The organism is Devosia aquimaris (assembly GCF_020169335.1).
Taxonomy (GTDB): domain Bacteria; phylum Pseudomonadota; class Alphaproteobacteria; order Rhizobiales; family Devosiaceae; genus Devosia; species Devosia aquimaris.
Map to the genome: position 1 here is coordinate 783245 of NZ_JAIEZN010000002.1, position 115343 is coordinate 898587.

The following is a 115343-nucleotide window of genomic DNA, read 5'->3' on the forward strand; positions in this document are numbered from 1 at the left end:
ACTATGCCGTGGTGCAGAACGGCCTCCTCATCGTGGCTGTCATCGTCATGCTGGTGAACCTGATCGTCGATCTGCTGTACGCCTTCATCAATCCCAGAATCCGGGTGCAGAAGTCATGACCACGATCCCCTCCGCTTCGCCGCAAGCGCAGCGGCCGGTCTCGGCCCTGCGCGAATTCTGGCATTATTTCTCGCAGAACCGCGGCGCCGTGATCGGCCTGGTCGTGCTCGGCTTCATGGTGGCCATTGCCATCCTGGCGCCGGTGCTGGCGCCCCATTCGCCCGAACTGCAATATCGCGACGCCCTGCTCAAGCCGCCCGCCTGGGAGGCCGGTGGCTCCTGGACCTATGTTCTGGGCACAGACGCGGTGGGCCGCGACATGCTCTCGCGCCTGATGTATGGCGCCCGCTTCTCGCTGGTCATCGGCGTGGTGGTCGTCACCCTGGCGCTCGTTGGCGGAATCACCCTGGGCCTGATCGCGGGCTACTTCCGCGGCTGGGTCGATATCGTCATCATGCGCATCATGGACATCATCCTGGCCTTCCCCTCGCTGCTGCTGGCCCTGGTGCTGGTGGCCGTGTTGGGGCCGGGCCTGGTCAATGCCATGCTCGCCATTGCCCTGGTGCTGCAGCCGCATTTCGCCCGCCTCGTCCGCGCCGCGGTGATGTCGGAAGCCAATCGCGACTATGTCACCTCCTCGCGCCTGGCCGGCGCTGGCCATCTGCGGCTGATGCTGGTGACCATCCTGCCCAACTGCCTGGCCCCCCTGATCGTCCAGGCCACGCTGAGCTTTTCGGCTGCCATTCTCGAGGCTGCCGCTCTGGGCTTTCTCGGCTTGGGTGCCCAGCCGCCGACGCCCGAATGGGGCACCATGCTGGCTACGGCGCGTGAATTCATTACCCGTGCGCCCTGGGTGGTGACCTTCCCCGGTCTGGCTATCCTGGTCACCGTGCTGGCCATCAACCTGATCGGCGACGGCTTGCGTGATGCCCTCGATCCCAAGCTCAAGAGGAGCTGAGCCATGCCCCTGCTTGATATCCGCAATCTGACGGTCGCCTTTGATACGTCGGTGGGCTTGTTCAAGGCCGTGGACGGCATCGACGTCTCGGTCGAAGCGCGCGAAGTGCTGGCCATTGTCGGGGAATCCGGCTCCGGCAAGTCGGTGGCCATGCTGGCTGTGATGGGCCTCTTGCCATCCTCGGCCACCGTCACCGCCGACCGCATGGAGTTCGAGGGCCGCGACCTGCTGTCCATGAGCACGGCCGATCGTCGCCGCATCATCGGCAAGGATATTGCCATGATCTTCCAGGAGCCGGTGGCGAGCCTTAATCCCTGCTTTACCATCGGCTTTCAGATCGAAGAGGTGCTCTCCGAGCATCTGGGCCTGCGGGGCCGGGCGGCGCGTGACCGTGCCATCGAACTCCTGCGGCTGGTTGGCATCACCGACGGTGCCGAGCGTCTCGGCGCCTTTCCGCACCAGATGAGTGGTGGCCAGTGCCAGCGCGTGATGATCGCCATGGCCATTGCCTGCAATCCCAAGCTGCTGATTGCCGACGAGCCGACCACGGCGCTGGACGTGACGATCCAGAAGCAGATCCTGGACCTGTTGGTGCGTCTTCAGGCCGAACACGGCATGGGTCTGATCATGATCACCCATGACATGGGCGTGGTCGCCGAGACCGCCGACCGAGTCATCGTGCAATATGAGGGACACAAGATGGAGGAGGCCGACGTGCTCTCCCTGTTCGAGAATCCCCAGTCGAACTACACCCGCGCCCTGCTGTCGGCCCTGCCCGACAATGCGGTGGGGGACCGCCTGCCGACCGTGTCGGATTTTGTGTTTGAACCGGCACCGGGGGCCCAGTCATGAGCGCGCCCGTTCTCGAAGTCCGCAATCTCAAGCGCGACTATACCAGCTCGGGCGGCCTTTTCCGGGCCCCCAAGGTGGTCCACGCCGTCAAGGGCGTGAATTTCAGCCTCGCCCAGGGCAAGACCCTGGCGGTGGTGGGCGAAAGCGGCTGCGGCAAGTCCACCCTGGCCCGCATGATCACGTTGATCGATGCCCCGACCGCCGGCGAAATCCTCATCGACGGCCAGGCTGTCGACAGCCATCACGTTACCCACGAAATGCGCCAGAAGGTGCAGATCGTGTTCCAGAATCCCTATGGTTCGCTCAATCCGCGCCAGAAGATCGGCGACGTGCTCTCCGAACCGCTGCTGCTCAACACGCGCCTGTCGGCCGCTGAGCGGCGGGAACAGGCCATGGCCATGCTGGTCAAGGTGGGGCTGGGGCCCGAGCACTTCAATCGCTATCCGCATATGTTCTCTGGCGGCCAGCGCCAGCGCATTGCCATTGCTCGGGCGCTGATGCTCAATCCGCGCTTCCTGGTGCTCGACGAGCCGGTCTCGGCGCTTGATCTCAGCGTTCAGGCCCAGGTGCTCAACCTGCTCAAGGACCTGCAGGAGGAGTTCGGGCTCACCTATGTCTTCATCAGCCATGACCTCAGCGTCGTGCGCTACATCGCCGACGAAGTGATGGTGATGTATTTTGGCGATGTGGTGGAGCATGGCAGCCGCGATGCGGTGTTTGCCGATCCGCAACACGACTATACCCGCACGCTGTTTGCCGCCACGCCCAGGGCCGACGTGGCCAGCATTCGCGAGCGTCTCGCTAAAAAAGCGGCGCTCGCCCAATAAGCTCCGGCGCTGGCGGACAGAACCCGCCGGCGCTGGATCATCTCATGCTTGCACAGTTACGCGAACGCCAGCCTTGGCCGACCGCATCAGCGCGTCGATCAGCCGGTGTACCAGCAGTGCCGTATGACCGGTTGAGACCGGCTGACGTCCGTTCTGCACGGCGTCGGCAAATTCGGCGATCTGGGCTGCATGCCAGTCAAACGGGAACGCCATGGGATCGGCGCCACCGCCGCCCTGGCTGGCTTCACCCTCGGTGATGGTTTGCCCATCCATGGTCCGCACCGTCAGATTGCCCGCGGTGAGCGTCGCCGAGGCCCTGGCAAAGTTCAGCGTCAGGCTCTCCGGTCCACCAGGGAAACTGGCCGTGGTCGCCATCATCGCCCCGACCGCGCCATTGGCGAATTCGAGCCCGGCGCTGACGAAATCCTCGGTCTCCATCTGGTGCAGCCGTGTGGTGGCCGCCATGGCAGTCACTGCCGCGACCGGACCGCACAGGCTAAGCATCAGGTCGAGCGAATGGATGGCCTGGGTGATCAGCACGCCGCCACCGTCCTGGGCCAACGTGCCGCGGCCGGGCTGGCTGTAGTAGCCCTCCTGCGGGCGCCACCACGGCACGACCAGATGCACGGCCTCAAGCCGCCCATAGCGGTCTTCGGCGATGGCCTGGGCCAGAAAGCGTGAAGCCCGGCGGAAGCGATGCTGGAAGATCACGCCCAGGGTCACCCCGGCGGCGTCGCAGGTGGCGACAATGCGTTCGGCCGCCGCGACCGTCCGTTCGACCGGCTTTTCGAGCAGCACGTGTTTGCCCGCCGCGGCGGCGGCAGCGACGATCTCTTCGCGTGCATTGGGCGGGGTCAGCACCAGCACGCCATCGAGCCGCGGGTCGGCCAGCATGGCCTCATAGCTGTCGGCGGCGGGCAGGCCATAGGTGCTGCAAAAGGCGTCCAGCTCCGCCCGGTTGCGACGATAGACGCCCAGCACGGCAATGCTGTCGCGCAAGGATTGCAGCGCCAGTCCATGTGGCTTGGCCCCCATGCCCGCGCCCACTACGCCCAGGACAAAACGCCCGTTCTCGTCACTCATGCCGGCGATCCCCCGCAATTGGTTGTGGCGGGATCAATGGACCACGGGGATGGATTTGAGAAGAGGGGGCGGGGGCGGTCAGGACGCCACGGCGCTGCGTCTGGCCATGACAAAGGCTTCCAGATCGGCCGCGCTGAGCGGGCGCGACAGCGCATAGCCCTGCAGGATGTCGCAGCCAAGATCGCGCAGGATCGCGGCGTGTTCGAGTGTCTCCACGCCCTCGGCGATCACCTCGATACCCATGGATTTGCCGATCTCGATGATCGAGGTCAGCAGTTGGCGCTGTTGCAGATCGTTGAGGATGGGCATGACCAGTTGGCGGTCGATCTTGAGCCGTGTCGGGCGCAGTTTCTGCAGTGAGACGATCGAGGCATAGCCGGTGCCGAAATCGTCGATCTCGACATCCACGCCCAGTTCCTTGAGCTGGTCGATGTTCCAGCCGACGATTTCGTCACTGTCGTCCAGATAGATCGATTCCACCAGTTCGAAGGACACCCGGCCCGGTGCGATGTCGAGCTTGCGCATGCTGTTGATCAGCTCGGCATCATGCAGGCGCCGCAGCGAGACATTGACCGACACGCGCGGCACATTCAGGCCAAGTCCGTCCCAGCGCTCCAGACAGGCCAGGGACTGTTCGAGCATCATGCGGTCGATCGTTGCCATGACATTGAGGTCCTCGGCGATCGACAGGAAACTGTCGGGTGCCTTGAGGCCTTCGGTGGGGTGCTGCCAGCGGGCGAGTGTTTCCACGCCCACCACCTCAAGGGTATGGGCGTCGAACTGCGGCTGGAACCATGCGACAAACTCCTGCCGCTCCAGCCCGGTGAGAATCTCGTCGGCAACGCGCTTGGTCTTGACCACTTCGGCCTGCAGCACTTCGGAGAAGTATTCGTAGCAATTACGGCCGCGGGCCTTGGCGCGATAGAGCGCAATATCGGCATTGATCAGCAGGCGCTTGGCGTCGAGCGCCGTATCGCACTCCGAGGCGACGCCGATACTGACGCCGCAGCGACACTGATGTCCCTGGTAGTCCAGCGGCTGACGCATGCGCTCGATGATGCGCTCGGCAAGATTGCGCACATACTCGCCGTCGTCCCGGGTGGTGGTCAGCACCACGAACTCATCGCCACCCACGCGCGCCACAAAGTCGACCTCGGCGCAGGTCTCGCGCAGCACCGCACTCATATGTTCCAGCATGGCGTCGCCGGCGGCGTGGCCCAGCGTGTCGTTGATCTGCTTGAAACGGTCGAGGTCGATATGCAGCAGGTTGAGCTTGCTGCCGGTGTGCTCGCCCAGGTCGGCATGCTGGCGCAGCTTGTCGTCCAGATAGCGCCGGTTGGGCAGGCCGGTCAGGCTGTCGTGCAGGGCATTGTGCTCGATACGCACACGAGCCGCTTCCAGTTCCCGATTGCGGGCATCGGTCAACATGTTGGCGTGGCGCAGATCTTCGTTCAGCGTCACGTCTGCAGTCACGTCCCAATTGACGCCAACCACACGCTCGGGCTCGTTGGGTTCACGGTACAGCGCCGCGATCGAGCGCACGTAGCGCAGGCGGCCGCCTGGCAGCAGCACGCGATAGTCAGATTCATAGCGGCCCGTGCGGATCATGCGGCGGAAATCGGCCTCGGCCCGCGCCTGATCGTCGGGATGCACGGCCGCCTTCCAATTGTCATGGCTGCGCGGGCCCCGGTCCGCCGGCAGGCCATAGAGCTCATTGGTCCTGTCGTCCCAGCTCTCCTGGCCAGTGGCCAGATCGAGTTCCCACACGCCGACCTTGGAGACGTCCAGCGCCAGCGCCAGCCGTCGGGACAGGCGCGCCAGTTCAACTTCTCGCTCGGCCTGCAGGCGGGAGTGCTGCTGGCGTTCGCCCAGGAGCCGACCAATGGCAATGATGGGCAGCAGCACCAGGCCCGCCGCGCCCGCCAGGCCAAGACGGAACAGCCAGAGGTCCTGGTTTGCAGCGCCCCAGCCCCCTTTGGGTGCAGCCGAGATTGTCCAGCGGCCTGAGGGCAGGACGATATCGGCCGTCACCGGATCGGCGCCCGACAGGTCCGGTCCAAAAAAGGGCTGTCCACCGGCATCGCCGCTGATCGCAATATCGAGTTCGCTGGTCTGGTCCAGCAGGCCGCTGTCGGCATAAAGCCTTTGCTCGTCGATCACCGCGGAGACCAGGCCCCAGAACCGTTCGCCGATCGGCGTGTCGATATAGACAGGGAAACGTCCGATGAAACCGCGTCCGCCCTGCACAAGATCCACGGGTCCTGCCAGCACCAGTTGGCCGGTGTCCCGCGCCCGCAACGCGGCGTCGCGCTGCGCCGCATTGGTGCGATAGTCCAGTCCCAGCGCTGCGACATTTCCCTTGAGCGGATAGATCAGCCGCACCACCATATCGGGCGCCGCCGCCATTGAGCGCAGCTGGCTCTCCTGCTCGATCAGCTTGGCGGCCAAGGTGGAGAACCGCGTTTGGGACATTCGGGGTTCTGTCGAGATTGTCGACACCAGCCCGCGCACCAGTTGCAGATTGCCGTTCACATTGCCTTCGAGCTTGGCTCGCACCAGCGAGACTTCGGCGGCGACCTTGGCCCGGATCTGGGCATTGGCGAGAACCGAACGCTGCCGATCCAGCAGCATGCCCCCGGCCAGAACCACGACCATGGCGATAATGGCCGGAATGAAGATCGGCCTGAGCCAGCTCAGTCGGCTATCCTGCAATGGCGTCGGCTTGGCAGTCACAGCGTTGCATTACCTTTTGGCCATCCTGGCCCGATGCAACAATGGACCCACACACTTATCCTAGAATTACCAGTATCAAGAAGCTGCAGCGATGGTTAGCAGACCACTAAGCGCTTGAAAGTCTGTCGGTTTCGATCAGCGTCACGCCGGCATTGGCACAGAGGGCGCGAACGCCCTCGATGGGGCAGAAATCGGTGACGAAGGTGCCCACCTGGTCGATGCGGGCGATCCGCACCGGGGCCGAGCGGCTAAATTTGCCCTGGTCGGCAACGAGGATTACGTGGCGCGCATTGGCCATGATCGCCTGCGCCACGCGCACCTCGCGATAGTCGAAGTCGAGCAGCGCGCCATCGGCATCGAGTGCCGAGGCGCCAATGACGGCATAATCGACCTTGAACTGCGAGAAGAACCCCGCTGCCGCCTCGCCGACCACGGCGCCGTCGGAGGGGCGCACGACGCCGCCAGCGATCACCACCTCAAAGCGGGGATACACCCGCATGCGGTTGGCAACATTGATATTGTTGGTGACCACCAATAGCCCCGAATGATCGATCAGCGCCTGGCTGACCGCTTCGGTGGTGGTGCCGATGTTGATGAACAAAGAGGCATCGTTGGGAATGATCGCGGCGGCCGCCCGCCCGATCGCTGCCTTGGCCTCGGCGGCAATTCGCCGGCGCGCCTCGTATTCGAGATTTTCTACCCCAGAGGGCAGGGTCGCCCCGCCATGCACCCGCGTCAGCTGGCGCTGGTCGCACAGGAAGTTCAGATCCTTGCGAATGGTCTGGACCGAAACGCCGAAGCGGCTGGCCAGGGCATCGACGGTGACCCGGGACTGCTGGCGCGCCAGCTCGATAATGGCGCGGTGGCGCTCGCTGCTGTCCGCTGCCATTTCAGGCCGGCTCGAAATCGTTGGGACGAGCCGTCACATCCACCAGCCCGGCGGCAAAGCGGCGCGCGTTGCGGACATAATTGTCGGCGGAGCGGCGCAACCCGGCAATAGCATCGGCATCTAGGGGGCGGATCACCTTGCCCGGCGCGCCCACCACCAGCGATCCGTCGGGGATCACCTTGCCTTCAGTGACCAGGGCGCCAGCGCCGATCAGGCAATCCCGCCCGATGCGGGCGCCATTGAGAATGGTGGCACCCATGCCGATCAGCGTGTTGTCGCCTATGGTGCAGCCATGCAGCATCGCCTTGTGGCCAATGGTACAGCCCGCCCCGATGGTGAGGGGAAAGCCCATGTCGGTATGCAGCACGCAGTTCTCCTGCACATTGCTGCGCGCACCGATGACTATGGGCTCATTGTCGCCGCGGGCCACCACGCCAAACCAGATGCCCGCCTGCGCCTGCACGATTACCTGACCGATCAGCACGGCGGTTGGGGCAATCCAGGCCACCTCGGGGTCGATCTCGGGTGCAATGCCATCGAGGGCAAAAAGGGTCATCTCGGTCTCCTCACCCCAATCCATGGGCCCGGCGCATCTCGGCAATCCCATCGAGCGCCGCCACGAAACCGGACCAGTCGTCATCCGCTGCAATCGGCGCCCAGATGGCTTCGACCTCGTCGATCAGCATGCTGCGCGGGCGCTGCTGCGCAAAATAGGCATGTGCGAGATTGTTGTCATCTGCCGTCTGATAGGCCCCCAGCGCATCGGCTACGGGTCGGAAGGCCTCGGTGGCATAGTGCGGTGCCGCGGGACTGCGTGCAGCGCGTTCCGCGCTCATAGCGCCGCCGCGCCAGTCGAACAGCATCTGTTCAAACGGCGCCTTGCTGGCAGCAAGGAAGCCGAACAGCGTCGTGACGAAATCGGCGTCACGCGCATCGCCATGCGGCACAAGGGCAAGCCGGCGCAGCATCTGGCGCGGCAATTCCTCCCGGAAAACTGGCCAGATCTGGTTCAGAGCCGGTTCGAGCGCGGCAATGCTGGACAATGGTACCAGGCACTCCGCCAGCCGCGTCAGGTTCCAGGCCAGCGCGTCAGGCTGTCGGCCGAAGCTGTAGAGCCCGGTCTCGTCGAAATAGGCAGCGGTGAACGCCGGGTCATAGTGCTCGATGAAGCGCCACGGACCGTAGTCAAAGCTCTCGCCGGTGATGTTGATATTGTCGGTATTGAGCACGCCATGCACAAATCCGGCAGCGATCCACTGCGCCCCTAGCCGGGCCACCCGAATGGTCACCGCTTCGAGGAAGGCTGCGGCCGGGTCGGCGGCGCCATCCAGCTCGGGATAGTACTGGGCAATGGCATAATCGAGCAGTTGGCGCAGGCCGGCCGTGTCTTCGAGATAGGCCAGGCGCTGGAACGTGCCGATGCGGATATGGCTGTGGCTGAGCCGCACCAGCACCGAGGAGCGTGTAGGAGACGGTTCGTCGCCGCGATAGAGCTGTTCGCCGGTCTCGACCAGGGACAGGCTCTTGGAGGTATAGACCCCGAGCGCCTCGAGCATTTCGCTGGCCAGCACCTCGCGCACGCCGCCCTTGAGCGTCAGCCGGCCGTCGCCGCCACGCGACCATGGCGTCTTGCCGCTGCCTTTGGTGCCCATGTCGAGCAGGCGCCCGTCTTTGAGATCGCGCGCTTGAGCGAAGAGGAACCCCCGCCCATCGCCCAGATCGGGATTGTAGCTGCGGAACTGGTGGCCGTGATAGCGCAGGGCCAGCGGCTGCGGCAGCGAGCCGGGCAGGGGCTCGAAGCGCCCGAAGTGGGCCAGCCATTGCGCCTCATCGAGATCGTCGAGCCCGATGCGCGCGGCCCATCGCTGGTCGCGGTGGCGCAGGATGGTCTTGGGAAAATCAGCCGCGGCAACGCGATCAAAGAAAGCGTCGCCCAGCGTCTCATGGTTGCGGGCCGGCTGGAAATCACTCATGGCATCACAAGGCTAGCATGCCCACTTGCTCCGGGGACAGCGCAACCCAGCCTTTCGGCACACGGACTGGCGCAAAGCCGAAAATCGCCCTATATCGAGCCATGATGACCAGCCAGTTTGACACTCTCGATCTTGCGCCCTTTGAGGCCGTGATCTTCGACATGGACGGAACCCTGCTCGACACCGAGGCCGTATTCCGCACCATCGTCTTCGAGGTCTGCGACGAACTGGGCTATGTGATGACCGACGATGTGCATCTGTCGATGGTCGGTGGTAGCCATGAGCGCACCAATCAGCTGCTGATCGAGGCCTATGGCGTTGCCTTTCCCTATACGCTGTTCGACCAGCGCTGCCGCATCATCATGCATGAGCGCAGCCAGTCTGGCGTGCCGCTCAAGGCCGGTGCCCGCGAACTGGTCAGCGACCTCAAGGCCCGTGGCATTCCCACGGCCGTGGCAACCTCCTCGCGCAATCCCCATGCTCAGCACCATCTGGGTGCGGCCGGCCTGCTTGATCTGTTCGAGACCGTGGTGACACGCGATGATGTGCTCAATCCCAAGCCGCATCCCGAGCCCTATCTGACGGCAGCGCATCGTCTGGGCGTGGCGCCGACGCTGTGCCTGGCCCTTGAGGACAGCCACACCGGCGTACGCGCCGCCCATGCCGCCGGCATGCAGACCGTGATGGTGCCTGATCTTGTCCATCCCAGCGAAGAGATTCGCGCCCTCGGCATTGCCGTGATGGAAAGCCTCAGCCACGTGCATCAGGCCGCCTTCCGCCGCTCCTGACTGGCTGCAAGCGCCCTGCCTTTTGACCCGGCCTCGCCATGACGGGGCCGCGACACTTTTGCCCATAAACACTGGCTGTGGAATTTATCTGTATCCGTAAACTTTTATGATTCGGGCAAAGTCTCCCTTCACCACACCGCAAGTGATTGCTTTTCATGGGTTTTCAATCGCGCCCCGGTCGATTAACCGTAACTTAAGAAGCTAACGGGCATGGTTAACCAGCCGTAAATTCTGGCTTCCCTCCGCGCCAAGCCTTGGCTAGTGTGCAGCCGGAATGGATCACGAGCCCGCAAGACGGCCCGGGTCGAAGGTTCGTCGGAAAAGACCGGCGGGCTCACGAGTAAGGATGGGGCATTGACGCAAACCTGGCAGCTCAAAGCAGTACGTGCCCTGGCCCATCTGCTTGCACTGTGTGCGGTTTCGCTCGTGCTTTTCATTACGCTCGCCCCTGCGCACGCCCAGACCATCCGCATGGCTTCGGTCACGCCGCTGCCGGTGCCCCAGGATCTGGCCGCGCTGCGCGAGCAGCCCGCAATCGGTCCCACCGTCGTGCCACTTGGCCCAGGCGAGCAGGCGCTGACCCCGGCCCTGTTGTCCAACTATGTTGCTCGCCAGCAGCAGCTGCATGCGGTTGATGTGAACACCCTGGGCCCACAGGCGCCGCTCAACACCGACGTGCTGCTCGGCTACATTTCCCGCGGCTCCTTCGGCAGCAACAGCGCCGTGTCGGCCATTGCCGATATTGCGGGCGCCAAGGTGACCCCCGAGCCGGCGCTGAACCCGACGGCGCTGGAGGCCTATATACAGAATGGCTACCAGCCGGTGGAAAAGCGCCTTGCCCATGCCAATGCCGAACGCGATTGCCTGGCCCAGGCCATCTATCACGAGGCGCGCGGCGAAAGCGCAGCCGGCCAGCTGGCGGTGGCCAATGTCATCGTCAACCGCGCCCGCTCGGCCAAGTTCCCGTCCACCCTCTGCGGCGTGATCTATCAGAACGCCGACAAGGGCTATCATCGCTGCCAGTTCACCTTTGCCTGCGACGGTCGCAACGACGCCCCCTCGGAACGCCGTGCCTGGCAGCGCTCGGCCGAACTGGCCCAAGCGGTCTATGCCGAATTCGCCACGGGCGAAGCGGTCGGCGCCGTGCCGCGCTCGGCTCTGTACTACCACACCACCAATGTGCGTCCGAACTGGGCCAATACCTACAATGCCGTCGCCCAGATCGGCTCGCACATCTTCTACGCGCCCAACTGAGCCGCGTACCCCTCGTCTTGAGCTGATCCCGACCAGCACGGCCCTTTGGAGCCTGCGGTGATGCGTCGGGGCTGACCCCGAGACGGCTGTCTCCGCTTGGCGAGTCCAGATGTGAGGCGTAGTCCTCGGGATGTCCGTTCTGCGCCGGCCCACTAGACGCGGTCCTGCCGGACGACTGGCAACCTGCCCGCACCCTGGATGAGCGGCAGAACGCACACCCGTCCGAACCACACACTCTTCGTCTGCAGGCCGACCGCGTGGTGATCGCAGGAGTGTAGCTGTGCCGGAAGTGTTGGAGCCAAGCAAATAGGCGGCGATGGCAGGACTTCCCGTCAGCCCGCACTGGGCCGACCTGCGGCCTTCGAACTCCTTCCCAAAAACAATCCACCCCGCTGCACCGGGACGGGCGCGGCGGGGTGGAGCCGGGGAGGGAGGCCCCCTGGTGTGCTCTGTCTGCGGCTTTTCTCAGGCGGCGGCCTGGGCGAGGCGGGGGCCGGGCGAGGCATTGGCGCCGGTGCCGAATTTTTCGAAGTTGGCGCGGAACAGGCCCGCCAGATGCAGCGCCTGTCGGTCATAGGCCTCCGGATCAGCCCAGGTCTGTCGCGGGGTGAGAAGGCGCGTCTCGACGCCCGGCACTACCACCGGCACGGCAAAGCCGAAGAGGTCGTCGATACGCATCTCGGCGTCATCGAGGCTGCCATCGAGCGCCGCCGTCAGCAGCCGGCGGGTGGAGGCGATGTCGATGCGCTTGCCCACGCCATAGCCGCCGCCGGTCCAGCCGGTGTTGATGAGCCATGTCGCAGCCCCGCTGCTGGCCAGCTTTTCGGCCAGCATCTCGCCATAGACGGTGGGATGCAGGGGCATGAAGGGCGCGCCGAAACAGGCCGAAAAGGTCGCCTGCGGTTCGGTGATGCCGCGCTCGGTTCCGGCCACTTTGGCAGTGTAGCCGGAAAGGAAGTGATAGACTGCCTGTTCGGGCGTCAGCCGCGCCACCGGTGGCAGCACGCCGAAGGCATCGGCGGTGAGGAACACCACGCTGCGTGGCGTGCCGCCCATGCTGCCAGGGGCGACCGAGGGCAGCACTGTCAGCGGATAGGCCGCGCGGGTGTTTTCGGTCAGGCTCACGTCGTCGAAATCGGGCACATGAGCGCCGTCGAGCACGACGTTCTCCAGCACGGTGCCGAAGCGCTTGGTGGCAGCAAAAATCTCGGGCTCGGCGCTGGGGCTGAGCTTGATGGTCTTGGCATAGCAGCCGCCTTCGAGGTTGAAGACCCCCGTTGCGCTCCAGCCATGCTCATCGTCGCCGATCAGCGGGCGGGCCGGATCATTGCTGAGCGTGGTCTTGCCGGTGCCCGATAGCCCAAAGAACAGGGCGGCCTTGCCATCTGGACCCAGGTTGGCCGAGCAGTGCATGGGCAGGACGCCCTGGCGCGGGGCATGGAAGTTGAACAGCGAGAACACGCTCTTCTTGATCTCGCCCGCATAGGAGGTGCCGGCGATGACGACGATATTGCGGCTCATGTCGAGCGCGATCACTGTATCGGTGCGGCTGCCATGGCGGGCTGGATCAGCGCGGAACTGCGGGGCGTGCACAATGGTGACCGGGCTGGCGCTCGGGCTGGCCGGCACGGCCTCGCCGGGGCGGATCAACAGGTTACGGATGAACAGGGCATGCCAGGCGCTGGGGGTCAGCACGGTGACGCCGAACTGGTGACGCGGATCCGCGCCGGCCAGCAGGTCCTGCCGGTAGATGCCGAGACCGGCCAGCGAGGCGGTGGCGTCGGCCAGCAGGCGATCAAAATGCCCCGGGCTCATGGCGCCGCTATTGTCCCACCAGACGCTGGTCTCGGTGAGCCCGTCGCGCACGATGAACTTGTCCTTGGGCGAGCGCCCGGTGAAGGCGCCGGTGCGCACCGAAACGGCGCCATCGGCGGTCAGTTCACACTCCTCGCCCTGGACGGCGCGGGCCACCAGCTCTGGCGCAATGGCATTGGCCAGCACGGAGCCGGCCATGGCCGCAATCCTGGTCCTCAGGCTCTCATGGTCGAACGGGGTCATGTAGTGTCTCCATCGGGGCGCGGCGAATGCGACCGGCAATGGCCCACACGCTAGAGGCTCAATGGATGGGGCAACATCCCGAAATCGGTCGTAAGACGGAAGTCGCATCGGGCGGTGCGCAAGCAATAAAGCGCTGCCAGACCTGACGCCGCCCTTGGCCGCGCCTTATTTAATGCGTAATTGTGCCTTGCAAGCAGAGACAATGGCTTGTGAAGCCACCGATTTGCATGTGTCCGAACAAGAAAGGCAGCTCATGCCCAAGATCGCACTCGTCGATGATGACCGCAATATTCTCACGTCTGTCTCGCTGACCCTGGAAGCCGAGGGCTACCAGGTGGCAACCTATACCGATGGCGCCTCTGGCCTGGAGGGTCTGACCACCGACAAGCCCGACCTGGCCATTCTCGACATCAAGATGCCGCGCATGGATGGCATGGAGCTGCTGCGCCGCCTGCGGCAGAAGTCTGACGTGCCGGTCATCTTTCTCACCAGCAAGGACGAGGAAATCGACGAGTTGTTCGGCCTCAAGATGGGCGCCGACGATTTTATCACCAAGCCGTTTTCGCAGCGCCTGCTGGTCGAGCGGGTCAAGGCCATCCTGCGCCGCTCCGCCCCGCGCGACCCTGCTGCCCCAGCCGGTGCGCCGGGTGAGGCCAACACTGGCAAGGCGCTGATCGAGCGCGGTTCGCTGGTGATGGACGAAGAGCGCCACACCTGCACCTGGAAGGGCCAGCGCGTGACCCTGACGGTCACCGAGTTCCTGATCCTGCAGGCACTGGCCCTGCGCCCCGGTGTGGTCAAATCGCGCAACGCACTGATGGACGCGGCCTATGACGACCAGGTCTATGTCGATGATCGGACCATCGACAGCCACATCAAGCGGCTGCGCAAGAAGTTCAAGGCCACCGACGACGACTTCGAGATGATCGAAACGCTCTATGGCGTGGGCTATCGCTTCAAGGAACAATAGGGGCACCGGTGGCCATCCTCGATCCCGATCAGGACCGCAAGCCCGAGCCCGCCGTCGAATGGCGTTCGAGCGAGGCCGATGAGCCGGCGCCGGATGCCGCCGAGGGCGGTACCGATGCCGGGCGCACCGGCTGGCGCCGCTCGCTGGCGCCACTGTATCGGGTCACGGGGGCGGTGCGCCGCTTTCTCGACATCACCATCTTTTCCAGCCTCACGCGCCGCATCATTGTGCTCAATATGGCGGGGCTGCTGGTGTTGGTGGTGGGCATCCTGTACCTCAACCAGTGGCGCGCCGGGCTGATTGATGCCCGCGTGCAGTCGCTGCGTGTGCAGGGCGAAATCATCGCTGCGGCTGTGGCCGCGTCGGCCACCGTGGACAGCGACGTCATCTCGGTCAATCCAGACCGGCTGCTGGAGCTACAGGGCGACGGCTCGGTGTCGAGCCTGTCCTATTTCGATCCCACACTGGAATTTCCCATCAATCCCGAACGCGTGGCCCCGCTGCTGCGCAATCTCATCACCCCGACCCACACCCGCGCCCGCATCTATGACCAGGGCGGGCTGATGATCCTTGATAGCGACAATATCTACACCCGTGGCGAGGTGATGCCGGCCGCGGCCGCCGCCAAGCCGGCGCCCGTGTTTTTCCTCGTCGACTGGTGGAACAAGATCATCAACTGGGTGCCGGGCGACAATTTCCCCAGCTATCAGGAATATGGCGTGGACGAAGGCACGCGCTATCCCGAGGTGGCCTCGGCCCTGCAGGGCGCCGCTGCCGATTTTGTGCGCGTCGACGCACAGAACCAGCTGGTGGTTTCGGTGGCCGTGCCGGTGCAGCGCGTGCGTGCCGTGGTGGGCGCGATCCTGCTCTCGACCGCCCCGGGCGATATCGACACCATCGTTTCCCAGGAGCGCAATGGCATCCTGCGCATCGCCATGATCGCGGCGGTGGTGCAGGTGGTGCTCTCGCTTGCCCTGGCCGGCACGATCGCTGGACCAATGCGGCGCCTGTCGGCGGCCGCCGAGCGCATCCAGACTGCGGGCAATGCCCGCGCCGAAATCCCTGACTACAGTGACCGCCCCGACGAAATCGGACATCTCAGCGACGCCTTCCGCCGCATGACCGACGGGCTCTATAACCGCATCGAGGCCATCGAGCGCTTCGCCGCCGACGTGGCCCATGAGCTCAAGAACCCTCTCACCTCGCTGCGCAGCGCGGTGGAAACCTTGCCGCTGGCCAAGCGGCCCGAAGATCGCGAACGGCTCAATGCCATCATCCAGCACGACGTCAAACGCCTCGACCGGCTGATCACCGACATCTCAAGCGCCAGCCGCCTCGACGCCGAACTGGCGCGCGAGGGTGCCGAGCGTGTCGATGTCGAAAAGCTCGCCGAAGCCATTGTGTCGATCCAGAAGGACATGGCGCTCGGGCGCGGCGTCACGGTCGAAATGGTCAAGCGCACCGGCAAGGGTGCCGCCATCATCAATGGCCACGAAAGTCGGCTGGCCCAGGTCTTCGCCAATCTGATCGACAATGCCGTGTCCTTCTCGCCCCAGGGCGGGGTGGTGCAGGTGGCGCTGGCGACGGACGCGGAAAACACCACCATCACCGTGACCGACCAGGGGCGCGGCATCACCGGCGATTTCACCAAGATCTTCCAGCGCTTCTATACAGACCGGCCCGACACAGAGAGCTTTGGCGACCATTCGGGCCTGGGCCTCTCCATCTCCAAGCAGATCGTGGAAGCCCACAAGGGGACCATCCGGGCCAGCAACCGGCGCGACCGTTCGGGGGCCGTGTTCACGGTTGTGTTGCCGCGCGCCCGCAAATAGACTGGCGTCATGAAACCGACCACCAATGTGCACGGCACCGGCCTGCTTCTGGGCTCCGCCGGCGTGCTGCTCCGGGGCCCCTCGGGCGCCGGCAAATCCGTGCTCGCTCTGTCACTGCTTGATCGCTGGGAGGCCCGGGGCTGGCCGGCGCTGCTGATTGCCGATGACCGTGTGGACATACTCGAGACCGCTGGCGGGCTCGCCATGCAGGCGCCCGATCAGCTCACCGGGCTGATCGAACTGCGCGGCCGCGGCATCATCAGCCGCCCCCACGTCGCCACCGCCCCTTTGCACCTGATCGTCGACATGGTGCCAGACATGATCCGCATGCTGGAAGAAGACGAGCTGCGCACAGAGCTCGCCGGGGTGACCCTGGCTAGGGCGCCCGTGCCCTTCGGCAGCGTCATCAGCGTGCATCACCAGCTGCTGCTGGTGGCTCAGGCCATCGCCGAGCTGGGGACAAATTGACAAAATATCACTTGAATCATGTCCCCTGCCGGACAACAGTGACGCTCGCCCAGCCGTCTGGCCGGGCGGCCACACGGCTTGCCGCGCGACTGCGCGCCCGTGTTGGTGGGGGTAAAATGAGACTGGAAGGCTGTCGGCGCCGCGTCGCAGGCGCAGGTCGGCAGGCTGGGGACTTCGCATGATTGGTCTGGTACTGGTAACCCATGGCGCGCTCGCCAATGAGTTCAAGTCGGCGCTTGAGCATGTGGTCGGTCCGCAGGACTTTTGCGAGACCATTGCCATCGGGCCCGAGGACAATATGGAAGCCCGCCGCAATGACATCCTGGCGGCCGTGGATCGCTCCGACAATGGCCAGGGCGTCATCATCCTGACCGACATGTTCGGCGGCACCCCCTCTAACCTGGCCATCTCGGTGATGCAGAATCGCGCCGTGGAGGTCATCGCCGGCGTCAACCTGCCCATGTTGGTCAAGCTGGGCCGCGTGCGCGGCGACATGACCATCAAGGATGCCGTGGCACTGGCGCAGGAAGCCGGCCGCAAATACATTACGGTGGCCAATTCCATTCTGGGCGCCGACTGACACTCTGCGGGCCGCCGGCGGCGCCCGCACCCTGTGGAGAGCCGACATGGATGCCAGCCGCGCCGTCGCGCAGCAACTGACGATCGTGAATCGCAAGGGCCTGCACGCGCGCGCCTCCGCCCGCTTCGTGCGCACTGCCGAGTGTTTTGATGCCTCCATCTCGGTCATCAAGGACGGCAATGCGGTGGCCGGCAATTCCATCATGGGTCTGATGATGCTGGGCGCCGGGCCCGGCAGCACGATTCTTGTTCAAGCCAGCGGCAAACAGGCCCGCGAAGCGCTCGAGGCCATCGTCGAACTGGTCAACAATGGCTTCGACGAAGATGTCGAGGGCACCGCGGGCTAGGGGCGTGGTTTCGGCCGGCCCTGCTTGGGCTCTTGAAGTTCGCAATCCGCCGGCGTTTTCACCTGGATGCTCCACTGGATTTCGGAGCCGACGCGGCCACTAACGGGCCCCGAGGTAGTCGGTAACGTCCAGCGTATCGACATCGATGTGGCCGAGCCGGAGCGGCGCGTCGCGGCTGGGGCCCGCCACAAAGCCCATGCGCCGCGCGTCGATCGTCCACAGCGTCTGGATCCAGCGGATCGATGGCACGTGAACGCTGCGCGCACCCGCATCGAGGAGCGACCCAGCCCGGGCCAGACGCAGCCACAGCGTCGCGCCGCCGATGGCGCACCAGCTCTCGTCATCGGCAAGACACGCCGCAATCGGGTCCCCGTAAATCCCGGCAATATGCGCCTCAGCAATGCCATCCGAGACAAATCCGTCTTCGTAGACCTTAAAGACCACGAGATTGTCCGAGATCGCCAGCAGCACCGCGTTGTCTCGGTAGGAGAGGTCTGGAAACAGCACGGCTGGACTCCGTCAAAGAGCATTTGAGGTCCACGCATGTTCGTGCAGTGTGCCAAGCGCTTGATGTGTCCGGAGGAACAGCGCTGGGCGCAATGGCAATGGTTCGTGCAACTGCGGTGTCGGCGCCTCCGAGCGACAGTCTGCACCGGCTTCGGCGCCATAGCCCAACCGCATTCAGCGCCTTGCATTGTCAGCGGGCAAGGATCCTCGCGTCCTGGTGTCGGTTGGCTAGGCGATCAGCATGTCGTCGCCGAGGCCGATGCCGAGATCGGAGAGGACCGTCTGGCCGCTGAAGTCGCCCAAGACGACCACCGCGGATGACGATGCTGCGCTCATGAAGCTGGCCTGGTGCGTGGCGTCGTTGATGAACAGGATGTCGGCCTTTCCATCACCATCAAAATCATCGATGCCAGCCAGCGTCTTGCCGGTCGCAAATCCAATATTGACGTTGATGCCTGTGTCACCCTGCATGTAGGACAGCCAACCGCCGGTTGTCCTTTTGAACAGCAGATCCATCGCACCGTCGCCGTCAAAATCGCCGGCACCCAGCAACTCCTGGCCCGTGCGATAGCCATAGTTGACGTTCGCACCATTTCCGTCCCTGGCATAGGACATCCACCCAGAGGTGGTGCTGCGGAACAAGGCGTCGTCTCGGCCGTCGCCGTTGAAGTCGCCGATCGCCATCAGGTCCTGCCCTGGTCGGAAGCCGACATTGATATTGGCCAGATCGCCGCCGCGGGCATAGGAGAGCCAGCCGGAGGTGTCGCTCTCGAACAGCATGTCCTCTTTGCCGTCGCCGTTGAAGTCGCCGGTGGCAATCAGGGTCTGTCCGTTGCGGTAGCCCATGCCGGAATAGGTCGAGCCGCTGTTGAGGAAGGCAAACCAGCCACTCGCGTCCTTTCTGAGCAGGATGTCGTCGGTGCCGTCGCCATTGAAGTCACCGATGGCAACGACCGACTGGCCGGCGAGATTGCCCACACTGGTCGTCGTACCATCGGCACTGCGATAATAGGTCGAGCCGCTGGCAGTGCGGTACAAGACGCTGTCGCTGCCATCGCCATTGAAGTCGCCGACCCCCAGCACGGTATTGGCGCCAAGGGTTCCGGCGGACTGCGGCGCCGTGTTGCCCCAGCCATCGCGGAAGGTGAGCGCGCCGGTATTGCTGACGGCAACCACGTCGGCAATCAGATTGCCGTTCATGTCGGTGGTGACATCGGGACGATAGGAGGTGAGGTCAACCAGGCGATCGGTAAACTGCAGCCGCTCGAGCGATGTGTCGAACGTATCCGCTCCGTCCGGACTACTGCCGCGCAGATCGGTGATGGTCCGAGAACGATAGTCGATCAGGTAGTCAGAGAACGCACCCGAGAAGACGGCCGTATCCAAGCCATCGCCCCCGTCGAGCAGATCATTGCCTGCGCCACCAATCAGCGTGTCGTTGTCGGCGCCACCATAGAGCTTGTCCGCACCGGCCCCGCCGCGGAGCGTATCATTGCCGCCATTGCCGCGCAGGATATCGTCGAGCGCCAGGCCGGTGAACGTATTCGCCTGGCCATTGCCGGAGATCTCGAAGCGTTCGACGCCGCTATAGCTCACAGAGGTGTAGGAACCCTCCGCACTGACGAAGGTCTCGAACCCGCCATCTGTCACACCGCCGCCACCATAGATGTCGTGCTGCGCACCGCTCCAATCGAGCACCAGGGTGTCGACCCCGGCGCCGCCAATGAACTGATGGGCGCCAGTTGAACCGATATCGATCGCAAAGCGGTCGTTGCCGTCGCCGGCATCGAAGCGATGGCCGCCGACGCCGTGGATGCGCAGATTGGCCGCGATGCCACGGGCATCCAGCGTGTCGTCGCCGGCCCCCGTCGTGATCTGCAGGACCTCGACACTCTTCCAGCTGACCTCCCGGTCCGTTCCGGCATTGGTCAGCTGGGCAGCGACCTGCGCATCGGACAGGTCGAGGATGAAATTCTGCCCAACGGCAGAAAGATCGGTGGCGAGCACCAGGTCGGTGCCCGCGCCGCCGTCGTAAATGCCGCCTCCGGCGCCACCATCAAGGCGGTCGGTGCCATTGCCGCCGCGCAACTCGTCATAGAGTGCACCGCCGAACAACCGGTCATCACCATTGCCGCCTGTCAGGACAAACTTCTCGACACTGCTGAACGAGACAGACGTGTAGGTGCCCTCGCTGGAAATGAAGGTGTTGTAGCTGCCGCTGCCCGGCACACCACCGCTGTAACCGATTGCGAAATTGGCCGTGCTCCAGTCCATGATCAGCGTGTCGGTGCCGCCATCGCCCTGGAAGACATGATCGCCCGTCGCGCCCAGATCGACCGCAAAGCTGTCATTGCCGTCTCCGGCGCGAATGGTGTGGCCGCCTACGCCATGGATGCGCATATTGCCGCCGACGCCGCGCGTATCCACGGTGTCGTTGCCGGCGCCCAGGGTGATATCGAGCACTTCGACGGCCCGCCAGGTGACCTGCCGGCCGGTGCCGGCATTGGTGATCCGGGCGATCGACTGGGCTTCGGCCAGGCTGAGGACGAAATCCTCGCCGGCGGCCGACAGGTCGCTGGCGCGCACCAGATCAAGCCCGGAGCTGCCATCGGCGAGGCCGCGGCCCGCGCCCAGTTCCAGCAAATCGACACCGCCGCCGCCGCGCAATTCGTCGTAGCTGGCGCCGCCGACCAGGCGGTCATTGCCCGCGCCACCGGTGAGCCGGTATTGCTCGATGCCGGAGAAGGCCATGGTCGTATAGGTGCCTTCGGCTGCCACATAGACCGAATAATATGTGCCGTAGTAGCTGATGGATTCTGTCGCGGCGCTCCAGTTCATCACCAGCGTATCGATGCCGTCACCACCGGCAAACATGTGGGAGCCAGTGGACCCCAGGTCGATCTTGAAGGTGTCGTTGCCGGCGCCGCCATCGATAGTGTGGCCGGAAACACCGCGAATGCGCATATTGCCGACAATGCCCTGCGCATCGATTTCGTCGTCACCGGCGCCCAGAGTGACCTGGAGGACTTCGACGCCCTTCCAGCTGACTTCACGGGACTTGCCGGCATTGGTGATCTGCGCGGTGGTCTGGGCTGCTGCGAGATTGAGCCTGAAATTCTGCCCCACCGCCGAGAGGTCGGTGGCAAACACGACGTCGAGCCCGTCGCCGCCGTCATAGACCCCCTTGCCCGTGCCGCCCTCAATCCGGTCGGAGCCGGCACCGCCGATCAGCGTGTCGTCCAGCGCCCCGCCGACCAGGAGGTCATTGCCACTGCCACCGGTGAGCTGGAACCGCTCGGTATCGGTGAAACTGACATAGCCATAACTGCCATAGGTTGGATAGAAGACGCTGTAATAGCTGCCCGCGGCATTGAAGGTGACGTCGGCGTTCGCCTTGCTCCAGTCCATGACCAGGGTATCGACACCATCGCCACCCTTGAAGAGGTGGCTGCCGAAAGCGTCGTAGTCGACGGCGAACGTGTCATCGCCTGCGCCGGCATCGAACAGGTGCGATCCGAAGGACCGCGTATCCGTATAGACCGCACCCAAGCCACGCACGTCGAGCGTGTCATTGCCGGCACCAAGCACGAGGCGCGCGACTTCGATGCCCTGCCAGTGCGTCTCGATGGCCGTTCCCGCATTGACGGTGACGGTGCCGGCCTGCGTATCGGCCAGCCGTAGCGTGAAGTTCAGGCCCGCGGCCGAGGCGATCGTCGCCGATGCCAGGTCAACGCCGGCGCCGCCCAGATAGCTGCCCTTGCCCGTGCCGCCAACCAGGCGGTCATTGCCGGCATTGCCGATGAGGATGTCATCGAGGTCGCTGCCGTAGAGGTCGTCATCGGCCGAACCGCCAGTCAACTCGAAGCGTTCGACGCTGGAATAGGAGACGGACTGGTAATATCCGCCCGGCGCCCAGAAGACCGAGTAATAGGGCGTCGCGGCGCCGACGAACGTGATGTTCTGGCTGGTGCCGCTCCAATCCATGATCAGCGTGTCGATGCCATCGCCGCCCTGGAACAGATGGCTGCCGAGCGAGTTGATGTCGACGGCAAACGTGTCGTTGCCCGCACCGGCATCGAACAGATCAAAACCATAGCCGCGCATGCCCGTATCGGTGTTGAGGGGCAGACCACGTGCGTCCAGCGTATCGTTACCGGCGCCGGTGGTGAGGCGCGCAACTTCGATGCCCTCCCAGCGCGTCTCGATGGCCGTGCCGGCATTGACCACCACCTCGCCGGCCTGGGTGTCGGCCAGCCGCAGAACGAAGTCGAGCCCCTGTGCCGATGCGATGACAGCCGTCACCATGTCGACGCCCGCGCCGCCGTGATAGGTGCCCTTGCCGGCACCACCCATCAGCCGGTCATTGCCTGCATTGCCCTTGAGCACGTCCTCGTAGTCGCCACCCCACAAATCGTCGTCGCCCGATCCGCCAGTGAGCTTGAACCTCTCGGTGTCGGAAAAGACCATATAGGTGTAACTACCGACGCTGGGCACAAACGTCTCGTAATAGCCACTCGCGCCCGAACCGACATAGCGGATCCCATGGACGGTATTGGTCCAGTCCATGTCCAGCGTGTCGATGCCATCGCCGCCATTGAAGGTGTCCTGGACATCGTAGGTGCCTGGCGTGTAACCCAGATGGAAATGGCCGGTATCGTCGTCACCGCCGCCATTCAGCGTGTCGGCGCCTGCAGCGCCCGCCCAAAGGTCATCATTCCCGGCCAGCCCATAGATGACGTTGGACCGCGTGTTGCCGACGATGACATTGTCCAGCGCATTGCCGGTGATGTTGATGCGCCAGGCGTTGTCGGTGACGATGAAATTCTCGACCTGCGCACCCCAGGTGTTGAGCGTGTAGTCGATCAGCGGATCAGGGATCTGCTGGGTCGCAAACGCCATCGTCTGGGTGGTGGCATAGATGGTGTCGATGCCCTCGTCCGCGAGTTCCTCGACGGTGTCGCTCTGGTTGTCGACATAATAGGTGTCGTCACCCTGGCCGCCGGCCATATGGTCGGCGCCCTCGCGGCCGTCGATGACATTGTCGAGGCCGTTGCCGACAATGGTGTTGCTTCCAGAATTGCCGGTGGCGTGGGTCGCCGAGCCGGTGATGGTCAGGTTCTCAATGCTGGAATTGCCAGCGATGGAGTAGCTCAGCGATGCGTAGATGATATCGGTGCCATCGCCATCATCGCTGCTGTCGTCGACAACATCGAGCAGGGAGTCCACGTAATAGGTGTCGTCGCCCTGGCCGCCGACCATGGTGTCATTGCCTTCTCCGCCATAGAGAAAGTCATTGCCGCTGCCGCCGACCAGCGTGTCGTCGCCGGCGTAGCCGTAAAGGTAATCCTGTCCGCCGATGCCGCGAAGGTGGTTGGCGGTCGCGGTGCCATGGAGGGTATCGGAGTGGCTTGAGCCCTCGACGATCTCGATCGAGTCATAGGTATCCCCCTCCGCTTCGCCGCCAAACTGGCTAGCGAGGTTGAGGTTGATGGTCACTCCGGCACCAGAATTGCGATAGGTTACGGTGTCGATGCCGCCGCCGCCGATCAGGGCATCGGCGCCAGCGCGGCCGTCCAGGATATTGTTGCCGTCATTGCCGCGAATGATCTGGGATTTCTCGTTGCCTTCGAGTTCGATGGCCTGTGTGCCGCTACTATTGGCGGTCTCCAGCAGTTCGACCGATACGCCGACTCCCAGCGCGTAGTTGTTGCGGGCGCGGACGGTGTCCAGGCCTTCATCGTCCCATTCGTGGATGATGTCGGGAAAGGCGTCGACATAGTAGATGTCGTCGCCGATGCCGCCCGTCATGGTGTCATTGTCAGCGCCGCCATCGAGCGTGTCGTTGCCGCCGCCACCGATGAGCTCATCCATGCCGGCATCGCCGTACAACGTGTCATCATCGTCGCCGCCGTCCAGCAAGTCCGCATCGTCGTCGCCATAGAGCGTGTCATTGCCGGCGTGGCCATAGAGCCTGTCCTCGCCCGCAAGCCCATGCAGCGTATTTCCGCTGGCGTTGCCGTTGATGGTGTTTGCGAGGGCGTTGCCCGTGCCTGCCAGGGCAGAGCCGACCAGCGTCAGATCCTCGATCACCTGCTGGTCGGGCGTATCGAGGGACCAGTCGAGCGAAGCAATGACATGGTCATGCCCGCCATCTTCGCCGGAGCCGATTTCGTTGAGCCGGTTCTCCTGCACTTCGTCGCCGGCGTCGTCGACATGATAAGTGTCGTCGCCCTTGCCGCCGATCAGCACATCCTGACCGAGCCCGCCATCGAGAATGTCGTTGCCGTCGTTGCCGGCGAGCACGTCATTGTTGTCGCCACCATAAAGCTCGTCATCGCCGCCCAGGCCAACCAGGCTATCGCTCGCGGTGCCGCCGGTGAGATGGTCATTGTGGCTGCTGCCCTCGACCACTTCGATGTCGGTCAGGGTGTCGCCCTGGGCGTCGCCACCCGTGTTGACGCCTGTCGCCAGATTGATCGTCACCCCCGACGCCGACGCGTAGTACGATGCAATGTCGCGGCCGTCGCCGCCGTCCAGCACGTCCGCGCCCGCGCCCCCCACGAGGATGTCGTCCTCGGTGCCGCCATAGAGGTGGTCCACCCCGCCGGCGCCCTCAAGGAAGTCGCGGCCGGCGTCGCCGTAGAGCGTGTCCGTCGCCGCGCCGCCCAGCAGCGTGTCGTCGCCGGCACCGCCACGCAGTTCGCTGGCAATGGCCAGGTCCTCGGCAATGACGATATCGTCGTTTCCGGCCCCACCATCGGCCTGGATCAGGGTAACGCCGGCAAAGCTCTGGGTGCGGCCAAAGGCATTGACCGTGACGCCGCTGCCGCCGGTGACCTCAAAGCTCTCGCCGTCGTCCACCTTGTCGGTGATGTCGCGCTCGCCGGCCCGCGTGCCGATGTTGAGCAGCAGGGTCGATCCGGACATGTCGCCGAGACCCGGCGGGGGCGGGGGCGTCTCGCCGTCGCCACCTGTACTCGGATTGTCCGAGAACGAGAACGAGCCAAGCGTGGCGCGTGGAGAATTGATGCGCCAGACTTCGATGCCAAATGCCTTGGCATAGGCCGTCAGGCCCGCGGTGATACGGCCGGAGGTCTCAAAGATGCCGAAGGGATTGTCGGCAAGTGCCTGCGCCATGGTGTCAAGATAGATGCGGCCCGGAGCGGCGCCCTGGGTCCAGAGCTGATCAGCCAGGTCGAAGAAAATCTCGCCCGTGATGCCGCCACCGCCGCCCACTTCGGCGATCCAGGCATCGAGCGCCACGATCAGGTCGAGCGACACCTCGAAGGTGATCTCCGGGCGTTCGTTCCCGTCCAGACCGAAGTCGTTGAGGTAGAAACCATTGACGATGGTGCCGTAATTGCTGAAGCCAGTTGCGGCGAACTGCGCGAGACCGCGTGTGTCAAAGCCCATGGCAAGGTCGAACGCGATCCCGAGCGAGCCGAAGAGCTTGACGTCCAGCGCCGGCAGGATCGGCACTGATGCCAGTTCGACATCCGAAATACCCAGCTCCACATGCGGCAATTGCAGCGTGAAGAGGTCGACATTCTTGCCCAGGAGCAGGCCGAAGGCGCTGAGCGGGTTTTCCAGAATGGGCAGCGCGAAATGCGTGCTTCCCACCATGGCCGTCAGGATGGAACTGCCGGATACATCGGTCTGGCCGTCATCGAGGTCGGCGATGGCATCCAGCAGGTTGCCGGCAGCCGCTGTCACATGCGGCGTGGCATTGGCCAGGACAGTGGCGGCGTTGCGAATGTCCTCGGTGATTTCGAACCCGCCAATGCCGTAGTTGACCGAGGTCAGCGGGGTCAGGGTCAAAAAGTCCACCCAGTCCACGACCTCGTCGATGATCTCCATGGCAGTGATGACCGCCGCCAGATCCATGTCCTGATCGCCCATCTTCAGGAAATCGAGCAGCGTGATCTTGCCGTCGGGCACGTCCTGGCCGTTCACCACGGCGCCGGTCTTGTCGAAAATGGCGCTCCAGCCCGGGATGAGCTTGAGCATCTTGATGTCGGATGTCAGCACGGACAGGGCCATGTCGAGCGGGCGCAGGATCGGCTCAAGCTGATCCAGGACAGGCAGGACGAAATCATTGAGGAAGCTGCCGAGGTCGTACTCGACATTGTTGAAGGCGATGGTCGGTCGGCTGCCGAAGCTGGAATTGTCATCGCCGGGATTGACCACGGTGCCGGCGCCGAAGGCCCAGTCGACATTGAGGTCGGCGCTCATGGACGGGTAGGCGGCACTCCCCATGTCGCCGGTCAAATGGATGTTGATATCCGCAGCGCCCTGAACCGAAGCGTCCAGCAGGTCGTTGCCGAGTTCGGCAATGCGGAGGCGATTGTCGCCGTCCTTGAGATTGATGTCGAGATTGGCCGTCAGGGTGGAGCCCTGGTCGGTCGCGTTGAAGCTCAGGAAGCCCACGTCGGCTCCAGCGCTCAGATTGGCCCCACTGACCGACAGATCGATCGACAGTTCGTCGGCCGCAGACGTGTCCACATAGAAGCCATTGGCATCAACGCCTACACCAAGATCGAAGGCATAGTGGATGCTTGCTGTCGCCGAGCCGTCAGTATGAACGTTGAGCGCGCCAAGGCCGAGGTCGGATTCGAGAGCCTGGGTGTAGGTATAGGTCTTGTCGGAACTGAAGTTCAGCTGAACATTGCCGCCCGACACCACGGCATCAACGATCGTGCCGAGGTTGCCCAGACCATACTGCGCCAGCGCATTATTGATCGCCTGCTCGACCAGCGTCTCGGCATAGTCGGCGGCATTGTTGAACGTGGACAGTGTCGTGAACAGCGTCTGCTTGATCGCCTGGATATGATGCAGGGCAGTCTCTGCGCTGTCGAAAGCCGATGATAGTTCGTCGCCGATGAGGGGCAATTTCTCGGCAAAGACCTGCACACGCAGCGCTTGCTCGATCGCGTTGAACGCACTGTCGATACCCAGGCGCAGACTGTCGATCTGGCTCTGATTGATCACGGCCATTTGTCGATGTTCCCCCTCGCCGGCCCTCGATCCGACTGCGGGGCAGTAAACTATGCGTTCACAAAGCGTTCAAGATGGTTCATGAAATGTTACCGGCGTGGTTACTTCGGACAGGAAGTATTCCTGAAGTTATCACCTAAACGGTTGCCACCAATAGATTTCAATGTGCCACTTCCCAAGTCTTCCTGGCAGCGGCGCCTGTCGGCAGGGCAGGGGCGGAAGGGTGCCGCAGTCTCTTTTGTTTGCACCCAAGTGGTTAGCCGGCTGCGGTGCGGTCGAGCATTGCTTGAGCGCAGTGTAGGGGGTTCCTGTTTCCCAGGCCGGTCTTGCGGGCGTTCGTTGGTTGGGCCGGGTCTTGCCATAACGCCAAAGGCGGAAGCTGAATGGAAAGCCTCAATGCGTGATGCCAGCATTGCTGCTGGAATGTATTCTGTGGCTGAAATATTCGGGCAAGGCCTGGGCCTTTAGGGAGGCATTTTTCTTTGAGCTTTGCCTTGAAGCGATGAACTGTCCTTGGGACGTCCCGCGTTAGGGCAAGAAAAAGAGCTGGCCTCTAGAGCGGGCCAACCGTCGCAACCCAGGCTTGGTGCTTCCACCTATATTCAGCCTGGCCTGCTGGTATTGCCCCCAAGGCGTCTGCACACTCCAGATGCAAGTGCCACTTTGAACACACTATCTGAGCGTCCGTTTCATCCGGTGTCTCCCGGCCCCGTTCCCCTCCATGCCATAGCGCAACCGCATTCCGCGTCCTACATTGTCGTCGGGCAAGGAGGAGGCCGTCATGCGTCGTTTTGTTGCGGGAGCCGGGGGCATCGGGCTGGCGCTGGTGCTCAGCCAGTTCCCCGAATACGCCCAGCAATATACCCAGCGCCTGGGTGGCGCGGTGGATGAGCTGCGCATCATCACCACCGACTTTGACAATGCGGCGCTGGCCGAGGGGCTCGATCGCACTCAGGCGCTGGAGCGCTACGCAGCCTCGACGGACAGTTTCCTTGCCGGGCGCGGGCAGTCCATGGCCGCCACCTATGATCGCTATGAACAGCTCAGCCAGACGCTTGAGCGCATCAGCAACGCCGACCCCATCGAACGGCTGAAATCGCTGCCGGCCTATCTTGATACCGATATCGGCCGTCGCACGCTGGAATCCTATCAGCCGGCAGTGCCCGCCACCATGGAAGGCATTCTCTATGCCGGCGGCGGTTTGATCCTGGGCTATCTGGTGATGTCGGCGATCTGGCGCATTCTGCTGCTGCCGTTTCGCCGTCGCCGTCCGGCATATCGCCCCACCGAGTGAAAGGGGATATAAACCTATCTTTATATCTTTCTTGATCCCGACACATGCCTTGCGTATAGCTTCGGCAACGCCCCAATTCCCGGAGTCCGCCCATGTCCACCAAATCGACCGATTACGCGGTCAAGGATATTTCCCTCGCTGCCTTTGGCCGCAAGGAACTCGATATCGCTGAAATCGAAATGCCCGGCCTGATGGCCATCCGTGCCGAATATGCTGCCAAGCAGCCACTCAAGGGCGCGCGTATCGCCGGCTCGCTGCACATGACCATCCAGACCGCCGTGCTGATCGAGACGCTGGTAGCCCTGGGCGCTGAAGTGCGCTGGGTGAGCTGCAATATTTTCTCGACCCAGGACCATGCTGCCGCAGCCATTGCCGCTGCCGGCATCCCGGTGTTCGCCCACAAGGGGGAGACGCTCGAAGAATACTGGGACTTCACCGACCGCATGATGGACTGGCCGGGCACCACGCCCAACATGATCCTGGACGATGGCGGTGACGCAACTATGTATGTGCTAACCGGCGCCAAGGCCGAAAAGGACATCTCGGTTCTCGACAAGCCCGGTAGCGAAGAAGAAGAAATCTTCTTTGCCACCATCAAGCGCCGCCTGGCCAAGAGCCCAGGCTTCTTCTCCAAGATCCGCGACGCCATCCGCGGTGTGTCCGAAGAGACCACCACGGGCGTGATGCGCCTCTATCAGCTGCACGCCAAGGGCGAACTGCCCTTCCCGGCCATCAACGTCAATGACTCGGTGACCAAGTCCAAGTTCGACAACAAGTACGGCACCCGTGAATCGCTGGTCGATGCCATCCGCCGCGGCACCGACGTGATGCTGGCCGGCAAGGTCGCCATCGTCTGCGGTTATGGCGACGTGGGCAAGGGCTCGGCTGAATCGCTGCGCGGCGCCGGCGCCCGTGTGCTGGTGACCGAAGTCGACCCCATCTGCGCCCTGCAGGCCGCCATGGAAGGCTTTGAGGTCGTGACCCTGGCCGAGGCTGCCCATCGCGCCGACATCGTGGTGACCGCCACCGGCAATCGCGACGTGCTGATGGTCGATGACATGCGCAATCTCAAGGACATGGCCATCGTCTGCAACATTGGCCACTTCGACAACGAGATCGACGTGCTGGGCCTGCGCAACTTCAAGTGGACCAATGTGAAGCCGCAGGTCGACATGATCGAAAAGCCCGATGGCAAGCGCCTGATCCTGCTGTCCGAAGGGCGCCTGGTGAACCTGGGCAATGCCACCGGCCACCCCAGCTTTGTGATGTCGGCATCCTTCGCCAACCAGACCCTGGCGCAGATCGAGCTGTGGACCAAGGGCGAGACCCTGGAAAAGAAGGTGCATGTGCTGCCCAAGCACCTGGACGAAAAGGTCGCCGAACTGCACCTGGCCAAGCTGGGTGCCAAGCTCACCAAGCTGACCAAGACCCAGGCCGACTATATCGGCGTCAGCCAGACCGGCCCATTCAAGTCGGGCGAATACCGCTACTAAGCGGTTCGGTCGTCTAGAATTCCGGCGCCCGCGGCTTTGGCCGCGGGCGCTTTTGTCTGGCAGTGTGGGGAAGCGGTCTGTGGCTAATCGGCTGCGTGCCACTCGGGCGCAGCCCTCGTGGCCTTCTTGGCTTGAAAGGCGCCACTGGCGCCTTTCATCTGCTGCGCAGAGCACCGGCGAAGCGTTTCTGCTTCGTTCCCGGTCAAGCCCATATATGACACCTTTGCCCGGCTGCGTCGGGTATTAAGACTCTTTTAGCCGATTCCACGGGCCGGTATGGTCAGGGTGATTCGGCGGCATGGGGGACATGCCAGCAGATCGGGGCGGCGGGACAGCATCTGTCCGGCGTATGTCGTCTCCCACTCGAGTGCACGTGTGTCGGCTTTTTGCGGGGCCGGCTTGGCAGCGACAGAATTGACCTAGAGGGTAGCGCATGGCGCCGGATCACTTCCGGAAGCATTGGGGATTCGCAACAATCGGTGCAGCCCCTCTTACTGTGTTGACGGCGGTCCCCGCCCTGGCACAAGGCACTTCAACGGCAAGCTTCGCCGGCGCCGCCCCCCTCGCCATTGCTGCCGGCGCGGGCCTGTTCGCCCTGCTGGCGATGGTCTCGGTGCGCAAGGTGCTGCACGATGCCAAGGCCGACCGCTCCAAATCGGCCGAACAGGTCGCCAGCCTGCGCGCACTGGTCGATGAATATGAGGCGCTGCTGTCCGGCACGCGCGAAGTCACCGTGTTGTGGACCGATACAGGCGCGCCCAAGCTGCTGGGCCAGGCGGCCGCCATCCTCCCCATCGGGCGCCAGCCCGAGGCCATTCTCAATTTCCAAAGCTGGCTGACCGATGCCGATGCTGAACGGCTGGCGCGGCTGCTCGAGGATCTGCGCGTGCATGGCCATGCCTTTGCGGCCAGCCTGGACACGCTCGATGGCCGGCTGATCCGCGCCAATGGCTGGGTTCATGGCAGCGGCACCGCCATGCGCCTGCGCCCGGCCTTCCTGCAACCCGGCGCCGAGCCCGAACTGGTGGCCGCCGCCGCCAATGGCGATGGCGGCAGCGTCCGCGCCATCCTGACCACGCTGAGCAAACCGGCCTATCTGCGCGATTTCGACGATCGGCTGATCTATGCCAATGATGCCTATCTGGCGCTGGCCAAGAGCCTGGGCAAGCCGGGCACCCAATCGGCGCCGCCCGAGCTGCTCGAGGCCAGCCGCCTGGCGCAGCACTTGAACAATTGCCGCGGCGTCAGCGAGCCGACCGTCCTGCCGCTCAGTTTCAAGGGCAAGGGCGAGTTCGAACTGGTCGAATTTCCCATCGAGGGTGGTCGCGCCGGCCTGTTCCGCCCGCGGGAAAACCATGCCGCCCAGGAAATGGATCACTCGGCCGACCATATCAGCGGCATCATCGACACCCTGGGCACGCCGATTGCCATCTTCAACGCCAAGCGCGAACTGGTGCAGTTCAACCAGGCCTATGCGAGCCTGTGGAACTTCGGTCGCGGCTTCCTGACCCTGGGGCTGGACGAGCGCGCCATTCTCGACAAACTGCGCACCGAGGGCATGCTGCCCGCCCAGGTGAACTATCACAGCTGGCGCGACGACCACCTCAAATCCTACAGCCGCACCAAGCCGCATGAAGACGAGCCCTGGCACCTGCCCGATGGCCGCACCATCAAGGTGATCTCGGCCCCCGCCGGCGCCACCGGCGGCGTGATCTATGTGTTCGATGACATCACCGAGCGGCTCAAGCTGGAATCGACCAACAAGGCCTTTTCCAATGTGCAGCGCGAAACCATCAATGCGCTGAGCGAAGCGGTGGCCGTGTTCGGCACCAACGGGCGCTTGACGCTTTCCAATCCACGCCTCTCTGCGCTGTGGAAGCTGCCCACCAATGAACTGGGCAAGAACCCCCATATCGACGAGATCGCCGAGGCCAGCGGCCGCGCCATTCCCGAGGACGGCGCCGCCATCTGGCGCGATCTCAAGCGCGGCATCATCGACCTCAATCCCACCCGCTCGGACACCACCGGCCGCATCAACCGCTCCGACGGGCGGCTGCTTGATTATGCGATCACGCGTTTGCCCGACGGGCAGACGATGATGACCTTCCTCGACGTCACCGAAAGCGCCAGCTATTCCAAGGTGCTCAAGGAGCGCAACGACGCCCTCGTCGCCGCCGACGTGCTCAAGGACGCCTTTGTCGAGAACGTCTCCTATGAATTGCGCTCGCCGCTGACCAACATCATCGGTTTTGCCGACCTCTTGGCCACCGAGGCCGGCACGCTCAACGAGCGCCAGACCGCCTATGTCGACTATATCCGCGCCTCATCGGTGACGCTGGGCGTGCTGATCGACAATATTCTGGACCTCGCCTCGGTCGATGCCGGCATTGCCGAGCTGCGCCCCGAGCCGCTCGATGTGGCGCAACTGGTCGACAAGGCCCGTGCCGGTCTTTCGGCCAGCTTCCCGGAAATCTCGGGTGAAAAGCCAATCAACCTGGTGGTCGACATCGACCCCGAGCTGCCCGAATTCATCGCCGATGGCACGCGCATCGTGCAGGTGCTCTATAACCTTCTGTCCAACGCAGCCCGCTTCTCGCCCCCTGGCGGGGAAATTCGCCTCAGCATTTCCCACCGCGGCGAACGCGTGCTGTTCGTCATCGAGGATGAAGGTCCGGGCCTGACCGACGAAATGAAGTCGGCCATCCTCACCCGGCTCGACAACCCCGGCGTCACCGGCCGCCAGCGCGGCGCGGGCCTGGGCCTGGCCATCGTCAAGACCTTCGTCAACCTGCATGGCGGCACGATCTCGGCCGAAAAGCGCGAGCCGCGCGGCTCCAAGATTATCGTCAGCCTGCCGCGCGACAGCTCCATGTCGGCCGTTGCCGAATAGATGAGCCCGCGCCTGCTGCCCGACGACGCCGCCACCGCCGCCTTCGGCGCCGAACTGGCGGCCAGCCTGGCGCCTGGCGATGTGGTGTTGCTCGAGGGTGATCTGGGCGCCGGCAAGACGGCGCTGGCCCGGGCCATCATCCGCTCTCTTGCCGCAGACTCCGCGCTCGACGTGCCCTCGCCCACCTTCGCCTTGGTGCAGCCCTATGACACGCCGAAGGGGCCCGTGCTGCACGTCGATCTCTATCGACTGGGCGATCCGCGCGAGGTCGATGAACTGGGCCTGCTCGACAATCCCGACGCTATTGTGCTGGTCGAATGGGCTGAGCGTTCCGCCGAAATCACCAATGCGGCCAGCCACATAGTGACGATGGCCATCCCGCCCGGCGGCGCCGGGCGGCTGGTGTCAGTCAGCCGCAGGGGCTAGCGCGCCCTACAAGGCGCGGTCCGGTACGGCCATGCGGCGCAGAACGCCATTGCGGAACCAGAACTGCTGCACGAGCGCGCCCAGCACATGCAGGCCTATCAGCGGAAGGAAGGCCAGCTGGATATAGACATGGGCAACGGCGGCCATTTCGATATTGCCGAACCAGGCGGCAATGCCGCCCAGCGGCAGCGCGAACAGCAGCACGTAAAACAGGATATGCGTGGCATTGGCCAACAGCGTCAGCGCGGCCGGCTGGCCCGGCGGATGCGCCGGCGCGCCATTGCGCAGCCGCAGCGTCACGCGCCAGATGGCCAGCAGCAAAATGGCAATGCCCACAATGATATGGGGCAGCGGATTGGCGCCCTCGGCCGTGCCGCCCATGCGCACGATCCAGGCATTTTCCATGCCCGAATGCACCAACAGCTGGAACAGCACCAGGGCCGCGATGACCCAGTGCAGAATGATATGCGTACGGGAATATCCCGCTGCCGGCGTGGCCATGGCGTGTCTCCAGAGCGCCCAACGGCACATTGTGCACCGCTCTCATGCCGAAGGTAGAAACGCCCGCAGGGCCTTGCAAGGGGCGTGCCCCCATTTTGCCTCCGCCCACGCCACCACACATCGCCCCTGGCGTCGCATGCTGTGCAAATTTCCCCCGCACATCGCGCCGATGCGCTGACACAGTGTTCGCCTTTTTCAGCACACTTCGTAGCCGATCTGTCCCACTCCGCGCGCCAGAACGGCCCACGCCACAAGGCCAGCGGCCGTGTCATGGCTCGAGGAATGGCAAAATCACGATGGTCGAGAGGCCAGCAGCCGGCCAGCGGCAGCCGCATGCGGGTCCAGTATAGACGCCGCGATGGAAGCGGGGACAATTCTGGCTCGGCGGGCGCTCAGCCGTCGGCGCGGGGCGCCCGCGCTATCGTGCCGATCAGCGCCGTGCCCTGCGCCAGCGTATTGGAGATGGTGCCATATTTGCGCACATTGGTGTGCAGCAGATCCAGTCGATGCTCGCTCTCGTCGGTGTCGATGAACAGCTCATAGGTGATCAGGCTCACCCGGGGCTGCATATCCTGTCGCTCGGCGGTGAGGCGCACGCTGACGCCGTGAAAGGCAAACTTCAGCATCGGCGCCGAGCGCTCCACCCCCTTGATCATGCAGGCGGCAAGGCTGGCCAGCAGCAGCTCCACCGGATTGAAGGCGTCAAGGCGCCCCGCCAGCGAGGTATCGAGCACCAGCCGCGCGTCCCGCACCAGGGCGGTGCTGCCGTTGGCGTCGTCACGATGAGCCGAAAGGGAATAGTTGCGCATGGTGGATCTCCCGCTGGATTGAGGGAGAGACTAGCAGGCGGCAAGGGGGGTGGGTGTTGATCGAGCGCAAGGGGGGCGAGAAGCGCCCCACCCGCGATGTCATCCCCGCGAAAGCGGGGACCGATCCTGGGATGGTGGTGCGCTTGGGATCATCGAACTCTGCCGGGTCCAATCTAACTAGCGGCTGTTGAGGGATCTCGGGATGGGTCCCGGCTCAGGGCCGGGATGACATCGTGGGTGGGGAGACAATTGCGGCAAATCACTATTCGGCTAATTTGCGTACGCACCCAATCGCCGCGGTTCCGCACATGCAGCGCAGCTATAGTGTCTACATCGTCGCCAGCCGCAAACATGGCACGCTCTACACCGGCGTCACCAATGATCTCGTCCGGCGCATGTCGGAGCATCGCGAGGGATTGGTTGCTGGTTTCTCCAAGACCCATCGCTGCACCCATTTGGTGTGGTTTGAGGTCCACGAGGACATCAACGTGGCCATTCTGCGCGAGAAGCGCGTCAAGAAATGGCTGCGTCCCTGGAAAGTTGCGCTGATCGAGCAAGGCAACCCCGAGTGGCGCGATTTGTGGTGGGACATCATCGGTCCGCAATGGCAGGGGTGATGTTAGCGGGGCTCGGGTGCCTCTCCCCACACGCGGTGTCATCCCCGCGAACGCGGGGACCCATCCTGAGATGGTGCCGAATTTCGGATGGCGGTACCGGGCAGAACCACCTTGCGGCTGTGCGGTGATCTCGGGATGGGTCCCGGCTCGAGGCCGGGATGACACCGGGGGTGTGGAGACAGCAGTGGTTTGAGCGGAGACTCCCGGGCAAATCGGTGCAGTACGCACGCGCCTTGGTCGGTCACCAATTCCGCCCCCGTACAAGGTGTCATCTCCGCGAACGCGGGGACCCATCCTGAGTTGGTGGCGCATTGCGGGGGGCGGTACACCGCTGCCGCTAGAACAGCATCGCTAAGTTTGATTGGGTCACAGCGATCGCGTGTGGCCTGACCCTGATCACGGCGAAAGAAACCGAAGGATCATCAGAGCCCAAATAAGCTCCCAACCGAGCCTGCAAGGACAATACGGCATCGTCATCTTCTAGTAAGCAGTACCAGCGCCCTGCTGGTGGGAGCTCGGCCAAGAGTTCGCCATGCCCCTTGGGTATGCGCAACCCATCAATTATTCGTTTTATGCGGTTGTCTAGATCTCCGGCTGAAAGCACGGGCTTTTGGTCAGGCATGCCGGTCAGCAATGTGATGTCCAGGTCCACGCCAACGCCAACGCTTCGAGCGTAAATCGGCACGAAGGTGTGACCGCCTGTTGAACGGATGAATTTGGGCGCACCGGCTGAGAAATTAGTATCTTCCCAGCGTTTTAGGACGTCAAATGGCGCTTTGCCCCAGACTTTCCGCAACTGTTCGCTGAAAGCACTCCGCATCTCCCAGATGAGGCCCATGTCGCTGCGTTGCGCAGGAATCCTTCCCTCAAATGTGAGGATGATCTCCACCTAGTGCGCCTCGTCCCAATTCCCCGCGGCATGGGCATCCACCTGGATCGGCACGGTGAGCCGCACGGCGGGTTCGGCGGCGCTTTCCATGACCTGTTTGATCACCGGAATGGCCTTGTCTTCGGTGCCCAGGGGCACTTCGAAGATGAGTTCGTCGTGGACCTGCAGCAGCATGTCAGCGTCGATCTTGGCCTTCTTCAGCGCCGGTTCCATGCGGATCATGGCGCGGCGGATGATGTCGGCGGCGCTGCCCTGGATGGGGGCGTTGATGGAGGCGCGTTCGACGAAGGCGCGTTCGCTTGGATTGTGCGAGCGGGCATTGGGGAAGTTGATGCGGCGGCCGAAGATGGTGGTGACGTGGCCGTCTTCCTTCACCTTGCGGCGCTGCTCATCCATATAGTCCTTGATGCCCGGGAAGCGCTCGAAATAGGTCTTGATATAGTCGCCCGCCTCGCTGCGGCCGATGCCGAGCTGATTGGCGAGGCCAAAGGCGGAAATGCCATAGATGATGCCGAAATTGATCGCCTTGGCGCGGCGGCGCACATCGCTGGGCATGCCTTCGACGGGCACGCCGAACATTTCGCTCGCCGTCATGGCATGAATGTCGAGGCCCTCTTCGAAGGCGTCCTTGAGCGCCTGGATATCGGCGATATGGGCGAGGACGCGCAATTCGATCTGGCTATAGTCGGCAGAAATCAGGATCTTGCCGGGTGCGGCGACGAAGGCGCTGCGGATCTTGCGGCCATCCTCGGTGCGCACCGGGATGTTCTGGAGGTTCGGATCGTTTGAACTGAGCCGCCCGGTCAGCACGGAGTGCTGGGAATAGGTGGTGTGCACCCGCCCGGTGCGGGCGTTGATATATTGCGGCAGGGCATCGGTATAGGTGCTGCGCAGCTTGTTGAGCTGGCGCCAGTCAACAATGGTGCGGGCGAGGGGCACGCCCTTGAGCGCGAGATCTTCCAGCACATCGGCGCCGGTGGACCAGGCGCCGGTCTTGGTCTTGGTGCCGCCTTCGAGCCCCATCTTGTCAAAAAGGATTTCGCCGAGCTGCTTGGGGGAGCCGAGGTTAAAGCTCTGGCCGGCCAGCTCATAGGCCTCGGCCTCAAAGGCGGCGGCGCGCTGGGCGAATTCACCCGACAGGCGGGAGAGAATAGCGCGGTCGATATTGACGCCCCGCGCCTCCATGCGCGCCAGCACCGGGGCCAGCGGCCGCTCGATGGTTTCGTAGAGCGTGGTCATGTTCTCGGCGACCAGACGAGGCTTGAGCACATGCCAGAGGCGCATGGTCATGTCGGCGTCTTCGGCGGCATAGGCGGCGCCATCGGCAATGGGCACCTGGGCAAAGGTCTTCTGGCTCTTGCCCGAGCCGATCAGGTCCTTGATCGACTGGCCGGCAAAGCCCAGCCAGTGCTCGCCAAGCTCGCCCATGGTGTTGTATTGCGGGCCATCGAGCGCGTAGCTCAAGAGCAGCGTATCGTCCATCGAGCGGACCTCGACGCCATAGCGCGTGAGGATGCCCAGGTCATATTTGCCATTGTGGAAGATCTTGAGGATCGAGGGGTCGGCAAAGAGCGGCTTGAGCATGTCGAGCGCGGTGCGGATCGGCATCTGCCCCTCGGCCAGCCCGCCACCGCCAAAGATGTCGGCCTCGCCCTCGGCATGGCCGAGCGGCAGATAGGCGCCATTGCCCGGCGCGCTGGAAAAGGAAATGCCAACCAGGTCTGCCGTCTGGTTGTCGAGCCCGGTGGTCTCGGTGTCGGTGGCGACGATGCCGGTGGCCATGGCGGCGTCGATCCAGCGCTGCAGCGCTTCGGCGTCGCGGATGATCTCATAGGCCTCGGGCTTGAAGGGCAGGGCGCGGATGCGGGCATGGACAGCCGCCGCATGGGCCACGGGCGCCGCTTCGGACCGGCCGGTGGCCTCCTGACGGGCCGTGCGCGCTTCGGCGCGGGCGGCATTGTCAAAGCCCACCGCTGCCGGAGTGGCGCTCCCCTTGGCACTCAATTCGGGATCGGCCGGGAAATCATCGGGATTGGCATCGAGCAGCCCGGCGAGCCGCTTGGTGATGGTGGCAAATTCCATCGCCTTGAGGAAGGGGAAGAGATTGCCCGGCTCCATCGGCTGGCGGGCCAGTGCGTCGAGGTCGAGCTCAACCGGAACGTCCTGGCTCAGCGTCACCAATTGCTTGGAGATCAGCGCCAGCTCGGCATTGGCCTTGAGCTTTTCGCGCCGCGCGTTCTGCTTGATCTCATCGGCATGCGCGAGGAGGTTTTCCACCGTGCCATATTGGTTGATCAGCTCGGCCGCGGTCTTGACGCCAATGCCGGGCACGCCGGGGACATTGTCGACGCTGTCGCCGCACAGGGCCTGGACTTCCACCACCTTGTCGGGCGTGACGCCGAACTTGGTGAACACTTCGTCCACGCCAATCCAGCGCAGCGGCGGCTGGCCGGGGCGGGGAATGGTGTCGAGCATGCGGATGGAGCCATCGGCCTCCACCATCTGCATCAGATCCTTGTCCGACGAGACAATGGTGGCCTTGCCGCCGGCGTCGCGCGCCATGCGCGCATAGGTGGCGATGATGTCATCGGCCTCCCAGCCCTTCATCTCGATGGAGGGGATGGAAAAGGCCCGCGTCGCGGCGCGCGTCAGGGGAAACTGCGGCACCAGCTCGGGCGGCGCCGGGGGGCGCTGCGCCTTGTATTCAGTGTAGATGTCGTCGCGGAAGGTCTTGCCGGAATGGTCGAAGATCACCGCCATATGGGTGGGCGCATCCTCGCCCTTGAGGTCTTCGGTCAGCTTGAACAGCATGTTGCAGAACCCCTGCACGCAGCCGACCGGCAGGCCGTCCGACTTGCGGTTGAGCTGGGGCAGGGCATGGAAGGCGCGGAAGATATAGGCCGAGCCGTCAACGAGCAGCAGATGCATGGGCAGCGATTCCCTTTGGAGCGTGGGCCGACCTTAGTGGATCGGCAGCGCCTTGCCTATTTGGCGCGCGATTGTTCCCCGGTTGTTCTCGCATGGACTGCGCCAGCGCGGCCTGGAATGTAAAGCAGACTTGACTCAATGTCAGTCTAGCTATACATCCAATGTCAATGAAACTTGACATTGGATAGGGTGTTGCCATGCCGTATCAGGAAAAAAGCGCCTGGATCCTGCTGCTGGCGAGCCTGCTCTCCTATGGCTGGTATCTCAGCACCGTGCTGGGGTCGCTGGCGGGGGCGCCGCTCGAGGCCGCTGCCTATCAGGCGCCCATGCTGTGGAGCATTGGCGGGGCGCTGGTCGCGGTGATCGCGCTGCATATTGCGCTGGCGCTTCTGCCCGGCGGCACTGGCAAGATGGATCAGCGCGACCGCGATATCTACCGGCTGAGCGAATATACCGGGCAGGGCCTGGTGGCGCTGGGCGCAACGGCGGCGTTGGCCATGGCGCTGGCCGAATGGCACCCGTTCTGGATCGCCAATGTCATTTACCTCTGCTTCATGCTGGCGGGCATTGTCAGCACCATCACCCGCATCGCGCTCTATCGCTTCGGCTTCCACCCATGGTGACGCGCATCACCAATGCCATCCGCACGCTGCGCTTTGCGCGAGGCGAGATGACCCAGGCCGAGCTGGCCGAGCGTGTGGGCGTGTCGCGCCAGACCATCATTGCCATCGAGCAGGGCAAATATTCCCCGACCCTGGAAATGGCCTTCCAGATCGCCCGGGCGCTCAACGCGCCGCTCGAAGAGGTGTTCCAGTTTCCACAGGGCGAGTAGCGGTCGATCCCGCGCCGGTCCGACAAACGAGGCAAGCATGAAAGCCATTGTACAACAGGCCTATGGCCCTCCTGATGTCCTGCAACTGGCCGAGGTGCCCATGCCCGAGCCGAAGGACGACGAAGTCCGCATCAAGATGGTGGCGACGACAGTCACCTCCGCCGATGTGCGGCTGCGCGCCTTTGACGTGCCGGGCATGTTCTGGCTGCCGGCGCGGCTGGTGATGGGTATTTCCAAGCCGCGCAAAGCCATATTGGGCGTGGAGTTCGCCGGCACCGTCGATGCCATTGGCAAAGATGTAACGCGCTTCAAGGTCGGCGACGCGGTGTTCGGCCAGCATGTCTATGGCTGCTACGCGCAATACAAATGCGTGCCCGAAACCGGGGCCATCGCGCTCAAGCCCGAAACTATCGATTTTGCCCAGGCGGCGGGCGTGGCCTTTGGCGGGCTGACGGCGCTGCATTTCCTGCGCAAGGCCGGGATCGCTGCCGGCCAGGACATCCTGATCTATGGCGCTTCGGGCGCGGTGGGCACGGCGGCGGTGCAACTGGCGAGGCATTTTGGCGCCAGGGTCACGGCGGTCGCCAGCGCTGCCAATGGCGACCTGCTGCGATCGCTGGGCGCCGACGTGGTCATCGACTATGCCGCCACCGATTGCACACAGGGTTCGGCGCGCTATGACATCGTCATGGACACCGTGGGCAAGCTCAGCTTTGCCCGGGCCCGGGCGGTGATGAAGCCGGTGAGCCGCTATGTGCCGCTGGTCATGCAGCCTGCTGATATCGCGCACATGCTGCGCTCAGCCCTGGTGGGTGGGCAGAAGGTGGTGGCCGGCACCTCGGGCGACAACCAGACCGACCTCGAGACCCTGGCCGCGCTGATCGCGTCCGGTCACTACCGCCCGGTGATCGACCGGCAGTATCGCTTGGAGGACATCCAGGCCGCCCACGCCTATGTGGACACCGGTCGCAAGAAGGGGGCCGTGGTGGTGCTCATCTGAGCCCGTGACCACGCCGGTCGCCTGTCAGCGCAGGCCTGACTTCTCCAGCAGTCCTGCGCGCTTGGCATCGTAGTAATAGCCATTGGCATAAAAGCGCACCGAGCGGTCATAATCGCCGCCGGCGGTGACATAGGCCCCCGCCAGATAGCGCACGGCGTAGCGCAGGTTGGTCTCGGCATCGAGCAGGCCCTCGGGCTTGCCGTGATAGCCCATGCCGCCGGCCGTGGCGTGGCTGATCTGCATCAGGCCGTAGTACGGCCCGTTGCGCGCGGCCGGATTGTAATTGCTCTCGCGCACGATCACCCGGCGCACCAGATCTTCGGGCACGCTGTAGCTCTGGGCGTAATGGCTGATGAGCCCGTCCAGCGAGCCTTCGGCATAGCCAAGGGCCACCGGTGCACGTGGCACGTCCTGGGCCCGCGGCACATGGCCTGCCGGCGTCGAGGGCGCAGCCAGGCTGGCAAGCGCAGCCGTGGCCGAGCTGGTTGCCGGCTTGAACGCCGTCATCGAGCAGCCGGACACCAACAGGGCCAGCCCCAGGCCGAACCCCAACACGGCGCCGTGCCGGACCATTTGTATAGCAGTCATCATCTCGCCAGCTTTAGCCAAGTTCAGGCTGACGCGATAGGGAGAAATCGGGGCAGCTTGATGGCAAACCCAAGGCAATCCGGCCCTTGCCGGCGCATGCGGGCAAAAATGGCAGCGCTGCGAACCCTATAGGCCCTAGAACAAATAGACGCCTTCGCCGCCGCGCAGACGATCCATGATGGCCTGGCAGCCCTCGCTCAGCTTGGCATAATGCGTGTCGAGGCATTGCTGCATGGGATCGCCATAGCCGACGCCGGCGCAATAGGCCTTGGCATCGTCACCGCAGGTGCGTGCCAGTTCGGCAATCGAGACCGCCTGCGCCACCCCGGCCATCGTCAGCATCATGCCCAGCGCCAACACCCAGCGTCGCATCCGCGTCTCCATCATCGTCGTCTGTTTTCGTGCCCTGCTTACGCTTTGCCCCCGGCCACTGGATCAGTGCCGGTCCTTTCCCGCACGAGACAGCGGAAAACCCCCACCGGGCGGGGGCGCGCCGCCACAATTGCGATTGCGTTCGCCATGCCGTGCGCTATGGAGAATCACGGACCCCGATCGGGGCCGCAGGAGGGCAGATGAGCAAGCGTGGTAGCCTGGGCGCGCGGTTGCGCTATGAGTTCGACAAGTCGATGTCCGCGGGGCCGATTGCCCTGATCGGCTGGCTGGCCCTGATCTCCCTGGTGGTGATCATCATTGCCGGCGTCATTATCGTGGCGCTGCAACTGGGCCCCGAAGGCCAGCCGCCGCTCGACTTCCTCGAAGCGGCCTGGGAATCGCTGATGCGCTCGATGGACGCCGGCACGGTGGCGGGCGATACCGGCTGGGGCTTCCGCGCGGTGAGCCTGTTGGTGACCATCGCCGGCATCTTCATCTTCTCGACCCTGATCGGTATCCTCTCCTCGGGCATCGAGGGCAAGCTCGACGAACTGCGCAAGGGCCGCAGCCTGGTGCTCGAGCAGGACCACACCATCATCCTCAACTGGAGCCCGTCGATTTTCGACGTCATCTCCGAACTGGTGGTGGCCAATGCCAGCCGCAAGCATCCACGCATCGTGGTGATGTCGGGCCTGGACAAGGTGGAGATGGAAGACCAGATCGCCGCCAAGATCGGCGACCTCGGCAATACCCGCGTCATCTGCCGCCATGGGGACCCCACCGATCTCTACGATCTCGCGCTGGTCTCGCCGCAGACCGCCCGCTCGATCATCGTGCTGTCGCCCGAGGCCGAGGAAGATGGCGCCGACACGGCCGACAGCCGCGTCATCAAGACAATCCTGGCGCTGGTCAATGATCCGCGCCGCCGCACGGCCCCCTATCGCATCGCCGCCGAAATCCGCGACGCGACCAATGCCGAAGTGGCCCGCGTGGTGGGTGGCAGCGAAGTGCAGCTGGTGCTGGCCGATGACCTGATTGCCCGCATCGTGGTGCATTCCTCGCGCCAGTCGGGCCTGTCGGCCGTCTATTCCGAACTGCTCGATTTTGATGGTTGCGAGATCTATACCGTCGACCAGCCTGCCCTGGCGGGCATGACGTTCGGCGCCGCGGTGATGGCCTATGAAAGCTCCACCCTGATCGGTTTTTCCCGTCCCGACGGCAGTGTGACCCTCAATCCGCCAATGGACTCCACCATTCCCGGCGATGCGCGCGCCATCATCATTGCCGAGGACGATGCGGCCATCAAGCTGACCAGTGGCAGCCGCCCGGTCAGCCGCGAGCTGATTGCTGTGCCCGCCGAACGGCCCGAGGCGCCGGAATATACGTTGATCCTGGGCTGGAACCGGCGCGCCCCGGTCATCGCCCATGAAATGTCGCGCTATGTGGCGCCCGGTTCGATCCTCACCATTGCTGCCGATACGCCCGATCTGGACGCCGATGTGGCGCGCCTGACGGTCTCGGGCACCAATCTGGCGCTGCACTATGTGCGCACCGACACCACCAGCCGCGCCGCGCTCGAGCAGCTCGACATCGCCGCCTATGACCATGTGCTGGTGCTGGGCTATTCCGACCTGATGGGCGCCCAGGCCACCGACACCCGCACGCTGGTGACCCTGTTGCACCTGCGCAAGATCGCCGACCAGGCCGGCAAGCACATCAATGTGGTCAGCGAAATGGTGGATGTGCGCAATCGCGAACTGGCCGAGGTGACCAAGGCCGATGATTTCGTGGTGTCCAACAAGCTGGTGAGCCTGATGCTCGCCCAGGCCTCCGAGAATGATCGCCTTGCCGCCATCTTCGACGACCTGCTCGACGAGGATGGTTCGGAAATCTACATGCGTCCCGCCGAGGACTATGTCCGCCTGGGCACGCCGGTCAATTTCTACACCATCGCCCAGGCCGCCATCGACCTCGGCCAGGTGGCGCTGGGCTATCACCGCCCGCGTCCGGGCGCCAAGGCCGGCGGCATCGTCGTCAACCCGCCCAAGACCGACGTGCTCGACTATCAGCCCGGCGATCGCATCATCGTGCTCGCGCGCGACTAGCCGCAGCGCGCGTCCCGGGCTGCAGCCAATCGACGCCCCAGCCGGCCGCGACATTGCGCCATGGCGGGCCGGCGGGGGCGCGTGGCAAACGCCGCGCGCCACCGACACGAAACAATTCCCGCCAAGCCCGTTGCGCGGCGCAGCGGCTTTGGCTAGTTTGCGCCCGTTCAGCCGGGGCCAGTCCCCGCGCCCACGGATGCACCCGTAGCTCAGCTGGATAGAGCGCTGCCCTCCGAAGGCAGAGGCCACACGTTCGAATCGTGTCGGGTGCGCCAAAAACTCCATATTTGTCAGGCGCTTAGATTCTTGCCGAGGGGCCACTCTTGCCGCCGCCGATTATCTGGCACAAATTGGGCACAGATGCATTGTTCCCTTCAGGTGATCCATGGCGAAAAAAGGTAGCGGTGTCACAATCGCTCAACGGAAAAATGGGAGTTGGCGCGTCCAGATCAGGAAGGTCGGGTTTCCTCCCGAATCGAAAGATTTCGTAAACCACAAGGCGGCCGACGAGTGGGGCATGCGCCGACTAGCAGAGATTATGGCTACTGGTCGCCTCGTGAACCGCCGTGCGGCAGAGCGAACTACATTTGCGGCTGCAATCGAGGCCTACATCGAGAAGGTAACGTCCAAGCGTCCGTCGGAAGAGTCACGGGTCGCTGAAGAGGCGCGTCTGCGGCGCTTCCTAAGAGAGGAAGGCCACCTGTGCGGTCATGCTCTTGCCCATGTCACACCAGAGATGATGGAGGCATGGCGAGACCGCCGGCTGACAGAAAGACCAAGCCGCGGAAAGACCGGGGAAGTTGGGGCGCGCGAGGACGAAGTTGTTCCTGCTGGCCGTTTTCGGAAAGACGGGACACTCCGGGCAAACGCAGCGAGGCGAAAGCCATCGAAGCCAGTGGGCACGATTGCGCCCGGAACAGTGAAACGTGAAATGACGTTGCTCAAGAGAATCTTCGATTTCGCGATGCGTCAATACAAGCTCTCTGCAAATCCCTTAGACCACTCTCTGGTTGACCGTCCTAGCGTTCAAGACGCCCGAGACGTTCGCATCACCGTTCGTGAGTGGGAGCGTCTGCTGAAGCAATGCAGCGCTTCTTCGAACATCTGGCTCGCGCCATTCGTTGAACTCGGATTGGAAATTGGTGCACGTCGAGGATCGCTGTTGAAGCTTCTGTGGTCGGATGTGCATCTGAAAGAGTCATACATCGTTCTGCGTGGGGTGAAAAATAGCAGGAACGCAAGCGAGGTCCGAACCGTCGAAGTAGGCCTATCACCACGTGCAATCAAGATATTGGAGGCCATACCGCGCTCGTTAGACGGGCGCGTTTTTCCTACTACTAGGGAAGCGATTGTAGGTGGGTTTAAAAGAGCGCGGATTCGCGCGGAGCTTGAGCACTTTCGCCTGCATGATAGCCGCCATGAACTGGCCTCTCGACTAGTGGAAGCGGGATGGGACATGTTGGATGTCATGCGTCAAGGCGACTGGAGAGACCCCAAATCGGTGGCACGCTATTACAACGCCAAAGGTTCGCACCTAGGAGCCAAATTGGCCAAAATTGGGCGAGCAGACTGATCGTCTTTCACTGGGTTGACTCGAATCTGGCAATGGTGCACGATTCGGAGCAATGCAGTCCGATGCGCCTAAACCCTGTTCCGACAGCCTTGTAGACGGAACTATTTTAGGGCTTCTCGAGACCTTTTAGGCGTGCCAACTCAATGCCCTACGTCGGGCAGGGCAAGATCGAGAATAGCAGCCTTACGTGTGGAAGGGGACAACCACACGGTTCACTCATAGGAGAGTGCGCCGTGTCGAATCTGCACGCCACCAATCCGTTTCTCTATACTTATCAACAAGCAGCCACCCTGCTCGGTCTCAAGACCGTGCAGGCACTTCGTGACTTGGTTTTTCGTGGCAAGGGGCCGGTGCCCACCCGTATCGGACGCCGAGTGTTCTTCACCCCGGCCGACCTTCAAGCATGGGTGGACGCACACCGGGATGTTCCATGCAATGGAGACGCCATTGTGCATAATCCTACTGCGTCGGCCCACGCGCGTCGCCGTGGCCGTCCCAGCGTTCGCGAACGTGCATCGCGTCAGGCACACCGTGTGGGGGACAAATGATGGTTAAGCCCCTCAACTTTGATCCCGACAGCAGTGTGCTGGGCAGTTTTGGATTCCGTATCGGCGCCGAGAAGTTGGAGATGCACTCCGAGGCGCTATTCAAGACCTGCTGGATTCATCATTCTCAAGTTCCGCTCGCAGTGCTCGCAGGCGCGTTGACCAACCCAGCTGCCGTCAAGCGCCGCTTTGGCGACTATCAGCTGATGCACCTAGTGACCAAGCGTTGGGGCATGGATGAGGACGACGCCGTTACATTGGCAATTTTGGCAGGAGCCGAAGTCTCCCCTCCCTTCTATGCTCAAAGCGACCGCTATGCCGCCTTGTTGGAGGAAGTGATCGCCCGGTACCGTCTGGAAGGCTTCTTTGAATTGGCACCAGGCTCCTCAGGCCACTACGCCATCCGACCATGGGGCCATGGGCAAAATGATCGGGAAGCATTTGATGTCGCTTTAAAAAGCTGGCGTCGTGCATATCGACGGCTTGACCCTCCCACGCAGATGCTTTTGGCCTCGATCCTTTGGCTTTACAGCGGCGGGGATCGGTCGGACTGGATGAAAGGCCTGTCCCGTAGCTGGCGCGCTGTGGATGCAATCGCTGTCCTTCATTCGAACCGCATGTTGGTCGACTGGGCTCGACTGACCGCCATGTATCCTGGGTGGTAGTGAGTCGCCGCGTTTAAGACGCAGCACGATCCAGCGGTTTTGCAATTGCAGGATCGTGCTGCGTCAGGAGACGCTGGACGCTTTACACCATGCAAAGGCGTGGCTGAAATTGGCAATTGCGCGCCATGGCAAAAACGTCATTTCCTGCTGCCTGCCTAGTCCCTCACGCCACACGGCACGTAATCGCCATGGGCGGTGCTCCCCGCCGCTGGGCATTCTCCAGAAGAAAATCTGCATGTAGCCGCAGAGCTGTCCGCAGGTGCGATTGCGTCCGCACTTCCAGCCGTTGGAAATCCCCGATGGCTTCCAACGCTTCTATTTCGAGGGCGATTCTTGTGTGCGTCTTACCGCCCAGCAATCGCCGTGCCCTATTGCACTGAGACTTCACGTTCCGGGCAGACTGCGGTGACCGACCACGCCGCTGAAGCCATTGTAAGAAACTGCCCTCTACAACAGGAATCGTAGTCCCTGCCTCTCTCGCAAGGATGACCCGGCCGACAACCTCGGCAAGCTGCGACGGCAGCGCGTTTGCGATTAGCTGGTCAATGTCCCTCGATGTGGCGCTTCCCCACTCCCAGCCTTCTGGGAACCCTTGGATTCTCGCAACCTGATCTCGGGTCAGTATGGCAGCCTCTTCCGCTGGGATAGGATCGTCAGGATGAGGACTATTCAGATATTTGGACCAGGGACGCTCTCGCGAGGTCCGGATGATGGCTGGGGCTGGCTCCGCCGCTGACCTCACCCCCCGCCCACCACCAAATGGGCGCATGTAGAAGTGGCCTTGAGGCACATCCAGCACATCGCCAACGACCGTTTGCCGCTTCGAACGAGCCGCCGCCAACGCCGCCGCCAAGAAGCCGTCACGCTCCCCAAGCCGCCCAATGATGACCAGTCGCTTTCGGCTCTGCGGCGTTCCGTACCAACTTGCGTCCAGAACGGTTTCGGTCAAGCCGTACCCCGCCGCTTTGATCATCTGCCTGGCGTCGGCCCACGCATGCGACTTCTGTGCTTGCCTGACATTCTCCATGACAAACCAACTTGGCCTTACGATGCACAGATACATCGCAAAGGCCCGGGTCATGCCAGCGTTTTCGCCTTCGATCCTTCGTCCCGCAGCGCTATAGTCTTGGCACGGTGGCCCACCAACAATGATATCCGGACGTAACGCAGCCAGCATCGGCCCAACGGTGAAAACGTCTCTGAGGTCGTATAGCCAAACATGGCTGCCGATATTTCGCCGATAGCTTGCAACGGCCGGCTCCCAAGAATCATAGGCCTGCACCAAATCAAAGCCGGCGCGCTGGAAGCCCAGCGACATCCCACCCGCACCGCAAAAAAGGTCAACTGCTCGCATCGGCCCCTTCTAGCCGGCATAACCGAAAAATCGGTTACAGTGATGCATGATGCTTCACCACTCGACGGATACCGACAGCAATCCCGTGACGTGTGTGGCCTCAATGCGGCACTCCGTCATTGCTGACCGACAAACCTGCACTCGTAGTTCTCTGTAGCGCAAGCGGGCCGCAGTCCGTCCGCTAGATGGCTGCTATCGGCCCTCGGCCCCCCGGCAGAAGATCTGCCGATTGCGTGCTGGCGCACTGGTCATTTCGATTCGTCCGCAAAGGGTATTGCGGTAATATAATACCGCATCCATAGTTGAGTGGAGCCAGGCATGGTGTCTAGACGCCTCCGGCGCCACGATCCCAGAACTGGCCAGGGAGGAAACCTCCCGTGGACCCACCTAACCCGTCCGGGGGAATGATGAGCAGCAGTCAGAGTAGAAGACTCGCGTCCCAGATCAATGTGGGTCTCGCCAAGTCCGAAGCCGACGCGATCGACCGCGCCGCGCGGCAGGCGAACATGAGCCGCGCCGCGTATCTTCGCCGGCTGGCTTTGGCGACGGTAGACGCGGAGGCGGTCACAAAGCCCCGTCGATACCGCCGGCTCACAACTGCCGATACTGAGGCGGTTTCGATATTGGTGTCCGAGCTCGGGCGTACTGCCGGTTCGGCGATCCAACTGGCCAAATCGCTGCGTCAGGCAGGTGTGCATCGGCATCATCGTGATGTCGAGGCGGTATTGGCTGATCTACGCCAGCAGGCCGGAAAGGTGGCCACGATTGTTGAGCAGCTGAGTGCTCAGCGGTGAAACTCGCGGACGCGGCGGCCTGGCCCTTGCGCGGCACCTTTGCTCAACTGCCGATGGTCAAAGCGTCGAGGTGTTCGCCGCACGTTTCCTCGCCGGTCAAACCATCCATGAACAGTTGCGGGAAATGGCGGCAGGCGCAGCGCGAGGGCGAACGGATCGTCCAATTCTCCACATCCATGTCGATCCTCCCCCTGGTCACGACACCCTGGAGATCATTGGAAGATGGCTGGAACTTTTCGAGATCGAGTTCGGCCTGCAATCTCAGCCGCGCGCCGGCGTTCTCCATCACGGCAAAGGTGGCGCCGACCGCCTCCATTCCCATGTGCTCTATGCCCTCGTGCGGCCCGATGGCCGCACCGTTGACCTACGAAACTCGTATCGGAGAAGGGAGAAAGTCTCAGTCGTCGCAGCCTTTGAGTTGGGCTTGCCAATGCCGCCCGTCCCTCGCCCTCGCGCCATCCACGGGCAGCTTCTCCGGGAAGGCCGGAGTGAGATTGCGGCCTGGATGGTCGAGCATTGCCACGGCCTGCACGACGCAGCCAGGGTGGCATCTTCGACCCCGATGGATCGGCATATCGCCGAGAGAACTGGCCAGGACCAGAGTATTTTGCTCGCAGCTATCTCTGAATGCTGGCCGTCCTCTGGTCCCTTTGTTTTCAGGAAGCGCCTGGCCGAGGCGGGTCTTTTGCTGGCTGTTGGAACAAGGGGGCCGGTCATCATCGATGCCACCGGCACGGCCCATCCGCTTGCGCGGACTCTTCGGAAACTGTGCCGCGCGGACGGGAGCCCAGGTCCACGGTCCGCCGAGATGCGCGCCTTTCTGGGCGACATGTCCCTTCCCAGCCTCGAAACCATACGGAAAGCGAGATCAACGATGGCACAGAAAAAGAACCCCAAGGCCAGGATTATGGCCGGTATCACCGGCGAAGAAATAGTGGCCCAGTTCAGCGACAGGACCAGGTTCGTCAAAAAGGGACCGCCTCACCGTCTCTATATGAAAGATTGTGGATGGTTGACCGTGGACCCTGCCGCATCCCGCCTTATCGTTTCTGGGCCATCTGGCGATGCCGACGAGTTGGCCAGGCGGCTGGTTGAGATCGAGCCTTTCGCCATCGAACGGCGGCAGCCTCGACAGCGGTCGTCGCCGCCCGCCGTTTTCAGGGCGTTGCGGCCCAGCAAAGGATCCTATGCCCAGCGCTTTGACTGGTGGGTCGAGCATGGACAGAACCCTGAGCTGCGGCACGATGGAGTCGCTGTTGAGATCGGTGGCACCTTCTTGCTTGACCGTGGCAATGAAATCGATGTTCACGACTTGCCGCCCTCGGCAGAAGCACTTGACCTCATCGCCCAGTATGCCGCCGAGCATTGGGGCGGTGGTCTTGTGCTGGATGGGCCGCCCGGATCAAAAGACTGGTCAGAAAGCGACAAAGCCAGGTTGTGGTGGGCTTGCCGCAAGCACGGCGTTGTTTTCCACGGCTACAATCCCCCGGCGGCCCTGCTGCGGCGATGGGAGGCCGAGAATGGCGAACCACCCGCCGGGGCGGTGACAGCACTTCGTCCTGGTGGTGGCGGCAGCGGCAAGCCCAAGGATGAAGACACCAATTCTGGAGCAGCCCGAATTCGTGACCGCCTCGCCGAGGTGGAGAAGGAGATCGACGCGATTAAGGCAGCGTGGAAATCCCACTCGCGCGACTTCGAATGGATCGAGCGGATGCGGGCACGGCTCGATCAGTTGAACGACGAACGTCAGGATTTGAAAGCATCCTTGAGTCCTTTGGACAGGTATCAACCGACTATCTCGCCCTAAGGATGTAGGCCGAAATGCTGGCCGAAAGGCAAAGGCCAGCAGTGCTTGACTTAGGCGTCACGCGATACGATCCTAACCTAGACGCCATCGCGGCAAGGGTCGCGCTGGCGGCCAGGATTTAGCAGAACGTGGCCCAGGCGACAGCATATGTCGCGCTCACCGGCATGACGGTAAAGTGAGCGCGGGGCTTGTAAAAGCCCCCTCTTCAAGCTCCGATACCCTTAAATCTCCCCATATCGCTCCGCATCGCTTGGATGCGCGGGGTTTCACCGCCAATCATCACTTTATGGCGCTACATGGTGCAGACGGGCACCATGAACATGGGGTTTTCACTATTGCCCAGCGTGTACTCAATGCCGAAAAGCATTGGCAGGAGAAGGCGCACCAAGTGCGGCATGTCGAACTGGCCGCCGCCATGCTGGAAGCCGAAACCCCGGACCTTTACGTTTCGCAGCAAAGCTTCTGGACGTGGCGGCGCATCGCGTCCCTGAAGCATCTGGGGTGCCTCTACGCGGACCTTGATTACCGCAAGCGCGCAAAGTGGGCCGATAGCCGCCCCGAGGACGTGTTATGGTCTGCCATGCGTGTGCTGGATGACGAGAACGTCCCGCCGCCGTCTTATGCTCTGAGCACTGGGAACGGTTTGTGCTTAGTCTGGCTTCATTCTTATGTGCCCCGTGCCGCCCTGCCGCGATGGTCTGCGATCCAGAAATTGCTGGCGAACGTCCTAGATGCGTTCGGTTCCGATAAGAACGCGCTCGACGCGGCAAGGGTTTTCCGCGTCGCCGGCAGCCGCAATTCCCGTGCGCGGGATTGGCACAACGAGATTGTGCGGCCCGTCTACCTTCGGGACTCTCCAGATCGGCTGCGCCTGGGCGCTTATGCCTTCGATGACCTTGCGGACCAGATTCTCCCGCTCGCTCGCGCCGATTTGGTGTCTTTGCGGGCCGAGCGGGCGAAGCGCCGCGCCGAGCGTGATGCCACTGCGTCACGCAAGCCGACCAAATATCTGACGGTGGCCAGCTATTACGAATCTGTGCTGACCGACTTGCAGCGGTTGCGCCACCTTCGTCACGGCGAGGACGGTGCTATCCCGCAGGGGGGGCGGGACGAATGGCTTTTCATCGCGTCATGCGCAATGGCGCATCTGGCTCCGGCAGCGGTGGTGGCACGGGAGATCGCCGCCCTCGCAATGGAGGCCGCAGGATGGAACGAGCGGGAGGCTCATTCCCGGATGAGCGCTGTGCTGCGGCGCGCCGAGGCTTCTGCTAGAGGCGAAACCATTATCGACCCACGCGGCGAGACGGTGGATCCGAAATATCGGTTCAAGGCCGGCACCATTATCGAGCGCCTGGAAATTTCCTCGAACGAGATGGAGGCCGCCAATCTGCGCGTGCTCGTCAATCAGGACCGCCGCCGCGCACTCAATACCGTCAGAACCCGGGAGTCGCGGCATCGCCGTGGGAGCAAGCCTCGGAGTGAGGCGCAAGCCGCCCGCTTGGCGCTAGGTGCGCGAGCGCTTGCTCTAGAGGCCCAGGGTGCCACCGTTTCCGAGATCGCTCAGACGGAAGGCGTGTCCACGTTTCAAGTCTCGAAGGCGATGAAAGAGGCTAGAGAATAGTCTATTAGAAACAGGACGTTATCATTTCATCGCGGTTTATGGTGGCATAGCCAGGTAGTTTTGTCTCGCCCATCCATCTTCTTCTTCTAGATGCAGGCCCGATCAGGGCCGTATGCTGATCGCCGAGGGAGCGACTGGAGGCCCGTCAGGGCCGCAGGGAGCGGGACACGGCAGGGTGCCAGTTCACAGGTGCAGGCCCGACCAGGGCCGTCCCTGGATCGCCGAGGGAGCGACTGGAGGCCCGCCAGGGCCGCAGGGAGTGGGACACGGCAGGATGCCAGTTCACAGGTGCAGGCCCGCCCGGAGCCGTCCCCGGATCGCCGAGGGAGCTACTGGAGGCCTGCCAGGGCCGCAGGGAGTGGAACACGGCAGGATGCCAGTTCACAGGTGCAGGCCCGCCCGGAGCCGTCCCCGGCTCGCCGAGGGAGCAATGCTAGAGGGGCATAACCTGAGCAAATTTATGGTTTATTAGGCTCAGATAGCCTACTGGTCGTCTGGCTGTGAAAGTTGGTGCAGAAAGTGATGACCGTCAGATGGCGGCCCGCCCTGGACAATTCACCTAGCGTCGTGCGAGAGAGGCAACATGGCGCCAACATGCATTGATTTGTTCGCTGGCTGCGGGGGCTTGTCTCTGGGCCTGGGCTTTGCTGGGTTCTCAACGCTTTTTGGCGTCGAGGCTCATGCTGACGCCTTTTCCACGTATCGTGAAAACCTCCTTACAAAACGGGCAGATATGCACGGCTGGCCGGCGTGGCTGGAAATGCGGCCGTGGTATGCGCAAGACCTTCTTTCAAGACACTTGGATGACCTCACTGGGCTGCGTGGCAAGGTAGATTTGATTGCTGGCGGGCCGCCATGCCAAGGCTTCAGCATGAACGGTTTGCGTAAGCCAGATGACCCAAGAAGTCGCATGGTCGACGTTTATCTCCAGTATGTGGAAGCCGTCAGGCCGCGCCTGGTCTTGCTTGAGAACGTGGTGGGCTTCCGTTCGATGAAGCACCGCGAAGGTGGGACATACAGTGAGTACGTCGCCGAAAAGCTGCGTGGACTTGGCTACGATACTTGGTCAGATATTCTGCGGGCGGCAGATTGGGGGGTTCCGCAGCGCCGCCCGCGTTTTGTCCTTGTCGCCGCACTTCAAGGCACGTTGCCGGGCATCGACCCGATACAGCGGATGCGCGTCGCCAGAAAAGCATTCCTTGCCGATAGGAGGCTTGGTCCAGAGCACACTAGCGCGCAGGCCGCTCTTTCCGATTTGGTCGAAGGCGACACTGAACCGGCTCTGGATGCAGAATGGGGTCACCTCGGCTTCCGGTCATTGCAAAGACATCCTGAGGCGCAGAGCCCCTATCAGGAACTCATGAGAGGTGACTCACCCTATCAGCCTCGGGATATGCGATTGCCGCGACACGGCGCCGCGTCTGTCCAGCGGATGCGAGACATCTTGGACAATTGCGAACGTGGTGTTTGCCTTCGCCCGGAGGATAGAGATCGGTTGGGTATCAAGAAGCGGTCGACGACGCCACTGGATCCAGGCGCTCCTGCTCCCACCGTCAGCACCCTGCCGGATGACTTTGTGCACTACTCCCGACCGAGGGCAATGACGGTTCGTGAGCATGCACGCTTGCAGTCTTTTCCAGACTGGTTTTCGTTTTATGGCCCCTACACCAGTGGGGGAGCACGGCGGAAGGACGCATGCCCCAAATTCACTCAAGTAGGCAATGCCGTCCCTCCCTTGCTTGCGGAAGCACTTGGCGAAATGCTACGCGGCTTGCTCCGCGTCCAGAAGGACAACGAGCTCATTCAATTCGCGAAAGGCGTCGATATGAGCAGCAAACACCCGGCGGATCTCAGGGAAATCCGCGATGCTGATCTCATTGCTGCCCTGTAGAATCCAGCCCTCGGCTCCTTGAACTTCTACAACGTGTCCTAAAATATTGCGCTTTCCCAATACGTTGTTGGCGTATTGCGCACTCGATCTTCGAAGCTCTCTAAGGCGCTCCACTTGATCTGTGTTCAGGCCAAAGGTTTCAGGATCGCCCGCTGCAACCTGAGTGAGACGTCGAAAGTGTTTGAACAGCTTGGCACTATCCACCGCCATTGTGGAAAATCGACTCTCTAAATCGCTAGCCATCGCAGCCTCATATTTTTCCTTTATACCCGCCATGAACGTCATTACGTCTTCGTCGAGTTCGGCCACCTTCTGAGCGCAATTCGGGTCTCGTCTGCACATCGACAAAACTGCTGATTTCATAATCGAGTCGCATTCGGCGACCACCCGCATTGCTAGGCCCCTCATTCCTGACAGGCGGTCTAATGACCGGGCCGTCTGATCAATCAGGGTTCCTGTTCGGTCTATGAAGCGGTCGCGAGCGCTGCAGTAAACGCCCTCAACTTCCTTGTCTGCAATCAAGCGCCGAAGTTGTTGTTCTGGCACGCTCCCCGAATAGAAGAGAACTGTGGTGGAGGGAAACAGCGCTCGAATTTTCGGGGCAAGATCATCGCCGTTTTCATCCTTCAGGCGGTAGTCAAGTAGAATGATATCGTAGCGGTGATAGAGCTTGTGTACCTTTGCGAGGTCTTCGATGCCGACGCCGTTTACTATCGACTCTATGCGCGCAATGAATCCAGCCTCGCGAACTCTGCGTTTAAGACTCTCTTCCTCCTCAGCGCTGAAGGAATCCTCGATCCACAAGATGCCAAAGTCTAGGTTCACGATTCTTCCCCTGGGATAACCATCTCAAAATCTGCGCGGTTTTCATCACCGATAAGCTCGATGCTTCCGCCCATGCCCTCTAGAATTTGGCGCACGCTGTATAGACCAAGGCCCGTCCCATTTGACGAGCCCGTGTAGCCCCTCTCGAACAATTTAGAGGCGTCGACCTTATCAGGGTCAATCCCCACGCCATCGTCCACCACCTTGATTGAGATGGAATTTTTCCCCTTTTGCGCCGCTGTGAACTCGACTTTGCTCGCTTTAGCCTTCCGAGCATTGTCCAGAAGATTATCGACCAAGACGGCGATATCAACTGGTGAGAACTCCCTTTGTAGGGCTAGTCCAGATGTGTTGAATATGGCGTTTGGCATGCCAGGAACACCGACCAGTCGAACCTCAAAATACTCCTCGAAGAACTTCACCAGATCGCCGCGTACCTTGTCGGTCTGCAGGTCCACGCGAATGTTAGGTGCGAATGAAAGGACGGTTCGAAGTCTCTCGCCTGAGAGATTGGCGCTTGCGATCGACGATGACACTCTCCGGGCAGACTGGCGTACCGAGGCCAGCAGGTCTTCCACGTCGTCAATCTCTTCGAGATCGTCTGGCAAAACCGCAGCAGAGAGCACATTTCGAATTTCGTGGGCCGCGTTCGATATTGCGGATCGTATGTGACCCAGATGAATAGTGGCCTGATGCATCAGAAGCTGGACGCGTTCCACATCAACATCTCGACTACTGCCTAGGAACTCCGCCTGCTTCTCCAGACGCTCGATCAAGGCATCAGCACGATGCCGCTCTGCTATGGCGCGTTTGGCAGCATCCTGAGCTTCAGCGCGCGAGGCCTTAAGCTCCTCAATGCGACGGCGGGCTTCTTCAATCTGGCCAAGAAGCGACGAGTCGCCGCGGCTCTCAGCCACTTCTGACATCGCCTTCAAGGCATTTTCGGTGATTTGGTCTGGGTCGTCCGAGACCCTTACAATGTCTTTGTTGTAATAGAGGATCTCGACGTCCTTGGACCGAGCAAGCGCACCAACTATCGCCAGCACCCTTTCACGTGCCTTGTCAGTTTCTAGGCCCTCAGAAGTGTCTCGGTCCTGATCTCGAGGATCTTGCCAGTTTACGCCGACAACATACCGTTCCAGTCGAAAAATCATGTGCCGGCGAATTGCTTCAAACAATGCTCGGCTGTGAGCGTCCTCAATAAGTCCAGCGTCACGGCTAGATACCTCACGGAACATCTTTGGTCGCGCAGTTACATCTACACGACCAATTATATCTCTCGTTCCTAGGTATCTGGACTGCCCCTGTTGCTTCCGTCTGTTGAGTCCGAGCGTGTCATCAAATTCTTCGCCTATTGGAAAAATTCGAAACCGATTTAGAAATAGGAACACACTTCCGAATTCAATCGGACGAACGCCCATTCTAGTTGTGAATGTTTTCTTCGCGGAGCGGTTCAGAAAATAGATCTGACCTTCTACCTGGCAATCAGATAGTTCATCATATGGGGAGCTTTCTCGGATGGCGTATATTTTTCTGCCTCGGTCGAAGAGGGTGGTGTCAATCTTGCCCTCGCTGATAGAGACTTCGATTCTGCTGGTTTTGCTCTGAAGCAATTCAGCAATTTGGTTTCCAACGCGACCGTCGACGTCGTCAATTGCCTCTGTGCTACCGTCGACAAGCCAGGTTGAGACGGCGACATCTGTTGTGGTGCCAAAGGGGTCAATGAGCTTTGCGAGGTCTCGGCGAAGTTTCTTGATTGTGTCTGGCCCCCAATTTTGCCTGGTGTCCTTGATCAACAAAACCGTGCCGTGGGGCGATGGTGGCATGGCGTTGGTGATAGGTGGGAATGAGGGGGCTGCATCCAGTACGACGCCAACGTCCTGAAACTCTTCGGTACTGTCCTGCTCAAATGCGGTCCAATCTATCTCTAGCTTCGAGATGGACGTCGTACCTTCTTTGCGGCTGTAGAGCTCTAATCCGGCGCCTAGCGTGTCGCAGGCGAATCTCCCGATTCCTTTGCTTCCTGCAAATTGACCTGCTGGCCTGATTTTGTCTCGATACGTGTCCGGGCTCGCCAGCGCTTTCTCTGAGTAGGCGACAAAGAGCCATTTATCGCGGATGTCAGAAAGGGACATGCCTGTGCCATCGTCGACAATTGCGATGGTTCTCTCTTCAGGGTCGAACTCAATATCTACTCTTGTGGCATCGGCATCGAACGAGTTCTTAACGAGTTCGAAAATCGCGACAAACTCGTTTGTCACAAGGTCGCGACCTATGATGTCCTTGAGGTAGGAGCTAACCCTAAATTTCTCTGGCAATGTCGTGGTCTACTTATACTTCGGGAAATCGGTTCCCACAGTGCTAGCGGTTTTACGGGTGGGTGGCTATGAAGTGCCCAAGTGTGCACACCGATAATGGTCAGACCTGACGCCCCAGAACAAGATGTGCCAGTTTTCCGGGTGGGTCCAGAAGGGGCGCCAAGGAACAAGTGGGCCATCGCTGTGCGTTCTGGTCTTTTGCTGCCTCTATGGCACAGATCTGGCACAAAACCGAGCGACTTTCAGCGATAGAGGGCGATAGGGCGCGACGAAAAGATTTTAAAAAACAACAATTTAGGCCCTATTGCTAGGGCAATTCATTGCCCTCCGAAGGCAGAGGCCACACGTTCGAATCGTGTCGGGTGCGCCAAACCTTCAGACTACGAATCTGGGGGGCAGGAGTTCGAATCTCTTAGAACGCATAAATTATTTCAATGACTTAGTTTCTGTTTGCCGTCTCAATTCGACGGGTTGAAACGGCCTTGCATGATTGGACAAATCGCGCCGAGGAGAGCTGCAGAGACCACCGGTCTCTCCGTCGCCGCGTTGTCCCAGACATTGCGGGACCGGCACATCGAACAGTCGATGCCATGATCAGCCATCAGGCGCTCGAACTGCTCAGATATGTATTGGCTGCCCTGGTCGGAGTGGTGCAGCAGGCTGTCGGGTTTGCCGCGGCGCCAGATCGCCATGATCAGCGTATCGATCACCAGGTAAGAAGCCATCGATGAACTCATCGACCAGCCCACCACCAGACGGGAGTAGAGGTCGACCACCGCCGCCACATAGAGCCAGCCCTGGGCCAACCAGATGTAGGTAAAGTCTGCGATCCACTTCTGGTTCGGTGCCGACGCCACGAATGCCCGGTCCAAGATGTTGGGTGAGACCGCGTGGCGTTGCCCGCCATTCTTGGGCAGCCCACGCCGGCGGGGACGAGCCCGCAAACCTTCCTGGCGCCATAGGTGCAATCGCTTCCGGCAAAGCTGGACCGGATCCTGGCGACGAGCACCTCGTCATACTGAGCCCGTCTAATCGGCGTGCGGTTGAGCCAGGCATGGAAGCCCGAGCGACACCCGCCGAGCGCCTCACAGATCCACGAGACCGGCCAGATCACTCGGTGCTTCGCCACAAAAGAGAACCTCATATCGAGTCCCTGGCGAAGTAGGCCGCGGGTTTTTTTAGGATATCCCGCTCCGCCTTGAGCTTGGCGACCTCGCGGCGCAACTTCTCGATCTCGAGTTGCTCGAGCTTCGTCTGGCCATGGCCGGGGAAGGCCTGCTGCGGATCTGCAGGCAACTCGCACGCCCATTTGCGCAACACGTTCTCGTTCAGGTCCAGATCACGGGCCGCCTGCGCGACCGCAGCGCCCCGTTCCCTCACCAGCTTAACAGCCTCGAGCTTGAACTCCCGGCTGCACTTGCGTCTCTCTATCAAAACTCTCCAGTTCCAAAAACATCTCAACTCGGTGTCCTCAAAACCGGCAGCAGTTCACGATGACGATCGGTAAGCCGAAGGTGATCGACGGCGCGCCCCACAGAGGCCCGCAGCAAAGGAGGGACTATATTGTCTCGCGAGGAAACCGGCCTTAAGCCGGGAGGGGAAGATGGTTTTGACGACGCTGTTGCGCCTTAGGCGATCGAGACGAGGCCGGTCTTCGGACAGATCAAGCCAAGAGGGAGGCCGTATTGGAGCGGCCCTACACCCGCTTCTCAACCTAGGGATCCGACGGTTGCGCGCTCCGATACCCGAGGGAAGAGGTCAATACCCCTGTCATTCGTTCTCCGCCCAATATTGGGATCGGCTCTGACGCGGAGCAGGACACAACCTCGGACACCCGCTCCTCCCGGCACGCTCAAGGTCGCGGTTCCTAGCGGCCGTCTTATTTGCCAACCACTACGAGGAAGGGGACCTGTAGTGTTCTGCCTCCGGTCTGCTCGGCCAGTGCTTTGCAGGTCAGGACGCCCGAAGGGTCAATAGCCTCGGAGCGCCGCTTCAGCGCCAGCCGAGCCCGGCCGGAAGGGACGCCATTTCGATCGCACTTGAGTGTTGCATGCAACGACATGCCACTTTTCTGCGCTGAAAGTTGAGCGACAGCGTTTGGTCCATTGTCCAGTAATGCGGCACTATCTGACGAGTTGGGTGCAATAACTGGGATCATCCTAAGCGGCCGATCTAGCGCAGGGCGCATTTTTTGGGCTTCCTGATTGCAAAACCTACAGAATTGCTGTAGCTGTTGAACGTCACGTTCGCTTCTGCGCACAACTTGTGTGGCAGGCTGACGGCTCCGCTACATGTAGAAGTGTGGTCACTCGGTCAGGGCGGAATTTTCGCATTTTTCGCGCAGTTATTGGTGAAATGAACCCACTTGAGCAGCCATCTCAGACCGTCGCGACCAAGCGGGTCGACGTGGTTGTCACCATCTGCACGCTTCGAAAGCGAGCGCGCGTCCCGGTTGGGGCGACGCCCGCTTCGCTGCCGCTCGATACGCAGGACGCGGTTCAAGCTGAGTGGATCGAGAGGATTCAGACATTCCCCCCCGATACTGCCGCACGTGTACTTTATGCGGGGCGCGGGTTTTCGCTGGCCACTCGCGCGTCCGAGGTCACATCCGCGAAGCTCTACATTGTGTCTGCTGGGCTGGGTCTAGTTGCTGCGGACCGAGACGTTCCCTTATATGGGCTCACGGTGTCGGCGGGGCATTCCGACTCCATTGCCGCCAGAATTGTGGGTGAGTTCGACGCTGGCGCCTGGTTTTCTGGTTTGCAGGCATTGCCGTTGTCGGAGCGTTGGGCAGATGCGATTGGTCAGGGTACTGGGCGGATCTTGGTCGCGCTCACGCGGCCCTACGCAAAGATGGTCGGCGGAAGCCTTGCTGCGCTGGGCCCTCGGGTCTTGGACCGGTTTAGAATTTTCGGAGCCTCTCTGGCCTCGGTTCTTCCTCCGGCTTTGCATCCGGCGCTTGCGCCCTACGACGAACGGCTGGAGGCTATCCTGCCTGGAACCCGTTCCGACTTCTCGCAACGCGCAATGTTTCACTTCGTGGGCTTGATTGCCGAAGAGGGGCGGCACAGTCGTGATGTCGATTATGCGGCAGTGACCAGCGCGCTCACCAAAGTGACGGCGCCTGAAAGGCCGCGCCGGCCGCGTCGCTCAGATGCAGAATTGATCGAGTTGATCGCGGTTCGTCTGCGGTCGCAGTTGGGCGTTGCGCGCATTCTGCGCTCCCTTCGAGATGAAGAGGGTGTCGCCTGCGAGCAATCTCGCTTCACCCGGCTCTATCAGAAGGCCCTGCAGAAGAGGGAGGCAGTATGACGCGGCCCCTGAAGACCACAGAGCCGACCCTGGCCGTTCGGGCGGTTAGGACAGAGCAGGCGGACAAAGCTGTCTATGCCTTCTTTGTTGCTGGCGCAGACCTGCTGAAAATAGCGGAAATCAGCCGCGTCCATCGTGATGGGGAAGGCGCCTTGCAGGGCTTTCAGCGCAAGGGGATTAAGAGTCACGTTCAGGCGATCACGGAGTTTCTGGATCAGGGTCCTGTGCTTTTTCCGAATGCCATCATCCTGGCGATCTCGCCTCGAGCGCGTTTCACCCAGGCTAGGGGTGAGAGGCCGAGCGGGGATGCGCGGGTTTGTGAAGCGGGTACGCTACGAATTCCACTGCCTAAGGATGGCCCCAAGGCGGCGTGGATTGTGGATGGCCAGCAGCGCTCGATTGCTCTGTCTCAGGCTCAAAATAAGGGTTTTCCCGTTCCGGTTGTTGCCTTCGTTTCGGAGGCACTTTCCGTTCACCGAGAGCAATTCATCTTGGTCAATAAGGCCAAACCCCTTGATCCTCGGCTGATCAACGAACTTCTGCCAGAGGTGGACACCGCGTTTCCGCGCGACCTTTCAACCCGGAAGATTCCCAGTGAACTGGTAAATCTCCTCCAATCGGCCCCCGACTCTCCGTTTCGTGGCCTGATTAAGAGGTTGTCCGAAGACTCCGCCACCGCGGTGGTTACCGATTCCGCGTTGGTCAAGGCGATCAGGAACAGCATCAACAGCGCTCTCGGCTCTCTGGCCCCCTTCAAGGCGACCGCGGAAACCCCGGCCGACATTGACGCCATGTATCGCGCACTTGTCGCATATTGGGGTGCAGTGCGCGTTGTGTTCCCGGAGGCATGGGGTCGTCCTGCGACTGAAAGTCGGCTCATGCACTCGGCCGGGATCGAGGCCATGAGTCTCTTGATGGACCGTATCATGTCGCGTGCTGCCCCTGGCGCAGACTTGCTCGGACACGCGACCGAGTCACTCTCACGTATCGCCCCTTATTGCCACTGGACGAGTGGCCGGTGGACGGAGCTTCAACGCGATTGGAACGAAATCCAAAATGTCGGCCGCGACATCAAACTTTTGTCCGGTCACCTGGCGCGGCTCGACCACATGCACGCTTTCGCCAAGGTGGCCTGATGAAATTTCTCTTTGCAGACAGCGTCGACACGATCGATCCAGAATACGACTTCATTGAAGATCGCAACGGCAAAGGCCGGGCAGTGCATCGGGACGACGAGTACCCGCACGAATTCTTGGAGCAAGCTCCCTATGACGGGATCCTCGTATCGCGCGGCATCGTGGGGGATGTGGGGCACCCAGGGAAGTATTCTGAAGCTCAGTTGATGCGGTTTCGTCGAGAAGGCGCGCGCCGATTTTTGCGCTATCCGCTCGAAAAGTTTCCCGACAGCATCATGCTGGGTGACTGTGGTGCCTTTTCGTACCGCAACCTACCGGAGCCACCTTATCGTGGCGAAGACACGGCGGAATTCTATGCCGATGGCGGCTTCAGCCACGGATGCTCCCCTGACCATTTGATCTTCGATTTCGACGACGTTGGCGTGACCCGCAACTTGAATGACGTACCGGAGGGGGTGCGCGGTCGGTACGAGATCACTCTTCAGAACGCTACCGAGTTTCTTCAGGCCTCAAAGGCGCTGGGGACGGGGTTCACGCCGTTGGGCGTCATCCAGGGATGGTCAGCAGAGAGCATGGCGGAGGCCGCACGGAACCTCGCAAACATGGGATACGACTACTTGGCTATTGGCGGTACAGTTCCCCTGAAGATCGAACAAATAAGCCGGGTTTTGGCCGCGTTGCGTGGCGTCCTCCCGGACCATGTTCGCCTCCACCTGCTCGGCTTTGGCAAGATCGAAGAGTTGGCAGTGCTCGAGAAGTACCGCGTAACCAGCTTCGACACGACGTCACCTTTGCTGCGAGCGTTCAAGGATGCGCGCAAAAACTACTGGTCCCGTACAGCCAGTGGCGAACTCTCTTACTACACGGCGATACGCATCCCGCAGGCTACCCAAAATAACAAGCTCAAGCAGAAGGCGCTTGAAGGGAGCCTCAACCAGGAGGATGCGAGGCGCCTGGAAGATGCCGCGCTGTACCACGTTCGCGCCTATGCAGTTGGCGAGGCGGCGCTGGATCAGACACTCGATGCGGTAATGGATTATTGGGCGGCCCTCAATTGGGACGAGGACGTCTCGCCAAGTCGTCGAGCGGATGCAGCGGCGCGGCAGCGCAAAGCATACACGCACACGCTGGGCGATCGGCCTTGGGAGCGGTGCAACTGCCGGGTCTGTCGAGAAAGCGGCGTGGAGGCCGTTATTTTCCGGACGTCCAATCGCAACAAGCGACGCGGCATCCACAACCTCCACGTCTTCCACACCCACCTTAGTGAATTTCGACTGGAAACGGCATGAGCAAGCAGCAGTTAATTCGGTTCGACGCACTGGCGCCGGTTCAGAGCGACACGTTGGCAGTCTTCAGCTTCGTCGCCAAGGCGTCGGACGTTGCGCGCATCGCTCGCATCGAGCGAGCCGGGCGGGACAACGGCGGCGCCCTGCAAGGTTTTCAGAGGCCGCAGATAGCGGGTCACATTCGCGAGATTCGCGACTATCTGGAAAAGCCGAACTCGATCTTGCCCAATGCGATAGTGGTCGCATTCATGGGTGGCGCTCGACTGGAGCCCTCAATGAGCCCGGGCGGCCGCCTTCATCAATTGGTCGTCGATACATCCAACGGCCCTCCTGGCTGGATTGTCGATGGGCAGCAGCGGTTCACGGCGCTTTCAGAACTTCGGGGCCGCGAGTTTGAAGTACTGGTTTCAGGCTTCCTTTGCGAGACAGAGGAGGAGTTGCAGAAGCAGTTTATCCTGGTCAACAACACCCGCCCGCTGCCAAAGGCACTCGTCTATGAGTTGCTCCCCAAGGTGGGTGATCTGCCCACACGCATGTCGAGCCGATCACAAGCCGCTCTTGTCACCGAGGCACTCAACTATCGTCAGGGGTCTTCGCTCAAGGGATTGATCAAGCAACAAACCAACCCAAAGGGCGTGATCCGCGACACTGTCCTCCAGCGGGTCATCATGAATTCCCTCAGCGACGGAGCCCTTCGGCTCTATGCCGGCGAGGACCAGCTTCTGCTGGCCCAGGGGGTCACGACGATGAGCGAATTCTATCACGCGGTTCAGCACGTCTTCGCGGACGATTGGGTTGGGCAAACGCCAAAGACGTCCCGGTTGCTCCACGGCACCGGTATCATCGCGCTAGGCTATGTGATGGATTTCTTGAACAGCGTTACCGGCGCCTCCACACGCGACGATTTTGCCGCTGGTCTCCGATTGCTCAAGGGAAAGACCGCCTGGAGCGCGGGCGAGTGGGAGTTCGGCTCGGAACGCCGACGCTGGAATGGGCTGCAAAACGTGCCGGCCGATGTTCGCCAACTCTCATTTCATCTGGTCCAGGTCCTCAAACGGCGCATCGCCGAAAACGAGAAGGCGGCCTAAGGCGATGAGTTACGCAGTCAAAGAGATGTTCTACTCATTGCAGGGCGAGGGGCGTCATGCTGGTCGCCCCGCTGTCTTCTGCCGATTTGCTGGCTGCAATCTTTGGAGTGGCCGCGAGCGCGACCGGGCGTCGGCGGCCTGCAATTTTTGTGACACGGACTTTGTCGGTACCGATGGCGAGGGCGGCGGGCGCTTCGCCGACGCCAATTCGCTGGCGGCTGCAGTCGAGGAGATGTGGGGAGGAGGCAAAACCGAAAGGTTCGTCGTTCTTACCGGGGGCGAGCCCCTCTTGCAGGTTGAAGGAGAGCTTATTTTGGCTCTTCACGAGCGCGGATTTGAGATCGCGCTCGAGACCAACGGATCGCTTGCGGCGCCAACCGAGATTGATTGGATCTCCGTCAGTCCCAAGGGCGCCGTGCCGCTTGCCCAAACTTCGGGGCACGAGTTGAAACTGGTGTTTCCCCAAGTTGGGGTCGATCCTCTTTCGTTCGAGAGCCTCGACTTTGAGCACTTCCTCCTGCAGCCGCGTGATGACGGCGAGCGCGAACACAACACGGCGGCAGCCATCGACTATTGCCTGCGGCATCCGCGCTGGCGGCTCTCGCTTCAAACTCACAAATTCATGGGCATCCGGTAATGTACGAACTCAGCAGGGAATTTCGCTTCGACGCGGCGCACACGCTTCAGCGAACAGTGGACGTCGAACCAAGTCGCCGGATCCATGGTCATTCTTACCGTGCGGAGGTCGTCGTTCGTGGTCGTCCGGATCCGCAAACCGGCATGATCATTGACCTCTCCCTCTTCGACCAAGCGCTCGAAGAGGCTCGCGACGGCCTCGACCACCGCTTCCTAGACGAGATCAAAGATCTAGGTCCGACCACGATTGAGAACCTGTCGGCCTGGATATGGCGCAAAGTCGCGCCGGTCTGCCCAAACATATGGCGCGTAACGGTTAGACGTGACAGCGATACCGGAGCCTGCAGCTTCTACGGTTCGGAGAGCTTGTGATGTCAGGCGATGGTGCTCTCGTACTTTTTTCTGGTGGCCAAGACTCGGCCACATGCCTCGCCTGGGCGCTCGACCGCTTTGAGCGAGTGGAAACGATTGGCTTCAACTATGGCCAGAGGCACGTTGTGGAACTCGACGCGCGGATCGAGTTCCGCGCCGGACTTGAGAAAGCGTTTCCTGCATGGGCTGAAAAGCTCGGCGATGATCGTGTGCTTGATCTATCCGTGCTCGGCGAAATCAGCGACACCGCACTGACGCGCGAAGTCGAGATTGCGACGACGGCATCCGGCCTGCCAAACACGTTCGTGCCCGGTCGCAATATCGTTTTCCTCACCTTCGCGGCTGCGGTGGCCTACCGTCGGGGACTGAAGCATGTGGTAACCGGGGTTTGCGAGACCGATTTTTCGGGCTATCCGGACTGTCGAGACGACACGATCAAGGCTCTTCAAGTTGCTCTCAATCTCGGCATGCAAAGCCGTTTCGTTCTCGACACGCCGCTGATGTGGATAGACAAGGCCCAGACCTGGTTGCTCGCGGAACAGCTAGGTGGGCCTCCGCTGGTCGACCTAATCCGGGACCGAACGTTGACCTGCTACAACGGCGACGTCGAGCATAATAACGAATGGGGTCGGGGTTGCGGCGGGTGCCCCGCTTGTGACCTGCGGGCCAAGGGATATCAGAAGTTTCGCTCAATGGCTCGGGAGACAAGCGATGCGTGATCTGGACACCAGGCGAACAGTCGAAGGTGCACTTTTTCTAATTGCCTTCGCCTGCACCATTCCACTGGCCAATTGGCTGATTGGAAACGTCGGTACGGTCTGCGTGCCGGACGGACCATGCCTTATCCCGGTCGCGCCTGGCATTCTCGCACCAAGCGGCGTACTCGCGGTTGGGGCAGCCTTGGTCCTGCGCGATCTGGTCCAACGGCGTCTCGGTCTGATTTGGTCTTTTGCCGCCATCGCTATTGGCGCGGTTCTTTCGATCTTCTTCGCTCCGCCCGCCTTGATTATCGCTTCAACGCTCGCCTTCGCCTTGTCGGAAACTGCCGACCTTTTGGTTTACACGCCGCTTCAGCGTCGCGGCTTGGTGCTGGCTGCCACGGCAAGCAGCGTGGTTGGCTTGATCATCGATAGCATTGTGTTTCTCACGCTTGCGTTCGGCAGTTTGGATCTTCTCTCAGGCCAAGTATTGGGCAAACTTTGGATGGTTCTTGCCGCACTCCCAATCCTGGTCTGGATCAGGTCGCGGGATCGTCGGATGGGAATGATGCCTGGCTAAATCAGCGTTTTGCAAATGCCAAGTCGAGTATCCCGATGGAATTGTATATTGCTAACTGTTTGGCGGGACGCTTGAATCGAACCTAAACATTGTGTCTGATCCGGTGGGCGAAGGAGCCGAACTGGGGGGAGATTCGGTGTTTGTAAAGGCGCGCGAGGGCGAGCACGCTTCATTCGGAGTTGGCAAGGCAATCAGTCGGCGGGGAGACCTCTGCACGGTCGAGTTCTTTGATGCCCCTTGGAATCCGGCCGTTTCAGCGACTATTGCCCTGGATGATCTTGAGGCCGTCTCGCTGCCCGAGCAGACACGTATCTATTTTTACAACGCCTCAATAGGCGCGTGGGAAATCGGCCGGCTGCTCGATGACCACGGCACCCGCCAATATTGCAAATTTCCGAACGGATCGGAGCGGTGGCTCTCGGTTGCCGACGTGAACGTTCGATGGAACCGTGCCATCCTCGATCCGACCGCTTTTCTTGCCGGTAAAGTCAATGAAACTCCGCGCTTTTCCGATGGGCGCAGCGGGTTTGTCCGATCGGTGATGGCTCAACGGGGCCTGACCATGGGAATGTCCGCGTTGATATCATCTGCGGTCGAACTGGAGGCGCACCAGATCGAGGTTGTTCGCCGAATTCTCCAGGATCCAGTGCAGCGGTATTTACTTGCCGACGAAGTTGGGCTCGGCAAGACAATCGAGGCTGGGATACTGATCCGACAATGCATCCTCGATTGCGGTGAGAGCGCCTTCATTTTGATAGTCGTTCCAGACGCACTCGTTTCTCAGTGGCGCCATGAACTTGATGAAAAGTTCTTTCTGAACGCCGATTTCGAGGGCCGCCTTCGCGTGTTGGGCGCCAGTGATCACGAAGCGATTTGCACGCTACTTGACCGCGCTACCATGTTGGTGATCGACGAGGCCCATCATCTGACGGGTAAGAGCGCAGGGTATGAACGGGAGTTATATGAGAATATCGCGGTCGCAGCGAAGAAGATCGATCGCGTCCTGCTGCTCTCCGCTACCCCTGCTCTTCACAATGAGCGTGGATTCCTCGAAATGCTCCACCTGCTGGATCCGGACACTTATGCACTCGATGACGAGGTTGGGTTTCGTCGCCGGGTTCGAAGCCGCCAAATGCTTGCGCAAATCGTTGCGGGATTGGCGCCAGAGAATGTCCTCTATCTCGATCACACGCTAAACCAACTCGCGGAGCATTTTGCTGACGATCAATTACTGCAGAGCCATGTTGCGGCTTTGCGCATTGTTGGGGACGGTTTGCCGGACGAATCCGATCCTGAACTGATCAACGCGATTGGGCGGGTCCGCTCGCACATAAGCGAAGTTTATCGCCTTCACCGCAGAATATTGCGACACCGACGGAGCAATATCGCTGGGTTGACCCCAGACCGGTCCGGCGCGATCCGAGTGGAGTATGATAGTTCCGCCACCGCACGCGTGTGCGAAGCGATCGAATATTGGCGCTTCGATGAGGCGACAACGCTAGATGTCGAGTCTATACGCGCGGATCGGTCACGGGTATTCTTCCAAACGCTGGAGCGGATGCAGGAATATGCCTGTTCCGGCGTTGGCAGTATCGATCGTCTCGCGGAAAAGGTCGCACTCGTCAGCGACACCAAGCGTCTCGATGTCATCTTGCAGGAACTGGCAAGTGAGCAAGCTCTCGACGATCGTGCATCCGCTCTGGTTGAGGCGATCAAGCCGTTGCTTGGCCCGCGCCAACAGTTTGTCGTCTTCTGTACTGACAGGGAGACGGCAGACCGCTTGGTAAAGACGCTTGCCGCTGTTCTGGAACTACCCATCGATCGCCATGATCCTGAGCACGAAGACTGGATGGCGTTCAATCGAGACCAGACTCGACCAATACTCGTATGTGATCGCCGCGCTGAAGAAGGTCTCAATCTTCAGGGCGGGCGCAAAATTGTCATTCATTATGATCTGCCGTTCAATCCCAATCGCATCGAACAACGTTTGGGGCGTGCCGATCGTTATGGATCGGGCGAGCCCGTGCGCTCGATTATTCTCGTCTGCCGCGACAATCCTTATGAAGACGCATGGGCTCGTTACCTCGACAATGCATTGAAGGTCTTCGATCGCTCCGTCGCGAGCCTTCAGTATGTCATTGAGGAGATGACAGGGACGTTCGCCTCCTTGCTGTTTCGGGAGGGCTCAGAGGCGCTAATTGACCTCCTCATGGAGAGCCAGGGTGAAGACGGCAGGATTGAGCGTGAGATCGCCGACATTGATCAGCAGGACGCGCTTGATGCGCTAGGCGCGCCATCTAGTGAAATGTTGGATGCCCTTACCGACCTGGACGATGAATGGCGCAAGATTGATACGGCTGCTTCGGCCTGGATTGAAACCAACCTTATGTTCACACGCGTCTCGGGACGGACTCGGGAGGAACAGACGTCGGGTGCGCTTCCGTTTTGCTACCGCTACATGACGCATCAACCGCATACGCTGGTTCCGCTTGAGACCTATCTCAACAGATTTTCCGCGGCGATCGACAACTCGCTCCAGGCGCGCCTTGCGCGCACTGTACGAACGTACCCGATGACGTACAGGCGTCGCACGGCGCTGGGGCGTGAAGGCAGGGCCATGCATGCCCGTCTACTGCGATATGGGGAGCCGTTCATCGACGGTATGTGGGATCTGTCCCAGATCGATGATCGCGGACGGTCGACTGCGCTGTGGCGATTTTTTCCGGGCCATCAAGGTGAGGGGGCTGTTGACCTATACTTCCGTTTCGACTTCATCGTCGAGCCCGACCTGGCCCGCGCCCGCGACGTGCTCGCCGCCGCAGATCGACTAAGCGAAGCCAGCGAGGCGGCAATCAGACGCCGGGGTGATATGGCGCTGCCCCCCTTTTTCAGGACAGTCTGGCTGGACCAAGAGATGGAATTGGTTACGGACCCCGACCTTCTAACCAAGCTGGATCTTCCCTACCGCCCCACCGCGATAGGACGGGGTGGCCGCGATTTCAACTTGAACCCGATGAGATGGAACCAACTCGGACTACTGCGACTCCCACAGATGACCGACTGGCCCGCGATTTGTTGGCAAGCACGGCGTCAGGCCGAGTTGGCATTGCGCCAATCGTCGGCATTCGTGGGCGGCCTGGTAGCGGCTCGCAATAGATCGGCAGAAGTCGACTTTGGGCGCCTAGGCCAATTGCGGGCCCGAGCAGACCGTCGCAGCGATCCCACCGCCGAGAAGGAATGGCAAATCGAACGCGATCTTGCCGATGCGCTTAGCGCCGGTATCAACGCGCCCTCAATTCGCGTCGATGCCGCACTGGCGTGCTTTCTGACCGGCGACCATGCGATGACCGCTACCGTCGACGGAGCCGGCTAGTGGACTGGCTCGACTTTTCGTCATTGCACGATCTTCTTGATCAATGGCCCGAAGTGGCCGTCCCACACAAGAGCGCAGACGGTGTGTTCGAGCGTATCCGTCAGATTCTCTACTCCGCTCAGACGACGGCTACTCTCCATGGTTCAAGCGATCTAATGGCATTGCTGCGCCATGTATTGCGCCGACAGTCGCTCCAGTCTGGGTCAACCGCTCGTCTCCGCGTGCCGTCTGACGAAGGTTGGCCCAACCGAGACGACTGGTCACGTTTCGGCGTCCGCGCCCAACGAGTCGGTAGCCACTACTTGGTCGACGCGGTCCCCTGGTCGCCCGAGTGGGTGGAAGATATCGACGCGCCGCTCTTTGAAGACGCCTTCGCTGAACGTGATGTGCGGATCGACCGGCGTAGGCCGATTGATCCCTTCCTTGAAGAAGTGAGCGGTTTCGATTGTTACATGGCACCCGGGCAGCGCGAGGCCGTTCGCAGCACCTTTCTATTGCCTCCGGGGAAGACATTGATTGTCGCCCTCCCCACAGGATCTGGCAAAAGCCTGGTGGCGCAGGCGCCGGTTCTTGTACGCGGGCTCGAGGGGCCGGTGACGATTTGTGTCGTGCCGACTACCGCACTTGCTTTGGATCAAGCGCGCCAAACCGCCAACATGCTGAAAGCGCGTTTTCCGCGACGCGAAATGCCCATATTGGCGTGGCACGCCGGCCTTACTAGTGACGAGCGTCTCACTATCAAATCGATGATCCGGCAGGGCACGCAGGGTATCCTCTATTGTTCACCCGAAGGGGTGACAGGAGCCTTGCTACCCGCTCTCTACGACGCGGCAGCAGCGGGACTGCTGGCATACTTCGTCATTGACGAGGCACACCTTGTAAGTCACTGGGGCGACGGCTTCAGGCCCGCATTCCAAATGTTGGCGGGGGTCAGACATGGGCTGCTTGCCCAGTGTGGCGACCGACCGTTCAAGACCGTATTGATGTCCGCAACGCTGACACCCGAAACCGTCGCCACACTTGACGCACTATTTGGTCCCGCCGAGACCGTTCAGATGGCTGCCTCGATTCACCTGCGCCCCGAACCGCAATACTGGATCCATCGCGAAAGCGATCCAAATGCGAAGACAATGAAGGTGCTCGACGCGGTTTGCCACGCTCCGAGGCCGACCATTCTCTACGTTACAAAGCGTCAGGATGCCGACGAATGGCTGGAACGGTTGCGTGGAGTCGGATTTGCGCGCTGCGCTAGCTTCCATGGTGACACCGATGACACCACACGGCGGCGCGTCATCGACCAATGGGCCGATAACGAACTCGACATCGTCGTGGCCACTTCAGCCTTCGGGGTCGGCATCGATAAGCGGGATGTTCGGACGGTTGTGCACGCCGCAGTACCCGAGACACTTGATCGGTTTTACCAAGAAGTCGGCCGAGGCGGCCGCGACGGGTGCATGTCGGCGTCGCTCTTGATTTATTCCGATCTGGATCGCGATTTGGCCGATCGACTGGCTGCGCCGTCGCTAATCAGCGATGAGCTCGCATTCGACAGATGGTGGGCCATGTCGGCGTCTGCCACCTCCCTCAATGCCATCGGAACTTTGCTTCAGATTGACCTGAGTGTGGTGCCCAAGCGGCTCAACCGTCAGACTGACTACAATGCTGCTTGGAATATGCGTACCCTGATAATGATGGCGCGCGCCGGCATGCTGACACTTGAGTCGAGGCCGCCAGAACTAATCGCGCAAAATGAAGATGAAACCGATGCCGATTTCGAAATACGCAATGAAGAGCATTGGTCGCAGTATTTTATGCAAGCGGTCGTGAGCGTCTCAGAAATGGGGCACCGCAATAAATCTGTGTTCGACGGCCGGATAGGTGCCGAGAGGGCTCGGTCCATAACTGCGGCTTCGTCAGGTGGCCGACTTCTGGATGCCTTACTCAGTGGAAAAACCGAAGTCTCCGACCTATTGCATGACCTTTACACCAGCCATTCGCCCAGGCGCACCGTCCTCGTTTCGCGCGCATGCGGCGGATGCCCCGTCGATCGGCGTTCTCATCGTACTGACCTTTTCTACAACGAGCCAAATTCGTTCGGTATCGAAGAAGTAGAAGCGGCAGATACAAGCCTTTTCCGGCTGCGCTTTCCGCACTTATCAATCGCGTCTCCTGTGATTATCGCATTGCCCGAAAACGTCACGTCAGCACAGATTGTCGACACGTTGGCAGACCTCGTCTCGACCTTCGGGATTCGGGAGATTGCGATTCCAGATGAGTTGCGTGCCTTCGACGGTATTAAGCAACTGCATCAACGCGCCCACGACCGCGTTCTGCTCGTCCAGTCGCTCGAAGAAGAAGCTGCATCCCAGGCAACTATCTATCGACTGGCTCGCGCCACCGTCATTAATGAAAGTGTTTGGGCTGAGCCGCTCATGCTGCTTGATCGGCCGCTCCATATCCTAATCGCCCCATCCTCGGCAGCCGATCCCTTTCATCCGAGTCGGCGGCTGATTGAGACTGGGACCAATGTAATCACATTCGATCAGTTTAGAGCGAGGGCGCGGCGGTGAGTATTCTGAACATGCCTAGCGACGGACTATTCAACGTAGCGATTGTCCTAGTTCGCGCATTGGCTCGATATGGCTCCCGGAGCCGTGAGGACTTGCTGGCCGCATGTGGTCTCGGCGTTGATGGCATCGACCCGAAGCATCTGACGCAGACGCTGAACCGCTGGACCGAACTCGGACTGTTCCAGAGCGAGGACAAACTGGTTAGCCTCCGCGACCCCTATCGGTCGATCTTGGGTAAGAACCCGGATATTGCCGAAAGCCGCCTGCCAAAGGTGCTGCGAATGATCGCACTCGCACCGGAAAACAACATCCGCTTCTTTGAGGCCGAGGAAAACAGGGCCGCCGATCTAAATCGCGGGCTCTCCTGGATCCTCGCTCAAGACGTCTACACGATTGACACCAGTTCGCATGGCACGATCGACGCACTCGAGAACAGCCAAGTCGCCGATAAGGCAAAGCGGATGCTTCAGAACGACACGCGCTGGAACGGCCTACGAACGTGGATGGTCTACCTCGGCTTCGCGCGAAGCGGATCCTCGGTCACCATCGACCCAACGCAGGCCTTGCGCGAAAGCCTGGACGAAGTCTTCGGGGCCGAGCAAACGCTTGCCGCCCCGTTGTTCGTCGATCGTATCGCCGAGGTGATCCCCGTTCTCGACGGTGGATTGTACAGGCGGCAGATTGAGGATCTCCTCAAAGGCTCGACGTGGCACCGTCCGCCTGCAAGCACGCTCTCAACAGCCCTATCACGTGCGATCCGGAGGCTTATCCATGAAGGCGTGATCGCAACTGAACAGCTTAGCGACACCGAAGCTGGCGTAACGCTGGTGGGTGCGGAACAGCGGCCCTGGCTCCGCATGACGCATGTCCGATGGATCGCCAACCGGAAGGCCAAGTAATGCTCGACCGCTATTGGCCCGATGCTGATGCAGTAAATGCGTGCATCAAGAATGAAGCAGAGACTGCCGATGATGCGGTGCTGCTTGCAGTCCATCAACCCGCCGCGATCGTGCGACGCGCAGAAGGCAATGATACCACGTCGACTGCGACCGAGTTGGACTTGCTTGATGCCTTTACTACCGAGGACGTGCCGGGCGGATACGTGCTCCTGCCTATCACCGGCGTGTCTGGGGCGGGCAAGTCGCACATGGTCCGCTGGCTTGATGCCCAATTGCAGCGTTCCGCAAAGCGCGACCGGTATCACATCATCCGCATCCCCAAGAGTGCGAGCTTGCGCACTGTGGTCGAACTGATCCTCGCGCCGCTCAAGAACAATCCCCGGTACACCAAGCCTTGGCAGGACCTCACTCGCGCAGTCGCTGAGGTGAACCTGGACAATGCTGTCGTCACCTTTCGAGCCCACCTAGAAAATGCGTTGACCGCACGCCGTGAAGAGTTGACCACGGAGTATCGGCAGAACCCCGACCGCGGCGATCTACGCCAACTCATCGGATACGCACGCGACTTGCCGAAGCTCTTCTCGGACGCTGCGCTCGAAGAGCATTTCAAAACTATTCTTGCCCGGGTCCTATCGCGCGCGCTGAGTGGCCGCTTGGGCGAAGTCGAGCAGGCGGACACTCTGTCCCGTTTCGTCGCGTCCGATCTTATCCTTCCCAAAGATGTGGATGTCAGCAAGGCCGCGCAGCGGGTCCGTGACTATTATCAGGTCAACATTGCCATGGTCGGAGCAGATCGACTCGAGGCGGCAGTTGATTTGCTAAACAAGGCAATTGACCCGGCGATCAGCAATGTCTTCCAACTCGAGCAGAGCACCGGCGGCATTACGCTGCAGGAGATCATCCTCTCTGTCCGCGAAATCCTGTTTCAAGAGGGTAAAGATCTGGTCCTTCTTGTTGAGGATTTTGCCGCGCTGGCAGGCATTCAAGAAGTACTGCTCAAAGTCTGCATTCAAGAAGGCGAATATGCCGGAGAAAAAGTGCGCGCGACCATGCGTACCGCACTTGCGCTCACTGACGGCCATCTAAATTTCCGCGATACAATCCTGACCCGAGCCCGCTGGGAATGGGTGATAGGCGGACGGCAGCAGGGCGATGACGAGATCAAAGCAAGCGTTGTGAATATGGTCGGCGCATATCTCAACGCCGCTCGCTGGGGGAGCGATGATCTGAGGCGTCTCTTCAGCCAGCGCGGCGAGGAAAGATCGCTCACCGACTGGCTGCCGGTGTGGCGCGATGAGGGTCTTGACGAGGTCGAAAGCGGCGTCGTTGCCGCATTTGGAGCCGCTGGTAATGGCGCGCCGCTCTTTCCCTTTAACCGCGAAGCGATAGAAGCGCTCGCCGGGCGCATACTTCTCAAGGGGGGGAAGCTTGAACTCAATCCGCGGCGGGTCATCAACCAGATCCTCCGATCGACACTGCTGCTGCGCGCGAGTTTTCTGGCCCATGATTTCCCACCCCCCGAATTCCAGGGCTTTCGACCAAATGCCACCATCGCAGGCTGGATCAAACAGACCCACCAACCAGACGCGGTCAGCGGCCGATTGTCCTCTCTTCTCGCGCTTTGGGGAGGCAACCCGACCGACGTGGCGGCAATTAAGCACATCCCACCGGCGATTTTTACAGCATTTCATCTGCCACCGCCGAGTGCGCTTGCCGACATTAGCTTCGTGGCCCCGCCTCGCGAAACCCTCCCGACAACCCCGGGCACGATTGAGGCCGTTAGCACTAAGGTCGCAGCGCCCGTTGAGGCCGCCGAGGATCCGCGCGTCGCCGACCTGCGCGTCAAGCTGGAGAGATGGTCGGATGGTACTTCGCTTGAGCAGCGGGATGCCAATGAGTTGCGAAAGGCGCTGATGGACATGGTCCGCGATGCGATCGACTGGCCTGCACTTCGCATGCGCTCTGTAGATCTCCCACCAAACTGGATAGACATTCCACAGGCTCGCGGCAATCTGAACACGAAGATTTCCGTCGCCGACGACGCAAAGGACGCGGATGGCTCGGTTCGCGCCGGCCTGCTGGCTGCTTTCCGTTTCGCTACCGTCAACAATCGCCGCTGGTCGTACGCTGAAGCGGACGAGGACTATGTTGCAAGTACAGCGCTCGTTGATGGTTTGATCGCACAACTGCAGCCGATTTTGCGCAGCGCCGCACTCGACCAGGCGGCTGCGGTTAGCCGCGCCCTCATCACCCAGTCGAGGATCATCGGGCTCGAGCCCGCATTGAAGCCTACTACACCAGAAACGGTGCTAAAGGCGCTCTTCGGCAAGCCGGAGCCGAAAGAAACGCAGCCATTTGAAGAGAATTGGGATCGGCTGCGGTCCAATGCTCTGGCCGCGATCGGAGAAAGGCCAGGACGAGAGCGGCTGCAGACTGAATTGCTCGAGCGAACGGCGGCGTTCCAAGGAACTGGACGCACAGCATTTGCAATCGACATTGTCCGGTTAACCGAGGCGGTTGGCGATGATGACAGAGCGCGAGCGGGGACCGATCAATTGCCGCAGGACGTCAGAGAGTTCCTCCGCCCCATTGCCGAGGCGCGCTTGAAGGGCCAACTCGGCCCCGTGGTCACAAAGCTAAGGACATTTAGTACCGGAATCGGCGAATACATCGACGATAGCTTTGACAAGGCAAAGTTCATTGCCGATCTTCAGGACATTTGCCGCTTGTTGGCCATGACCGGCATCCATGTAAATTTACCTACCACGCTTAAAGAGTTCGAGCGTAGGCTAACGGAATTTCAGGCCAGCGCGATCAAAGATCTGGTGAGTAAAATCGCTACGATCGTCGAGGGCGACCTCGACCAAATTCCCAAAGCGCTCAATGCGCTCGGTGTGCTCGACCTCGGGCTGATTGCCCGAACCATGACCTTTCTCGACCACACAAAGAGCTTGATTAAGGCGGCAGAGGACGGTGTTGTGCGAGAAGAGGCTAATCGGGGGCAGGCTGATCCCGCGACGCTGGTTTCTGAAATCAGAATATTGCTGAACACTGTTGCCCAATCGGATGTGCCGGAGGCGACGCCATGAGTGCAGCCTTACCCGCCCGTGCATCCGCGTTAAGAGCTCGTCTGAGCCGTCTCCATGAGATGAGTTCCAACGTCGCCGAGGCTGCCGACCTGGAGGGCTTGCGTGTCCAACTTGCCCGGCACGTCGAAAGGCTTTCCGCGCCAGCCGAGAAGAGACGCCTGCTTACCAAGGCGGGCATCACCATTGTCGAACCCGCGAGCAACGCTAAGGTCCGAAAGAAGGCAACTACGGTGGTCGAGCGTTTTGCAGAGGCACCGAAATCCGAGACCCTGAAGAAGGGACAGCTATGGTCGACGATGCTGGAAGAAATGGATTCGGCGGCGCGCGACCTTCAGACAGCGGTCAATGTTGCTTGGAAGGGTCAATGGACGAGCCTGTTCAGCGGCGAGACGCCTGCTGCGGTCGAGTCCAAGCTCGCCAAGACGAAGGCGAACCAAGAAGCACTCAGAGTCTACCGAGGCCTCTATAGTCAGTTCAGGGCGCTCTTCGACACCCTCCCACACGATCAAGGGACGATCGATCGAGCGCGAATGCTCGGCAACCAACTCGAACTTGCTGCTAAAGCATTCGATTTCCAGGTGTCCCCTGATGTGAAGGCATTTCTAGAGGCGGTTCAGTCTGTCCGCGGCGCTCCGATCAACCTTTTGACCGACGAGGTGCTCAACTGGCTCCGCGAAAATGAGAGTCTCGAGGCTTATCGCGTCAAATCATCGGATCGCCCATGAGCGGTGATGAAAAACTCCTACTCGCTAGTTTGGATCGGATTGAACAGCGCGAAGCCCGGTTGCTCACCTGGGGCCTCGTGGACGGCTTCCTGACGCTCAGCGAACTCAGCGAACTCATCGACCCGCTGCTTGACGACCCGGCTTATGCCGACGGGCTGACTTTTGTCAGCGTCGCAGAAGTCGTAGCAGCACTTCAGCGGCGCACGCTTCTGCTTGACATCGGCGACAGTGAAACCAGCCGCTTCCGCTCGCGGATGGCGGAAGCAGTCCGGCTGTTTTTTCGACTCAGGCAGTTGTTTCCGCAGCATCAGGGCTTGATTGGCTGGCAATCCGCGCCGACGCTTGTTGCGGACTTCCGCTTCATCTGGCGTCGACGCCGCTATCCGCGCCGGCAAATCTCTGCAGAACGGGCTCGTGTTCAGATTCAGGCAGCAACGTCGGATGCCTCCGCTCGTGACGCTCTGTCGATTTTGATCAATAGCTACGGACCTGATTTTGGACTAGCAAGTTTCCAGGTGGATGCCGCCGAGCGCATTCTCGCCGGTTTCGAGCAGCCCCTTTCGATTGCGACGCTAGTCAGCGCCGGCACCGGCAGCGGGAAAACCCTGGCCTTCTACTTGCCCTCGCTTGCTCGGATCGCATCGCACATTCAGCGCGATCCATCAGCAAGTCGTTGGGTCAAGGTGCTCGCGCTCTACCCACGTAATGAACTGCTCAAGGACCAGTTTGCCGAGGTTTATGGTCAGGCGAGGCGGCTCGATGCCAGCCTGCTAGATCAAGGCTGTCGCAAGATTCTCATCGGCACATATTTCGGCCCGACGCCAAAAGACGCCGCAGACGCGGAGACCCGCACTGGTTGGCGTCGCCATAGAGACGGTCTGATCTGCGACTATTTGCGCTGCCCAACCGATGGCTGTGACGGCGACATGGTCTGGCATAGCCTGGATCGCGGGGCCGGGAAGGAGCGCCTAGTCTGCCAGACCTGCGCTGCTTCAATCGAAAGCGACGAGGTTATACTCACGCGTCAGCGGCTCGAACGCGAAAGCCCGGACATCCTGTTCACCACGACCGAGATGTTAAACCAGCGAATGGGCGATGACCGTGTGCGCCACTTGTTCGGCCTGGGCGATCGGTGCGAACGTCCTGTCGAACTGATGCTGCTCGACGAAGTCCATACATATTCCGGCACATCAGGAGCGCAGGTCGCGTTTCTGCTTCGGCGGTGGCGCCGGTTGCTGCGCAGGTCTGTTAGTTTCGTTGGCCTGTCAGCAACAATCGCTGACGGCGCACGCTTCTTCGCGCGATTAACCGGCCTGCACGAGCAGGCGTCTCTCGAAATCGCCCCACGGACCTGCGATATGATTGCGGAGGGCGCAGAATATCTACTGGCGCTGCGCGGCGACCCAGTCTCCCGTACCGCACTTCTGTCGACCACGATTCAGTCGGCCATGTTGCTTTCGCGAATGCTCGATGCGCCAGACCTACGCCGGAGCCAAGGCGTCTTCGGCGAGCGGCTGTTCCTGTTCGCCGATAATCTCGATGTCATCAACCGTATGTTCTTCGCGATGCTTGATGCCGAGGGGAGGCAAAGCGGCGGCCGGATCGACATGAATCGTCATCCCAATGGCGGGCTTGCGTCCTTGCGAACGCCGATGGCCAGCGAACATCGGAAGCTTCATGGCCAGGATTGGCAGGCCGCTGTCGACATCGGGCACACTTTGCAGTCAAACGATCGCAAGACTGTCGGCCGCGTCATGTCAATGGATCCGGGTGTGGGCAGTCATCTCGACATAATCGTCGCGACCGCGTCGCTTGAGGTCGGGTACAATGATCCACTCGTGGGCGCAGTTATTCAGCATAAAGCTCCCAATGATGTTGCTCAATTTCTTCAACGCAAGGGTCGCGCTGGGCGTTCGAGAAGCATGCGACCTTGGACGGTTGTTATCTTGTCAGACTATGGTCGCGATCGGATCGCCTACCAGGGCTATGACCTGCTGTTTGACCCAGAGGTCTCTCCCCGGTCGCTGCCGATCAACAATCGCTATGTCGAACGCATCCAAGCGGTTTACGCGACGCTCGATTATCTCAGCCTTACTATTGGCTCCAACCCGCGCGGCAGTGTTTGGATCAACATGTACGGTCCCGCCGCCACGTCAAACCAACGCGCCCGCCAGACGAAATTGGCCGACGCAACCCGACGCATTCTCACCAACGATGCCGATTTCGAACGCTATGCGGACTATCTTGGACAAGCCCTCAAGCTCGACCGTAGCGAGATTGATGCTCTTCTGTGGGATCACCCGCGGCCGCTATTGCTTGAAGTGCTACCCACCGCGCTGCGCCGACTGGAATCGCGATGGTTGGCTCATGGAGAGGAAGGGGCCGACTATAAGGTGGGTAACTCGCCCTTGCCGGAGTTCGCGCCGGCAAACCTATTCAGCGATCTCAACCTGCCGGAGGTCGAAATAGTTCTTGGCCAGTCAGGCAGTGCAACGCCAGAACGAGTCGTAATGCCAATCTCGCAGGCGATGAAGGAATACGCAGCCGGCCGAGTCTCGCGCCGCTACGGCATTAGCCATGCGCTGGAGCGGCATTGGATCTGCCCGCCGCTCGACCAGAACATTGAGCAAAGCGCCGACCTATCGCACAACGTACGGGCCGATTTTATCGGCGACTGGCAGATACGCGCTACCAATGGAAACATCCTGCAAGTACCAGTCTACCGACCGCGCGAATTTTTGGTCCAGCAGCCTGCCAACACAGTGGTGGACACTTCGACTGCGCGGTTGCGCTGGCGTTCGCAGCTTGTCGCGCGTGAAGTCGGCCTGGTTCTTGCTCCCCCGATCGGCAGCCCTTGGGCGGCCTTCATTGCCGGTGCACACTTCTACACCCATCAGAGTCTTAGTCCGGTCGAAGCGCGTCGTATGGCGATTGGGAGCGACGCCGACATCCGCTATCGGGACGGAACGTCCTACACTAAGAAGTTCAACTACGAGATAGCAGGGGGCGCGGCGGCGCTTGGTTTCAGCTTCGGCGTCGATGCCTTCTGCCTGCGCCTCCGTTTTCCGGAAAAACTTTGGTCGAGCCTCGGCACCGACTCCGATCCGTCCTACCGGGCGATCCGCACGGCACGGTTCCACGACCAGGCAGTCAATGGCCCCTATCTTGATGCTGTGGAAAATCGCTTCGCTCGCGAGTGGCTCGCTCATCTGCTTCTCGCAGCAATTAGCAATGAGGCGATCGCAAAGGCGATCGGACTCGAGGAAGCCGCAGACAATCTGGCGCAGGGTAGGGCCGAACTCAGCCTCGATCAAACACTCAGCATTCTGTTCCAGTCGCCGATTGTCGATGACCCCACCGGCCAAGGCAATGTGCAGGACAAGCTCCGCCAAGATTTGGCGCTACTCATAGCCGATCGACGAGTTCGAACCAGCCTATTCAGCCTCGCGGAGATCCTGTGGCAGCCAATCGCTGAAAACTGGGAGCCTTGGCTTCGTGAGCGCTTCGCAGCGACGACTGCGGCGGCGGCCCTCAACGCTATACTCAGCCTTTGTCCGGAAGTCGACGCAAACGGGCTGGTCATCGATATCGATGCCGGTCCGCGAGAGCCCGACGATGTTTTTGCCGACGAACCAGCAGCCGAAATCTGGATCAGCGAGACCGCCCCCGGCGGCAACGGCCAGATCGAAGAGGCGCTCAGGCAATATGCAGAGGATCCGCGCCGCTTCTATAATCTCATGACGGCATCGCTGCGCGACAATGATTTCGCGCTGAGCGATTATCAATTGCAGCGCTTCCTCAACTTGGTGGTCGAGGACGATCCTGACGGCGATCTCGCCATTGCTACAGGTGGCATGCGTGGCGCTTATGGGGCGGCCGAGAGCCACCGTGCCCTCTCAGTGCTGCGAGAAAGGCTGGCGGCGGAGGGCTTCGTGACCTTCCATGCTTTCATGGTCGCACTCGTTAACCGCGTCATTCGCCCAGGTTCCACACGCGAAAGCGACGCCTTTTTCCTAGGAGCCGTTCGACAATGGTCAGCCGAAGAAGAGCGACTTGGTGTTGAACTGGACGCCCGTGTCGTCGCATATAGGTTGTCGCGACGCGATGATATCGATACTGCGCTCCGCTTTGCAGGTATCGACGCCCCCACCGTCAATCCTGACCAATGGCGCTTCGGCGTAATCTACGGGCTCCTGTGGCCGCGCGGGGCGCAGATTCGCCAAGCCGGATTGCACGTCTATTCCCAATTTGCTGATCTGCCGGCGCCCGAACCTCTGCTGGTGATGCCATTCCTCGCGCAGGAGAATGCGCTCATTGATCTCGAGAACGACCAATGGCAGCCCGAATGCCTGGAACGCCTAGGCGAGACTGGGGCGGCAACTCTAGTCTGTCCCATGAACCAAGCCGGACGCGTCGCGGACGCCTTCAACTTCCTCGCCACCAACCCTGTGCAGACTGGGTATTTGTCTGTCTTTGCCCGCGTGCAGGCGGTTCGACGTTCGGGCGGCGCCTATCATATCGACGTTGATATAGCGGAGGCCTTGCAATGACCTTCGAAACACGTCGAATTTTTAAGAGCGCAGTGACGAGCCAGAACCTGATCCGTGAATTACTGCAACTCATGCTTCTTGGCGAGCTTGTAGCACCCGGAGGCCAGCGAGCGTGGCTGGTAAGCCCGTGGATCAGCAACATTTTGCTGTTCGACAATCGGGCAGGTGGCTTTGGGTCGCTCAATCCCGAATGGGGTAACCGGGAGGTCCGTCTCGTTGAAGTCGCGGTCAACCTGATTGCACGCGGCACGCCTCTTGGCATAGCAACGAGTTTCGACACTCATAACGACGCCTTCATAGCGGCGGTGAGCGAGGCAGCCGAAGAAGCAGGGCTTTCCGACAAACTACTGATCGTCCAGCGCCGGCACCTTCACACAAAGGGCGTGCTGATCAAGAGGGGCTTACTTACCGGTTCGATGAACCTGACCTACAATGGCCTCGAGCTAAACGACGAGATGGTTGTCTACGACACGAATGCAAAGACCATTGCTGAGGCTCGCCTCAATTTCGAATCCTACATTGGGACCGACAGATGATTGCCGATCTTGCGCCTTCCGAGGTCGCTTGGCTGCGGGCCTTCTTCAGCGCTCCAAATGGGCTCGATTGGGAGAGGATTGAAGATCGCTCAGCGCCCCAGGCGCTTATGGATCACGTTCTTCCATGGCTGCACCTCATCAGTAGCGGCAGTTCGCAAGCAGCGATCGTGCTGCCCTTTGTGCGCTCTGGCCATATCGTTGGTTGGTATGCGACGACCCGGGGACCTGTTGGCGCATTCGAGCTCAAAAAGGAACTGATGGGTTGGCTTGGGCCGACCTATTTAGAGCACTTTGACGTTGTGCCTTTCGACAGCCGCGATCCTATGGCAGCGATATTGCGGCAACGCTATGATGGGGTCGTGTATCGCTTTTCTGGTGCGGTCGGCACCAAGGGCGCTCGAATGGCCGATCTTCTGACGACCTTTGCTTGCCTTGCCTCGCGTCGCCCGCTGACCAACCGTATGCCGATGCGGCCGGTGGGGGCCATCCGCTCCGACTTTGAGCGGGCGCTGCTAGTGCAAGACGCCGAGCGGGCTGAAACCTTACTCACCGAATTGCGAGGGACAGGACGCCTAAACGAAGAAAACCTTAGATACTTGGATGTGCGGTTGAAAGCCGGTCTCGGCCTTTGGCCGCAAATCGCCCGCGATCACTGGCTGATTAAGACGCTCTCCGACCTGCCGTTGCCGGTGCAAGTCCTCGCCGACCTCGTCGAGGCACTCTATCGGACGTATCTAGATGACCTAGAGGCGGCGGGCGATACTTCAGCACTACTCAATGCGTTTAAGCAACATTTGAGCGTACCCTATCCGCGGCTTTTTGCGACTAGGCGAGGCATCCGCACGCCGCGTGTGATTAAAGCCTTCTTGTTGTTCGAACGTGTGCTTGACCGGCCCAACGAAGCGCTCCTTGCAGATTTGGCCTCCCTGGTATCGAACGATGATCCAGGTCACCTGTTGTTCGCCAGCCTTGCCGCTCCTGCTCCCGCGCAGACTCCCTCCTCCATCCCGGAAGAACTGGTGCCGGTGTCGGATGAAGATGAGGCTGAAGCGGCATTTGACGACGGCCAATACGACCGGGCATTCGCGCTTTATAATGATCTGCCGTTGAGCAAACGCTCAGTACAGCGCCTGCTCTCCTGTGTGCTCGTCGTCGAAACTAACGATGTACGTCAAAGTCTGCTTGCGAAGATTGACCGGGCCGGTCCGGCCTTCCTCGCGAGCCTGCCAATCCCTGTTCTCAAAAAGTTAGGCGACCTTCGACGTGTGTCCGGTCGCACCTCAAACGCCGAGACAACGAGTGCCACGATCGATGGTTGGTTTGACTGGGCCGAGGGCCTTGCGGCCGGTCTCGAGGTTAGCGCTCTTGCAGAGTCACTCGACAACGCACTCGCCTGGGACGTCACGCCGATTACTCGGGATGACGCTACAGCCAGCAAATTTGCGAGCCTACTGGGCGGGCTTTCTGGCGAAGCTGCAGAAATTGCACGTCGTGCAGTGCCGACAATTTTCCACTCGGTTTTTCACGACGACGTGCAGTTCGCTGAAGCGGTAAGGCCGATCGCGATTTTGCTTTTCGACTTGATTGCGCTCGACGACACCTTGACCCCCGCTGATCTGGAACTACTGCAAATACTGTGTGGAAAATTGCTGACAATTGGTTTGTCCGCGAGCGACTATGGCAATCTTGTCAGCGCACTGGAAGATGTCCAGGGGCGGATAGGCTCTTATGCTCACCTCGCGTGGAGCCTCGATATCTGCGAAGTGCTTGCCATTGCACCCGCACCTAACGATGCAGCACGTCGGGCCCGGCAGGGATTCTTTCTTCTCCTGGTGGGACAGGCACAAGTCTTCGCACATCGCCTCGAGCGACACGATGTTCTGTCTTTCACGTTGCTAACTCGAGACTATGAACTTGACCTGGAGGTGCTAGGTGCGATCACGCTTCCGAGGTCGGCGGGGGAGGATATCGAAACGCCCGACCTATCCGGCAAGCTGATCGCGATCTACACGTTGGCGGAAGCAGCCGCGCGCCGGGCCAAGGTGGCCCTCATCGAGATGTTTCCCGGCGTTCGCGTCGAAACCAACGCAGACACAGTGGCCACAGCACGACTCACCAGCCTCGCCAAGGCCTCGGACATCTTTGTGTTTGCGTGGAAGAGCAGCAGCCATCAGGCATACTATTGTGTGAAGGATGCGATGGGAGAACGCGAGCCGGTGATGGTGGCTGGTAAAGGAACGGCCAGCCTGCTCCGTGCAGTTCTCGATAGTCTGCGCTGATGCGCCTGGCCGTTAAACTAAATACATAACAGGGTCATGAACGGGGTATTTGCTGGTCGCCACGCGGCCTTGGCAAAGAGAAGTTTAAGCCTGCCGTATCCCAGCAATGCGATCCGTCGCGATTGAAAAAGTATCTTCGCTGATGCAACTGACACGTTTAGAGCTCTATCAACGGGTTTGCGACCGGCCGCTCAGCAAAGTTGCCCCAGAACTTGGAATTTCCGGCACGGCGCTGGCCGCTATTTGTAAACGATATCAGATCTCCTATCCCGGATCGGGCTATTGGACTCGCTTGTCTCTTGGGCTTCCGGCGGAGTTGCCCAGACTGCCAGAGACATCTGATGATGTCGTTGAGATTATACCGTCAGCGCCAAAACCAAGACAAATTAGAAAGCCTAGAGATGGCTCTGCGCGGAAGACCAGGCGCGCGAAGAATCTCCGTCCAGCCCGTCATCCCCTGCTGCTAGGTGTCGAAGAACACTTCCGAAAAACGCGGGCTTTGAACGATGGTGAGTTCTTGAGGCCCTCTAAGCGCATCCTGCCAGACCTCATTTCATCGGAGTCCGGATTGCTTCGCGCGCTCTCGCTCGCCAATGACCTCTACCTCGCGCTGGATGAGGAAGGGTTTCGAATCCACATCGCTCAGGCCAGCGAGGGCTTTCATCGCATCCGCGTCCGGGAACAGGAGGTGGATCGAAAGGATCGCAAGTACGGACGTTATCACTCAGGGAGCATCTGGGCTCCAGACCGACCAACTGTCTTCAATATTGGGACGGTGCCGATCGGTCTCGCTCTCACCGAGATGACCGAAAGGGTGACGATGCGATACCTCAACGGTGATTACCACCGTGAGGATAGTATGCTCATACGGTCGGCCAAGCCCTGGCAACTGACGCACTCCTGGACAACGGAGCGGGATGTGCCCTGCGGACGTTTTCGGGTGACTGCCTATTCTCCGAAAGAGGGCGTCGACTGGTCCACAAGCTGGCAGGAGACCAATCAGAACGCGCTTGGCAACCTCATCCCCAAAATTGTCGATGCGTTGAAAGCGGCTAAAGATGCTGTGCAATGCTTGATGGACGCCGAGGATGTGGCCAAGGCGAGAAGGAAAAAAGAGCACGAGGAATGGTGGGAGCAGTATCAACAACAGGAGGATGCCCGCAAGACAGCTCAGGCTTTGGCGGATAGTAGGCAGCAACTCGCGGAAATCATGGAGAGGTGGGGAAGGGCAATGACGGTAGAGCGCTTCGTCACGGATGCAGAAGAGCGTTTGAAGTGCACAGACGGCGAGCGTCGGCAGCGTTTGGAGGAGCGATTGAGGCTCGCAAGGGAGATGATGGAAAGGGTGGATCCGCTGGATTTCCTAGAAAGCTGGGTAACTCCTGGGGAGCGGCATCGTTCAAGGTTTGCTTAGATTAGAATTGTCATCTGGCCTGCATGGTATTGCGTCGGCGATCTTATCGATATCCGAGGCAACGTCATGCTCAAGGCAAAACTTGCCCTGCTCCTCTCCGAAGGCAGCCGTTTCATGATGCAGTTGGCGCCGCGGCCACACTTGCGGGCTTCGCGGAACGTTCAGCCTTGATCCACGCGAAGAAGGCATCGGTCGTGTCGATGGGATTGCCCGTCGCGATGTAGGCGTCTAGCTGAATCGAGAAGCACAACAGCAAGACGCGGGTGAGGAGTTCGACGTCACTATAGCTGACCGCCTGACTGCTCTTATTCGCGGGAAGATCGAACTGGAGGGTCGGCCAAGTGCCGTGAAGCACCCGCGAACGCGCTGTCGTAATTGCCTCGGCGAACTGCTCAACGGTCACAGAACTGTTAGGCGTGATCGTGTCGGTGCGGCTTAGACCAAAAAATACGTCGAAGCTCTCATGAAGGCGCCGCTTGCTGCCGCTCATGTTCTCGGCGCGGAAGAGCGCCTCAATCGCCGTCTCCAGCTTCGCGACGGCCACGGTGTCGAGCGTCTCGGCCAATGCTTTGTGATACCAATAAGCCGCGTTACACCAAGCTTCGTCAAGATCGGGAACGGGACTTGAAGCGTCAAGGAACGCCGCGAGACGCTGTCCCATCGAGCGCAAGCTCGGCTCTGCCTCCCTAATGTGATGCTCGATCAGTTCGAGCGAGCGCGCGAGCGCAGGGGCTTGAATTCGCGTCCCCTCGCTGAAGCCACCGCCTTCAGTCCGCGAGATATCGACTCTCCATACTGGAGTGGCGCGAGCAGAAGCGCGGGCTATGGTACGCATCTCATCGCCCGGCGAAAGCAACTGGATCGCTGCGAGGGCGATGTCGGTCGAAAGGTCGGCGGCTCGGATTGACTCCTCAGGTGGTCTTCCGGTCACTTTGACAAATGCCCCCATGGTGCGGTGCGTTCATTCGCGAACTTGGCAAGCATCGAGAACTGGAACCCGCTCAAACGCGCTCGTCGGGCCGGCTTTCTCCGGATAGCAGCCCAGACATCTCGGAACCACTGCTTCCAAACGGGCGGCTCCTTCGGCCAGAACTCCGCGCGCGAAATTCCAAAGCTCTCGGTCGGCAGTTCCGAGAAGTGACGAAACGTCACCGGACCAACGGTGAAGGTCGGGATGGCGTACGGATACAGCGTGCAAGGCACGAGGTGCTCACGCACCTGCGTGAGCGTGCTGAACCAGTTATCAATCACAGCTTCGAGCCAATCGAAATCTGGCTGAGCGAGGGAGGACGATTCACGGCCGACCCACGCCTTCATCATCTCGCCGGCAATGAGCTTCGCGAGTGTAGCGTTGCTCGCGCGACGGCTATTCTGGCTCAGGCTCGGGCGGAAGGTCTTTGCGAGCGTGGTGATTGCAGCGAGGTCCCCGCCTGTGAAACCAGTAGCTGTCTTCTGGAGCGGATTGATCGAAGCCGTGAGCAGTCCGTGTTGATGAAGGACGCTGGAGAGATCATCTGACCCGTAGGGAAACGGACTCGTGAGGCTGATGGTCTTCATTCCATCGAGCGCCTGCCGACAGAGGCTTTCCTGTTCAGGGGTCATGTATCACTGCGCCAAGTATCCGATCTGAATTGAATTTCAGAATGCCTGCGAAAAGAACCTCGGGGAAGCAACCTTTTCACCCCATTTGGGTCATGGCAGCCTCTGGCATCTCCGAGAGGCCGTGGACGGACGGAACGGCGTACGCAATGCCCGATCACGCTGCGGACCGTTCAGCACTCTTTCGTTGTGGGGTTGGTTTTCCCAAGAAATTAGCAAGCGCTGACTTCCGGGAATCCCGATCGAGAGCATAGGAAGTGTGGGTGAATGCAACTCCGTCCAACAGGCCTTGAATATAGCCGGCGATGCGGTCGGCCGCCATGATAAGTGCGGTATCCACGGTGTGGATGTAGCGGCTGGTGATAGTCCCTCGGGAGTGTCCAACCAAGGCAGCGATCGTCGCCTCAGTGAACCCAAGGTCATTTCCGATACTAGCGAAGCTGTGCCGCAGAACATGCGGCGTGATGCCGGCCAGAACGGTGTCCTTGAATAGCGTTGTCCACTGTCTTGGGAAGGTGCCGAATGGTGTGTCATCCTCCCACCCTGGGAAGACATAGTCGTCGGCATCATGTTCCTCGTCGCAGCGGCTCTCGAGATACTCTATCGCGGGCAGACCAATCGGACGCACCGACGCCCCTCCTTGCTGTCAGTCAGACGCAGACAACTGCCTTGGATATCGACTTCCCCACACTGCAGACCAATGATCTCGCTGCGCCGGCACCCGGTTAGCGCGATCAGCCGGATGATTTCTGCGGTGGTCTCGTACTGCCGTTCCTCGATGGCCTTCCGCAGAATACCGCCGAGTGTGCCATACTCTTGCTCGCTGAACCGGCGAGCGTTGACCTGGTCCTTCGGCTTGCGAACGCCATGCACGGGATTTTGCTCGATAATGCCGAGTTCTACCGCATAGGTGAGAATGCCGCCGAAGAGACCGATTGTCCGGGCCGCCGTGCTGGCCCCTCCACGGACGATTGCGCGTCCGCGTAGCTTGTCGGTCTTGACGTTCGCGAGTGTCTTCCCCGCCATGATGTCCTTCATGGCTTGCGTTATATCGGGCTTGGCCAAATCCCGAACGCGCCGACTTCCGAGGAGAGGAATGATGTGCCGCTCAATTCGGCCCACATCGGTCGAGATCGTCGTAGCCTTTTTCGGACGGCCTCGCTTGCCCAGCACAAGACCAATCCTCAGGTCTTCAAGGTATCGGTTGCAGAGTTCCTTGACCGTAATCGCCTCGCGATCAAGCTTGCGCTCCTCTGCCGGGTTTCCCCCCTGCGCGACTGCACCGAGCGAAACTTTTGCCTCGCGCCTCGCCTCTTCTGGAGTCCAGACACCGTGCAGGCCAATCGTAACCCGACGCGAGCGGCCGGCAGCACGATACTGCACGACATAGCTTCGCTTTCCCGATTTGAAGACGCGCAGTCCAAAGCCTGGAAGATCGTCGTCCCATAGAACATAGTCCGAGGCTCTGATACCGGTGGCATCGACGGTTCGCTTGGTCAGCTTGGTCATTTGGGGCGGTTCCTTGGTAGAATCCCCGCGTAAGCAATGCGTAAGCACCTGGGGGAGGGGTTTGAGCCGCTCTTTCGTACCGCCGACGCTGACCACCCTCAAATTTGTTTTTAGATTTCAGTGGCATAGCGCGCAATCGGATAGAAACGGATAGGTTCGGCGAAAGCCACTATCCATTCTCCGAAGGCAGAGGCCACACGTTCGAATCGTGTCGGGTGCGCCATTTCTCCAATGATCTGGGATCCGGCCTTTTCCTCGGACGATTTGTGGCGCAGGCTTGCGGCTTGTGGTGCCGCCCGGTGGCGTGCCCGCCGGTGGCACGCGACGGCAGGGTGTCGCGAGCAAGAGCGTAGCAGGAATGTAGGGGGCTGGGATGGTCGCGGAAACCGGCAAGATGGCGCGGGGCTCGCGCGCCTATTGGCGGGCCTCTGCGGCGCTGTTTCTGGCCGCCTTCTCGGTTTTTGCCGCCGTCTATTCGGTTCAGCCGCTCTTGCCGATCTTTGCCCGGGAGTTTGGCCTGGACGCCGCCGGCAGTTCGGTGGCCCTGTCTGCCACCACGGCCACGCTCGCCATCAGCCTGGTGCTGATGGGCTGGCTGGGCAATCGCTTTGATCGCAAGGCGTTGATGCTGACCACCATGATGCTGACGGCGCTGCTGGTGCTGGCCGTGCCGGCGAGCCCGAGCTGGGGTGTTCTGGTGGGCTTGCGCGCAATGCTCGGCATTGTCGTGTGCGGTGTCCCCGCCATTGCCATGGTTTATCTCGCCGAGGAAATGTCCAACGATGCCCTCGGGCTGGGCATGGGCCTGTTCGTCGGCGGCTCGGCGCTGGGCGGCATGGCAGGCCGATTGATGATCGGCTTTCTGACCGACCTGATGGGCTGGCGCGCAGCCCTGGCGACGCTCGGGCTGCTGATCCTGGTCAATGCCGTGCTGTTCGTCGTGCTGCTGCCGGCCCCCAGGACGCCGCGCGGACGCATATTGTTGGTGCGGGAACTGGCGGGCAATTTCCGCACGCTGTTTGCCGACCAGGCGTTGCCGCTGCTGTTTGCCTGTTCTTTCCTGATGATGGGTGGCTTTGTCGCCATCTACAACTATGTCGGCTTTCGCCTTTTGGCTCCACCCTATGGCCTTGCCCAGAGCCAGGTGGCGCTGGTGTTTGTCGTCTATCTCGTGGGCAGTCTGGGGTCGGCCTGGATGGGCGCCCTGGCCGGGCGGGTGGGGCGACGCAAGGTTCTGTGGGCGCTGATCATGGTGATGATCGCCGGGGTCGCCGTCACGCTGGCCGGTCCGCTCTGGCTCGTCATCCTGGGCATGGCCATCCTGACCTATTCCTTTTTCGGCGCCCATGCGATCGCCAGCGCCTGGGTGGCGCGCCGGGCCCAGCACGCCCGGGCCCAGGGCAGTGCCGTCTATCTGCTGGCCTATTATGCCGGCTCGAGCGCCATTGGCACCCTGGGTGGCTATGGCTGGAGCCACTGGGGCTGGCCGGGCGTCGCCGCCATTTCCGGAGGCGGCTTTGCCATTGCGCTGCTTCTGGCCATGCGCTTGTACGCGCTGCCCCCCTTGAACCTGCCGCCGGGCTAGGCGCTCCTCGCGTCCGGTTTTGCGGTGCGGCCGAAATGGTCTAGGACTGGCGGTGGGCGGCGAGTAGGGGAGGACGAGCCGATGAACTGCACACGGCCGGCCGGCTCTGTCCGGGCCGATGCACCATGCTGAATGGCGTCGCCGTGCGGGCGAACTATGTGCGGCTGACGGCGCTCAACCTGTTGGTTGGCGCTCTGCTATGCGCAGCCGGCGCCTATCTGGTTGGCACATTTGCATCAAACCTGGAGGCCGGGCGGCTCAGCGCCGCCGCGCAGGAGAGTCTGAACGTGCAAGCCGAGGCGCTCAATGGGGCCCTCGACAAATACCGCATCCTGCCGGTTCTGCTGGGGCACCGGCCCGATATCGAGGCGCTGCTGGGCGCTGCGCCCGCGAGCGCGGCGTCGCTGCGCCGGATCGCGCTGACCTCGGCCGGCATGTCGGGCGCGCTCGACGTTGTGTTCCTGCAGCCCGATGGCACGCTGGTGGCCCGCGCCGCCGACACATTCAACGATCCCATCCTCCCGGACGGCCCCTTGCTGCGCGCTGTGCTGCAGGGACGCCTGGGACGGGACGAAAGACTGCTCAGCGATGGCCGCAGGGCCTATGTCTTTGCCTCGGCGGTGTGGGGGGACAACGCCATTGCCGGCGCTGTGCTGGTCTATGTTGACCTTGAATCGATCGAGAACAACTGGTCGCTGATCAACAACCCCATATTGGCAACCGACGCCACGGGACGGGTCATCATGTCCAATCGCCCGGCATGGCGCATGGGACCACGCCCGGATTTTTCCGGACCCGTCCGCGGCGGCGCGGCCAATGCCATGCTGGATGTGCCCACCGATTATCTGGCGCGGTCGCGCGCCCTGCCGCCGCTGAAATGGACGCTGACCGTCTTGCTGCAGGCTGCGCCGATCCGCTGGGCCGGCCTGTTCTGGGGCGCGCTGGCGGCCGCGCTGGTGCTGGGCCTGACCCTGCTGGTGCAAACCGCGATCAACCGCTTCTTTGCCGCCCTCCGGCGCAGCCGGGCCCAGCGGGCCCTCGCCTTGCGGCTCGAGCGCATCGTGCGCGACCGCACGCGGGAACTGCTGCAGACCAATTCGTCGCTCGCCCATGAGGTCGTCGAGCGCAAGGCCGCGGTCGACCTGTTGCGCAGGACGCAGAGCGAACTGGTGCAGACCGGCAAGATGGCCGCCCTGGGGCAGATGTCGACGGCACTGTCCCATGAAATCAACCAGCCGCTCTCGGCCGTCAAAACCTATGCGCAGAATGCCCTGGTCTATCTCGAGCGCGACCGGACAGACGAGGTGGCCGACAATCTCAAGCGCATTTCGGAGCTGACCGATCGCATGGCCGAAGTGTCCCGGCATTTGCGTAACTTTGCCCGCAAGCCCAATCCGACCTTTGGCGCCACCAGCATTGCCAAGGTGATCGAGGACGCGCTGGCGGTCGTGGCGGCGCGGCTGCGGGAAGAGCAGGTGGTGCTCATCAAGGACCTCGGGCCGCCTGGCCTGATGGTGCGCGGCGGCCCCGTGCGCCTGCAGCAGGTGATCGTCAACCTCGTGCTCAATGCCCTCGACGCCATGGCGGGGCAGCAGCAGCCCGGCATCTTCATCACGGTGACGTCCCATGCCGAGCATGTCGACGTGGCCGTCCGCGACAGCGGGCCAGGCATTGCACCCGAGGTGCTGCCGCAGATATTTGATCCCTTCTTCACGACCAAGGGCGTGGGGCAGGGCCTTGGGCTGGGGCTTTCGATTTCGTTCAATATCGTCAAGGATTTCGGCGGCACGCTGTCGGCGCACAATGCGCCCGAGGGCGGGGCATGCTTTGTGCTGCGCCTCGACGCGGCAGAACAGGATCAGGTGGCGGCTGGTGAGTAGCGATATCGAAGTGCTTTTGGTCGACGACGAGGAAGATCTGCGCCGGGCCACCAGCCAGACCCTTGATCTTGTGGGCTATCCCGTGCGCACCACGGACAGCGCTGAAGACGCGCTGAGCTTTGTCTCGCGCTCCTGGCACGGAATCCTCGTCACCGACATCCGCATGCCGGGCATGGACGGCATGGCCCTGTTGCGCGCCGCCATCGCCATCGACCCGGACCTGCCCGTCCTGCTGCTGACCGGGCATGGCGACGTCAACCTGGCGGTCGATGCCATGCGCGACGGCGCCTATGACTTCATCGAAAAGCCATTCCAGGTGGAGCGCCTGCTCGATTCCATCACCCGGGCGATGGAAAAGCGCCAGCTGACGCTCGAGAACCGCCAGCTACGTTCGAGCGTGGCCAACCGCTCGGACGATCTGGAGACGCGCATTGTCGGCCGGTCCCGCGCCATGCTCAGCATTCGCAAGCAGATCCGGGCCGTGGCACCCACACCGGCCGATGTGCTCATCGTGGGCGCCACCGGCACCGGCAAGGAACTGGCCGCCCGCGCTATCCATGACCTGTCATCGGATACGGACCGGCGTTTCGTCGCCATCAACTGCGCCGCCATCCCGGCGCAGATGATGGAGGCCGAATTGTTCGGCTATGAGGTCGGTGCCTTTCCCGGCGCCCTGCGGGCCCGGGCCGGCAAGTTCGAGCATGCGCGCAACGGCACCATTTTTCTCGACGACGTGGAAAACATGCCGCTCGACCTGCAGGCCAAGCTGCTGCGCGCCGTGCAGGAGCGCGCGGTGACGCGGCTGGGCTCGCACGAGCCCATCGAGCTCAATGCACGGTTCATCGCCACATCCAGCGTTGATCTCGAACGGGCCGCTGACGAGAACACCTTTCGCAAGGATCTGCTCTATCGGCTCAACACGGCAACGATCCGCCTGCCCCCCCTGGCAGAACGGACCGAGGATATACCCGAACTCTTCGCCCATCTGGTGCAGATCGTCGCCACGCAGTTGCGCATGCCGGCGCCCAGGCTTTCGGCACAATATCTGGCCAGCCTGCAGATGCGGCCCTGGCCGGGCAATGTGCGGGAACTGCGCAATGCCGCCGAACGCTATGTCCTGGGCATAGATGGGAACGAGGAGGTCGACGCCAAGGCCAGCGGCGCCACCCTGCGCGAGCGCATGCAGGATTATGAACGGCGCATCATTGCCGCCGAACTGCAGTCGCAGGGCGGGCGCGTCAAGGCTGTCTATGAGGCGCTCGGCCTCTCGCGGAAGTCGCTCTACGAGAAAATGCAGAAGCTCGGGCTCGATCGAAAGCAGTTCCTGGACGAGGAGGACTGAGCCCATTGGGTGGATTTGATCCCAAATCCACCCATGCAAATGCGCCAATGTACCCTTTTCCACCCATATTGCCTCGCTGCGGAAGTTTTTTGCAGCCGGTTGGGGCAATGAGCGATTGCCCGCAGCTCTTCCCTGGGGCCTGTGAGGGCCAGCAGATGCAATCAATGTATCGCCAAGCCATTTTGGGAGAGAGAAAATGAAGCAGATTCTGGCAGCAGCCGCGCTTGTTGGCGCAATGGCCATGGGCACCCAGTCCGCCATGGCGCAGTGCGATGACGGCGAGATCGTCATCAAGTTCGCCCATGTCGTGGCCGCCACCGGTCACCCCAAGGGCGATGCGGCAAACCTGTTTGCGCAGCGCGTCAACGACGAGATGAACGGCATCGCCTGCATGGAAGTGTTTCCCAATTCGACCCTGTTTGACGATGACAAGGTGATGGAAGCGCTGCTGCTCGGCGATGTGCAGCTGGCGGCGCCTTCGCTGGCCAAGTTCGAAGCCTATACGCTGAAATATCGCCTGTTCGACCTGCCGTTCCTGTTCGCCGACCTGGATTCGGTGTCGCGCTTTTTTGCCACCGACACCGCCAAGGACCTGCTGCTGACCATCCAGGACGTTGGTTATACCGGCCTGGGCTATTGGTCGTCCGGCCTCAAGCAGTTCTCGGCAAACAAGCCGCTCCTGCTGCCCACCGATGCAAACGGCCTCAAGTTCCGCATCCAGACCTCTGACGTTGCCGAGGCGATGATCGATGCCATCGGCGGCTCGGCGCAGAAGCTGGCTTTCTCGGAGGTCTACGGCGCCCTGCAGACCAAGGTGGTCGATGGCCAGGAGAACTCCTGGTCCAATACCTACACCCAGAAGTTCTTCGAGGTGCAGGACGGCATCACCGAGACCAACCACCAGCTGCTTGCCTATCTGCTGGTGACCTCGACCGAATGGCTCGACAGCCTTGAGCCGGAGGTTCGCGACCAGTTCCTCAAGATCGCCGAGGAAGTCACGGTTGCGGCCAATGACAGCGTCGCGGCCCAGGAGGCCAAGAACCGCCAGAACATCCTCGACGCCGGTGGCGTCATCCGCGAGCTGACCCCTGAGCAGCGTCTGGCCTGGGTGGATGTGATGAAGCCCGTCTGGACCGAGTTCGAAGGCGATATCGGGGCCGACAATATCGCTGCCGCCGTGGCTGCCAACACCAAGTGATCCCGTTCGGCCCGGACCCCCGAGGGTTCGGGCCGGCACCGGTCCGATGGCGCGCTCCGTGGAGGCAGCATGACTGAGATGGTTGTTATGATAGCAGTGCTCCTGGGAGCGCTGTTCCTGACCGAGCGGGTGTGGCCAAAGGCCGTTACCCGGCTCGAAGAGGGTGTTCTGGCCGTGCTGATATCGGCCCTGACCCTGGTGAGCTTCACCCAGGTGGTGATGCGCTATGGCTTCGGCACAGGCTGGGGCGGAGCGCTGGAATTTACCCGCATCCTGTTTGCCTGGCTCATCCTGTTCGGCATGAGCTACGCCATCAAGATCAACGCCCATCTCGGCGTCGATGTGGTGTTGCAGGCCCTGCCGGCCCGCCCCTCGCGCATCCTGGCGGCGACGGCCGCCGTGCTCTGCGTGCTCTACGCCGTCATCCTGCTCAATGCCAACTGGATGCAGCTGCTTGGCATCGACGCCAAGGGCGGCGCCATCGACTACTGGGCCAAGATGTACAAGGTCGGCATCGGCCTGGATGACCTGCGCTACCCCGAGTGGGCGCAGGAGACATTCGGGCTGCAGGAGCGCGTGCAGCGCTGGATCGCCTATCTGGTCCTGCCGCTGGGGCTCGCCCTGTTTGCCTATCGGAGCCTGCAGGCCGCGATCGATATCGTGCTGGGCCGCCGCCAATTCATCATAGCCAGCCATGAGGCCGAAGAGCTGGTGGCGGAAAACCGCGACGCGGTGAAGGACTGACGCCATGGAGCCCATCATCCTGTTTCTCATGGTCCTGACGCTGCTGTTCCTGGGCGTGCCCATTGCCGTCGCCCTGGGCCTGTCGAGCGTTCTGACCATTGCGCTGTTTTCTGCCGACAGCATGTCCTCGGTTGCCCTGCAGCTGTTCTCGGCCTCACAGAACTATACGCTTCTGGCCATCCCGTTCTTCATCCTGGCGTCGACCTTCATGTCGACGGGCGGCGTGGCGCGACGCATCATCCGCCTCGCCGTGGCCAGCGTTGGCCACTTCCGCGGCGGCCTCGCCATGGCCTCGGTGCTGGCCTGCATGATGTTTGCCGCGCTGTCCGGCTCGTCCCCGGCCACCGTGGTGGCCATTGGCACCATCGCCATCGCGGCAATGCGCCAGGTCGGCTATTCGCGTGAATTCTCGGCCGGCATCATCGCCAATGCCGGCACGCTGGGCATCCTCATTCCGCCGTCCATCGTCATGGTTGTCTATGCAACCGCCACCAATGTGTCGGTGGGCCGCATGTTCCTGGCCGGCATCCTGCCCGGCCTGCTGGCTGGCCTGATGCTGATGATTGCCATCTACATCGTCGCCCGCCGCCGCAATCTGCCCTCCGAGCCCTGGCAGGGCTTTGGTGAGGTCATGGCGGCCGGCAAGGACGCCGGGTGGGGGCTGTTCCTGATCTTCATCATCATCGGCGGCATCTATGGCGGCGCCTTCACCCCCACCGAGGCCGCATCCGTGGCGGCCGTCTATTCGGTGCTGGTGGCCCTGTTTGTCTATCGCGACATGGGCCCGCTCAAAGGCAAGCCCTGGATTCCGGAAGGCACGGATGCGCGCGCCATCGTCGGGTTCAAGGCAACGGTCTATGCGCTGGCGATCTTCGTGGTCTGGATGATCTCGTCCTTCTTCTTCCTGGGCAGCATCGAGACAGCCACGCGCGCCCAGATTAGCCTGGTGCTGGCCCTGGTGGTGCTGCTGGGCTACCCCTATGCCCGCCAGCAGCCTAGCCCCCTGACCTTCGTCGCGGGCCTGCCGGTATGGGGCTATAACCTCGCCCTGATCGCGCGGCGCTTGGTGCCGGCGCTGTTTCACGGCGATACCAACAAGGCCCTGGTGGACAGTGCCAAGACCACCGTCATGCTGATGTTCATCATCGTCAACGCCCTGCTGTTCGCCCATACGCTGACAGCCGAGCGCATTCCGCAGACGATCACTGAATGGATGCTGGGCGCCGGCTTCAACTGGTTCACCTTCCTGATTGCCGTGAACGTGCTGCTGCTCATCGGTGGCCAGTTCATGGAGCCATCGGGCCTGCTGCTGATCGTGGCGCCGGTGGTCTTCCCCATCGCCATGGAACTGGGCATCGACCCGATCCACCTGGGCATCATCATGGTGGTCAATATGGAGATCGGCATGGTGACGCCGCCAATCGGGCTCAACCTCTTCGTGACCTCCGGGATCACCGGGATGAGCCTGGCCCAGGTGGTGCGTGCGGCATTGCCCTTTGTCGTCGTGCTGCTGATCTTCCTGGTCGTGGTGACCTATGTCCCGGTGCTGTCGACACTGGTGCCCTATGCCATGATGGGACCGGAAGTCATCATCGGCCGCTAGGCCGGCTGCACAGCAGAGACGCCCCGCACGATGCCCCGTGCGGGGCGTCTCTGCGTCGCGCTGGTCGATGGACAAGTGGCGCGTGCCGCTGACCGGGCAGGCTATAAGGGGAAGCCGGATTTAGCCGTCTTCGCGCCGATCCGGCTCTGGTGGTGCCAGCTGGCCCGAGAGGTGCTCGGACGAATCGAGCACCGCGGCGACGGTGGGATCGTCTTCGCCCAGCATCGCGGCAACGCGCTCGAGCGCGGCGATCAGCATGGACTGCTCCCAATCCTGCAGTGCCGAGAACTGTTGGTGAAACTGCGCATGCACGCCCTCTGGCGCTATGTCGAGCACCTTGCGGCCCGCCTCGGTCAGCGACAACAGCACCTGCCGTCGGTCCTTGTCGCCGCGCCGCCGCTGGATCATCCCGAGGCTTTCCAGCTTCTGCAGCAGGGCCGTCGTGGTCGCCTGGGTGATGCCCATTCTGCTCGCCACATAGCCGGCGGTCTGTTCCTCCCGCCCATCCAGCATCTGCATGAAGATCAGCTGCGATGGCGTCAGCCCGGTCTCGCCCATGAGCTGCTTGGCGTTCAGCTCGGTGCGGCGCAGGATCTTGCGCATGGCTGTCAGCGCCAGCTTGGTACGGTCTTGCACGGTTTCATCCCACAACAGATGGCCCATCCTATAGCCCGCCCGTTGTGAACCCAAGTTGGGAATGTGACGGGGATGCGGCAATTAATTCGTCAATGCTAAACGATTCGACAGGAATTTTGGCCAGATGGTCAAGAGGATGAGGTTGTCAGGCTGAAATGCGCCGCCGTAAGCAATTGAAATATATATGCTAAATTCCTGCGCGGGAAGGATCCTGCCCAGAAACCTGCCAGAACAGGGTTGTGAATTTAGTTTTTACGAGCTAAACAATTGCTCATGATTTATGGCAACACAGTGCTGTACGACGCTGACGCCCTGCGTCGGAAAGCTGTCCAGAGCCCCGCGTTCCGGATCCGCGCACCGCGCGCCACCGATGGCGCCGCCATCTGGTCCCTGATCCAGGCGCAGCCGGCGCTCGATGACAATTCGCTCTACTGCAACCTGCTGCAGGCCACCCATTTCGGCGCCACCTGCGCGCTGGCCGAGTTGAACGGCCGGGTCGTCGCCTGGGTGTCGGGCTATATCCCGCCCGAACAGGCGGACACGCTGTTCATCTGGCAGGTCTGCGTCGACCCTGCGGCGCAAGGGCATGGCCTGGGACGCCGGCTGATTGCCGACGTCCTTGCGCGCTCGACATGCCGCAACGTCACCATGCTCGAATGCACCATTACCGACGACAACGAGCCATCCTGGGCGCTGTTCCGCTCCATCGCGCGGCGCCTGGATGCACAGCTGAGCCAGGCCGAGCATTTCGCGCGCGACGATCATTTTGCCGGGCGCCATGACAGCGAGTTCGCCGTGCGCATCGGCCCCTTTGATCCCGCACAATTCGCCCGGCTGCACGGCAGCTGAGCCCGCCCCCTTCTTCCGACTGCATCTCTTCAGGAGACATCCCGTGACCATTCAAGCCACGATCACGCCCCTTGATACCTTCGAGCGCGTCGAAAGCCGCGTCCGCTCTTACTCGCGCAGCTTCCCCAAGATGTTCGACAGGGCTCTGGGCGCAACCATCTATGACATGCAGGGCAAGGCCTATACCGACTTCCTGGCCGGCTGCTCGACGCTGAACTATGGCCACAATGACCGCGACCTCAAGGCCGCGCTGATCGAATACATCTCCAACGATGGCATCGCCCATGGCCTGGACATGTTCACCGACGCCAAGGAGCATTTCCTGTCGACCTTCGAGCGGCTGGTCCTGCGGCCGCGCGGCATGAAGCACCAGCTGCAGTTCACCGGCCCCACCGGCGCCAATGCCGTGGAAGCGGCCATGAAACTGGCGCGCAAGGTCACCGGCCGCACCAATATTATCGCCTTCACCAACGGCTTCCATGGCGTCACGCTGGGCGCGCTGGCCGCCACCGGCAATGGCAAGCACCGCAACGGCGCCGCCATGCCGCTCCCCGGCGTCACCCGCGCGGCCTATGACGGCTATTTCGGGCCCGAGATCAACACGGCCGACCTGCTCGATCGCCAGCTCTCGGACCCCTCAAGCGGCATCGATGCGCCAGCCGCGATCATCGTGGAAACCGTCCAGGGCGAAGGCGGGCTCAATGCCGCTTCCCCGGCATGGCTGGCCCAGATCCAGGCCATCGCCAAAAAGCATGGTGCGCTCTTCATCATCGACGACATCCAGGCCGGCTGTGGCCGCACCGGTGGCTTCTTCAGCTTTGATGGCATGGGCCTGTCGCCCGACATCATCACCATGGCCAAGTCGCTTTCGGGCATGGGCCTGCCGCTGGCCGTCACGCTCATCAAGCCCGAGCACGACATCTGGAAGCCCGCCGAGCACAACGGCACCTTCCGCGGCAACAACCACGCCTTTGTCACGGCCGCTGCGGCGCTCGAGAAATTCTGGTCCGACGACCGCTTCGCCAAGGAGGTCGCCGAAAAGGCCCGCTATCTCGGCGAGCGCCTTTCGGCCATCGCCGAGGAGCATGGCCTGACCACCAAGGGCCGCGGCATGATGATGGGCATCGACGCCGGTTCGGGCGAAAGCGCCGCGGCCATCTGCAAGGCCTGCTTTGCCAAGGGCCTGATCATCGAGACGTCAGGCAGCTTTGACGAAGTGGTCAAGGTGCTCTGCCCGCTCACCATTTCCCTCTCCCAGCTGACCGCCGGGCTGGACGTCATGGAAGCCGCCTTCGAGGCGGTTCTGGGGTCCCACCGCGCGGCTGCCGAATAAGGATATTTCCCATGATTGTACGCGATCTTGAATCCGCCCGCCTGGGCGACCGCCTCGTCAATTCCAACGGCTGGGACAGCACCCGTCTGCTGCTGGCCGGCGACGAGATGGGTTTCAGCTTCCACATCACCCGCATCCACGCCGGCACCAGCCACGAGTTCCACTACAAGCACCACTTCGAGAGTGTCTATTGCATCTCGGGCGAGGGCCAGATCGAGGAGCTCGACACCGGCAAGGTGCATCAGATCCGCCCCGGCGTGATGTATGCGCTCGACCAGCACGACCGCCATCGCCTGTCAGCCACCAGCGAAATGGTGATGGCCTGCTGCTTCAATCCGCCGGTGACCGGCCAGGAAGTGCACCGCGAGGACGGCTCCTACGCCCCCATCGCTGAAAACGCCTGAACTTTCCTCCCCAACACAGCAACTGAAAGGCGAGCATCATGACTCTGTCAGCTTACGACACCGCCAATCACGACGATTACCCCACCCGCCTGCCGGCCGAGAAGTGGCAGGAGCGCAAGGACCCCGTGGTCTGGGGCAAGTGGACGCCAGAAGCGCCGCTGACCCGCGCCCAGACCGAGAGTTTCGAAAAGAACGGCTATCTTGTTCTGTCCAATGTGTTCACCCCGGCCGAAATCTCCGCCCTGCAGGCGGAATCGGCGCGCATGCGCTCGGGCGAAGCCCAGATTTCTGCCGACAACGTCATCACCGAGCCCGGCTCGGACGAGGTGCGCACCGTGTTCCGGCTCGATGAGGAGAACGCCCTGTTCGATCGCCTGGCGCGCGACCGCCGGGTGGCCGGCGCGGTCAGCTTCCTGCTCGACGACGATGTCTATCTCCATCAGTCCCGCCTCAACTACAAGCCGGGCTTCACCGGCAAGGAGTTCTACTGGCACTCCGACTTCGAGACCTGGCACGCCGAGGACGGCATGCCGCGCATGCGCGCCATTTCGGCCTCGATCCTGCTGACCGACAATGACGCGCTCAACGGTCCGCTGATGCTGATGCCCGGCACGCACAAGAACTTCATCGCCTGCGCCGGCGAAACGCCCGAAGACAACCACAAGACCTCGCTCAAGAAGCAGGAAGTCGGCGTGCCCTCGCATGACGCTCTGACCAAGATGGCGCAGGACCATGGCATCGACTACGCCTCCGGCAAGGCCGGCACGGTGGTGCTGTTCGACTGCAACACCATGCATGGCTCGAACGGCAACATCACCCCGTTCCCGCGCTCCAATGCCTTTTTTGTCTACAATGCCTGGTCCAACCGCGTCATCGCGCCCTTCGCGGCCAAGACGCCGCGCCCGGCCTTCCTGAGCTCGCGCGACCCCAAGGCACCGCTGACCATCGAGGCCGGCAAGATCTGCTGAGCCTTCTCTCGTGCGTTACCTAGCTACGGATGCCGCTCCCGCAAGGGGGCGGCCGGAGACCACATGACCAACCAGATTGCGATCCATACCGTCGAAAAGATCGGCGGCACATCGATGGCGCGCACGCAGGAACTGCTCGACACCGTGCTGATCGGCGACCGCCAGGGGGCCGATCTCTACAACCGCATCTTCGTCGTCTCCGCCTATGGCGGCATGACCGATGATCTGCTCGAGCACAAGAAATCGGGCAAGCCGGGCGTCTATGCCCTGTTTGCCAATGCCGAGGGCGGCTGGGCCTGGGGCGATGCGCTCAGCGCCGTAGCCGACAAGATGTTTGCGCACAATGCGCGCATCTTTGCCGATGACGGCGCGCGCCAGAGCGCCGACCGCTTTGCGCGCGAGCGCGTCGAAGGTGTTCGATCCTGCCTGATCGACCTGTCGCGGCTGTGCTCGTTCGGACACTTCCAGCTCGAGCAGCACTTGCTGACCGTGCGCGAACTGCTCGCGTCGCTGGGCGAGGCGCATTCGGCCTTCAACACAAGCCTGCTGCTCAACCTCAAGGGCGTGCGGGCCCGCATGATCGACCTGACCGGCTGGCGGGACGGCGGACAGTTCACGCTCGATGAGGCCATCCAGCGCAGCCTGGCCGAAGTCGACCTGGCCACCGAACTGCCCATCATCACCGGCTATGCCCAGTGCAGCGAGGCGCTGATGGGCACCTATGACCGCGGCTACAGCGAAGTCACGCTGTCGCGCGTTGCGGTGGTGACCGGCGCGCGCGAGGCCATCATCCACAAGGAATTCCACCTCTCGACGGCCGATCCCAACATCGTGCCGGCCGATGCGGTGCGGGTGATCGGGGAAACCAATTACGACGTCGCCGACCAGCTCTCAAACATGGGGATGGAGGCCATCCACCCCCGGGCCGCCAAGAGCCTGCGGCAGGCCGGCATTCCGCTGCGCGTCAAGAATGCCTTCGAGCCCGAACATCCCGGGACGGTCATCCGCTCGGACCTGGTGGCCTGCGCACCGCAGGTGGAGATCGTCACCGGGCTCAAGAACGTGTTTGCCTTCGAGTTCCACGATCAGGACATGGTGGGGGTCAAGGGCTATGACACCGAGATCCTCGAGGCGCTCAAGCGCCACAAGGTCTGGATCATCGCCAAGACCTCAAATGCCAACACCATCACCCATTTCCTCAAGGGGTCGATGAAGGCGATCAAGCGGGTCGAGGCCGACCTCTCGGCTGGCTTCCCCAGTGCGGAGATCAGCCTACGCAAGGTGTCGCTGGTGTCCGCAATCGGGCGCAACATCGGCCAGGCCAGCATCCTGATGCAGGCCATGCAGGTGCTGGCGGATGCCGGCATTGCCCCGCTGGGCGTGCACGACCTGATCCGCAAGGTCGACCTGCAGGTGATCGTTGAACCCGACGACTTCGAAGCCACCCTCAAGGCGCTGCATCGCGGCCTGATCCAGGATCGCGCCCCCACACCCCAGCAGCGCCTGAACGCTGCAGCCTGAATCTATGGCCGGCTGAATGATGGGCTCCAGCCGGCTTTCATTGCCCGACGAAACCACAGGAGTACACACATGACCACTTTCGGAAAAACCGCAGTCATGGCGCTGTCCGCCATCGCCGCTTCGGCACTCGCTTCCACCGCCGTCAGCGCAGCCACGCTCGCCGAGATCCAGGAATCGGGCAAGGTGCGCATCGCCGTCGCCAATGAGATTCCCTATGGCTATGTCGACCCCAATGGCGACGCCATGGGTGCCGGTCCCGATGTCGCCAAGGCGATCATGGACAAGCTGGGCGTTGAGGAAATTGAGTGGGTCACCACCAATTTCTCGTCGCTGATCCCGGGCCTGCAGGCCGACCGCTTCGACATGGTCGCGGCCGAAATGGCCATCCTGCCGGACCGCTGCAAGCAGGTGCTCTTCTCGGAGCCCAACACCTCCTATGGTGAAGGCCTGCTGGTGGCTGCCGGCAACCCCAAGGACATCCATGCCTATGCCGACTTTGCCGAAAATCCCGAGCTCAAGGTGGCCATCATGGCCGGTGCCGACCAGCTCGAGATGATGCAGAAGCTGGGCGTCGATGAAGCCAATCTCGTCACCCTCAGTGCCAATGCCGACGCCATCTCGACCGTTTCGACCGGTCGGGCCGACGCCTATGCGGCCACCAGCCTGACCGCCAGCGGCCTGGCCGACCAGAACGACGGCGTGGAAGTGGCCGGTGAGTTCACCGACCCGGTGATCGACGGCGAGGAAGTGCGCAGCTGGGGTGGCTTCACCTTCGCCAGCGGCAATGAGGAACTTCGTGACGCGGTCAACACCGCCCTGGCCGAGTTCAAGCAGACCCCCGAATGGTCCGAGATCCTGATGGGCTACGGCTTCACCCAGGCCGACGTTGACGGCTCGGGCAACCACACCACTGCCGAGCTCTGCGCCGAGTAGTCACGGCCTTTTCGACGCAATCCTGGGCGGGTGCTCCGGCGCCCGCCCTAGACGTGTTTCAACCCTTCGCACAGGACATGTGTCATGCATTGGACTGAATACCTGCCGCCCCTGATGGAAGGGGCCTGGGTCACCATCCAGCTCACTGTCTATTCGACGGTGCTCGGTGCTGCCCTGGCCTTTGCCGCAGGCATCGGCAAGCTCTCGTCAAACTGGCTCATCAAGGCCGTTTCCGTCGCCTATATCGAGGTGTTCCGCGGAACGTCCCTGCTGGTTCAGCTCTTCTGGCTCTATTTTGCGCTGCCCATTGCCGGCATGGCGATCGGCATTGACCTGCGGCTGCCCCCGGTCGCGGCCGGTGTGCTCGCCCTGTCGCTCAATATCGGCGCCTATGGGGCCGAGGTCGTGCGCGGCGCCATCCAGTCGGTCCACCAGGACCAGCACGAGGCCGCCCGCGCCCTCAATTTCACGCCACGCCAGACCCTGTGGAACATCACCATTCCCCAGGCCATTCCCGAAATGATGCCGTCCTTCGGCAATCTGGCCGTGCAGAACCTCAAGGACACCGCCCTTGTCTCGCTGATCAGCCTGGGCGACCTGGCGTTCCGCGCCGAGCAGATCCGCAACTACACCCAGGACAGCACCACCATCTATTCGATGCTGCTGGTCACCTATTTCGGCATGGCGCTGGTGCTCACCGCCATCATGCGCAGCCTCGAGGCCTATGTCGGCCGCTGGCGCACGGCAAGGAGCTGACCCATGTTGTTCGGATATGAATGGGACCTTTCCAGTCCCCTGGCCTTCGCCATTTCCATCCTGCCCATCCTGCTCACCGGCATGCTGGTGACCATCCAGGCCACCGTGCTGGGCTTTCTGGTCGCGCTGGTACTGGGCCTGGTCTGGGCTGTGCTCAAGGGGGCGCCCTCGCGCTTTATTGCCTGGCCAGCCAAAGTGGTGACCGAGTTCATCAGGGACACGCCGCTCCTGGTGCAGCTGTTCTTCCTGTACTACGTGCTGCCCGAGTACGGCATCGTGCTGCCGGCCTTCATGACCGGGGCGCTGGCGCTGGGCATCCAGTACAGCGCCTACACCTCTGAGGTCTATCGGGCCGGGCTCGAGGCGGTCGGCAGCGACCAGCGCGAGGCTGCCCGGGCGCTCAACCTCTCCTCCGCGCGGACCTTCACCCACATCATCGTGCCGCAGGCCGTGCCGCGCATCGTGCCCGCCATGGGCAATTACCTCGTCTCGATCATGAAGGACGTGCCGGTGCTCTCGGTGGTGACGGTGCTCGAAATGCTCAACGTGGCCAAGATCGTGGGCGACCGCACCTTTGACTATCTGGTGCCGCTTTCCATGGTCGGCGCACTCTATCTCATCATGACCTTGGTGGCCTCGACGGGCGTGCGCCTGCTCGACACCTGGCTGCCCAAACAGGGGATTCCCTTGAAATGACCGACGATCCGATCATCAAATTCGATTCCGTGGTCAAGCGCTTCGGCGACCTGACCGTGCTCGACGAGCTCAACTTCGAGGTCAAGAAGGGCGAGAAAGTCTCCATCATCGGCCCATCCGGCTCCGGCAAGTCCACCGTGCTGCGCATCCTGATGACGCTTGAGGAAATCAATGGCGGCATGGTCACGGTCGGCGGCGAACCGCTGTGGCACGAGAAGGCCGCTGACGGCAGCCTCAAGCCGGCCAGCGAGGCCCATCTGCGCAAGATGCGTGTCCAGCTCGGCATGGTGTTTCAGCAGTTCAACCTGTTTCCGCACATGACCGTGCTGCGCAATATTACCGAAGCGCCGACCAAGGTGCTGGGGCTGAGCAAGGCCGAGGCGAAAGAACGGGCCGAGGAGCTGCTCGAACTGGTGGGCCTAGCCGACCAGGCCAGCAAATATCCGCACCAGCTTTCGGGCGGACAGCAGCAGCGCGTCGGCATCGCCCGGGCGCTGGCCATGCGCCCCAATGTGCTGCTGTTCGACGAACCGACGTCGGCGCTCGACCCCGAACTGGTGGGCGAAGTGCTCAATGTCATTGGCAAGCTGGCCGAGGAACATGATTTGACCATGCTGCTGGTGACCCATGAGATGCGCTTTGCGCGTGAAATCTCGGACCGGGTATGCTTCTTCGACCAGGGGCGGATTCGCGAAGAAGGCGCCCCCGAGGATCTGTTTACCGATCCCAATGAAGAGCGCACCCGCGAATTCCTCAAGGCCGTGCTCGACTAGCGGCGCCGTCCCCCGAACCACCGCGACTGGAGACCCATGCCGTGAACGCCATTGCCAAGCCCGCGCCGCTCGTGGCGGCGTTTTCCATCCTGCTCAGCGTGGCATTCCTGATCATGGGCAATGGACTGCAGCTGATGCTGCTACCCATTCGCGGTGGCATCGAAGGCTTCAGCGCCGTCCAGATCGGCCTGCTTGGCTCGGGCTATTTCTTCGGCTTCGTGCTCGGCTGCGCCTTCACCCCGGCCATGATCATGCGGGTGGGTCACATCCGCACCTTTGCCGCCCTGGTCGCCATCGCCTCGGCGGCGGCGCTGGGCTATCCCATGGCGCTGGACGCCGGCGTCTGGGTGGTGTTGCGGCTGATTACCGGCTTTTGCCTGTCCGGGCTCTATCTGGTGGTCGAAAGCTGGCTCAATGACCAGGCGACCAATGAGACGCGCGGCGTCCTCATCTCCACCTATGTCACGGTCAACTTCACGGTCATTACCCTGGGCCAGATGATGGTGACGCTGTTCCAGCCATCCTCCTTCATCCTGTTCTCCATCGCCTCGGTACTGGTTTCGCTGGCCGCGGTGCCCATTGTCATGACCCGCTCGAGCCAGCCGCCGCCGATCACCATTGTCCGCTTTCGGCCCATGCGCATCTTTCGGCTGTCGCCGACGGGCACGGTCGCCATCTTCCTGATCGGGCTGGCCACCGGCTCGTTCTGGGCCCTGGCGCCGGCCTATGCCAGCAATGTCAGCGGCAATGTCAGTGACGCGGCCTGGTTCATGAGTGCCGCCGTGCTGGGCGGCGCGCTGGCGCAACTGCCCGCCGGCAAGGTGTCGGACCGGGTGGATCGGCGCAAGGTGCTCATTGGCCTGGCCCTGCTGTGTGCGGTGGTGGGGGCGGCGCTGTGGATGACCAGCGAGACCAGCCTGGCCTGGTTTGCGCTGGGGGCCGCTTTTGGCGCGGGGCTCCTGCCCAGCTATGCCATTGCGGCCGCGCATGTGTTCGACTTTGCCGATCGCTCCGACTATGTCGAGATTTCAGCCGGCCTGCTGCTGCTGAGCGGCATGGGCTCCACCATTGGCCCGCTTCTGTCCTCGGCCAGCGTGGAACTGTTCGGCCAGCCGGGCTTTTTCCTCGCCAACGCCCTGATCCAGATCGTGCTGATCGGCTATGTCAGCTTCCGGCTCAGCCGCCGCGAAGGCCTGCCCATCGAGGAGAAGCAGACCTTCGATCTGGGCACCAGCGCCGCCGTTTCGGTGGTTGGCGACGAGGACGCCGTGCAGCTCAGCGACCTCGTCGTGCAGGAGCAGACCTAGGCCGTTTCAACTGCGGATTGGCGCGGTCCCGTCGCCCCCTCCCTCGTTCCCTCCCCTCAAGGGGGAGGGAGGCAAAAGAGCCGATAGATCGCTGAAATGTGAAGCGGTCTGGGCGCGCTCAGTTCTTGAGCGTCACCTTGGCCCCGGCGGTGAGCGTCAGGCGGTAAAGCCGGCGGCCGGGCAGGACTTTGCCAACTGGCTCTGGCACAGCCGTACCTTCGGCGGGCACAAAGCCCCTGGGCAGATCGATCAACAACGCCGCATCGCGGCCGCCCGTAATGGTCAGCGCGGTCAGGGCGCCGTCGCGCCAGGCCAGGTCGACGCTGTGGCCGCCAAAGCTGCGGATGCCACGCGCCTGTCCGGTGCGCCAGCTGGGGGGCAGGGCGGGCAGCACGATGATCCGGTCCCTGCGGCTCTGCACCAAGAGTTCGGTCATGCCGGCCACGGCGCCGAAATTGCCATCGATCTGGAACACATTGCCTTCCGGCCAGCCCGAATGGGGATGCAGCACCATCAGGGACTTGAACGCCAGGTCATTGATGAGCCCGACAATGGCCTTGTCCGCCAGCGCCGCGTCGCGCAGCCGCGCGGCCTGGCACAGCACCCAGGCCTGGCTCCAGCCGGTATGGCCCGAGCCATGTGCCAGTCTCTGGTCGAGCGCATTGCGCACACCGGCAAACGCCACCGGCGTCTCCTCGGCAGTGATGCGGCGACCCGGGTGGTGGCCGTAAAGATGGGAGAAGTGGCGGTGGCCCTGTTCGATGGGCGCAACATCGCCCGCCCATTCGCCAAGCGTCCCGTCGGCGCAAAGGATCGGCAGCCGCAGCCGCGCCAACGCCGTCCGGGCGCGCTCGACCAGCGGGCGATCGCCCTCGATTTCGGTCGAAACATAGAGCTCAAGCAGTTCGCGGATCATCTCCTGGTCCATGGCGGCACCCGCCGAGACCGCGCCGCCGGCACCATCGGCCGTGACGAACATGTTCTCCGGCGAGGTCGAGGGGCTGGCCACCAGCGAGCCATCGGCGTGCTCGACCAGCAGGTCCAGCGCAAAGGCCGTGGCGGCGCGCCAGACGGGCAGGGCCACGGTCGACAGATAGGCCGTGTCATCGGGGTCATAGTCGAGATGGGCCCGCAGTTGCAGGCCGAGCCAGACCAGGCCCGTGGGCCAGTTGGCCCATTGCGGATCGCCATTGACCGGCGCCGAGAAGTGCCAGATGTCGGTGTTGTGGTGCACGCAGGCGCCTGCAGCCCCGTAATAGTGCTGCGCTGCCGCGGCGCCCCGCGCGCCGGCGGCATCGGCCACGAAAGCCTGCAGCGGCTGCGCCAGATCCGCCAGCCCGGTCATTTCGGCGGGCCAGTAGTTCATCTCGGTATTGATGTTGACGGTGTAATTGCTGCTCCAGGCGGGACGCACATCCACGTTCCAGATGCCCTGCAGATTGGTCGGCTGCGTGCCCGGGCGCGAGCCGCTGATCATCAGATAGCGGCCATAGTGATAGAACAGCTCCGCCCGATGTGGATCGCGCCCATTGCCGGGCTGCGAGGCGGACAGATCCAGGTCCATGCGATCAAAATACTGCGCGTAATCGGCTCGGTGCGCCGCAACCAGCGTCTCGGTCGGCAGCGCCAGCGCAGCCTTGACGCGGGCCTGGGCAGCCTCGAGCAGGGCAGGACAGTCGGCGCTGGGGCGGCGGTCGAAACCGCGGAAACCGCTTTCGGCAGCAATGATCAACCGCACCTGCCCGTCGTCGCCGCGATGCAGCGCCGCCACGATGCCATATCCCATGCCGGCGGCCACGCTGCCATCGGCAGCGGGCGCATCGGTGCCATAGACGACCGCGGGTTCCAGATCGACATAATTGGGCAGCACATTGGCCGGCACCCGGCCCCAGGCCTCAAGCCATTTGACGCCATCGGCCTCATGCTGGTGCAGATGCACATCGCTTTGCGGAGACGCGAATGTCAGCGCCATCTCGTCCAGTGCCAGGGCGCCATCGCCCGCGATGGTCGACAGCAGCACCTGGGCCGGCGCCGACACCAGCGTCCGTGTCGCCACGGGCCCTGACTTGGCCACAAAGCGCACCTGCGCCTCGGCTGTCGCCAGGTCAAGGCAGCGGCCATAGTCCAGGGCGCCCTCGCCATCGGCGTAGCGCAGCTTGATCGTGCCCAGCGGCTGGTAGGACTGCGTCCAGCCCGGCCCCTGCATCTGCCGGCTGATGGCCTCGGCCGCGACGCTGTCGCCGCGGGCAATGGCGGCGCGCAGGGCGGGCAGGTGATGCGCCGGCGACGGGCCGGGCTCATCGCCCAGCGGGCCACCCGACCACAGCGTGTCCAGGTTCAGCGCGAAGCTCTCCAGGCCCGGATGGCCCTGCACGCTGGCGCCCAACTGGCCATTGCCGAGCAGAAAGCTCTCGGTGAAGCCATTGGCGGGCTGGGAAAGGTCGAGGCGGAAACGGCTGGTCATATCGGGCTACTTTGCAAAATGGGGGGTGGAAGGTTGCCCCTCCACCCCCGCTTCAGATGTGAGAGGTCTGACTACTTGGCCGATGCGTCATAGCTGGCCTGGTAAATCTCGACATAGCGGTCCACGCCGAGATTCTTCAGATCGTTGACATAGCCTTCCCAGGCCGCATCGTCATTGATGTCGCGCTGGCCGGTGATGAACTCGGCATTGGCCTGCTGGACATAGTTGTTGATGTTGGTCTGCAGCTGGGCCAGCTCGTCGGCCTGGCTGGCATCAACCCAGACGTTCCAATAGGGGAACACCTGGTCGGTCGGCACATGGGGCTCATAGAGCTTGGTGGCCTGGAACAGGCGGCGCTCATAGCCACTGGGCTCATAGATGTCCTCGGGCTGCACCTGGCCGCCGCGCCATTCATTGTCCTGGAAGAACTGTACGAGTGCGCCCCAGGCCCGGTTGGTCGGCTGGCCATTGTTGGGGTCCGGCAGGGCCTTGAAGATCGGCGGATTGCTGGCATCGAGCGCAACATCGCCGGCATCCGGCTTGGCCCAGTTCTCGCCCTCGAAGCCATAGTAGCCGTTCAGGCGCCCTTCGTCGGTGAACAGATAGTCCAGCATCTTGATGGCGGCGATCTGCTGCTCTTCATTGGCCTTGTTGGTGATCACGAAGGATGCGCCGGGCCGGCTGGGCAGATTGTAGGACGTGTAGGAGACGCCGCCCGGGCCGGTCAGCGGCGGCACCGGATCGTAGTTCTTGTCGCGCCCGTCGGGCTGGCCGTTTTCCACCATGATGGCGGGGTGCATCAGCGTCGCGGCGCCCACGATGGTGCCCTCGGCCGAATTGCCCAGTGCCGACAGCGCATCGCGGTTCTGCGTGAAGGCGCCGCTGTCCACCAGACCCTCCTTGTAGAGGTCCGAGATATAGGCGAGGCCCTGGCGCCAGCCATCCTGCATGGCCTGGAACTGCAGCTTGTCGCCATTGAGCGCCAGCATCATCGGGGCCGCGTCGGACGAGCGCGGATCATAGATGAAGGCGTTCATGAAGTAGGGGACGATGTAGTCGGACTTGTCTGCCGAGAGCGGAATCTCGTCGGCACGGCCATTGCCATTGGGGTCCTGCGTCTTGAACGCGGTCAGCACCGCCTTCATCTCTTCGGTGGTCTTGGGCATTTCGAGCCCGAGCTTGTCCAGCCAGTCGGAGTTCAGCCACAGCTTGGCGGCATAGCTGCAGTGGTAGCAGTCGTTCCACTGCGGCAGGCCGTAGATATTGCCATCGGGGGCCGTGGCCAGCGCCTTGAACGCCGGCACCTTCTCGAAGGCTGCCTTGATATTGGGGGCATGCTGGTCGATCAGGTCATTGAGCGGCAGCACAACGCCATAATCGGCATATTTGAGCAGCTCCGCCTGGCTGAGCACATCCAGCCAGCCGATCAGCAGGAAGGCTTCCGGGTAATCGCCGCTGGCCAGGGTGATCTGGCGCTTCTCCATCGCCGCCCCGCCGTCATAGGTCGTGGTCTCGAAGGAAAGGTCGATGCCGAACTTGTCCTCGATCTCCTTGGTGAAGGCATTGGTGTTCAGGTCCTGGGCCGCGTCCTGCGGCGCGAACACGCGCAGGGCGGTCTGGGCGAAGCTGGGCGCTGACAATGCCGTTGTAGCGGCAAGCGACAAGGCCAGCACTTTGATTGTGTTATTCCAACGCAATTTATCCTCCATGTTGCGTTCAGTCCGAGCGAAGCGCTCCGGGGTCGGCATGCTCAGCCCTTGACGGAGCCGAGCATGATGCCTTTGGCGAAGTGGCGGGCCACAAAGGGGTAGATGAGCAGCACCGGCACGGTCGAAATCACGATGAGGCTGTACTTGAGCAGGTCCGCCAGCTGCTGGCGTTCCAGGGCCTTTGCCACATCGGTGAGATTGGATTGGGTGTTGAGAATCAGGATGTTGCGCAGCACCAGCTGCAGCGGATAGAGCGCGTCGTTGCGCAGGTAGATCAGCGCATCGAAGTACGAATTCCACTGCACGATGGCGTACATGAGGGCGATGACGGCGATCATCGGCTTGGCCAGCGGAATGGCCACCAGCCACAGGAAGCGCAGGTCACCGGCCCCGTCCACGCGGGAGGCTTCGTAGAGTTCCTTGGGAATGGCATCGCGGAAATAGGCCGTAGCCAGGATCACCTGCCAGACGCCCACCGCATTGGGCACGATCAGCGCCCAGGGCGTGTCGATCATGCCCAGGGCCCGCACCACCATATAGGTGGGGATCAGCCCGCCCGAGAACAGCATGGTGAACACGATCAGCTTGGTGATCAGGCTGCCGCCGAAGAAGTCGGCGCGCGACAGCGGAAATGCGATGGCAATGGTGAGCGCGACGCTGAGCAGCGTGCCGCTGACCGTGTAGAAGATCGAGTTGAGAAAGCCCGAGACGATCTTTGGATCGCGCAGCGCCACCTCATAGCCGCGCAGGGAGAAATCGACCGGCCACAGCGATACCCGGCCCGCAGAGACGGCCGATGGACTGCTCAGCGAACTGGCCACGATGTAGATCATGGGCAGCACAACGATCAGCAGCAGCGTGATCAGCAGCAGGTAGACGGCCACCATGAACAGGCGGTCCACCAGGATGGTGTTGAGCGAGCGCCGACGCTGGCGCGCCAGCCGCAGCGCGCGCGCATCGGGTGCGGACATGTCAGCGCTTACCATAGGCCTCTCCCCGCGACCCGCTTGGCGAGCGCGTTCACAACCAGCAGAAGAACGAGATTGACCGCGGCGTTGAACAGGTTGATCGCGGTGGCGGAGCTGAAATTGGCGTTCAACAGGCCCGTCTTGTAGACATAGGTCGAGATGATCTCGGACTGCGCCAGGTTCAGCGGGTTCTGCAGCAGGAAGGCCTTCTCGAAGCCCACCTGCATGATGTTGCCCACGCCCAGGATCAGGATGACGATGGCCGTGGGCATGATGCCCGGCAGGTCGACGTTGAGGATCTTCTGGATGCGGCTGGCCCCATCCACCTTGGCCGCTTCATAGAGCGAGGGATCAATGCTCGAGAGCGCTGCCAGATAGATCACGGCCGAATAGCCGGTCGTCTGCCAGACGTCGGACCACACATAGACGTGGCGGAAATAGTCGGCCCGGGCCAACAGGTCCACGGCGGGCACCCCGAACAGGCCGAACACGTCGCCGACAAGGCCCACGCGGGGCGACAGGATGAGGATGGTCATCGACACCACCACCACCGTCGAGATGAAATAGGGGGCATAGGTGACGATCTGCACGGTCTGCTTGAAGAAGCGCAGCCGCACTTCGTTGAGCGCCAGGGCCAGGATGATCGGGATGGGGAAGCTCGCCAGCAGATAGTACAGCGAGAGATAGAAGGTGTTGCCGATCAGCTGACGGGACACCGGATTGTTGAAGAAGGCCTGGAAATGCTTCAGGCCCACCCAGTCGCTGCCCCAGACGCCGGCGACCACATTGAAATTCTTGAACGCGATGACCGCATTGATCATCGGTACATATTTGAACACGATGAAATAGAGCAGCGGCGGCACTGCCAGCAGATACAGCGTCCAGTGCCGTTCCCAGCTGCGCCGGGCCGCGTAGGCAAGGCTCTGCCGATGGCTTTTTACCGGTTTCGACACGGTCCCTTCTCCTCTTTCACCCCCGGACAGCAAGGCTCCTCAGCCTGTCCGTGAATGTTCACGATAGTCTCTAGACCTGTCATCCAATGTCTTCCGCATCGGTCGCGCCCAAAGTCCGTGAATGTTCACGATAGCAGGCGCAACATTTCAGTCAACAGCTTTAGTTCGCCTCCGTGACAAAGACCCTCAGCAGCGTGCTCAGGCTGACTCGCGCCACAGCGGCCGCGGTAGAATCTGGCGATTGATGCTCTCGATATCGCGGAAGCCGGCCTCGGCGATCTGCTCTGATATGGCAAAGATCTCCGAGACCAGCGTCTCGCGGTCGATCGAGATCGAACTCAGCGATGGCGCGGTGGCCTCACCCAGCGTCAGCCCGTCGATGCCCATGACGCGCAATTGCCTGGGCACGTCGAAGCCGGCAACCCGGGCGCCGTGCATGGCGCCAATCGCCATTATGTCATTGAAGGCAAAGACCGCGCCGACATCCGGATGGGCCTGCAGCAGCCGGGCGATGGCGCGCTCGCCGCCGGCCAGACTCTCCTCATCGGCCACCACCACATTGCGCGAGTGCTCGGGCACGAATTCGGAGAAATAGCCGCAGCGCGGCGAGCGGTCCATAACATGGTCGGCGCCGCGATTGGTGGCGTCGATCATGCCGAAGTGCGTGACGCCCTTGGCGATCAGCGCCGTAATGGCGTCGTGCAGACCGCCCCTGAGGTCAATGTCGATGGCATGGACGCCCGGCAGGTTGCTCGTGCCCTCGATGCGGATCACCGGCACGCCGCCCGACGCCTGCTTGAGTTCGGACGAGGGCAGGTCGAAATGGCCCACCACGACGTCGACATGTTCAGACAGTCGCTCCAGCGCCTCGCGCTCGCTGCTGCCCTCCATGGCATCGAACGCCACCTGCCAGTTGCGCGCCTTGGCCTGCATCAGCATGTCGGCCGCAAGATCGGTGAAATAGGGATTGCGGAACGACGTCACCACATAGCCGATGGCGCGCGACTTGGTGCGCGCCGCGAAGTTGCGGGCAAAGCGGCTGGGCCGATAGCCCAGCTGCGCCGCCACCTCGAGCACGCGCTTTTTGGTCTCGGGGTTGATGTCGGCCTTGTCGTTGAGCGCACGGGTCACCGCGCCACGGGAGACTCCCGCGGCGCTGGCAACATCCATGATGGTGATCTTTGGCGACACGGTGATCTCGGGCCCTTTTCCAGGGGGCGATGGACCGGTCAGTCGCGACCAGTCGGTCGCAGGCGCTTGCCTGTGGCGTCAAAATAGATCGCCTTGGACAGATCGAGCGGAAAGCTGCAGGTTTCCCCGGGCTTGATCTCGACGTCGCGGCGGTCTTCCACAATGACCGGTTGTTCAGCCCCGAACTGTCCGTAGACATAGCGGGTACCCCCCAGATTCTCCAGAACTTCCACCAGAACAGGCAGATTGGTGTTCTGCGGGGCTGGAACGAAGTGCTCGGGCCTTATGCCCACGATGATCTCGGAGTTTTCCGTCGGCAGCGACGCCACCGGCCAGGCGACGTCCGGACCCAGGGTCACCATGCCGTCAGCATAGTGCGCCTTGAGAAAGTTCATGCGGGGCGAGCCGATGAAGCCGGCGACGAACTGTGTATCGGGATCTGCGTAGAGCTGGCTGGGGGTGCCGGTCTGCTCGATGCGGCCGGCGCGCATCACCACGATCTTGTCGGCCAGCGTCATGGCCTCTGTCTGGTCGTGCGTCACATAGATCATCGTTGCACCCAGCGTCTGG

General features: G+C 61.8%; 84 protein-coding genes, 1 tRNA gene and 3 pseudogenes (2 of these 88 running past the window's edge). 61 read left to right on the plus strand and 27 right to left on the minus strand.

The genetic code is table 11. The features are described 5' to 3' along the window. The 4 genes in view from K1177_RS16735 to K1177_RS16750 are tightly spaced (at most 3 nt apart) and all read left to right on the plus strand, a layout consistent with a single transcriptional unit that may run on beyond the window. Positions 1-119, plus strand: partial view of an ABC transporter permease subunit gene (locus K1177_RS16735; RefSeq protein WP_224705056.1) — the 3' end only. The gene continues 895 nt to the left of window position 1, outside the view; the window shows 119 of its 1014 coding nt (coding positions 896-1014); its start codon lies beyond the left edge, outside the window; its stop codon occupies positions 117-119. Next, on the plus strand, positions 116-1018 hold the full coding sequence (locus K1177_RS16740; protein ID WP_224705058.1) for an ABC transporter permease subunit: 903 nt from the start codon (positions 116-118) through the stop codon (positions 1016-1018). The genes K1177_RS16735 and K1177_RS16740 overlap by 4 nt, the downstream gene beginning before the upstream one ends. A 3-nt stretch (positions 1019-1021) precedes the next feature. Beyond that, positions 1022-1870 (plus strand): ABC transporter ATP-binding protein, encoded by an 849-nt coding sequence (locus K1177_RS16745; RefSeq protein WP_224705060.1) that lies wholly within the window; start codon positions 1022-1024, stop codon positions 1868-1870. After that, a complete protein-coding gene (locus K1177_RS16750) occupies positions 1867-2697 on the plus strand; it encodes a dipeptide ABC transporter ATP-binding protein (RefSeq protein ID WP_224705061.1) in 831 nt (276 codons plus the stop codon). The genes K1177_RS16745 and K1177_RS16750 overlap by 4 nt, the downstream gene beginning before the upstream one ends. A 42-nt stretch (positions 2698-2739) precedes the next feature. Here K1177_RS16750 and K1177_RS16755 read toward each other — a convergent pair whose 3' ends face one another. From K1177_RS16755 to K1177_RS16775, 5 genes are all read right to left on the minus strand, one after another. Then, a complete protein-coding gene (locus K1177_RS16755) occupies positions 2740-3780 on the minus strand; it encodes a Gfo/Idh/MocA family protein (RefSeq protein WP_224705063.1) in 1041 nt (346 codons plus the stop codon). 78 nt (positions 3781-3858) lie between these two features. Then, positions 3859-6513, minus strand: coding sequence for a bifunctional diguanylate cyclase/phosphodiesterase (locus K1177_RS16760; RefSeq protein WP_318153303.1), 2655 nt, complete (start codon positions 6511-6513; stop codon positions 3859-3861). 106 nt (positions 6514-6619) lie between these two features. Next, positions 6620-7402 (minus strand): DeoR/GlpR family DNA-binding transcription regulator, encoded by a 783-nt coding sequence (locus K1177_RS16765; RefSeq protein WP_224705065.1) that lies wholly within the window; start codon positions 7400-7402, stop codon positions 6620-6622. Position 7403: 1 nt separating this feature from the next. Further along, the gene (locus K1177_RS16770) at positions 7404-7958 is read right to left on the minus strand and encodes a gamma carbonic anhydrase family protein (protein WP_224705066.1); all 555 of its coding nucleotides are present in this window, start codon (positions 7956-7958) and stop codon (positions 7404-7406) included. Between the two features lie 10 nt (positions 7959-7968). Beyond that, positions 7969-9375 carry a protein adenylyltransferase SelO gene (locus tag K1177_RS16775; protein ID WP_224705069.1) on the minus strand — a complete coding sequence of 469 codons (1407 nt, stop codon included), beginning with the start codon at positions 9373-9375 and terminating at the stop codon, positions 7969-7971. Between the two features lie 104 nt (positions 9376-9479). On the opposite strand from K1177_RS16775, the gene K1177_RS16780 reads away from it, so the two are divergent. Both K1177_RS16780 and K1177_RS16785 read left to right on the plus strand, forming a co-directional pair. Then, positions 9480-10163, plus strand: coding sequence for an HAD family hydrolase (locus tag K1177_RS16780; RefSeq protein ID WP_224705071.1), 684 nt, complete (start codon positions 9480-9482; stop codon positions 10161-10163). Between the two features lie 426 nt (positions 10164-10589). Continuing rightward, positions 10590-11417: a cell wall hydrolase gene (locus K1177_RS16785; RefSeq protein WP_224705073.1), complete on the plus strand. Its 828-nt coding sequence runs from the start codon at positions 10590-10592 to the stop codon at positions 11415-11417. Positions 11418-11882: 465 nt separating this feature from the next. Here the strand turns inward: K1177_RS16785 and pckA are convergent, their stop codons facing one another. Then, positions 11883-13430, minus strand: a complete 1548-nt coding sequence (gene pckA / locus K1177_RS16790; protein WP_263575038.1) for a phosphoenolpyruvate carboxykinase (ATP) — start codon at positions 13428-13430, stop codon at positions 11883-11885. A 298-nt stretch (positions 13431-13728) separates the two neighbouring features. Here pckA and K1177_RS16795 point away from each other — a divergent pair, with 298 nt between their 5' ends. The 5 genes from K1177_RS16795 (at position 13729) to K1177_RS16815 (ending at position 17671) form a co-directional block, all read left to right on the plus strand. Continuing rightward, entirely contained in the window at positions 13729-14445 is a 717-nt protein-coding gene (locus K1177_RS16795; protein WP_224705075.1) for a response regulator transcription factor, read from the plus strand. A 14-nt stretch (positions 14446-14459) separates the two neighbouring features. Next, positions 14460-16277, plus strand: a complete 1818-nt coding sequence (locus K1177_RS16800) for a stimulus-sensing domain-containing protein (RefSeq protein WP_396120248.1) — start codon at positions 14460-14462, stop codon at positions 16275-16277. A gap of 9 nt (positions 16278-16286) precedes the next feature. Continuing rightward, entirely contained in the window at positions 16287-16745 is a 459-nt protein-coding gene (locus K1177_RS16805) for an HPr kinase/phosphorylase (RefSeq protein WP_224705079.1), read from the plus strand. Between the two features lie 178 nt (positions 16746-16923). Continuing rightward, complete coding sequence (locus tag K1177_RS16810) at positions 16924-17325, plus strand: PTS sugar transporter subunit IIA (RefSeq protein WP_224705081.1); 402 nt, start codon at positions 16924-16926, stop codon at positions 17323-17325. A gap of 46 nt (positions 17326-17371) precedes the next feature. After that, the gene (locus K1177_RS16815; protein ID WP_224705083.1) at positions 17372-17671 is read left to right on the plus strand and encodes an HPr family phosphocarrier protein; all 300 of its coding nucleotides are present in this window, start codon (positions 17372-17374) and stop codon (positions 17669-17671) included. Positions 17672-17770: 99 nt separating this feature from the next. On the opposite strand, the gene K1177_RS16820 is transcribed toward K1177_RS16815, so the two are convergent. Beyond that, positions 17771-18178 (minus strand): hypothetical protein, encoded by a 408-nt coding sequence (locus K1177_RS16820; RefSeq protein ID WP_224705085.1) that lies wholly within the window; start codon positions 18176-18178, stop codon positions 17771-17773. 228 nt (positions 18179-18406) lie between these two features. Beyond that, the gene (locus K1177_RS16825) at positions 18407-27172 is read right to left on the minus strand and encodes a hypothetical protein (protein ID WP_224705087.1); all 8766 of its coding nucleotides are present in this window, start codon (positions 27170-27172) and stop codon (positions 18407-18409) included. A gap of 781 nt (positions 27173-27953) precedes the next feature. Between K1177_RS16825 and K1177_RS16830 the strand changes: the two genes are divergently transcribed. The 4 genes from K1177_RS16830 to tsaE all read left to right on the plus strand — a co-directional run bounded on the left by K1177_RS16830 (position 27954) and on the right by tsaE (position 33275). Continuing rightward, positions 27954-28466, plus strand: coding sequence for a DUF2937 family protein (locus K1177_RS16830; RefSeq protein ID WP_224705089.1), 513 nt, complete (start codon positions 27954-27956; stop codon positions 28464-28466). Positions 28467-28558: 92 nt separating this feature from the next. Then, positions 28559-29959 (plus strand): adenosylhomocysteinase, encoded by a 1401-nt coding sequence (gene ahcY, locus K1177_RS16835; protein ID WP_224705090.1) that lies wholly within the window; start codon positions 28559-28561, stop codon positions 29957-29959. 496 nt (positions 29960-30455) lie between these two features. Continuing rightward, positions 30456-32849 carry a sensor histidine kinase gene (locus K1177_RS16840; protein WP_224705091.1) on the plus strand — a complete coding sequence of 798 codons (2394 nt, stop codon included), beginning with the start codon at positions 30456-30458 and terminating at the stop codon, positions 32847-32849. Further along, positions 32850-33275: a tRNA (adenosine(37)-N6)-threonylcarbamoyltransferase complex ATPase subunit type 1 TsaE gene (tsaE, locus tag K1177_RS16845; protein WP_224705092.1), complete on the plus strand. Its 426-nt coding sequence runs from the start codon at positions 32850-32852 to the stop codon at positions 33273-33275. It abuts the gene before it with no gap. Between the two features lie 6 nt (positions 33276-33281). Here tsaE and K1177_RS16850 read toward each other — a convergent pair whose 3' ends face one another. After that, positions 33282-33776 carry a cytochrome b gene (locus K1177_RS16850; protein WP_224705093.1) on the minus strand — a complete coding sequence of 165 codons (495 nt, stop codon included), beginning with the start codon at positions 33774-33776 and terminating at the stop codon, positions 33282-33284. A 392-nt stretch (positions 33777-34168) separates the two neighbouring features. Next, a complete protein-coding gene (locus K1177_RS16855) occupies positions 34169-34585 on the minus strand; it encodes an OsmC family protein (RefSeq protein ID WP_224705094.1) in 417 nt (138 codons plus the stop codon). Positions 34586-34893: 308 nt separating this feature from the next. Here K1177_RS16855 and K1177_RS16860 point away from each other — a divergent pair, with 308 nt between their 5' ends. Further along, entirely contained in the window at positions 34894-35202 is a 309-nt protein-coding gene (locus tag K1177_RS16860; RefSeq protein ID WP_224705095.1) for a GIY-YIG nuclease family protein, read from the plus strand. Between the two features lie 337 nt (positions 35203-35539). Here K1177_RS16860 and K1177_RS16865 read toward each other — a convergent pair whose 3' ends face one another. After that, positions 35540-36091 carry a hypothetical protein gene (locus K1177_RS16865; protein ID WP_224705097.1) on the minus strand — a complete coding sequence of 184 codons (552 nt, stop codon included), beginning with the start codon at positions 36089-36091 and terminating at the stop codon, positions 35540-35542. After that, positions 36092-39019, minus strand: a complete 2928-nt coding sequence (gene polA / locus K1177_RS16870) for a DNA polymerase I (RefSeq protein ID WP_224705099.1) — start codon at positions 39017-39019, stop codon at positions 36092-36094. A 197-nt stretch (positions 39020-39216) separates the two neighbouring features. On the opposite strand from polA, the gene K1177_RS16875 reads away from it, so the two are divergent. The 3 genes from K1177_RS16875 to K1177_RS16885 are packed head-to-tail and all read left to right on the plus strand — an operon-like array spanning position 39217 to position 40851. Then, positions 39217-39642 carry a hypothetical protein gene (locus tag K1177_RS16875; RefSeq protein ID WP_224705101.1) on the plus strand — a complete coding sequence of 142 codons (426 nt, stop codon included), beginning with the start codon at positions 39217-39219 and terminating at the stop codon, positions 39640-39642. Next, positions 39636-39851 carry a helix-turn-helix transcriptional regulator gene (locus K1177_RS16880; protein WP_224705102.1) on the plus strand — a complete coding sequence of 72 codons (216 nt, stop codon included), beginning with the start codon at positions 39636-39638 and terminating at the stop codon, positions 39849-39851. The genes K1177_RS16875 and K1177_RS16880 overlap by 7 nt, the downstream gene beginning before the upstream one ends. A 37-nt stretch (positions 39852-39888) precedes the next feature. Then, entirely contained in the window at positions 39889-40851 is a 963-nt protein-coding gene (locus tag K1177_RS16885) for an NAD(P)-dependent alcohol dehydrogenase (RefSeq protein WP_224705104.1), read from the plus strand. Between the two features lie 24 nt (positions 40852-40875). On the opposite strand, the pseudogene K1177_RS16890 reads toward K1177_RS16885, so the two are convergent. Then, positions 40876-41223 (minus strand): annotated as a pseudogene (locus K1177_RS16890) (transglycosylase SLT domain-containing protein); the annotation flags it as partial. Positions 41224-41574: 351 nt separating this feature from the next. After that, a complete protein-coding gene (locus K1177_RS16895) occupies positions 41575-41811 on the minus strand; it encodes a hypothetical protein (RefSeq protein WP_224705106.1) in 237 nt (78 codons plus the stop codon). Between the two features lie 200 nt (positions 41812-42011). Between K1177_RS16895 and K1177_RS16900 the strand changes: the two genes are divergently transcribed. The 5 genes from K1177_RS16900 to K1177_RS16920 all read left to right on the plus strand — a co-directional run bounded on the left by K1177_RS16900 (position 42012) and on the right by K1177_RS16920 (position 46699). Beyond that, the gene (locus K1177_RS16900) at positions 42012-43916 is read left to right on the plus strand and encodes a CASTOR/POLLUX-related putative ion channel (protein WP_224705108.1); all 1905 of its coding nucleotides are present in this window, start codon (positions 42012-42014) and stop codon (positions 43914-43916) included. 198 nt (positions 43917-44114) lie between these two features. Next, a tRNA-Arg gene (locus tag K1177_RS16905) sits at positions 44115-44191 on the plus strand. 110 nt (positions 44192-44301) lie between these two features. Beyond that, positions 44302-45489, plus strand: a complete 1188-nt coding sequence (locus K1177_RS16910) for a tyrosine-type recombinase/integrase (protein WP_224705110.1) — start codon at positions 44302-44304, stop codon at positions 45487-45489. A 233-nt stretch (positions 45490-45722) separates the two neighbouring features. Continuing rightward, on the plus strand, positions 45723-46037 hold the full coding sequence (locus tag K1177_RS16915) for a helix-turn-helix domain-containing protein (RefSeq protein ID WP_224705112.1): 315 nt from the start codon (positions 45723-45725) through the stop codon (positions 46035-46037). After that, complete coding sequence (locus K1177_RS16920; protein ID WP_224705114.1) at positions 46037-46699, plus strand: hypothetical protein; 663 nt, start codon at positions 46037-46039, stop codon at positions 46697-46699. Before K1177_RS16915 ends, K1177_RS16920 begins: the two co-directional genes overlap by 1 nt. A gap of 163 nt (positions 46700-46862) precedes the next feature. On the opposite strand, the gene K1177_RS16925 is transcribed toward K1177_RS16920, so the two are convergent. Next, positions 46863-48053: a DNA cytosine methyltransferase gene (locus K1177_RS16925; protein ID WP_224705116.1), complete on the minus strand. Its 1191-nt coding sequence runs from the start codon at positions 48051-48053 to the stop codon at positions 46863-46865. A gap of 407 nt (positions 48054-48460) precedes the next feature. On the opposite strand from K1177_RS16925, the gene K1177_RS16930 reads away from it, so the two are divergent. The 4 genes from K1177_RS16930 to K1177_RS16945 all read left to right on the plus strand — a co-directional run bounded on the left by K1177_RS16930 (position 48461) and on the right by K1177_RS16945 (position 54166). Then, a complete protein-coding gene (locus K1177_RS16930; protein WP_224705118.1) occupies positions 48461-48847 on the plus strand; it encodes a plasmid mobilization protein in 387 nt (128 codons plus the stop codon). Further along, positions 48834-50654 (plus strand): hypothetical protein, encoded by a 1821-nt coding sequence (locus K1177_RS16935; protein ID WP_224705120.1) that lies wholly within the window; start codon positions 48834-48836, stop codon positions 50652-50654. Before K1177_RS16930 ends, K1177_RS16935 begins: the two co-directional genes overlap by 14 nt. 175 nt (positions 50655-50829) lie before the next feature. After that, positions 50830-52275, plus strand: a complete 1446-nt coding sequence (locus K1177_RS16940) for a hypothetical protein (RefSeq protein ID WP_224705122.1) — start codon at positions 50830-50832, stop codon at positions 52273-52275. Between the two features lie 625 nt (positions 52276-52900). Further along, positions 52901-54166, plus strand: a complete 1266-nt coding sequence (locus tag K1177_RS16945) for a DNA cytosine methyltransferase (RefSeq protein WP_396120240.1) — start codon at positions 52901-52903, stop codon at positions 54164-54166. Between the two features lie 821 nt (positions 54167-54987). On the opposite strand, the gene K1177_RS16950 is transcribed toward K1177_RS16945, so the two are convergent. Then, on the minus strand, positions 54988-57309 hold the full coding sequence (locus K1177_RS16950; RefSeq protein ID WP_224705126.1) for a sensor histidine kinase: 2322 nt from the start codon (positions 57307-57309) through the stop codon (positions 54988-54990). Positions 57310-57842: 533 nt separating this feature from the next. Beyond that, positions 57843-58740: pseudogene (locus tag K1177_RS16955) on the minus strand (IS3 family transposase); the annotation flags it as partial. Between the two features lie 924 nt (positions 58741-59664). On the opposite strand from K1177_RS16955, the gene K1177_RS16960 reads away from it, so the two are divergent. The 17 genes from K1177_RS16960 (at position 59665) to K1177_RS17040 (ending at position 85852) form a co-directional block, all read left to right on the plus strand. Then, complete coding sequence (locus K1177_RS16960) at positions 59665-60621, plus strand: hypothetical protein (RefSeq protein ID WP_224705128.1); 957 nt, start codon at positions 59665-59667, stop codon at positions 60619-60621. Continuing rightward, positions 60618-61757 carry a DGQHR domain-containing protein DpdB gene (dbpB, locus tag K1177_RS16965; protein ID WP_224705129.1) on the plus strand — a complete coding sequence of 380 codons (1140 nt, stop codon included), beginning with the start codon at positions 60618-60620 and terminating at the stop codon, positions 61755-61757. Before K1177_RS16960 ends, dbpB (K1177_RS16965) begins: the two co-directional genes overlap by 4 nt. Next, a complete protein-coding gene (dpdA, locus tag K1177_RS16970; RefSeq protein ID WP_224705131.1) occupies positions 61757-63046 on the plus strand; it encodes a tRNA-guanine transglycosylase DpdA in 1290 nt (429 codons plus the stop codon). Before dbpB (K1177_RS16965) ends, dpdA begins: the two co-directional genes overlap by 1 nt. Further along, positions 63043-64131, plus strand: a complete 1089-nt coding sequence (dbpB, locus tag K1177_RS16975) for a DGQHR domain-containing protein DpdB (protein WP_224705132.1) — start codon at positions 63043-63045, stop codon at positions 64129-64131. Before dpdA ends, dbpB (K1177_RS16975) begins: the two co-directional genes overlap by 4 nt. Positions 64132-64135: 4 nt before the next feature. After that, positions 64136-64768 (plus strand): 7-carboxy-7-deazaguanine synthase, encoded by a 633-nt coding sequence (gene queE / locus K1177_RS16980; RefSeq protein WP_224705134.1) that lies wholly within the window; start codon positions 64136-64138, stop codon positions 64766-64768. Further along, complete coding sequence (locus K1177_RS16985; RefSeq protein ID WP_224705136.1) at positions 64768-65139, plus strand: 6-pyruvoyl trahydropterin synthase family protein; 372 nt, start codon at positions 64768-64770, stop codon at positions 65137-65139. Before queE ends, K1177_RS16985 begins: the two co-directional genes overlap by 1 nt. Continuing rightward, positions 65139-65858: a 7-cyano-7-deazaguanine synthase QueC gene (queC, locus tag K1177_RS16990; protein ID WP_224705138.1), complete on the plus strand. Its 720-nt coding sequence runs from the start codon at positions 65139-65141 to the stop codon at positions 65856-65858. The genes K1177_RS16985 and queC overlap by 1 nt, the downstream gene beginning before the upstream one ends. Next, on the plus strand, positions 65851-66417 hold the full coding sequence (locus tag K1177_RS16995; protein ID WP_224705139.1) for a VUT family protein: 567 nt from the start codon (positions 65851-65853) through the stop codon (positions 66415-66417). The genes queC and K1177_RS16995 overlap by 8 nt, the downstream gene beginning before the upstream one ends. A gap of 136 nt (positions 66418-66553) precedes the next feature. Further along, on the plus strand, positions 66554-69790 hold the full coding sequence (gene dpdE, locus K1177_RS17000) for a protein DpdE (RefSeq protein WP_224705141.1): 3237 nt from the start codon (positions 66554-66556) through the stop codon (positions 69788-69790). Beyond that, positions 69790-72360 carry a protein DpdF gene (gene dpdF, locus K1177_RS17005; RefSeq protein ID WP_224705143.1) on the plus strand — a complete coding sequence of 857 codons (2571 nt, stop codon included), beginning with the start codon at positions 69790-69792 and terminating at the stop codon, positions 72358-72360. The genes dpdE and dpdF overlap by 1 nt, the downstream gene beginning before the upstream one ends. An 11-nt stretch (positions 72361-72371) precedes the next feature. Continuing rightward, the gene (gene dpdG / locus K1177_RS17010) at positions 72372-73259 is read left to right on the plus strand and encodes a protein DpdG (RefSeq protein WP_263575044.1); all 888 of its coding nucleotides are present in this window, start codon (positions 72372-72374) and stop codon (positions 73257-73259) included. Further along, a complete protein-coding gene (gene dpdH / locus K1177_RS17015; protein WP_224705147.1) occupies positions 73259-76348 on the plus strand; it encodes a protein DpdH in 3090 nt (1029 codons plus the stop codon). The genes dpdG and dpdH overlap by 1 nt, the downstream gene beginning before the upstream one ends. Before the next feature lie 59 nt (positions 76349-76407). Continuing rightward, complete coding sequence (locus tag K1177_RS17020; protein WP_224705149.1) at positions 76408-77073, plus strand: hypothetical protein; 666 nt, start codon at positions 76408-76410, stop codon at positions 77071-77073. Beyond that, the gene (gene dpdJ, locus K1177_RS17025; protein ID WP_224705151.1) at positions 77070-81623 is read left to right on the plus strand and encodes a protein DpdJ; all 4554 of its coding nucleotides are present in this window, start codon (positions 77070-77072) and stop codon (positions 81621-81623) included. The genes K1177_RS17020 and dpdJ overlap by 4 nt, the downstream gene beginning before the upstream one ends. Further along, positions 81620-82159: a phospholipase D-like domain-containing protein DpdK gene (dpdK, locus tag K1177_RS17030; RefSeq protein WP_224705152.1), complete on the plus strand. Its 540-nt coding sequence runs from the start codon at positions 81620-81622 to the stop codon at positions 82157-82159. Before dpdJ ends, dpdK begins: the two co-directional genes overlap by 4 nt. After that, positions 82156-84438 (plus strand): protein DpdD, encoded by a 2283-nt coding sequence (gene dpdD / locus K1177_RS17035; protein ID WP_224705154.1) that lies wholly within the window; start codon positions 82156-82158, stop codon positions 84436-84438. The genes dpdK and dpdD overlap by 4 nt, the downstream gene beginning before the upstream one ends. A 568-nt stretch (positions 84439-85006) precedes the next feature. Continuing rightward, entirely contained in the window at positions 85007-85852 is an 846-nt protein-coding gene (locus K1177_RS17040; RefSeq protein ID WP_224705156.1) for a hypothetical protein, read from the plus strand. Positions 85853-85964: 112 nt separating this feature from the next. On the opposite strand, the gene K1177_RS17045 is transcribed toward K1177_RS17040, so the two are convergent. The 3 genes and pseudogenes from K1177_RS17045 to K1177_RS17055 form a co-directional block, all read right to left on the minus strand. Next, entirely contained in the window at positions 85965-86801 is an 837-nt protein-coding gene (locus tag K1177_RS17045; protein WP_224705158.1) for a hypothetical protein, read from the minus strand. Continuing rightward, complete coding sequence (locus tag K1177_RS17050; protein ID WP_224705160.1) at positions 86780-87454, minus strand: hypothetical protein; 675 nt, start codon at positions 87452-87454, stop codon at positions 86780-86782. The genes K1177_RS17045 and K1177_RS17050 overlap by 22 nt, the downstream gene beginning before the upstream one ends. Positions 87455-87608: 154 nt before the next feature. After that, a pseudogene (locus K1177_RS17055) lies at positions 87609-88960 on the minus strand (tyrosine-type recombinase/integrase). 373 nt (positions 88961-89333) lie between these two features. On the opposite strand from K1177_RS17055, the gene K1177_RS17060 reads away from it, so the two are divergent. The 6 genes from K1177_RS17060 to K1177_RS17085 all read left to right on the plus strand — a co-directional run bounded on the left by K1177_RS17060 (position 89334) and on the right by K1177_RS17085 (position 97312). Then, positions 89334-90545, plus strand: coding sequence for an MFS transporter (locus K1177_RS17060; RefSeq protein ID WP_224705162.1), 1212 nt, complete (start codon positions 89334-89336; stop codon positions 90543-90545). A gap of 125 nt (positions 90546-90670) precedes the next feature. Further along, on the plus strand, positions 90671-92425 hold the full coding sequence (locus tag K1177_RS17065) for a sensor histidine kinase (RefSeq protein ID WP_224705164.1): 1755 nt from the start codon (positions 90671-90673) through the stop codon (positions 92423-92425). After that, entirely contained in the window at positions 92418-93767 is a 1350-nt protein-coding gene (locus K1177_RS17070) for a sigma-54-dependent transcriptional regulator (RefSeq protein ID WP_224705166.1), read from the plus strand. The genes K1177_RS17065 and K1177_RS17070 overlap by 8 nt, the downstream gene beginning before the upstream one ends. A 196-nt stretch (positions 93768-93963) precedes the next feature. Continuing rightward, complete coding sequence (locus K1177_RS17075; protein WP_224705168.1) at positions 93964-94965, plus strand: DctP family TRAP transporter solute-binding subunit; 1002 nt, start codon at positions 93964-93966, stop codon at positions 94963-94965. An 87-nt stretch (positions 94966-95052) separates the two neighbouring features. Beyond that, on the plus strand, positions 95053-95709 hold the full coding sequence (locus K1177_RS17080) for a TRAP transporter small permease (RefSeq protein ID WP_224705169.1): 657 nt from the start codon (positions 95053-95055) through the stop codon (positions 95707-95709). Positions 95710-95713: 4 nt separating this feature from the next. Beyond that, positions 95714-97312: a TRAP transporter large permease gene (locus tag K1177_RS17085; protein WP_224705171.1), complete on the plus strand. Its 1599-nt coding sequence runs from the start codon at positions 95714-95716 to the stop codon at positions 97310-97312. Positions 97313-97432: 120 nt separating this feature from the next. Here K1177_RS17085 and K1177_RS17090 read toward each other — a convergent pair whose 3' ends face one another. Then, positions 97433-97948, minus strand: a complete 516-nt coding sequence (locus K1177_RS17090) for a MarR family winged helix-turn-helix transcriptional regulator (protein WP_224705173.1) — start codon at positions 97946-97948, stop codon at positions 97433-97435. Positions 97949-98221: 273 nt separating this feature from the next. On the opposite strand from K1177_RS17090, the gene ectA reads away from it, so the two are divergent. The 10 genes from ectA (at position 98222) to K1177_RS18535 (ending at position 107488) form a co-directional block, all read left to right on the plus strand. Further along, positions 98222-98797: a diaminobutyrate acetyltransferase gene (gene ectA, locus K1177_RS17095; protein WP_224705848.1), complete on the plus strand. Its 576-nt coding sequence runs from the start codon at positions 98222-98224 to the stop codon at positions 98795-98797. A gap of 43 nt (positions 98798-98840) precedes the next feature. Then, positions 98841-100130, plus strand: a complete 1290-nt coding sequence (gene ectB, locus K1177_RS17100) for a diaminobutyrate--2-oxoglutarate transaminase (RefSeq protein ID WP_224705175.1) — start codon at positions 98841-98843, stop codon at positions 100128-100130. Positions 100131-100141: 11 nt separating this feature from the next. Then, positions 100142-100534, plus strand: coding sequence for an ectoine synthase (locus K1177_RS17105; RefSeq protein WP_224705177.1), 393 nt, complete (start codon positions 100142-100144; stop codon positions 100532-100534). Between the two features lie 38 nt (positions 100535-100572). Further along, complete coding sequence (gene thpD / locus K1177_RS17110) at positions 100573-101502, plus strand: ectoine hydroxylase (protein WP_224705188.1); 930 nt, start codon at positions 100573-100575, stop codon at positions 101500-101502. Positions 101503-101565: 63 nt separating this feature from the next. Next, on the plus strand, positions 101566-103023 hold the full coding sequence (locus K1177_RS17115; RefSeq protein ID WP_224705190.1) for an aspartate kinase: 1458 nt from the start codon (positions 101566-101568) through the stop codon (positions 103021-103023). A gap of 69 nt (positions 103024-103092) precedes the next feature. Further along, the gene (gene ehuB, locus K1177_RS17120; RefSeq protein ID WP_224705192.1) at positions 103093-103956 is read left to right on the plus strand and encodes an ectoine/hydroxyectoine ABC transporter substrate-binding protein EhuB; all 864 of its coding nucleotides are present in this window, start codon (positions 103093-103095) and stop codon (positions 103954-103956) included. An 84-nt stretch (positions 103957-104040) separates the two neighbouring features. Further along, entirely contained in the window at positions 104041-104712 is a 672-nt protein-coding gene (gene ehuC, locus K1177_RS17125; RefSeq protein WP_224705194.1) for an ectoine/hydroxyectoine ABC transporter permease subunit EhuC, read from the plus strand. Between the two features lie 3 nt (positions 104713-104715). Next, complete coding sequence (ehuD, locus tag K1177_RS17130; protein ID WP_224705196.1) at positions 104716-105408, plus strand: ectoine/hydroxyectoine ABC transporter permease subunit EhuD; 693 nt, start codon at positions 104716-104718, stop codon at positions 105406-105408. Beyond that, positions 105405-106181, plus strand: coding sequence for an ectoine/hydroxyectoine ABC transporter ATP-binding protein EhuA (ehuA, locus tag K1177_RS17135; RefSeq protein ID WP_224705198.1), 777 nt, complete (start codon positions 105405-105407; stop codon positions 106179-106181). Before ehuD ends, ehuA begins: the two co-directional genes overlap by 4 nt. Before the next feature lie 41 nt (positions 106182-106222). After that, positions 106223-107488 (plus strand): MFS transporter, encoded by a 1266-nt coding sequence (locus tag K1177_RS18535; protein WP_224705200.1) that lies wholly within the window; start codon positions 106223-106225, stop codon positions 107486-107488. 118 nt (positions 107489-107606) lie between these two features. Here K1177_RS18535 and K1177_RS17145 read toward each other — a convergent pair whose 3' ends face one another. From K1177_RS17145 to K1177_RS17170, 6 genes are all read right to left on the minus strand, one after another. Further along, positions 107607-109952 (minus strand): glycoside hydrolase family 95 protein, encoded by a 2346-nt coding sequence (locus K1177_RS17145; RefSeq protein WP_224705202.1) that lies wholly within the window; start codon positions 109950-109952, stop codon positions 107607-107609. Positions 109953-110023: 71 nt separating this feature from the next. Beyond that, positions 110024-111649: a type 2 periplasmic-binding domain-containing protein gene (locus K1177_RS17150; RefSeq protein WP_224705204.1), complete on the minus strand. Its 1626-nt coding sequence runs from the start codon at positions 111647-111649 to the stop codon at positions 110024-110026. Positions 111650-111702: 53 nt separating this feature from the next. Beyond that, positions 111703-112647: a carbohydrate ABC transporter permease gene (locus tag K1177_RS17155; RefSeq protein ID WP_224705212.1), complete on the minus strand. Its 945-nt coding sequence runs from the start codon at positions 112645-112647 to the stop codon at positions 111703-111705. Next, positions 112641-113582, minus strand: a complete 942-nt coding sequence (locus K1177_RS17160) for an ABC transporter permease (RefSeq protein ID WP_224705213.1) — start codon at positions 113580-113582, stop codon at positions 112641-112643. Before K1177_RS17160 ends, K1177_RS17155 begins: the two co-directional genes overlap by 7 nt. Positions 113583-113780: 198 nt before the next feature. Further along, positions 113781-114773, minus strand: coding sequence for a LacI family DNA-binding transcriptional regulator (locus tag K1177_RS17165; protein ID WP_224705215.1), 993 nt, complete (start codon positions 114771-114773; stop codon positions 113781-113783). A gap of 38 nt (positions 114774-114811) precedes the next feature. Further along, positions 114812-115343 carry the final stretch of an ABC transporter ATP-binding protein gene (locus K1177_RS17170; RefSeq protein ID WP_224705217.1) on the minus strand. 539 nt of this gene lie beyond the right edge of the window, so the window shows 532 of its 1071 coding nt (coding positions 540-1071); its start codon lies off the right edge, out of view — the gene reads right to left on this strand; the stop codon is at positions 114812-114814.

Excerpts from the sequence above, each read along its gene's own strand:
- K1177_RS16740 (WP_224705058.1), top strand. The coding sequence starts at position 116 with ATGACCACGATCCCCTCCGCTTCGCCGCAAGCGCAGCGGCCGGTCTCG.
- K1177_RS16745 (WP_224705060.1), top strand. The coding sequence starts at position 1,022 with ATGCCCCTGCTTGATATCCGCAATCTGACGGTCGCCTTTGATACGTCG.
- K1177_RS16750 (WP_224705061.1), top strand. The coding sequence starts at position 1,867 with ATGAGCGCGCCCGTTCTCGAAGTCCGCAATCTCAAGCGCGACTATACC.
- K1177_RS16755 (WP_224705063.1), bottom strand. The coding sequence starts at position 3,780 with ATGAGTGACGAGAACGGGCGTTTTGTCCTGGGCGTAGTGGGCGCGGGC.
- K1177_RS16765 (WP_224705065.1), bottom strand. The coding sequence starts at position 7,402 with ATGGCAGCGGACAGCAGCGAGCGCCACCGCGCCATTATCGAGCTGGCG.
- K1177_RS16770 (WP_224705066.1), bottom strand. The coding sequence starts at position 7,958 with ATGACCCTTTTTGCCCTCGATGGCATTGCACCCGAGATCGACCCCGAG.
- K1177_RS16775 (WP_224705069.1), bottom strand. The coding sequence starts at position 9,375 with ATGAGTGATTTCCAGCCGGCCCGCAACCATGAGACGCTGGGCGACGCT.
- K1177_RS16780 (WP_224705071.1), top strand. The coding sequence starts at position 9,480 with ATGACCAGCCAGTTTGACACTCTCGATCTTGCGCCCTTTGAGGCCGTG.
- pckA (WP_263575038.1), bottom strand. The coding sequence starts at position 13,430 with ATGGCCGGCTCCGTGCTGGCCAATGCCATTGCGCCAGAGCTGGTGGCC.
- K1177_RS16795 (WP_224705075.1), top strand. The coding sequence starts at position 13,729 with ATGCCCAAGATCGCACTCGTCGATGATGACCGCAATATTCTCACGTCT.
- K1177_RS16805 (WP_224705079.1), top strand. The coding sequence starts at position 16,287 with ATGAAACCGACCACCAATGTGCACGGCACCGGCCTGCTTCTGGGCTCC.
- K1177_RS16810 (WP_224705081.1), top strand. The coding sequence starts at position 16,924 with ATGATTGGTCTGGTACTGGTAACCCATGGCGCGCTCGCCAATGAGTTC.
- K1177_RS16815 (WP_224705083.1), top strand. The coding sequence starts at position 17,372 with ATGGATGCCAGCCGCGCCGTCGCGCAGCAACTGACGATCGTGAATCGC.
- K1177_RS16825 (WP_224705087.1), bottom strand. The coding sequence starts at position 27,172 with ATGGCCGTGATCAATCAGAGCCAGATCGACAGTCTGCGCCTGGGTATC.
- K1177_RS16830 (WP_224705089.1), top strand. The coding sequence starts at position 27,954 with ATGCGTCGTTTTGTTGCGGGAGCCGGGGGCATCGGGCTGGCGCTGGTG.
- ahcY (WP_224705090.1), top strand. The coding sequence starts at position 28,559 with ATGTCCACCAAATCGACCGATTACGCGGTCAAGGATATTTCCCTCGCT.
- tsaE (WP_224705092.1), top strand. The coding sequence starts at position 32,850 with ATGAGCCCGCGCCTGCTGCCCGACGACGCCGCCACCGCCGCCTTCGGC.
- K1177_RS16850 (WP_224705093.1), bottom strand. The coding sequence starts at position 33,776 with ATGGCCACGCCGGCAGCGGGATATTCCCGTACGCATATCATTCTGCAC.
- K1177_RS16855 (WP_224705094.1), bottom strand. The coding sequence starts at position 34,585 with ATGCGCAACTATTCCCTTTCGGCTCATCGTGACGACGCCAACGGCAGC.
- K1177_RS16860 (WP_224705095.1), top strand. The coding sequence starts at position 34,894 with ATGCAGCGCAGCTATAGTGTCTACATCGTCGCCAGCCGCAAACATGGC.
- polA (WP_224705099.1), bottom strand. The coding sequence starts at position 39,019 with ATGCATCTGCTGCTCGTTGACGGCTCGGCCTATATCTTCCGCGCCTTC.
- K1177_RS16875 (WP_224705101.1), top strand. The coding sequence starts at position 39,217 with ATGCCGTATCAGGAAAAAAGCGCCTGGATCCTGCTGCTGGCGAGCCTG.
- K1177_RS16880 (WP_224705102.1), top strand. The coding sequence starts at position 39,636 with ATGGTGACGCGCATCACCAATGCCATCCGCACGCTGCGCTTTGCGCGA.
- K1177_RS16885 (WP_224705104.1), top strand. The coding sequence starts at position 39,889 with ATGAAAGCCATTGTACAACAGGCCTATGGCCCTCCTGATGTCCTGCAA.
- K1177_RS16895 (WP_224705106.1), bottom strand. The coding sequence starts at position 41,811 with ATGCGACGCTGGGTGTTGGCGCTGGGCATGATGCTGACGATGGCCGGG.
- K1177_RS16900 (WP_224705108.1), top strand. The coding sequence starts at position 42,012 with ATGAGCAAGCGTGGTAGCCTGGGCGCGCGGTTGCGCTATGAGTTCGAC.
- K1177_RS16910 (WP_224705110.1), top strand. The coding sequence starts at position 44,302 with ATGGCGAAAAAAGGTAGCGGTGTCACAATCGCTCAACGGAAAAATGGG.
- K1177_RS16920 (WP_224705114.1), top strand. The coding sequence starts at position 46,037 with ATGGTTAAGCCCCTCAACTTTGATCCCGACAGCAGTGTGCTGGGCAGT.
- K1177_RS16925 (WP_224705116.1), bottom strand. The coding sequence starts at position 48,053 with ATGCGAGCAGTTGACCTTTTTTGCGGTGCGGGTGGGATGTCGCTGGGC.
- K1177_RS16930 (WP_224705118.1), top strand. The coding sequence starts at position 48,461 with ATGAGCAGCAGTCAGAGTAGAAGACTCGCGTCCCAGATCAATGTGGGT.
- K1177_RS16960 (WP_224705128.1), top strand. The coding sequence starts at position 59,665 with ATGAACCCACTTGAGCAGCCATCTCAGACCGTCGCGACCAAGCGGGTC.
- dbpB (WP_224705129.1), top strand. The coding sequence starts at position 60,618 with ATGACGCGGCCCCTGAAGACCACAGAGCCGACCCTGGCCGTTCGGGCG.
- dpdA (WP_224705131.1), top strand. The coding sequence starts at position 61,757 with ATGAAATTTCTCTTTGCAGACAGCGTCGACACGATCGATCCAGAATAC.
- dbpB (WP_224705132.1), top strand. The coding sequence starts at position 63,043 with ATGAGCAAGCAGCAGTTAATTCGGTTCGACGCACTGGCGCCGGTTCAG.
- queE (WP_224705134.1), top strand. The coding sequence starts at position 64,136 with ATGAGTTACGCAGTCAAAGAGATGTTCTACTCATTGCAGGGCGAGGGG.
- K1177_RS16985 (WP_224705136.1), top strand. The coding sequence starts at position 64,768 with ATGTACGAACTCAGCAGGGAATTTCGCTTCGACGCGGCGCACACGCTT.
- queC (WP_224705138.1), top strand. The coding sequence starts at position 65,139 with ATGTCAGGCGATGGTGCTCTCGTACTTTTTTCTGGTGGCCAAGACTCG.
- K1177_RS16995 (WP_224705139.1), top strand. The coding sequence starts at position 65,851 with ATGCGTGATCTGGACACCAGGCGAACAGTCGAAGGTGCACTTTTTCTA.
- dpdG (WP_263575044.1), top strand. The coding sequence starts at position 72,372 with ATGCCTAGCGACGGACTATTCAACGTAGCGATTGTCCTAGTTCGCGCA.
- dpdH (WP_224705147.1), top strand. The coding sequence starts at position 73,259 with ATGCTCGACCGCTATTGGCCCGATGCTGATGCAGTAAATGCGTGCATC.
- K1177_RS17020 (WP_224705149.1), top strand. The coding sequence starts at position 76,408 with ATGAGTTCCAACGTCGCCGAGGCTGCCGACCTGGAGGGCTTGCGTGTC.
- dpdJ (WP_224705151.1), top strand. The coding sequence starts at position 77,070 with ATGAGCGGTGATGAAAAACTCCTACTCGCTAGTTTGGATCGGATTGAA.
- dpdK (WP_224705152.1), top strand. The coding sequence starts at position 81,620 with ATGACCTTCGAAACACGTCGAATTTTTAAGAGCGCAGTGACGAGCCAG.
- dpdD (WP_224705154.1), top strand. The coding sequence starts at position 82,156 with ATGATTGCCGATCTTGCGCCTTCCGAGGTCGCTTGGCTGCGGGCCTTC.
- K1177_RS17045 (WP_224705158.1), bottom strand. The coding sequence starts at position 86,801 with ATGGGGGCATTTGTCAAAGTGACCGGAAGACCACCTGAGGAGTCAATC.
- K1177_RS17050 (WP_224705160.1), bottom strand. The coding sequence starts at position 87,454 with ATGACCCCTGAACAGGAAAGCCTCTGTCGGCAGGCGCTCGATGGAATG.
- K1177_RS17060 (WP_224705162.1), top strand. The coding sequence starts at position 89,334 with ATGGTCGCGGAAACCGGCAAGATGGCGCGGGGCTCGCGCGCCTATTGG.
- K1177_RS17065 (WP_224705164.1), top strand. The coding sequence starts at position 90,671 with ATGCTGAATGGCGTCGCCGTGCGGGCGAACTATGTGCGGCTGACGGCG.
- K1177_RS17075 (WP_224705168.1), top strand. The coding sequence starts at position 93,964 with ATGAAGCAGATTCTGGCAGCAGCCGCGCTTGTTGGCGCAATGGCCATG.
- K1177_RS17080 (WP_224705169.1), top strand. The coding sequence starts at position 95,053 with ATGATAGCAGTGCTCCTGGGAGCGCTGTTCCTGACCGAGCGGGTGTGG.
- K1177_RS17085 (WP_224705171.1), top strand. The coding sequence starts at position 95,714 with ATGGAGCCCATCATCCTGTTTCTCATGGTCCTGACGCTGCTGTTCCTG.
- ectA (WP_224705848.1), top strand. The coding sequence starts at position 98,222 with ATGATTTATGGCAACACAGTGCTGTACGACGCTGACGCCCTGCGTCGG.
- K1177_RS17105 (WP_224705177.1), top strand. The coding sequence starts at position 100,142 with ATGATTGTACGCGATCTTGAATCCGCCCGCCTGGGCGACCGCCTCGTC.
- thpD (WP_224705188.1), top strand. The coding sequence starts at position 100,573 with ATGACTCTGTCAGCTTACGACACCGCCAATCACGACGATTACCCCACC.
- K1177_RS17115 (WP_224705190.1), top strand. The coding sequence starts at position 101,566 with ATGACCAACCAGATTGCGATCCATACCGTCGAAAAGATCGGCGGCACA.
- ehuB (WP_224705192.1), top strand. The coding sequence starts at position 103,093 with ATGACCACTTTCGGAAAAACCGCAGTCATGGCGCTGTCCGCCATCGCC.
- ehuC (WP_224705194.1), top strand. The coding sequence starts at position 104,041 with ATGCATTGGACTGAATACCTGCCGCCCCTGATGGAAGGGGCCTGGGTC.
- ehuD (WP_224705196.1), top strand. The coding sequence starts at position 104,716 with ATGTTGTTCGGATATGAATGGGACCTTTCCAGTCCCCTGGCCTTCGCC.
- ehuA (WP_224705198.1), top strand. The coding sequence starts at position 105,405 with ATGACCGACGATCCGATCATCAAATTCGATTCCGTGGTCAAGCGCTTC.
- K1177_RS17145 (WP_224705202.1), bottom strand. The coding sequence starts at position 109,952 with ATGACCAGCCGTTTCCGCCTCGACCTTTCCCAGCCCGCCAATGGCTTC.
- K1177_RS17155 (WP_224705212.1), bottom strand. The coding sequence starts at position 112,647 with ATGGTAAGCGCTGACATGTCCGCACCCGATGCGCGCGCGCTGCGGCTG.